We start from the raw sequence: 115,343 nt of genomic DNA, 5'->3' as shown, positions 1-115,343 counted from the left end.
GGAGCACATGCGCGAGTGGAACCACTCACCGCAGGTGCGCTTCGATGATTCCGTCCTGGGAGACCAAGCCGCAGCCTTGGCGGCGGTGGCTTTTGAGCGCCTCGCCGCCGAGGATGCGCACCCCTCGCCGGCCACGAAGGCTATGCGTGCGCCGGTGCAGGATGCGCAGCCGCCTTCTTCCGCAGCGCAATAGTGCCCCAGATGGTGGCTACCCATTCGGCTAGCACGATGACCATGCCGGCGAGGAGGGGCCAGATGGCGGCGTCGAACGCAGTGCTTAACGACGGGAAGAGGTTCTTTGTGGTGTGCACCGCGATGGCGATAATGAGCCAGCGCACCGGCTGCTTCTGGGATAGACCGTAGGCGCTGAGCCCAGCGAACAGCGAGTGGGAGAGCGGGTTGGACGCCAGGCGAATGACCACCGCCGCGATTACACCGGAGCTATCCGAGTCGAGGTTGTCCGCCGTCATGCGCGCGAAGGCGGTGGCGTCCTCACCCACAGTGAAGCCGATCCCCACGGCCACGCCCACGAAGACGTAGTCGAGCCAACTGCGGGGCCGGATGACGCAGGTGCAGATAAGCAACACACCGAGGAACTTGAGCACTTCCTCGATGAGCGGCGCATACCCCGCAGCGCCCAGCCAGTCCAAGCCAACGCGGGCGAGAAGGTGAGTCATGTTGGTATTGAGTTCCACCGCGAGCCCGGAGACAGCAAAGCCCCACACCACGCCGTGCGCAATTCCTGGGCGGCGGCGCAGGAAGAACAGCGCGAGGGAGACGAGTACGGCGGCGAAGGCCACCGCAGTCAGCGCGCTGGCGGGCAGAAAGGGTTCATGGGTGTAGTGAACAACGGTCACCCCCAACGCGCCGAGGGTCAGCAGGTAGTACAGGTACTTCATGCGTCCTCCGGCTGCACGCGGTCGGCGAAGTCACTTGCCTTCGGTCCGTAGATGTGGAGGAAGGAGATGGTGTTGTTGTGCCGCTGAGACAGCGTGATGCCGTCGCCGTCCTCGACGCGGTAGAGCTCGGCAGCCTGGGTGGTGATTGGGGCGTCGGTCAGCGCGCTGGTCCCGTTGAAGGAGCGGTGCTGGCGCGGCAGGTAGGTCTCGACTTCGTGGGAGGAGCTGCCTTCCTCAGAAATGATGGTCGCGCTCCCGCAGTTCCAGGTCTGCGAGGAAGCGTACGGATCCTCCGGGCATTCAAGCCCCGGGATACCGCGCACGGGGGTGGTGTCGGGAGTGGGGTCGGGGAGGAGGGCGTCGGCAAGCGGTACTGCGGCGAGGACGCCGATGCAGGAATAAATTAGTGTGTTTCTCATGCTTTTGACCCTACGAACTGCGGGTTTGCGCCGGTATCCTCCGCAGGGAGGATTTTGCGGAGCTTTACGATGCTGACAATCGTGGTGACCCACAGGCAGATGAGGATGAGGAAGGTGGGGAAGATGGGCCATAGGGCGTCGTCAAACGCGGTAGAGATAGACGGGCCGAAATTAGCCGTGAAGTGCACCGCCATGGCGATGAGCAACCAGCGCACCGGTTGCCGGCGGGAGAGCCCGTAAGCCGCGATTGCGGTGAAGAAGGAATGCATGAGCGGGTTCGCGATGAATCGGGCAAGGAGCCCCAGAAGCGTTCCCTTGAGATCAGAATCGAGGTTCTCCAGTGTCATGTTGGCGTAGTAGATGGCGTTCTCGGTCACGCTAAAGCCCATGCCCACGGCCACGCCGACGAAGACGTAGTCCGCCCAGTGGCGCGGCCGGATGACGCAGGTGCAGATGAAGACGACGCCGAGGAATTTAAGGACTTCCTCGTTAAGCGGGGCGATTCCAGCGATGACCAGCCAGTCCGGGACCGTACGGATGAGGAGGTGGTTCATGTGCTCGTTGAGCTGGCCGGCGACAGTGGAGACCGCAATACCCCACACCACCCCGTGCGCAATGCCCGGGTGCTTGCGCAGAATCAGCAGCGTGAGACCGATTGCCACGGCCGCGTACAACACTGCGGCGAGCGCGCTGGTAGTGACGAAAGCGCCGTGGGAGAAATTATAAGCGGTGAACACCAGTCCGGCGGCGGTGAGCAGTTCGTACAAAGTCTGTGTTCTTCTCATGCGGTTTAGGTTATGAACCGCGCCCGGGGTGCCGGTATCCTCCGCAGGGAGGATTTTCCGGAACGCAGGGAGAACTATCGTGGCAACCATGACGAGAAAGACGCGACCACTGTGGATCACGGTGCTGCTCATTCTGCTCTGCGTGGTGGCGGATTTGGCGGCATGGATCCCCCATATCGAAAACTTCGAGGGGACGGATCAGGAAGCCCTTGTTTTGGGCTTGATGGGTCTATTTAGCTTCGCCACGTGGATTCTGCTGCCCTTCGCCCTGCACCACTCACGGCGGGAGCGCAACATCCACGAGGAGTACCCCGGCCACCCGGTGGTGCTGGTTGCGGCTCTGCTCGTCCTGGTACTAGGCGGGTTTCGCCCATTGTCGCTGTCAGTGCTGGTGGTGTTGATTTCAATCATCTCGCGCGGCCGATTGCGGTGGTCCCTGGCGGGGACGGCGGTCTTCGTGGCCTCGTGTGTGACCGTTATCTCTGTGCCTTACATTCGGATGAACATCTTCGATCCCTTTGGTTACGTGTTTTATGAAAGCCTCTTTCTTATCGTTGCCTGGATTACGGGCTCGGTGCGCGCGCAGCGCCGCCAGCGCGAGGTCACGCTGGTGAGCCTGGCTGAGCTCAACGAGGACCAGCTGCGCTCGCGCGAGGAGCGCGCCCGTCTGGAGGAGCGCAACCGCATTGCGCGCGATATCCACGATTCCCTCTCGCACCGCCTCAGCCTCATCTCCGTGTACGCGGGTGGCCTGAGCTACCGCAAGGACGCCGACCCGGAGCGGGTCGCCGAGGCGGCAGACACCATCCAGACGGAGGCGAAGGCCGCCGTGGAGGACCTGCGCGGGGTGATCAAGGCGCTGCGCGTGGATGACCGCGTGGATCCGCGCGCGAGCATCGAGGAGCACATCGGGCGCGCCCGCGCGGCGGGGACGAAGGTGCGCTATAAGAAGGGGGATGTCGATAAGCTGAGTACCCTTGCCGCTCACACGCTGGGCCGCGCCGTGCAGGAGGGGCTGACCAACGCGCGCAAGTACGCGCCGGGGAAGAAGGTGACGCTCACCGTGGAGAACGAGGAGGATAAGGTGCGGGTGACCATGCAGAATAAGAAGGTGGCGGAGCAGCCAGAGTCCGGTGGCGGCAACGGCCTGCTGGGGTTGGAGGAGCGCGCCCGGCTGGCGGGAGGCACCTTCACAGTGCTTGACGACGCCTCCACCTTCACCTGGGTCCTCGAGCTACCGGAGGAGGCACACGCGTAATGATTTCAGTGGTGTTGGTTGATGATGAACAAGCGCTGCGGCGCGGTATCCGCTTCATCTTGGAGGGTGCGTCGGACATCGAGGTGGTGGCCGAGGCCAGCAATGGCCGCGACGGCGTGGCGCGCGTGACGGATCTGCGGCCCGATGTTGTCCTCATGGATATCCGCATGCCCGTCATGGACGGCATCGAGGCGGCAGGGCAGCTGCGCGCAAGTGCTCCGGATATACCGGTGGTCATGCTCACCGCTTTTGACACCGACGAGTTCATCGTGGATGCGCTGCATGCTGGGGCAATGGGCTTTTTGCTCAAGACCATCGAGCCGGAGGGCCTGGTCTCTGCGGTTCGGGCCGCTGCCACGGGGCAGCAGCTCCTGAGCCCGCAGGCCCTGAAGAACCTCCTGGCGCTCAAGCGTCCCGAGCCAGCGTCGGCAGAGGTGGAGGTGGTTGAGCCCTGCCCGCTAGAGGGCCTAAGCCGGCGCGAGAACGAAGTGGCACAACTCGTGGCCCAAGGTTTGGATAACCAAGAGATTGCCGGACAGCTCTACGTCTCCGTGACCACGGTGAAGACACACATCAAGCACATCTTGGACAAACTGGGCGGTACCAATCGGGTGCACATTGCGATCGCGGTGTTGGAATCGCGTTAGCGTCGGCGGAGGAAGGCGGAAAAGATGCCGATGATAGCGATGACGACCACGATGGCAGAGGCCGCCGGCCAGTATTGGGGGTAGTACTTGAGCGTATAGCCGAAGACCTGGCTGTCGTTGAACTGTTGGGCCAGTGCGATGGGCATCCACCACAGCTTCGTGAGAGTCAGGACCGCGCCGAGGAGGCCGGTGATAAAGCGGCGGGTACTGCGCAGGAAGAAGCTGGCCGCCACGAGGAGAACACCAACAATCGTGAGTGCGAAAAGCAGAGGCGTATCCACGGCGAGCGGCGAGCCATTAATGAGGAACTCGTGGTCCACTTCGTGCTGTTCGATAAGGGTATAGCCGTCAAGGACGACGTCGTCTGGGAGCCCCATTTACTTCTCCTTCTGCTCAGCGCTCGGGTCGTAGCCGTCGGCCCAGGTATCGGTGTCGAAATCGTAGTCGACGTTCTCACCCTTTTCATCGGTGCGCTGGTACCAGTCCGTATAGCGGTGCGCTGAGGAGTCGAAGTCGGAGCCGGCACCGCGGCCGTCATCGGCGTGCTCGATGGATAGCTCGAAGTCATCGCCGTGCTCCTCGATGCCACGCACGACGGCGTTTTCTACCGCGGCGCGCGCGTAGGCGCGGCGGATGAATACCGGGTCGGAGCGCAGGTCCTTGATGAAGGCCACCATCATGACCAGCAGCACGATGCAGAAGGGTAGCGCCGAGAGGATGGTCAGGTTCTGCAGGCCGGTGAGTACGTCTTCGCCGCCGGTCAGCAGCATGACAACAGCGATGCCCATCATGCACAGGCCCCAGAAAATGACGATGATCTTGTTCGGGGCGGGATTGCCCTTGGAGGACATGGTTCCCATGATGACCGAAGCGGAATCCGCAGAGGTGATGAAGAAGACCGCCAGAACGGTGATCAGGATGAAGGGCGTGATGCTGCTCAGCGGCAGGTTGTCGAACATGGCGAAAAGAACCTGCTCGCCGGAGGCCGAGCCATCAAAGTTGGGTAGTTCTTCGCGCTGGAAGGTAATGGCCGTGCCGCCGAAGATGGTGAAGGCCGAAATGAGGATGAGGGAGGGGGCGAAGACGGTGACGGCTGTGAATTCGCGCAGCGTGCGGCCGCGGGAGATGCGGGCCACGAACATGCCGACGAACGGCGTCCACGCAATCCACCAGGCCCAGTAGAAGGCGGTCCAGTAGGACTGGAACTCGATGGTCTCATCGCCCCAGGGGGATAGGCCTTTGGCCATCATCGGTAAAAGTTGGTCGATGTAGGTGACGATGCCGGAGGGCACGAGGTTAAGCAGGAGCAAGGTCGGACCGGTGAAGAAGGCAAAAATGACCAAGCCCAGCGTCAGCGTGATGTTGAAATTGGAGAGGTAGCGCACACCGCGGGAGACACCCGAGACCGCCGAGATGATGAAACCGCAGCCGAGAACAGCGATGATTACGATGAGCACGGAGTTGGTCAACGGGCCGGCGCCGCGGATGATGGAGACGCCTTGGCCGATCTGGATGGCGGAAAGCCCCAGCGTGGCGGCGGTGCCGAAGAGCGTGGCGACGAGAGCGAGGACGTCGATAAGCTTGCCCAGTGGGCCGTCGGTATCGCGGGACCCAAACAGCGGCTTGAAAATCGAAGACACCAGCGGAACGCGCCCGCGGCGGTAGGAAGAATAAGCGATTGCCCCGCCGACGAGGGCATAGGCAGCCCAGGGCGAGATTCCCCAGTGGTAGTGCGCCTGGGCCATGGCCTGGTGCAGGGCCTCGACGCTGTTGCCGTCGACCGTGTGGGGCGGCGGCGTGATGTAGTGCGAGAGCGGCTCCGAAGGACCATAGAAGAAGATACCGACGCCGATGCCAGCACCAAACATCATGGCAACCCAGCTGAACCAGCCAAACTCGGGTTCTTCATCATCGGTGCCGAGCTTGATGCGCCCTAGCCGGGAGCAGCCGATGTAGAGCATGGTCGCCACGGCCAGCATCATGGTGATGTTAAGCAACCATCCGGCGTTGGTGATGGCCCAGGAAAAGGCAGCGGAAGATGCCGCCGAGACGGACTCTGGTGAGCTAATGCCCCAGATGATGAAAGCTACGACGAACGTGGCCGTGCTGAAGAAAGTGATTTTATCGAGCCTGAAAGCGTTGCGCTGATCCTCCACACCGATACCGGGGACCAAGCCGGGGTGCATGTCGTGAGGATAGATGCCAACGGGTGGACCTGTAGATTTTCGAGTGTTCACCCTCACCATTATCGCAGGTGCGCACAATGACAGTGGTGTGAGCTAGGATGAAGGCACTTATTTCTGCGTCGATTGGAATGCCATGTCGCTGCCTAATTTTGATGAGAATGTCCGTGAGCTGGAGGAAGCCTTCGCTTGCTTCGAGCGCGTGGAGGAACACGTGCTCGACCCGAACCTGTTGCTATCGGTGAAATAATTCGCGGACAACCGGGGGTTACCCGTGCTAGGAGATCAGGACCGCATTTCCGCTGCGGTGATCTTTTCAATGAGCGTATCCAACTCCGCGCGGCTGGGCTGCGTGAGCGGGTTGACCACGCAGAAATCTAGGAGGAAGTAGCCGGCCGTTTGCAAGGCGGTGTGGCGCTCCCAGAACTCGCTGATATCGGAGTGATTGGTGGCCAGTGACTGGATGCTGCGGCGTTCCGAGAGCAGCTCGTAGTGCAGGTCGCGGCGCTGTGCCAGCGCCTCCTCCGGGGTCTTAATCAACAGCGCGCCTAGCAGGGCGGCCATTGCCTCGAAGCAGCGCGTTTGCAGGCGGTAGTGGTTGGTCCGCTGAGCGCGTGGCTTCCACAGCCACAAGAAGAGCATGGCCACGATCACGGAGAGCCCAATCTCCGCCATGCGCGAGCCGATGGTGTGGGCCATGTGCTCCGAAGAGTTGCCCATCAGCAGTGCCAGGGGAGTGGAGAAGATGACGCATAGCGCGTAGTTCTTCACCACCAGAATCTCCGCGCAGAACTGGCAGAAGGCCAACGCGAGCACCAACCCCCAGCCGTGCGGGCTGAAAGAGGCAATGAGCGCAAAGACGCACACGCCCAAGACCGAACCCAGCATGCGCTGGATGCCGCGGATTGTTCCCGGCACCCGGTCCGGCCCCCACTGCAAGAGCAGGAGCACCGACACCGCGCCCCAGTCTGGGCGGTTAAGCCCCAGCGCCATGCCAATAAAAGCGGTAGCTAGACCGCCAAGCGCGATCTTTTCCGCCGTGACCACCGCGTGGGAATTGCCCACCGCGGCGCGGTAGAAGCGGTAGCGCATCGTCGGCTTGGTGTGCGGGATGCTGGTGCGGTCCGGGTCCACGTAGGTGGGGGAATCAGACAGCTCATCCGAGTTGCCGCCCACCTGCTTGTGGTGCGCCACGATGCGTTGTTGTGCCGCTAGTGCGCGGTGCACCAAGTCCGCCTGGGCGGGGTGGCGGATGCGGCCGCCGCGGATGACGCCGGCGTCGGCAAGCGCTTGCCACGCCGTGGAAATCGCGGACTGCGCCTGGTGGTGGCGAGCCAGGAAATCGCTATCGGAGTTCACGAAGGCATCGGCGGCCTTTTCCAACGCGGCCACCGCGCGGGTCTCCGGGCCATGCGGATCCCGGAAACGCGGCAGCATGCCTAGCACGTAGCTGGCCGCCACGCCGGCCAGGCTCCACGCGGCCACCTCCCACGGTGAAACCCCGCGCAGCATTGTGGAGCCACCGGCCACCATCACGATGAAGAAGGAACCCGGCGGCGGCAGCCGCAGCGCATTCTGCACGAACGCGCCGATGGTTGCTAGAGCCACCGTAAACACCGCGGACAGCGCCAGCCCATGCACGCCGACGAGGGAACCGGCCGTGGCCGCCAGCGTGAGCAGCCCGCCGGCGGTGAGGATCACGCGGCGTCGCGTGCGGTAGGGGTGCCCCTCGCCATAGATGACGGAGAAGGCGCCGGCGGAAATGAGCAGCACCGCATCCGGGTGGCCCGTTAAAACAGCGATCCCGCCGGGGATAATGATCGCCAATGCCGCGCGCAGGGCACCGGGCCAACGGCGCGCGGAGGTGTTGAAGGCGGTAAAGAGCTGAAGGGCGTTAGGGCGTTGCGGCAGTGGGTGTTCCATATCGGGAGAACACCTTACTCGCTTCGCCGCGCTCGACCAGCCGGCCGTCCTGCAGGACCGCCACCGTGGGGCACAAGTGGCGCACGACGTCGATGTCGTGGGAGACAAAAACCAGCGTCATGTCCTTCGTCACGCGCTGCAGCAGCTCCAGGACCTGGGCCCGAGAGGTGGCGTCCAGCGCCGAGACGGCCTCGTCCGCCAGCAGAATATCCGGCTTGCCTACCACGGCGCGCGCCAGCGAGATGCGCTGGCGCTGCCCGCCGGAGAAGTCCCGCGGATAGCGCTCGAAGCCTTCGATGCCGACCTCCCGCAGCACGGCCTCGGCCTCCTCGCGGGTCCCGCCGCCCTCGGCCACGATCTTCCAAATAGGCATGCGCGGGTTGAGCGAGGCTTTGGGGTCTTGGAAGACCATGTGCACGCGCTTGGCGACGTCCACCGTTCCCGAGGTCGGCTCCGCCAAACCGGTGAGCAGCTTGAGCAGCGTGGATTTGCCGGAGCCGGAGCCGCCGACGATGCCGAGGCGCTCGCCCTCGCGGACGGTGAGGGAGACGTCGTCCAGCGCGGTCACCCCGCGGTAGGTCTTGGTCACGTTTGTGAGCGTGATGACGGGCTCGCCCAAGGTAGGTACGGGTGGTGGGGTGAGATCGGGCGTGGTGACCTCGCCGATGCGCACGACGCGGTCGCACACGCGCTTGACGACGTCCCGGTCATGGCTAATAAACAGCAGCGCGGTGTCCTCGTTGTCCGCGGCTTCCACGATGGTGGTCAGGATTTCTTCCTGGGTGAAGGGATCCAGCGCGGTGGTCGGTTCATCGCAGATGAGGAGCTTGGGGCGGCGGGCCATGGCCATCTCGATGAGTGCGCGCTGGCGCTGCCCGCCGGAGAGCTGGTGCGGGAAGCGGTTGAAGCCGGGCACCTTCATCAGCGGGTCGAGCGCGGTCATGGGTTCCTGGAAGACCATGGCCAGCGGCAACTTGCGCAGATCGCGGTCGCGCATGCCCAGCAGCTCCTGGCCGTTGAGCTTAATGGAGCCGGTGGCCTGCAGGTGATCGGGCAAAAGCCCCATGATGGCCAGGGCAGTCAGGGACTTGCCGCTGCCGGAATCGCCGACGAGGCCGACGCGCTCGCCGGGAGCGATGGAAAAGGAGAGGGGGCCAACGGGGCCCACGCGCAGATCAGTGACGGTCAGCATGGCTTCCTAGCAGGTTGAATCCGAGGACGGTGCCGGCGATGGCCAGCCCGGGCCACAGCGCCTGGAGGGGGTGGGTGGCCAGGAGGGGTTGGGCGTCGTGCAGCATGCGGCCCCACGAAGCCGTCGGCGGGGCAGTACCCAGGCCGAGGTAGGACAGGCCGGCTTCGGCGAGGACGGCCAGCGCAAAGTAGACGGAGGCCTGGATGGCCACGATCCCGCCGAGGTTCGGCAGGACGTGGCGCCACGCGATGAGCGCCGGCGGCACGCGCGAGATGTGGGCGGCGGCGATATAGTCCTGCGTCATGATTTGCAGCGTGCCCGAGCGCGTGACCCGGATGAAGGAGGGGATGCCGGCAATGCCGATGGCGATGGTCGCCGTGAGCGTCGACGAGCCCCACACCGCGCCGGCGACGATGGCCAGCAACAGCGCCGGGAAGGCGAGCAGCAGGTCGGTGGCCGCCATGATGAAGCCACCACCGCGCATCCCGGCGATAATGCCGAGTGGCACGCCGATGAGTGCGGCGATGGCCACCGCCACCACGCCCACCAGCACGGTGATCTGGGCGCCGGCGAGGATGCGGGAGAAGGTATCGCGCCCGAAGCGGTCGGTGCCCATGAGGTGCTCCAGGCTGGGGCCGGCCAGGCGGTCGGGGGAGATGAGGTTCGGGTCATAGGGTGTCCACACCAGGGAGACCAGCGCAAGCAGGATGGTCAGGCCCACCAGGAAATAGCCGGGTTTCATCGCGCCTCCTTCAGCCGCGGGTCGATGACCCGGTAGGCCAGGTCCGTGAGCAGGTTGACGGTCAGGGTGAAGGTCACGAAGACCATGATGAGGGTCTGGACGGTGGTGAGGTCGCGGGTGGAGACGGCGTCGAGAAGCAGAGAGCCCAGACCTGGAATGACGAAGACGTTCTCGATGATCACCGCGCCCACCACCAGGGTGCTCAGCTGCACGCCGGTGACGGTGAGCACGGGCAGGGCGGCGTTGCGCAGGCCGTGGCGGATCAGTGCCCCGGTGCGGGATTCACCCAGGGAGCGGGCGGTGCGGATATAGTCCTTGTCCATTTCCTCGCGGAGGGTGGCGCGCACGTAGCGGGTGAGCATGGCGCCCTGCACCAGTGCCAGCGAGATGACAGGAAGCACGAGGTGGCTCAAACCCTCGCGCGGCAGCTGCCAGCCGTTGGCGGGCAGCCAGCCCAGGTGCACGGAGAACACGGCAACCAGCAGGATACCGACGAGGAAGCTCGGCACCGCAATACCCAGCTGCGTGGCGGCGTTGAGCACGGGGAGCCTAAAGCGGGCCAGCAGGATGCCCATGGGGATAGCCCCGGCTAGTGCGAGGGCGATGGCCAGCCCGATGAGCAACAGCGTGACCTGCGCGCGGTCAACCACGAGCGGGGTGATGTCCTGCTGCGAGGACAGCGAGACGCCGAAGTTGCCGGTCAACAGCCCTTTCATCCACTCCAGGTATTGCACGAGAAGCGGGCGGTCCAGGCCCATGGCGTGGGTCAGCTCCGCCACGGATTCATCAGTGGCGTTGACGCCCAAGGCCACGCGCGCCGGGTTGCCGGGCACGGCCCGCATGAGCAGGAAGATGATGATGGAGGCGGCCCACATGGTGCCGAGGAAGCGCAGGACTCTCATCGCACCCCTCGCAATTCAATGGCATCGGTGATCTGGTTCGGCTGCAGGCCGGTCAGGCCCTCGCGGTAGAGCACGATATTGGGCATATTCATCAAGGTCAGGGCGGGCATATCTTCCATGATCTGGTCCACGGCGCCTGTCATGTCATCCTGTTCCAACAGCGTGCGGGCCCGCGGCGAATCATAGCCGAGGTAATAATCCGGGTTGCCAAAAATCGTGGGGATATCGCGCGGCTCGACGTGGGCGACGAGCGACATCTGATAGTCCTTTGCGCCCATGACTTGGCTCAGCCACACCGCGGGAAACTCCGCGGTCTTGAGCGTGACCTCAAAGCCCATCTCCGTCAGCTGCGAGTAGAGGAACTCGGAGAGCGTTTGGGCATAGGGCAGGCTCGGCACCGTGAGCGTGAGCGGCGTGCCTACTGCTCCGGCCTCCTCCATCAGCGCGCGGGCGCGCGCAGGCTCATAGGGGTAGTAGTCCTTCCCGCTAAACCAGGGGTCAGTGGGCGGGACGGGTGCTCCGCCAGTGTCCTGCGCGCGGCCTTCCCAGAGGATCTCGTTGGCCGCGTGGCGGTCGATTCCATACGCCACGGCGCGGCGCACGCGGGGGTCGTCGAAAGGTGCTGCTTGGTTGTTCATAGACAGCAACACCTCGCCGTTGGTGGTGCCCACGGCGGTTTCGATGGAGTCATCGAGGGTGTCGAGAAGCTCCGGGTTCTGCACGCCCCACACCGCGTCCACCCCGCCGGAGCGCAGGGCGTTAACCGCGGTCAGCGAATCCGGGAAGTAGCGGATGGTGATGTCTTCTTCCGCTGGGGTGCCCCAGTAGTCTGGGCGGGCACGCAGTGCGATGTATTCGTTGGGGGAGAAGCCCGCGACGGCAAAGGGGCCGGTGCCCACCGCTTCGGTGGGAGTGCGCATAGCACCGATGGCGGTGCCCATGGACCATAACCACCCGGCGGAGGGCCGTTTAAGGGTGACGAGGAGCGTGTGATCGTCGACAGCCGTGGCGGATTCCACCACGTCCATCTGGGCGCTAATGCCGTTCGTCCACTCCGTCTTCACCGCGTTGATGGACCACGCGGCGGTGTGCGCGGTGAAAGCCTCGCCGTTGGAGAAGGAAGCCTCACGCAGGTGGAAGGTATAGCGTGTGGACTCGACCTCCCAGGATTCGGCGAGGCCGGGCACAATCTCTCCCTCCGGCGAGATGCGCACCAGGGTCTCGTAGACGTTGCTCATGAGTGCTGCCGGGATGGCGGCTCCGCCGACGGTGGTGAAATCCAGGGAGGTCGCCGGCGTCGTGGTGGCCAGCGTCAGCGCGGCGGAGTCAGAATCAACCACTGCCGTGGAGCCAGCAGTACACGCGCTTAACGACGCCCCCACGACCACCCCCAGCGCACCAATCCAGGCCCTCATCATCCTTCCGACAGCTTGACCTCGAGCGGGGACGTGGTGCCGCGCACGTTCGTCATACCAAGCGTCATTCGGTCCCCGAGGTACAGGATTTCGGTGCACTCGACGGGATGCCCGGAGTGATCCGAAATGTCTAAGTGCAGGCGCCACAGCGGGGTGCCGGGCTCGACATTAAGGGAGCGCGCATCCTCCTCACTGGCGGACGTGAGGGAGAGCTCGCGATTGACGTTGTCGAAGTCCACGCCCTGCTTACGTAGGTGATCGTGGACAGACTCGTTGTCGGCATCGAAGTTGAGGATGTGGCTGCCCACGTCCAGTGGGAAGAACATGCGCTCGATGGCGATGGGCATGCCGTTGGCGCTGCGCACTCGGTGCACAAAGATTACGGGGGAACCTGTCTCTACCCGCAAGAACTCGGCTTCCTGCTCGGAAGCAGGGCAGCGCCCCAGCCACAAGGTGGACGCGCCGGGCTCGAAGCCGCGCTCGCGCAGCCAGTGCGTCACGGAATAAATGGAGTCGAAGGACTCCGAGGTAAAACGGCCGAGGACGACAGAGCGGCGGCCGCGGCCGGAGGAGATGAGGCCTTCCGAGCGCAGTGCCGCGACGGCTTGGCGCACGGGGCCGCGGGAGGAGGAGAATTGCTCGCAGAGCTCGGCCTCGCTGGGCAGGAAATCACCAGGAGAAAGCTTCTTGCTGCGAATGAGGGTGCGCAGGTAATCAGCGATCATGCTGTGTTGCTGTGTACGGCGAAGGGCCACCGAAATTCTCCTCTATGTAGAACAACGCTGTGACGGGCAAAGATGTGCGTACGCGCGCCTGCGCGTGCGCCTACATCTGCCACGCTTGTGCCAGGTTTGCCATATTACCCAACGCTGCCTTGTGGCTTGTGGATTGCAGGGAGATCATGAGCTCATCAGCCTGGGCCAACTTCTGGAAGTCGGTGAGATACTCGTGCACGTGCTCTACATTGCCGACGGCGGAGTACTGCAGCATGGCGATGATCTGCTGGCCCTGAGGGGAGTCGATGATGCGGGCGACGTCGTCGTCGCTGAGCTGCTTGCCGCGGCTGACGAAGGCCTTAACGCGGCGGAAACAGACCTTCTCGAATTCCTCTTCTGCGTTATCCCCGGCGGTGACGTTGACGCCGGCGATGACATAGGGCTCGGGGTGGGCCTCGGAAGGCTGGTAATTCTCGCGGTAATAGGCCGTGGCGGCTTCCAAGTGCTGCGGGGCGAAGTGCGAGGCGAAGGCATAAGGCAGGCCATATTTGGCGGCCAGGGAGGCGCCGAAGAGCGAGGACCCCAGGATGTAGATCGGCACGTTGGTGCCGTGGCCGGGGATGGCCTTCACGCCGGGGATGAGAGATTTGCCGGAAAGGTAGCCCTGCAACTCCTTGACGTCCTCGGGGAAGCGCTCGGCGGCGTTTCTATCGCGGCGCAGGGCGCGGCCCAAGGTCTTCATATCGGTGCCGGGTGCGCGGCCCAGGCCCAAGTCGATGCGGCCGGGGTAGAGCTCGGCGAGGGTGCCGAATTGTTCAGCGATGACATAGGGTGCGTGGTTCGGCAGCATGACGCCGCCGGAGCCCAATCGGATGCGCTCGGTCTTCGCGGCGATGTGGGCGATGAGAACCGCCGGGGCGGAGGAGGAAATAGAGGGCATGTTGTGGTGCTCGGTGTACCACATGCGCTCAAAGCCCAAGGCCTCCGCTTGTTGCGCCAGCTCGACCGACCTGGCCATGGACTGGGAAGGAGATTCCCCCGGGTAGATGGTGCAGAAATCGAGGATGGATAGGGCGGCGCGGGGCGTCATGAACTACTCACTTTTCTTCGACGAGGATGTAGATACAACGTCGATGATAACGCCGATGACGAATGCGAGGAGCGTGGGAACCACCCAGCCCAGGCCAACGTCTTGGCCAGGGGAGAAGCTGAGCGGGGCGCCGAAGGAAGTGGCGGCGGACCACAGCACGGAAACCCACAGTGCCAGGCGGAAGCCCCAGTAGAAGGTGACCCACTTCTTGACTACCGGTTGCAGAAGCGTCAGCGCGATCAGCGAGATAGCCGGCGGGTACAAGAACACGATGAAGGGAACCGCGATGGCAAGCACCGTGTCCAGGCCTTGGAAGGCGAAGGCGATGGACAGCGCGGTAAACAAGCAGGCCCAGAAGTGGTAGTTGGTCTTCGGCACGAGCAGAGCGAAGAACTCCGAGGTGGCGGAAATCAGGCCCACGGCGGTGGTCATGCACGCCAAGATGACGATGGCGGAGAAGACGGCCTGGCCGACGTTGCCCATGGTGAGGTTGGAGGCGTCGGCAAGCAAGGCGGCGCCGGAATCATAGGAGGCGCCATTCGGCATGGTTTGGCCGATCCACGCCAGGCCCAGGTAGATAGCGGCAAGCAGCGCACCGGCGATGACGGCGGACGTGATGGTTCCGCGCAGCAGCGCGCGGTTGGTGGAGAAGCCTTTGGAGCGCAGCGAGGTCACGATGACGATGGAAAAAGCCAGGCCTGCGATGGCGTCCATCGTGTTGTAGCCCTCGAAGAGGCCCGTGACGAAGGGCGCGGAGGCGTACTCCTCAGTCGGGGCGCCGGGGATGCGGGGATTCGCCACGGTGGCGAGGGTGATGAGTACCGCGAGCAGGATGACCAGCGCCGGGGTGAGGAACTTGCCCAAGGTGTCAATGATGTTGTTGGGGCGCCAAGCCAGTGCCAATGCGATGAGGAAGAAGACGACGTTGAAGGCGCCGTTGGCGAAGGTTCCTTCCCAGCCAAGCAGCGGGGTAATCGCGGTTTCCATGGACACCGCGCCGGTACGCGGCAGGGCATAGAAGGCGCCGATGGCCAGGTAGGCGATGACGGAGAAGGCCACGCCGAAAATCTTGCCGCCGTGGTTTCCGATATCGCGTACGGACTGGCCGGAAATGGCCACCGCGATCACCGCTAAAACCGGCAGAGCTACGCCAGCAGCGAGGAAGCCCAAGGTAGCAGGCCAGAAGTTGGTGCCGGAGGAGACACCGACCTCCGGCGGGAAGATGAGGTTGCCCGCTCCGAAGAACATGGAGAAGAGCATGAGGGAGGCAACGATCACGATGCCGATGGGCGAGCTCGTCTTCGAAGCGGACTGGGCGGGGGCCTGAACGTCATTAATGGACATTTTTCTAAGGATAATGCCCATGACATGAGATGTAAATTTTAGCTAAATGCTTTCTCCAGCCGGTCGAGTGCCTCTTCGAGCAGCTCACGGGAGGTTGCAAAATTAAGACGGGCATGATGCTCGCCGCCCGTACCGAAAGTCACGCCCTCGTTGAGGGCTACCTTGGCGTGCTCGCGCACCCAGGCCGCGGGCTTCGGGTTATCCCCAATGGCGGTCTCGCTAAAGTCCAACCACAGCAGGTAGGTGGCCTGCGGGTGGGAGGTTTTGAGACCCGGAACGCGCTTGGGTAACTCCTCCACCAACCAGTCGCGGGTCTTCTTCAGGTACTCAATCTCCTCGTCAAGGAACTCCCCACCGTGGCGGTAGGCGGCCTCCGCAGCCAAGACACCGAGCGTGCCGGTGCCGTCCTTAGCCACGCCGGTCAGCGAGTTCCAACGCTCGACATCCGCGGTGTTGGAGAAGATCACCTGCGCGCACTTGAGGCCCGCGGTGTTCCACGCCTTGGACGTGGCGGTGACGGTAATAACGCGATCGGACAAGGCACCGAGCGGGATGTGGCGGCCCTCGTAGACCAGCGGGGCGTGGATCTCATCGGAGAGGATGCGGGCATCATACTTATCCGCCAGCTCCACGAGGCCCCGCAGCCAGTCCTCGTCGAAGACGATGCCCAGCGGGTTATAGGGGTGGGAGAGCAGGATGGAGCCGGCGCCGGCCTTAAAGGCGCGCTCGATATCCTCTAGCTCCAGCGAGGTTTCAATCTTCTCGCGCCCGGCGGTCTCCGGCAGCTCCAGCAGCGGCGGGTAGGAGGGGACCGGCACGGCCACGGCACCCTCGGTGAAGTACTGCACCCCGAGCAGCAAGCCGCGCACGACATCCCCGATCCAGAAGACGTGTTCCGGGCGCCAGCCGTAGCGGGATTCATAGAAATCCGCCAGCGCCGCGTTGAGCTCGGAGGCCTTGGGTGCCGGCGTGTAGCCGAAGGACTCGGCGTCGACAGCCTCTTGGATGGCTTCCTTGACCGCCGGCGCGGTGAGGAAGTCTGATTCAGCGATCCACAGAGGAATGATGTCCTCGTCATAGACGGTCCACTTGCGGGTGCCGCGGGCACTAAGTTCTTTCAGGCTAGGGAAATGCATGCGCCCCACCTTACTCGTCGTTGGGCTGCACAAATCCGTATTTTTTCAGCCGCTGGCGGTCGGCGGCGGAGGCGGATTGGGTCAAACGCAGCAGCTCGGCGTAGATGCCACCGGACTGCGCCAGCTCGGCCGGCGAACCAATTTCGGAGATGCGTCCGCGGTCCAGGGTGATGATGGTGTCCACGTCCGCGATGGTGGAGAGGCGGTGCGCGATGATGAGCGTGGTGCGGTTCTTCATGAGCTCGTCCAGACCGGCCTGCACGGCGCGTTCGGCCTTGGTGTCCAGCGCCGAGGTTGCCTCGTCGAGGACGAGGATGGGGGCGTCCTTCAGCATGGCGCGCGCCACGGCCACGCGCTGCTTCTGCCCGCCGGAGAGCTTGAGGCCGCGCTCGCCGATGACGGTGTCGTAGCCATCGGGGAATTCCTCGATGAAGCCGTGTGCATTGGCGCGCTTGGCGACGTCCACGATCTCCTCCATCGTCGCTCCCGGCTTGCCATAAGCGATGTTTTCCCGAATTGTGCCGGAGAAGAGGTAGGACTCCTGGAAGACCACGCCGACCGAGGCGCGCAGGCGCTCCGCTGTAATTTCCGCGGCGTCGTGGCCCAGTACCGTTAGCTTGCCCTCGGTGGGCTGGTAGAGGCCCAACAGGAGGTTGACCAGGGTGGACTTGCCGCCGCCGGACTCGCCAACGAGCGCGACCTTGTGGCCTTCCTGGGCGGCGAAGGTGATATCGGCGACGACCGGCTTATCCGATTCATAGGAGAAGGACACGTCCTCGAAGGCAAAGACCGGGCCTTCCGTGGGGCGCAGCGGTTCAGCCGGGGTGAGGTCGAGCTCCGGCACGTCGGAGGTTTCAGCGGCGGCGACCAGCTGCGGGTTGACCGTGGGCTCTGGGACTTCCTCCATGACCTTGAAATAATCCTTGGAGCCGGCGATGGCGCGCTGGCTGACATCCACGATCCAGCTCATCATGAACACCGGCTGCTTGGCCATATTCACCAGCTGCAGGAGCATGACCATGTCACCGATGGAGAAGTGGCCTTCCAGAGTGCGCCAGAAGATCAGGCCATAGATGCCTAAGAAGATCAGCGCCATGGCCGCGCCGCGCGCGGTGTCCATGGAATGCCACCAGCGCGACTGCGGCTTCGTGGTATCCACCACCGTGCGGTAGTGCGAACCGAAGGAGGCCAGCTCGCGGGCTTCGGCGACGAAAGACTTGGTCACCTTCACCTGTCCGATGACCTCCGCGAAGCGCCCGTTGGCCACGTCAATGTTTTCATTCTTGGTGGCCTCATACTCCTGCCAGCGCTCCGAGGTCAGCGCCGTGAGCCAAGTATAGATGGGGAAGAGTGCGGCCAGCAGGATGGCCAGCGGCCAGTAGTACACCGCGGTGATGACCAGGACTGCCGCAGCCTGGATGAGCATGACGAAGAAGTTATTGGAGAAGGACTGCAGGAACTGCGTGATATTCGCAATCGAGCGGTCCAAGCACGCGATGATGGTGCCGGTGACCTGGTTGTCGTAATAACTCTGCGGCACAGAGAGCAGCTTGGCAAAGTAGCGCGTCGAAAGAATCTGGCGCAGGCGAGAGACCATCACATCGCCGATATAACCGCCGATATTCTTCACCACGTTGCCCAGCGCGTCCGCCACAAAGAGCGCGACGACCCACCACAGGATCGTGCGCAGCGGGCCTCCCGCGACGACGGTATCGGTGGCCTCGCGGAGGATGAAAGGTGTCAGCAGCGACAGAATCGCGGTGACTGACGCGGTGATTAGGACGCCGAGATAGAACGGCCACAGGGCCGAGGCGCTGCGGACGATACGGAGAATAGAGTTCATCGCCGGCCGATGTTACGCCCTTAATAGGAATATCCAACCCGTCGACTAAGGTAGGGGAGAAACCGAAGTCGTGATGGAAAAGGATCCGCGGTGAAGAAGTACCTCCCCCTAGCGTGTGCCCCGCTGTGCCTGGCTGCTCTCTCAGGCTGCAGCATCCTCCAGCCGCCGGACGTGGGCCCGCAGGACAACATCGTGGTCTCCAGCTCGGAGCCGCCGGCCTTTGAGGTCAAGGACGTGGATGCCCACGAGGTCACCTCCAACTTGGCAGCCCCGGTAAAGGACGAGGGCCTCAACGTGGAATTTGAGCTGCAGGGCCTGTACTCCGGCGGTGGCGGAACGGTGCTGACGGTGAAGATTCACAACCTCAACGAGGCGCCGATGCCTGTCGACGCCCTTCCGGAACCCACCCTTGAGCGTGCCGACGGCAACGGCGGCTGGGCCACCGTGGATTCGATTGATGTTGACCCCGCTGTTCACCCGGATGTGGCCGCGCCGGGCCTGGATCACCCGTTGGGCGCCGGTGCTTCCACCAACCTTCAATATGTCTATAACGTTGCCCCAGGCAACCTCTGGAATGCGCGCTTTAGCATTGGCAACGTGCGCTATGTAGGAGACCTCAATCTATGACGGAACTCGTCGTTCTAGCCTCGCCGGAGGGCAATCCCGCAGGCGTAGCCGACAAGGCCGCCGTACACACCGCGGATACACCGCTGCATTTCGCCTTCTCCGCATGGGTTGTGTGCGATGGCCAGCTGCTGCTGACCCGCCGTGCCCTGTCCAAGCTGACCTGGCCCGGCGTGTGGACCAATTCCTTCTGCGGGCACCCGGGGCCGGATGAGGAGACTGCCGACGCCGTCGTCCGTCGCGGCCGCTTCGAGCTCGGTCTGACCGGCACGCCGCGTTTGGTGTTGCCGGACTTTGCTTACCGCGCCGTGGATTCCTCCGGCGTGGTGGAGAATGAAATCTGCCCGGTCTATCTTTTCGAGACCGAAGACGATCCGGCTCCCAACCCGGAGGAGGTTGACTCCTTCGCGTGGGCCCCGGTGCGCGATGTCCTCGCTGCCGTCGATGCCACGCCTTTTGCCTTTAGCCCGTGGATGGTGGAGGAGTTGACCCACGAGCCGCTGCGCGCGGCCCTGTTGGGCTAGCCATTCTGAATGGGGCGGTGGAGCCTTGCGCCTGGATCAGAGCAGGCTGCCATCCTGGGCGAAGGCCGCCGAGATGTAATCCAAGCTGGCATAGGCCACGCGGTTTTCGCCATTGTCCAGGTTGTATTCCCAGATGGCGTGCTCAGGGCGGTAGGCCTCGAAGCCGGGCTTTCCGGTGCGCACGAATTCCCGCAACCACTCTGCCAGTGGTGATTCGCCAAAGAGCGGGCGCAGTTCCTCGCAGTGCAGGGCCGGGCTCGAGGAACGAGTGAATTCCATCATCCAGGTCTCACCCGGCGCCTTCTCCGCTACTTCTGCCGCCCAGCGACGGATGATGGAATCGCCCACCATCCGGCCCATCGGGCGCTCCTTGTCCATGTGCTGCGCTACCTGATACCAGGGTGTGAAACCGTTGCGGGGAAAGCCAAAACGCGGGGCCACATAGCGCAGGATGAGGCCGCGGAAAGGGGAGCGGTCAATCTTCTGCGTGGCCGGGATGTTGTAGAACTCGTCGCGGGTGCTGCCGAGGATGAGGGGGACGTCGGCAAGCTGCCCACACTCCAGTGGCGTGGGGCCCAGTGCCATATCGAGGCTGTACTTCTTGCGGAACTTGGCGTAGCCGGCGGCGAGCTCCTCCTGGCTCATCGACGCGAGAGAGGAGCGCGTAATGGGCTTCTTCATCGCCTGGCGCAACGTGGCTTGGCGTTCCTCGAAGGTCTCCCGGGGGAAGCCCGGGGAGAGCGCTATCGCCCGGCGAAAGGCCCCGCGGTAGTGGTCTCGTCGACACAGCCACAGCACGGCGTTGGCGCCGGCGGACTGACCCAGGACGGTGACGTTGGTGGGATCCCCGCCGAAGGATTCGATATTGCGCTGGATCCATTCCAAGCCCAGCTGCAGGTCCTCGATGGCGCGGTAGCGGTTGGGCTCATCATCGCGAAAACGTGCTAGTCCCGGCAGTCCCACGCGGTAGCCCAGCTGCACGTGGACGATGCCCGCCTGCGCGGTGGGCGTGCCTTCGGCCCGGGGATCCTCGTGGGAACCGTGCTCGTAGCGGCCGCCGTGGATGTAGACCAACGTGGGCGCCAGTGACGTGGCGCGGCTGCCGGGTGCGGGGGCGGTGATGGTCAGCGCGACCTTCTCCGGATGCGGGGTGCGTGCGTCCTGGTCACGTGGCGGGGCGGGCTCGGGGTTGTCAAAATCCCCCGGGATATGGGAGTACTCGATGGAGTGGAAATGGGCCACGTCCTCATCGAGATAGCCGGTGATGGTGCCCGCGGGGCAGGTGACGTCGAAAGGTGCGCTGCTCATGGTACACAGGCTACCCTGAGGGCATGGAATGGCTCGTGCAGGCGCCAGTGTGGGCGCAGATGGCGGTGCTCGCCGTCACCGCAGCGCCGGCCGCGACCGTCATGGGCTGGGTGCTGATGTGGGCAATCGACCGGGTGAATTCGTGGCTAGTGCCCGCGACTAGGATGAAGAAACATGACTCCCGATGATCACCGCGAAGGCCTGTGGGACCCCGAGCGCTCACAGCCTTCCCACCGCAAGCGCGCACTACCCAAATCCCGAGTGAGCGTGACCCTCTGGTTGATGATCGCGCTCATCGTTGTGGTGGCTATCGTCGGCGTCGTCCTTTAAAGGGACGGTCTTCCTGATGGGAAGACGCCGCTAGGGGCGCCGTGCTTGCCGACGCCCCCCTGCCCTAGCGCTCGGCGCCGGGCCTCTTCGCCGCCTGTGCGAGGCGCTGGTAGAGCTCCTGCTTCGGCAGATCCTCCAAGAGCACCGGCTTGCCGGCGGTATCGCACAACGGGATGCACCAATTGGGGTACTGGTCTTTCGTCGTGCCCGGCTGGTTCTGTGCGCGCACGTCACCGACCATGTCTACGAGGTTGGTCACCGTCAGCGCCGAGGGGGTTCCCGCAACATAGCGGTGCAGGGCGACGAGCACATCCTCTTCGCTTTCGCGGTTCTCCAACATTCCATAGGCCTGCAGGTTGTCCTTGACCTTTTCCTGCCACGCGCGGTCCTCAGCCTCTTCTTCTGCCACCGGGCGGGTGAGCAGGCCCAGGCGGGCGCGCAGCGCGATGTGGTCGCCACGCAGGAAGGCGAGCGTCGGCGGCAGATCGTGCGTGCCCACCGAGGACATCGCCATGTGGCGGTATTGATCCTGCGGGCGCGGGGTGGGACCGTCTTCGGCATGCTCAAACCAGATGATCGTGGTGCCCAGCACGCCCATATCGCGCAAAGCGTTTTGGACCCACGGTTCCAGGGTGCCGAGGTCTTCGCCCACGAGGACAGCACCGGCGCGCTCAGCCTCCAGCGCGAGGATGCCGAGCATGGCCTCCCAGTCATAAGTCACGTAGGTGCCGTTGAGCGGGGTGGAGTGGCGCGGGATCCAGTACAGGCGGAACAGACCAAGGACGTGGTCGACGCGCAGACCACCAGCATTGCCCAGCATCGTGCGCAGCAAATCACGCCATGGCTCGTAGCCGGCTTCCGCCAGGCGTACCGGGTGCCACGGCGGCTGGGACCAGTCCTGGCCCTGCTGGTTATAGTCATCCGGCGGGGCCCCCACCGAGCACTGCGGGGCGAGGTATTCCGCCAGGTTCACGGCATCAGCACCAGCCGGGTGGATGCCTACGGCCATATCGGTAATGAGCCCGATGCTCATGCCGGCGTCGAGCGCGCGGCGCTGGGCGGCATCCAGCTGCTCATCGCAAAGGAATTGCAGCCAGGAATAGAACTCGGCCAAGTCCCTGACGTCGAGGCTCAGCGCGTGGCGGCGTCCACTGTGACGCGAGAGCTCAGCCTCTGCACACCACAGGGCGAAGCTGCGCAGGCCGCGGCCCTCGCGACGCTGGTACTCGCTGAAGGCGGTGCGGCGCTCTGAGGTCATCCCCTTGCTGAAGAGCTCCTGCAGGACCTGCAGCTTGGCTTCGAAGATGGAATCACGATCAATCTCTTCTGCCGACCGGTTGCGCTCGCGGAACTCGGCGGCGAGCTCGGCGACGTCTTCCTGAAGCTCCGGGCTGAGCTGTTTCAGCTCCGGAATATCCTCGATGCGGATATAGATCGGGTTGATGAAACGCCGAGTGGTGGGCAGATAGGGCGAATCCTCCACCGGTGGAATCGGCTCGCCCGCGTGCAGCGGGTTAATAAGGAGGAAGTCATAATCGGGCGCCAAGGTCTCCGCCAACTCGGCTAGGTCTCCGAAGTCACCCATGCCCCAAGACTTCTCAGAGCGCACCGAATACAGCTGCGCCATCGTGCCTGCTGCGGGGCGGTCGAGGTAGCGATCTGCCGTGCTCAGATGGTTCGGCACCACGATGAGCGGGCACTCGTGCTCGCCGATGCCGGGCGAGGATAAGTGCAGCTTGTGGAAACCTAAGGGCAGGTCCCCGGGGACGTGGAAACTGGCCTCGCCCCACATGGTTCCGGCGACGTCGGCAGCCGGGGCGTCGTTCCGGTCCTGGTAGGTCGGCCGCGTCTCGCCGTTTTCCAGCTCGATGGTAACGGTAACGGGGTCGCCGTCGTGGACGTGGACAACGAAGGATTTTTCGGCGCCTTCGCGGGCCACCACGCAGGGTGGCAGCGGGCGGGAGGCGCGTTCGAGGTAGTCCTCGAACAGGGCTTGAGTTAGCTCCTCATCGTCCGGACGTTCGGAGATAGAGACGCCAAGTGCGCGCAGCGTGTAGGTAATTGTCTCCTCGCTGACGTACACGGGCTGTCCGTTCTGGGCGGTGTACTCGCAGGCCACGCCGTGGCGTTGGGCAAGTTCTTGAAGCAGATCACGGGTAGTCACATCCCCCAATTGTGCCACGCCCTCCCTGCGCGCGGGAGAAATCTGGTTGGTAGAGTGGGCTGGAATTTAATTTTTGTGGGAAAGGACACAACTGTGACTTTGAATGAAGCGCACACCAAAGCGAAATTCGAGATCAAGGACGGCGAAACGTGCCTTACCTCCATGATGGCTACGGCGCACGCCCGCCCACATGGCGTGCTGTTTACCCGTCCGGCGAATTACGAGTGGGTCAACGTCACCGCCAAGGAATTCGTCGAGGAAGTCTACGCGGTGGCCAAGGGGCTCATCGCTTTTGGCGTGGAGCAGGGCGACCGCGTGGCTCTTATTTCTACTACCCGCTACGAGTGGTCCCTGCTGGACTATGCCATCTGGGCGGCCGGTGCGATCTCCGTTCCGGTATACCCCTCTTCGTCGATGTCCCAGGTTCAGTGGATCATTGAGGACTCTGGCGCGATCCTCGCCATCACGGAAACCCGCGAGCACTCCGAGCTGGTCAAGCACCTGAAGCTGCAAGAGGACGGCACCCCGCAGCTACACGGCTCTCCCTCCCAGCTGCGCCGCGTTCTGGAAATCAACTCTTCGGCCATCGATACGCTGAAGTTCGAGGGTCGCGATGTCAGCGACGATACCGTCGACCAGCGCATCGAAGCCACAAGCACTGACGACGTCGCCTCCCTAGTCTACACCTCCGGCACCACCGGGCGCCCCAAGGGCTGCATGCTGACCCACCGCAACTGGCTAGCAGAGGCCCGCGGGTTGCTGACCAACCCGATTGGCGCCATCGCCGTGCCGGGCGCACATGTCCTGACCTTCCTGCCGCTGGCGCACGTCTTCAGCCGCGCAGTGTCGCTGGCGGTCACCATCGGCGGTGCCTCCCAGAACCACTGGTCCGACTTCAGCACCATCACCGTTGAATTCGCTCGTTCCCGCCCGAACCTGATCCTGGGTGTGCCACGCGTGTTTGAGAAGGTGCGCAATGGTGCCTCCGCCAAGGCGCATGGTTCCTCCGCGTTTAAGGGCGCGATCTTCGACCGCGCGGAGAAGGTTGCTATCGAGTACTCCAAGGCGCTGGACACCCCGGAGGGCCCCAACCGAGTCCTCAAGGCCAAGCACAAGGCCTTTGACAAGCTGGTCTATTCCGCCATCCGCCAGGCAATGGGCGGCGAGGTCAAGTACTGCATCTCCGGTGGTTCGGCCATCTCGCAAGACTTGCTGCACTGGTACCGCGGCATCGGCGTGACCATCTACGAGGGCTATGGACTTACGGAGACCGCAGCGGCCGCCGCCGTGGACTTCGTGGATCAGTCCATCGGCACCGTCGGCCCGCCGCTGGGCGGCACGACGATGCGCATTAACGAGGACGGCGAGATCCTGATCAAGGGCGATATCGTCTTCAAGGGCTACTGGCAGAACCCGGAGGCCACCGAGAACGCCCTGCAGGACGGCTGGTACAACACCGGTGACCTAGGGGAGATCGATGAGGATGGCAAGCTCGTCATCACTGGCCGTAAGAAGGACCTCATTGTCACTGCGGGCGGCAAGAATGTCTCGCCTGGCCCGATGGAGGACATCCTGCGCTCCCACCCGTTGATTTCCCAGGCCATGGTGGTCGGTGACGGCAAGCCATTCGTCGGTGTGCTGCTCACCCTGGATGAGGACGCGCTCAAGCGCTGGAAGGCCGATCACAACATCTCCGCAGCCAAGGGTATGCGTGAGGTGGCGGCTGATCCGGCACTGCGCGCGGATATTCAGGACGCCATCAACCAGGTCAACGCCACCGTCTCCCACGCGGAGGGCATTAAGAAGTTCGTCATTCTGGACCAGGACCTCACCGAGGAAAGCAACGAGCTAACCCCCACGATGAAGGTCAAGCGCTATGTCGTGGCGCAGCGCTACGCAGCGGATATCGAGCGCCTCTACGCCGGCAAGAAATAAGGCTGGATGGAGTCTGTGAATTCCTTCGGAGTGTCGCGCAGCCGAATGCGAGGATCTCTAATAGAGTCAGCGGGGTCAGAAAAACTCTAAACCTCAACTAGAGGTTCTCGCGGAAAGGGCAGCCTATGCACAAGATCGCAGCCGAGCTGCGCCACCGTGAGCTGACCCAAGAAATCTATAACATCGGCGACGAAGTCGTTGACTACATCGAGCACCTCATCGAGGCCATCGAGGACTGGGACGATGAACTCGCCCTCGACTGCCTGGCCGAGCTGGGGGACATCGTCGAAGACGCCCGCGTGGATTCCGGGCGTTGTGTCGGCGAGCTCATCGGCCTGCGCCACGCGTTGGTCTCCGGGCTGAAGTCCGGCACCATCTCCGCTGCTTCCTCCGGTGACAATGATGTCGAGGAGCCAAAGCAGCTCACCGCCCGCGCACTTGCTGAAGGCCTGCCCATCTCCGGCCCGCCCGTCGTGGTTTCGGAGCTGGCGGAAACCCTGCGCGGGCGCACCGCCGCGGTGGCCGCTTACTTGCGCGAGTTGGTCGAGTACGTGCTGGCGCAAACCGACGCCGTGGCCCGCAACCTCGATGTGGTCTCCCTGCCGAACCTGTACAAGCGCGCGGGTGAATCTTCACTCATCGCAGTGCAGGCTTGGCGCCACACCGTCGTGGAAGCGCACCCCGCTTACGTGCGCACCATGCGCGGGCATAACCCGCCGTCCTTCTTGGAGGAGCGCGCGCGTATCGACGCCGTCGTTGCCCGTGTGCGCGCCAAGCGTCAGAAGAAGGCCGCCACGACCGCCTAGTCGCCGCATCACAGACTTCCTTGTTGCCAACACACAAGGATTACTTAAGAAGAGCGCCGCCGAGATTCCCTCTCTCGGTGGCGCTCTTCGTTGCTTTACGTGCCACGCTTAGCGCGTTCGCGCTAAGCCCCCGGGTTCTTGGTGGCCGGCACGGCCTGGTCCAGCTGCTCGGTAATCTGCGGCCACAGCTGGCCCATGATGTCATCCCAGGTGAGGATCCACACTGTCTTGTCCTTGGTGGGCTTGCCCACGACCACGAGCTGCTCATTGCGGGCGCGCATCTGGTCCAGAGTCTTCTGCACGGTGGAGGAGGAGCCCACCGCCAGCGCGGGGCGGGAGAAATCCAGCACCGGGGTATCCGGCTCCGCCAGCAAGGTATCGCGCACGTGGACGATACGCGGGATGCGTGAGGCACGAGGGTAGACCAGCACGCGCATGATGGACTTGCGCACCACGAGCTCGTGGAGCTCGGCCACGGTGGCATTGGAGGAAAGCGGCAGGATTTCCGAACCATGCTCGCGGGCCAACTGGGCCGCGGTGGAGGCTTCCAGCTCGATAACGCCGGTGATCTGGTTGGCGGAGTCGTCGTCAAGCGTGCCCGTCAGGCGCGAGTGCTCGACCAGGTGGCGCAGGGTCTCGGCGTCATAGCCGGCCGCGCCAGCGCGGTCGACGGGCTCCTCACCGGTCATGCGCACCAGCTTGTTCGCCATCTTGTTGATCCAGATCAGCAGCGGACGGAAGAGCCAGATGAAGCCGCGGGCGGGCACCGCGATGAGCTGTAGGGCCGTCTCCGGGTGGGCGATGGCCCAGGACTTAGGCGCCATCTCACCGATAACCAGGTGCAGGAAGGTCACCACGAAAAGGGCTAGCAGGAAGGAGATGATGTCAGCAACGCCCAGCGGCAGGCCGAGGGCCTCCAGCGGGCTCATCAGCAGGTGATGGACCCAAGGTTTGGTCACGGCACCGAGGACGAAGGTCGCGGCGGTAATGCCCAGCTGAGCGCCAGCCAGCATGATGGTCAGTTCATTGAGCGAGCGCAGGCCCGCGCGCGAGGCCGCCGAGGATTCCGCGGTCTCCTCCAAGCGGTTGCGGCGCGCGCCCATGAGGGAGAACTCGATGACCACGAAGAACGCGGAAGCAGCAATGATGAGAACAGTGATAAGGAGGTTGAACCACCAGGTATCAGTCATTAGTCATCCTCTCCTTCCGGAAATTCCTCCACCAGCTCGAGCGCCAGGACGGAGGGTACGTGGCGGTCGATTTCCTCGACGCGCACGTTGAGGGTGCGGATGGGGGCTTCGTCGCCGTCGACCCAATCTTCCGGTTCGGCCTCTAGCTCGATGGAGAGTTCTTCGCCCTCTTCCGGCAGCGTGCCGGAATGCGCGATGAGCAGGCCGGCGACGGTTTCGAAATCGCCCTCCGGCAGGTCGTGGCCGATGGCGCGCTCGACCTCGTCGATGGGGGTGTCGCCGTCGACGATCCAGTGGGTGTCGTCCTGCTCAGTGATTTCCTCGGTCTCTTCGAGGTCGTGCTCATCGGTGACATCGCCGAGGATTTCCTCGGCCAAATCCTCCATGGTCACGATGCCCACGAAGCCGCCGTATTCGTCGATGACACAGGCGAGTTTCTCGTCGGCGTCGCGAAGCTCTGTGACGACGTCGGGAAGCGGCATGAGCTCCGGCACCACCACGGGTTCCTTCATGATCTCGCGTGCCGGGGTGGCCAGGGGCAGTTCGCTGCCCAGCACATCGTAGAGGTGCACCACGCCGATGGGATTGTGCTCATCGTCGATGATCGGGTAGCGGGTGTGGTTCTCCGACATCATCTCGCGCACCTCGCCGATGGTGGTCTCGGGCTCGATGACATCCACGCGCGAGCGCGGAATCATGGCGTGCTCCACATCATGCTCGGGGAAGTCGAGGAGACGGTCGAGGACCAGGTAGGTGTCCTCATCCAAGTCGCCGGCCTCGTGGGAGGCATCCACGATGGATTCCAGGTCATCGGTGGTGGCAGATGAATCGACATCCTCCACCGGCTCGATTCCGAAGACCTTGAGCAGGGCATTGGAGGAGTACTCAAAGAAGTGGATGAGCCAGCCGAAGATCTTGAGGTACCACATCGTCGATGCGGATAACCACAGCGCTGACTTCATGGGTGCTGCAATGGTGTAGTTCTTGGGGAAGAGCTCGGCGAAGAGCATCGTGAGAACCGTCGACACCGCCAGCGCGGTCACCGTGCCGATGGCAACGGACACGCCCGTGGGCACGCCCACACCACCGAGCAGCTGGCCTAGGCCTTGGCCCACGAGGGGCTCGGCCACATAACCAATGAGCAGGCCCGTAATCGTGATACCCAGCTGCGCGCCGGAGAGCATGAAGGAGGTCTTTTGGGTGATCTTTAAGGCGCGCTCCGCAGGCTTATCCCCAGTCGCAGCGCGCTGGCGCAGCTGCGTGCGGTCCACCGACATGAAGGCGAATTCCTGCGCCACGAAGTAGGCGTTGGCCACGATAATGAGAGCGATGACGGCGAAACCCGCCACAATCATCAGGATGGCAGATAACACGGCTTACCCCACCGCCTTACGTCGGCGGCGGGGACATCGACTCGGAGGTTCCACTTAAAAGAGGCCTTTCTTCACTATCGGGGTTGCAAATCTGCTCTACAGACTACCGCTTCAACGGTTTTGTCGGTTACTTTGTTCCCCATGGATCCCTTTGGTCTCTACATTCACGTTCCTTTCTGCGCTTCGCGCTGCGGCTACTGCGACTTCAACACCTATACGCCGGGTGAGCTGGGAGGGGACCTGACCAACGATTATCTCTCAGCCTTGGAAAAAGAGCTGGAGATGGCGGCGGCCCAGGTGGGCCGCGAAGCCGAGACCGTTTTTATTGGTGGCGGCACGCCGAGCTTGTTGGGGGCCGAGGGCCTGGGCCGTGTCTTGTCGAAGGTTCGTGATACCTTCGGCCTCGCCCCGGGCGCGGAGGTCACCACGGAATCCAACCCGGAATCCACCTCGCCGGAGTATTTCGCCGGGCTTCTCGACGCCGGCTTCACCCGCCTCTCCCTGGGCATGCAATCCGCCTCACCGGGGGTGCTCGCAGTGCTGGAGCGAGCCCACACGCCGGGCCGCGCCTTCGATGCGGCACGCGAAGCCATCGCCGCGGGCTTTGAGCACGTCAACCTGGACATGATTTATGGCACGCCGACAGAAGAAGACGCGGACGTTGCTCTGACTCTGGAGCGCGCACTGGAGACGGGAGTGGACCACATCAGTGCCTATTCGCTCATCGTGGAAGATGGCACGCGTATGGCCCGCAAGGTGTCTAAGGGCCTGCTTCCGGCCCCGGATGAGGACGTGCTGGCCCGGCGCTATGAGATGATCTCATCCACCCTCGAAGCCGAAGGCTTTGAGTGGTACGAGGTCTCCAACTGGGCCAAGCCGGGCGGGGAGTGCCAGCACAATCGCATCTACTGGGTCGATGGCAATTGGTGGGGCGCGGGCCCGGGCGCGCATTCGCACTTGGGCAACGAGCGCTTCTTCAATGTGAAAAACCCGCGGACCTACATCAAGGCCGTGGGCGAGGGGGAGCTGCCCATCAAGGAGCGGGAGGAGCTCAGCGCCGCCGACCGCCACACCGAGCGCATCATGCTGGGCCTGCGTCTGCGCGAGGGCATCCCGGCGTCCTGGCTCGCGCCCGCTGCCGAGCCTGTGGCCGCGCGTTTCATCGAGCGCGGCTTGCTTGAGCGCGCCGGCGACCACCTCCGCGTGACCAAGGCGGGCCGCCTGCTCGCGGACGGCATCATCACCGACCTCCTCGTCGCCGAAGATACCGCCGAAGACATAGCCCGCTAGAACGGATAGCCTTAAAGACATGTCCAGCTCCACCGATGCCCGCCGCCAAGAGGTCCTGCGCGCCATCGTCGCGGACTACATCGCCTCGCAATCGCCCGTCGGCTCCAAGGCCCTGCTCGAGCGCTACCAGCTGGGCGTGTCCTCGGCGACGATTCGCAATGACATGGCCGTGCTCGAAGCCGAAGGCCTCATCGCCCAAGAGCACGCCAGCTCCGGGCGCGTGCCCACGCAGAAGGGCTACCGCCAGTTCGTCGATACGCTGCACGATGTTAAGCCGCTTTCCAAGGCCGAGCGCCGCGCCATGCTCACCTTCCTCGAGGGCGGCGTGGATTTGGAAGACGTGCTGCGCCGCTCTGTCCAGCTGTTGGCCCAGGTAACTAAGCAAGCGGCCGTGGTGCAGATGCCTAACCTCAAGGTCTCCCGCGTGAAGCACTGCGAGGTCGTGGCACTCTCACCGGTGCGTCTGCTCTTGGTGTTGATTACGGATAATGGGCGCGTCGATCAGCGCAATGTGGAGCTCGATGATGTCATCGACCCCGAGCAGACCCACCGCCTGCGCGATATCCTCAACACCGCCCTGGAGGGCAAGACGCTCACGGAAGCCTCGGTGGAGCTGGCCGCGCTTGTCGACGACTCCCCGGCCGATATCCGCCCCCATCTTCTCAAGGCCGCGACGACGCTGATTGAGACCCTCGTGGAGCAGCCCTCCGATCGCCTGATCATGGCGGGCACCTCCAACCTCACCCGCGTGGCCCTGACCGAGGGTTTGCCCTCTATCATCGAGGCTCTTGAAGAGCAGGTCGTGGTGCTGAAATTGCTGGCCCGCGTGCCGGATTTGGGCAATGTTTCAGTCTCCATCGGCGAGGAGAACGAAGCCGATGAGCTGCGCCAAACCTCCGTCGTGGCTACGCGCTATGGTTTCGGCACCGGCTCGGAGGCAGCTGCACTCGGCGGGCTCGGTGTGGTGGGGCCGACGTATATGGATTACTCGGGAACAATCTCCAAGGTCTCTGCCGTTGCACGCTATGTGAGTGAAATTCTGGCGGGCGAGTAAGCTGGCCCGTCGGATTAGATTTAGTATCAACGAGAAATAGAAGGATGACAGTACGTGGCTCGTGACTACTACGGCATTCTTGGTGTAGAAAAGTCGGCGTCCGACGCCGAGATTAAGAAGGCCTACCGCAAGCTGGCGCGCAAGTACCACCCGGACGTGAACCCGGGCGATGAGGAGGCCGCGGAGAAGTTCCGCGAGGCTTCCCTTGCACAGGAGGTTCTGCTGGATCCGCAGAAGCGCCGGGTTGTGGACATGGGTGGTGACCCCATGGAGGAGCGCGCGGCCCAGGGCGGCGGCTTTGGTGGTTTCGGTGGCGGCGGCCTCGGGGATATCTTCGCCGAGTTCTTCGGCGGGGGAGCGGCCTCCCGCGGCCCGCGTTCCCGCGTGCAGCCGGGCGATGATGCGCTCCTGCGCACCACCATTACTCTTGAGGAGGCCTATAGCGGCGTCAAGCAGCAGGTCAAGGTCGATACTGCCGTGGTCTGTGACCGCTGTGAGGGCTCCGGTTCTGAGTCCAAGGCCAAGCCGGTGACCTGTGATCACTGCGGCGGCATGGGCCAGGTTCAGGAGGTCCAGCGCAGCATGCTGGGCAACATGATGACCACCCGCGATTGCCCGAAGTGCTACGGCTTCGGTGAAGTAGTCACCGACCCTTGTGGCCACTGTGGCGGCGATGGCCGCGTGCGCAAGCGCCGCGATATTACGGTGAATATCCCCGCCGGCATTGGTGATGGCATGCGCATCCGCATGGCTTCCCAGGGCGAGGTCGGCCACGGCGGCGGTCCTGCTGGTGATCTTTATGTCGAGGTGCACACCGAGCCGCACCCCGTCTTCGAGCGCAATGCCGATGACCTGCACCTAACTGTTCGCGTGCCCATGGTGGATGCGGCTCTGGGCTCTTCCTGTACCGTCGAGCAGCTCGACGGCGAGGAGCTCACCATCGATATCGCGCCGGGCACCCAGCCGGGCGAGTCCATCACCCTCCAGGGCAAGGGCATGCCGCGCCTGCGCACTGACGGCTTTGGCAACCTGCACGCCCACGTGGACGTGGTGATCCCGACGGACCTGGATAAGAAGACCCGCGAGGCCCTTGAAAAGGTCCGCAATGCCGGCCACGGCGGCACCGAGGTGCACCGCGCCGACGACGAGCACGGCGAATCCCTCTTCAGCCGCTTCCGCGATAAGTTCCGCCGCTAATGTCTCTGCCCGTCTTCCTCCACCCGGACCTGTCCCTCGCCGAGGTCGGCCAGCCCGTGGGCCTCGATGGCGCGGAGGGCCGCCACGCGGTCACCGTCAAGCGCATGGGACCAGGGGAGCACCTGGTCCTGATTGATGGCTCCGGGCGCCGCGTCACCGCCACCATCACTGATACGCAGGGCAAGGACACGCTGGCCGCGCTTGTCGACGACCTCGTAATCCTCCCCGAACCCTCCCCACGGGTGGTCGTGGTCCAGGCCATCCCAAAGTCGGAGCGCGCCGAGTTGGCCGTCGACCTGGCCACTCAGGCCGGGGCGGATGAGATCATCGCGTGGCAGGCGGATCGCTGCGTGTCCAAGTGGGATGCCAAGAAGGCCCCGAAAGCCTTAGGCAAGTGGGAATCTGCGGCCGTGGCGGCCGCCAAGCAATCGCGCCGCGCGCGCGTACCGGCCGTGCGCGGCCCGCTGACCACCCGCCAGCTGTGCCAGGAGATTTCCGGCGCCCGCGCCTTGGTCCTCCACGAGGAAGCCGAGGTTCGGCTCAAGGACCTTGCTGACCTCGACTCGGCCGAGACCATCTACCTGCTGGTGGGCCCAGAGGGCGGCATCGGCGCGGAGGAGCTAGCCCGCTTGCAGGAGGCCGGTGCGACGGCGATCAAGTTGGGGCCGGAGGTGTTGCGGACGGCGTCGGCAAGCATGGTGGCCTTGGCCAGCATCGGCACCCTGACCGCGCGCTGGTAGCCTTTTAGGCGTGCCTATTATCACCACCAAGTTTGATCTCGATTCCGCCTACCTCGCCACGGTGCTGGGTCCGGCGGACGATAACCTGCGCGTTTTGGGCAACCTCGTGGGCGTGGACCTCTTCGCTCGCGGGACCACAGTCACGGCTGCCGGTCCCGATTATGAGGTGGCGCGTGCCCGCAAGGTCTTAGAGGAGCTCGAGGCGATTGCCCGCCGTGGGCATCCGGTGAGCACCGATACCGTGAAGCACACCCTGGACCTGGTCACGGTGGATGCTCCCGCTTCCGTGTCCGAGACGCTCGCGGCGGATATCGTTTCGCGCCGCGGCAAGGCTGTGCGGCCGAAGACTCTTGGGCAATCGCGCTATGTGCAGGCTATCGATGAGAACACGATTGTCTTCGGCATTGGTCCCGCCGGTACCGGCAAGACCTACCTGGCGGTGGCCAAGGCGGTGCAGGCCCTGCGCGCCAAGCAGGTCAGCCGCATTATCTTGACCCGCCCGGCGGTTGAGGCGGGGGAGAAGCTGGGCTTTCTGCCCGGTACCCTCAACGACAAGATCGACCCTTACCTTCGCCCGCTGTACGACGCTTTGCGGGACATGATCGATCCGGAGATGATTCCGAAGCTCATGGAGGCCGGCATCATTGAGGTCGCCCCCTTGGCCTATATGCGCGGACGCACGCTCAACGATGCCTTCGTCATCCTCGACGAGGCCCAAAACACCACGCCGGCGCAGATGAAGATGTTCCTGACTCGCTTGGGCTTTGGCTCCACCATCGTGGTAACCGGCGATATTTCCCAGGTGGACTTGCCCGGCGGCCAGGTCTCCGGTCTGCGCCTGGTGCGCCGCATTTTGAAGGGCGTGCCGGATATCCACTTCGCGGAGCTGGGCGCGGCCGACGTTGTGCGCCACCAGCTGGTCGGGCGCATCGTGGAGGCTTACGATAACTTTGCTGAGCAGGAGGAGAAGAAATGAGCATCGAATTTATTAACGAGTCCGGTTATGACGGCGTCAACGAGGAGATGCTGATCGACGTCTGCTCCTACGCCCTCGGCCGCCTCGACGTTAACCCGGATGCCGAGTGCACGATTACCGCCGTGGATCTGGATACCATCGCGGAGCTGCACGTGCGCTGGATGGACTTGGAAGGTCCGACCGACGTGATGAGCTTTCCCATGGATGAGCTCACCCCGGGCGCTACCGGCGGGCGCCCTGACGCCGCCGAGGCCGGACCGGCCATGCTGGGCGATATCGTGCTCTGCCCGGAGTTCGCGCAGCGCCAAGCCACCGCCGCTGGCCACTCCTTGGGCCACGAGCTGGCCCTGCTGACCGTGCATGGATGCCTGCACCTGCTGGGCTATGACCACACCACCGCGGCGGAGGAAAAGGAAATGTTCGGCCTGCAGAATGAGCTGCTGGCGGACTGGTACGAGGACCTGGCAGCACGCGGCGTGAGCTACCAGCCCAAGCCCTCGGGCCCGAAGGCCTTCCCGGATGCCGCCGAGCGCGCGAAGCTCGATGAGGAAGTTCCCGGCGGCGGAATCTAAAGCGGCCCAATCGTTGAGGTGCTGCGTGGGGCGTAGCACAATAGGGGATTATGAACATCCTCTCCATTCAGTCCCATGTCACCTTCGGCCACGTGGGCAACTCCGCAGCAGTCTTTCCACTTCAGCGCGCCGGCCATGAGGTGTGGCCGATTCACACGGTGAACTTCTCCAACCACACCGGTTATGGCGATTGGGGCGGGCCGATGATTCCCGCGGAGGAGGTCACGGCGATTGTGGATGGCATCGAGAAGCGCGGCGCCTTCCCGCGCATCGACGCAATCTTGTCTGGCTACCAGGGCGGCCCGGACATCGCCGGTGCCATCGTGGATGCGGTGAACCGCATCAAGGCTGTGAACCCGAAGGCCCTCTACGCCTGCGACCCGGTCATGGGTAACGCCAAGTCCGGCTGCTTCGTCTCCGATGAGATTCCGCCGCTGCTGCGCGATAAGGTCGTTCCGGTCGCGGACATCATCACCCCGAATCAGTTTGAGCTGGGCTACCTGACTGATTGCGAGGTGGGCACCCTGGAGCAGACCCTCGCTGCGGTGAAGCGCGCGCAGGAGATCGGCCCGAAGACCGTGTTGGTCACCTCGGTGCAGCGCCCGGAGACCAGCGAGGACGAGATTGAGATGCTCGCCGTCGATGGCGAGCGCGCTTTCCTAGTCGCTACCCCCAAGCTGCCGTTCAAGCGCAACGGCTCGGGCGATGTCACGGCCTCGCTTTTCACTGGCCACTACGTGGAAACCCACGATGCGAAGGAAGCGCTCAAGCGCACTGCGTCTTCGGTCTACGATTTGCTGCATAACACCTATGAGGCGGATTCCCAGGAGCTGCTGCTCATCGAGTCGCAGGATGTCTTTGCTAACCCGCAGCTGCAGTTCCGGGTGGAGGAGCTCTAGCCGTCAATCCGTGACTGCCCTGCGCGCGCGTTCGCGGCCTGGCGTGGATGCCTTGACCCGGCGTCATGTCCTGGCCCCGCCAAGGTGCCCGGCAAACGGCATCTCGCAGAAGGCATCTGTCAGAAGGCGTTTTCACTCCTAAAAACGCCTTTTGCTGCGTCCAGATGGCGTTTTTGCGGTCAAAGACGCCGTTCGGAAGACACCATTTGCAAGATGCCATTTGGCGCAAGCTTTTTCGCAGTCACCATGCGGCGGATAACCTCGCGCCATCAGCTTTTACTCTCACCTCACTGCTGCTTTCCCGGCCCACCTTCAACGATGTCGTTTCCATCCACAAGGTTCTACTCAGATGGTTCGGGTCAGAAGGTTCTCTTGGGGGCAAACAAACCTTCTGGAGGTCGCTAGATGGTTCGTTTGGGGGCAAAGAAACCTTATGACCAGAACCGTCTGACTCGAACCCTATGCAGGCCAGATAAACCCCGCGCGAGCACAGAAGGTCCCTCTAGTCTGGTCCCTTCGCACACTAAAGGGACCTTTCAGTACGCGAAAACCACCACCAGATGGTCCCTTTGCACAGAGAAGGGACCAGAGTAGAAGGACCAAACTACAAGGCCCCTCGGCAGGAAGCTCTCAGGGCCGCACGTCGAGAGCCAGAGCAGAGCGATACAACAAGAACGGGACTCGGCAGCTCGTGCGTTATGATATGAGGCAATATGAGCACTGATTTCGATGCCGCCTTCGCCGACCTGCCAGCCGAGGGCGAAGCTAACGCCGCCGACTATTCGCAATACACCGACACGCCCGAGGGTTTCCGCTCCGGTTTCGTGTCCTTCGTCGGCCGCCCCAATACCGGCAAGTCCACCCTGACCAACGCGCTGGTGGGGCAAAAGATCGCCATCACCGCCGACCAGCCGGAAACCACCCGCCACCCCATCCGCGGTCTGGTCCACCGTGAGGATGCGCAAATCGTCCTCGTCGATACACCCGGCCTGCATCGCCCGCGCACCTTGCTCGGCGAGCGCCTCAATGAAGTTGTCAAAGACACGTACGCGGACGTTGATGTCATCGGCCTGACCATCCCCGCGGATGAGAAAATCGGCCCCGGCGATCGTTGGATCCTGGAGAACGTCCGCAAGGTCGCCCCGAAGACTCCCATCATCGGCATCGTCACCAAGCTGGACAAGGCCTCCAAGGACCAAGTTGGCGCCCAGCTGCTCGCCCTGCATGAGCTGCTCGCCGAAGAGAACCCCGATGCCGTGGTCATCCCAGTTTCCGCCACCGAGCGCGTGCAGCTGGATGAGCTGACCCAGGTCATCGTGGACCACCTGCCCGAAGGCCCCAAGTTCTACCCCGATGACCATGTCACCGACGAAGACCAGTCCAAGCGCATCGCCGAGCTGATCCGCGAAGCCGCGCTGTCCGGCCTGAAGTACGAGCTTCCGCACTCAGTCGCAGTCGAGGTCGACGAGATTCTGCCCAGCCAGGAGCGCCCCGACGTCCTCAACGTCCACGCCATCCTCTACCTGGAGCGCCCCGGCCAAAAGCGCATCATCGAGGGTAAGGACGGCCGCCGCTTCCGCCGCATCGTGGGCACCGCCCGCAAGGAAATCATCCAGCTGCTGGGCCACAACGTCTACCTCGATCTGCGTATTAAGGTGCTCAAGAACTGGCAGTCGGACCCGAAGGCGCTGGGCCGCCTGGGCTTCTAGAAGCGGGGGAGCTTCTACATGCGGGAGAATTTCCGCGACCGCGCCCTCGTCATCCGCTCCTATGATTTCGGCGAGGCGGATCGCATCATCGTGCTCTTGACCCGCCACCACGGCCTCGTGCGCGGGGTGGCCAAGGGCGTTCGCCGCGCCAAATCGCGCTTCGGCTCGCGCCTGCAGCTCTTCGTCAACCTCGACGTGCAGCTCTACCCAGGCCGCAACCTCTACACCATTTCCCAGGCCGATACCGTGGATTACTTCGGCGCGCGCATCATCGAGGACTACGAGCGCTACACCGCCGCGTGTGCTGCGCTCGAATCCGCCGAGCGCCTCGCCGCTGCCGATGCCCCCGGCGATCCCTACCTTTATGAGGCCTGCGTCGATGTCCTCGACAAGCTTCAGCACGGCGATCCGCTCATGCTTCTCGACGCCTTCCTCCTCAAAGCCATGTCCCACGCCGGCTGGGCACCCAGCCTTTTCGATTGCGCCCAGTGCCAAAGGCCCGGCCCCCATCACGCCTTCCACCCGGCCGTGGGCGGAGCCGCCTGCCACCAATGCCGCCCGCCAGGGGCCGCCGAGGTAGACCCGGAAACCCTGCACCACATGTGGCTTATTGCCCACGACCACCCCAGCCAGCCGACCAATGCCCAAGCCCAAGAGGCCCACCGCCTCACCCGCGCGCACCTGCAATGGCATCTTGAGCGAAGCGTTGGCGCGCTGGGGATCATGGAACAGTAGACTGTAACCCGTGATTACGCCTGACCCGAACCGAGTCCTTCATCCGCCCGCTATCCCGCAGGAGTTCCTGCCGCGCCACATCGCGCTGGTCATGGACGGCAACGGCCGTTGGGCAGAGGAGCGTGGCATGAAGCGCACCGAAGGTCACCGTCGGGGAGAGGCAGTGCTTCTCGACGTCGTCGATGCCTGCCTTTCCCTCGGTGTTCCCTACCTTTCCGCCTATGCCTTCTCCACCGAGAATTGGCGCCGCAGCGCGGAGGAAGTCCGCTTCCTCATGGGCTTTAACCGCGACGTGCTGCGCCGCCAGCGCCACTGGCTCAACGAAAGGGGAGTGCGCGTGGTGTGGGCCGGCCGTCGCCCGCGCCTGTGGCGCTCTGTGATCAAGGAGCTTGAGGCCGCCGAGGAGCTCACCAAGGACAACACCAAGATGACCTTGGTGATGTGCGTGAATTACGGTGGGCGCGCCGAGCTTGTCGACGGCATCCGGGAACTCGCCGAGCAAGTCTCCCGTGGCGAGCTCGACCCGCGCTCTATCAGTGAGAAGACGGTGAGCTCGGTGATGTATGACCCCGATATGCCGGACGTGGATTTGTTCCTGCGCCCTTCCGGCGAGAAGCGCACCTCGAATTTCCTGCTGTGGCAGTCGGCCTATGCAGAGATGATTTACCAAGACAAGCTCTTCCCGGATTTCACACCGGAAGACCTGTTCGCTGCGGTAGAAGAGTACGCGCGGCGTGACCGCCGCTTCGGCGGCGTCAAGTAGCCCGCATCCGCGTAACGCCCGAAACTAATGTTTCGGGCCTTAGTTTTGGGCGCGACACTCGGCGCAGATGCCGAAGATTTCGGCATCGTGGCCGGTGAGCTCGAAGTCATGCTCCTTGGATACGGAGGAGGCCCACTCCTCGATGGGGCCGCCGTCGATCTCCTCGGTGCGGCCGCACTTGGTGCACACCAAGTGGTGGTGGTGCGCATCGCTTTCGCAGTGACGGTAGAGGGTTTCGCCGGAGGGCATGTGGAGCGCGTCGACAGCTTCAATCTCCGAAAGTGATTGGAGCGTGCGGTAGACGGTGGTGAGGCCGACTTTCTGGTTACCGTCGAGAAGCGCCTGGTGAATGTCCTTGGCAGAGACGAACTTATCGAGGCTGCGCAGGACCTCAACGACGGCGGTGCGCTGGCGTGTATTGCGAGCGCCGAGTTTGGGAATACTGTCGTGGATGGCCATGTGGCTTAGTTTATCAACACACTTCCATTAAGAGGTGGCCAGTGAGGCGTCGCGAAGCAAAGGCAGCACCTTCGGCGCCACTAGGGAGTAGCGGACTTCGCGGCCGGTGCGCTCGCTGTCGACGATGTTCGCGCGCTTCAAAACCCGCAGGTGTTGGCTAATAAGTGGCTGCGACTTGCCGGTCGCGGACACGAGTTCGTGGACGTAGTGATCGCGCTCGGCCAGGCGCTGAATGATGTCGATGCGCAACGGTGAATCCAAAGCGCTGATGACGGTGGCCGCCGCCGCGAGATTAAAGGAGAGAGTGTCAGTCTGGGTGTTGGTCACGCCGTTCACCTTCAGTCATTTCTATCGGTGGAGAGTTAAAAAGAGAGCTATCGGTACTATAGCTGAAGAATGCGGAAATGTGTATAAAATGCACCACACTTCCGGGGTCACGGCACGCGGCGGTGAGGGGCACGCTAGACTAGGCCGCACTGTATAAAGACTGTCCCCTACCAGAGGAGTCCCATTAGCTATGGCATCCGTCATTGATACCGTCGTCAGCCTGTGTAAGCGCCGCGGCTTGGTCTACCAGGCAGGTGAAATTTATGGCGGTTCCCGCTCTGCGTGGGACTATGGCCCGCTTGGCGTCGAGCTGAAGGAAAACATCAAGCGCCAGTGGTGGCGCCACATGGTGCAGTCCCGCGATGACGTCGTGGGTGTCGATACTTCTGTGATCCAGCCGCGCCAGGTGTGGGTATCCTCCGGCCACGTTGAGGTCTTCACTGACCCGCTGGTGGAGTCCAAGCACACCGGTAAGCGCTACCGCGCCGACCACCTGATTGAGGCCTACGAGGAAAAGCACGGCCACGAACCGGCAAATGGCCTGGCTGACATCAACGATCCGGAGACCGGCCAGCCGGGTGACTGGACCGAGCCGAAGGCCTTCTCTGGTCTGCTCAAGACCTTCCTGGGCCCGGTCGATGATGAGCAGGGTCTGCACTACTTGCGCCCGGAGACCGCGCAGGGCATCTTCGTGAACTTCAAGAACGTGATGACCTCGGCGCGTATGAAGCCGCCGTTCGGCATTGCGAACATTGGTAAGTCCTTCCGCAACGAGATCACCCCGGGTAACTTCATCTTCCGCACCCGCGAGTTTGAGCAGATGGAGATGGAGTTCTTTGTCAAGCCGGGCGAGGATGAAGAGTGGCACCAGTACTGGATCGATGACCGCTTCAATTGGTACATCGACCTCGGTATCAAGAAGGAGAACCTGCGCCTCTACGAGCACCCGCAGGAGAAGCTGTCCCACTACTCCAAGCGCACCGTGGACGTGGAGTACGCCTACAACTTCAAGGGCTCCAAGTGGGGCGAGCTGGAAGGCGTGGCCAACCGTACGGACTACGACCTTTCCGTTCACAGCAAGGGCTCGGGCGAGGATCTGTCCTACTTTGACCAGGAGGCCGGCGAGCGCTGGACCCCGTACGTCATCGAGCCGGCTGCTGGCCTGGGCCGTGCCATGATGGCCTTCCTTATCGACGCCTACGACGAAGAGGAAGCCCCGAACGCCAAGGGCGGCACCGATAAGCGCGTTGTGCTGCGCCTGGACCGCCGTTTGGCTCCGGTCAAGGTGGCCGTGCTGCCGCTGTCCAAGAAGGAAGAGCTGTCCACCCCGGCCCGCGAGCTGGCGAACAAGCTGCGCGCCAACTGGAACGTGGAGTTCGATGTGTCTGGTGCCATCGGCCGCCGCTACCGCCGTCAGGATGAGATTGGTACTCCCTTCTGCGTGACCTATGACTTCGACACCCTCGAGGACAACGCGGTCACCGTGCGTGAGCGTGACTCCATGGAGCAGGAGCGCGTCAAGCTCGATGAGCTTGAGGCTTACCTGGCCGCCCGACTGATCGGCTGCTAATGCACTACACCAGCTGGGACCGCAGTGACCGCCAGAATCCGGTCCTCCTCGTGGGGGAGGGGCCGGCGTCGTTGGGCATGTTCCAGGAACGCTCGGCGGATGTGGAAGGCGAGCACTGGCGCTTGGGCCTCGATGACCTTGGCGCGTCGGTGACCTTGGAAGATGACCGTGTCTACCGCCTGGCGGGCAACCCCAAGCGCGATAAGCGCTTGGAGGCCTCGCTGGACGGGCGCACCTTTGCCTTCATCAACGAGGCGGGTGGCGACTGGATTGTTGAGGACCACGAGGGGCTGAAAATCGCCCAGTTTTCCTCGAAGAACTCTGGTGTGCGTAAGGCCATTCTCGAATTTGAGGGCGAGGACAGCGATGATTCCGATGATCTCAGTCATTCGGAAATTGCTGCGCTGAGCTGGTTTACCCGCGTCATTTTGGAGGCGCGGACACAGAAGACCGCGGTCCCGATTATCGCGACGCTGCTGCTCATGACCATCGTCGCCATAATCGCGGTGCTTCTCTGATGCAACGCTGGGTGTGGCGCGACGGGGCGTTGGCGGATGGCGCGGGCGAGGTCATCGCCCGCGTGAACCCGACAGGCCTGCAGCTTTCTGCTACGGGCACCACCATCGCCTTCGAACACATCCCGGGCGCGCGCAGCTTTACCGTGCGTGGGCCCGAATTTTCGGCGGAGCAGACCAGCTTCACGGTGAAGAAGCTGCGCGCGCTCTGCCAGGGCCGCGAGTACCTGCTCGAGCGCACGAACCCCTTCCGCCGGCAGCGCCGCATCCTCGCTCTCTCAGATGCCACGTCGGCCGAGGTTGCCCGCACCGCCCCGCGGGGCCGCGACCTCGAGGTCGCAGTGGGCGAGCTTCCCCTCACGGACGCCGTCTTCACCAGCTACTGTTGCCTGCTTCTCGACGGCCCCACCCGCCCCCTTCGCACCTAACCCACCTTCCGCGATATAGCCAGAACTGGCGTGGAAACTTGGGTGATTTCATTGAAAGGGGAGCTCTTCTAGCATCCTTGCTCGGCTTGGTATGCCGGTAGAGGGTTCTAGTTAGATGGTTGCAGTCATAAGGTTTGTTTGCCCCCAAACGAACCATCTAGCTCGGTGCAGAAGGTTTACTTGCCCCCAAGTAAACCGTTTGACTGCAGCCTTTTGAGAGAAGCCTTTTGCCGAGAACCATGTGCATGACTGGTTCACGCCTACCGTGTGTTTGCACCACCCCGTATCCGAGGAGCTGATTGGCCGGCTACCGAGCCGGGGTCCAGTCGCCCGATGTGTGCACAGGAAATGTGGCAGACGGTATCTCACAAATGGCATCCGGCAGAAGGCATCTGACAAATGGTGTCTTTGGGGCTGAAAACGCCATGTTGAGGGCGCAAAAGGCGTTTTTAGCTGTGAAAACGCCTTCTGGAAGATGCCTTTTGCAAGGTGCCTTTTGCGAAATGCGGCGCTTGCCTTTCGTGAGATGCCATGCGGGACCGCCCCGGTTATGAGATGCCGGGTGTGGGCCGCGGGCTTCGAGGCCTAGGTGAGGGGAAGGGGAGAAGTAGGAAGGCGGCTGGGGGAGACGCCGGCGGAAAAGGGGAGAAGGCGAGGAATCGGAGCAGGGGAGAGGGCGGCTAGAAGGAGCCGCCGCGGAAGCCGCCTCCACCGCCGCCGCCCGAGAAACCTCCGCCGAAGCCGCCACCGTGGCCGCGGGAGCTGCCGCCGCCGAGAATCTGGCCGATAACCATGCCGGTCAAAATGTTGCCCGCGGCATCGGTGGCCTGGCGGCGCTGCTCCTGGCGGCGGTAAGCCTCCAGGTCTTCCTTCGCGCGGTTAAGCGAGGTCTGCGCGGCAGAAGCTGCATCGCGGGAGTAGTTGAGGGCCGCGCGCAAGTCCTTCGAGGCGGAGTTCTGGGCTTGGGCGAAAAGGCGGGTGGCATCGGCAAGCGCGACGCGCGCATCGGGGCCCACCACGCGACCACGCGAGGACAGCAAGTCCTCCGCTGCCTGGATGGCGGACTCAGCCGCAGCAATCTGCTGGCGATAGAGCGCGATTTGGCGCTCGCGGGTGGCGTTGGTCTCACGCACGGTATCGAGCTGCTCATCCAGCTTGCTATCCAGAGCCGTCAGTGCGGTGTACTGGCCCAGCGGGTCTGCTTTTCCGTGCTGACGAGCCGCACTGAGCGCCTCCCGCGCCTGGCCAAGCAGTGACTCCAGCGCGGACCAATCAGCCGGGGAGCCCTGGGCCTTGCCGCGCTGCTCGAGGTGCTGTGCTTCCGCGATTTCCTCCTCGACCTCATCGATGAGTGCCGGCAGGTTATCGCGTGCCGCCGTGATCGAATTCTCCGCATTCTCCACTGCGTTGAGCAGGCGGTCGGAGACCTCCAGCGTGTGCTCGGCATCGCGGATATAACCCACCAAGGGGCCCTGCTGCCCGGCCGGTTGGGACTGCAAATCGCGGCCGCGCGACAGCAGCTTCTCTGCCTCGGTAAGCGAGACCTCCGCCATCTCCGGGTTATCGGCAATCGAGGACAACACCTCCTCGGAATAGGAGCCCCGGAGAGTGGACAACGTCGTGCGCGCCTGCGGCAGGCGCCCGCGCAGATCGACGGTGCGCTGGGTTAGCTCATCCAGCTTGGAGCTGGCGTTGATGAGCAAGTCACGCATCTTGGCAAAGTCCGCCGCCTGCTCATCCAGCGCATCATCGGCCTGCCCGCAGGAGGAGATGATCTCCACCAGCATCTGGCGGCGCTCAGCCGTCGATTCCGGCAGGTTGTCCTGCAGCTTCTGCTGCAGCTGGAACGCCTTCTGCAGGGTGAGCGTGGAGTGGTTCATCGCGCGCGTAAACGGGCGGGTGCGCTCGGGACCGAACTCGGCCACCGCGATGTCGAGCTCCTCCTTGCCTCGACGGATCGACTCATCCGTGGAGACCAGCTCCTCCTGCGCCAGCTTCTCCAAAGTGTCCATGTCCAGGCGGTCGAGCTGCGCGGTATTCCCCGGCTCAATCTGGCGCGCGGACTCCAAGGTGGCCGCAGCATCCTTCTTGGTCTTGCGGCGGCTCGCCACCGCGGCGCCACCGCCGGCCAAAACTAGGGCACCCGCGCCGCCAGCCAGCCACAAACCACCAGAACCGTCGGAATCAGAAGAGCTGGATGAACTAGAAGAAGAACCGGAAGCGGCAGCGTCGACAAGCGCGAGTGCAGAAGCGCCGAACTGGCGGCCGTCGGCAAGCTTGGCGTAGGCCGCCTCATACATCACATCTAGGCGCCCACGCGGCCAGTCTTTACCCGTCTGCACGCCCACGGTGGAATCATCCACACCCACCACATAGGCCGCAGAATTAGGGCCCTTAGACTTCACAATGCTGTCCGCATAGCTTTCCGCGCCCTCCGGCAGCGAGGACGCAAAGACCACGAAAATCACCACGTGGTTCTCCTGCTGCAGCGCGGCAATCTTGTCCTCCAACTCGGCCTTCTCCGAGTCCGAGAGCACCCCCGCCTCATCCGTCACCTTATCCGTGAGCGAGGCCGCCTCCGGTGCGGCAACAACAAAGTCCGCAGCCAGGGCAGGGCTAGCAGTGGCCAACCCCAACACGAGAGCAGCGAGGGCGGCGCGACCAAAACGAGCAGCAGTAGTCATGCGCACCACGATACCTTCCCACTCAGCGCTAGAGTGGTCAGGCAGTGAAGTACGTTATTGTCCTCGGCGCCGCACAGTACGACGGGCGCCCCTCCCGCATCCTTCGCGGCCGCGTGCGCTTCGCCGCCGAGTACGCCGCAGCGCACGACCTGCCCATCATCACCGTCGGTGGGAAGCTGCCCGGCGATAGGTTCACCGAAGCCGGGGTGGCACGGGCCTTGCTTGACGACGAACCCCTCAACGTCACCGCCCTCGAAGAAGGCCTCGACACCCGCAGCGAGCTGGCCGCCGCGCGCGAGAAGCTCGGCGTGAGTGAGGCCGTCATCATCACCGACCCGCTCCACCGCCTGCGCACCTTCCTCATCGCCCGCCAAGAGGGGATTGCAGCCACGGTGCTGGGCACGCCCTATTATCCTTCCCCGCGTTTCTCCATCCCGTGGTGGCGCTACCTGGCCCACGAGACCGGCGGCCTGGCCTACCTGGGCCTGCGCACCCTGCTAGGGGAGAATCGCACCGAAGGCGTGCGCGCGGCCTTCTACCGCATCGAGCGCATTATCCGCCCCAACCAGGCCCTGCGCCACCGCGTCATTGGCGCGAGGCAGACCCAGGAAGACCAGGACTCCGCCTAGACTTAAAACCCGTGAGCTATTCCTATCGCGCAGAAGACCTCGCCCGCCTGGCTTCCGAGTCCCCCAAAGGCTCGGCCCTGCTCAAATCCGAGGAACACCGCGGCGCCTTCTCCCGGGACCGCGCCCGCGTCCTGCACTCTGCGGCCCTGCGCCGCCTGGCGGATAAGACCCAAGTGGTGGGCCCGCGCGATGGTGATACCCCGCGCACCCGGTTGACGCACTCTCTGGAAGTCAGCCAGATTGCCCGCAGCATCGGCGCTGGCTTGGGCCTGGACCCGGACTTGTGCGATATGGCGGGGCTCACCCATGACATCGGCCACCCGCCCTACGGCCACAACGGCGAGAACGCCCTCAACGAGGTGGCCCTCGGCGGCTTCGAGGGCAACGCCCAGACCCTGCGCATCCTGACCAAGCTGGAGCCCAAGGTGGTTTTGGATACCCCGGCGGGCCCGCGCAGCTATGGCCTCAACCTCACCCGCGCCTCGCTCGATGCCGCCTGCAAGTACCCCTGGACCAAGACCAACCCGGATGGCACCACCAACCGCAAATACGGCGCCTATGACGAAGACATCGACGTCTTGGAATGGCTGCGCCAGGGCCACGCCGATCAGCGCAAGTCCATGGAGGCGCAGGTCATGGACTGGTCGGATGATATCGCCTATTCTGTCCACGACGTCGAAGACGGCATCATCTCCCGCCGCATCTCTTTGAGCGTGCTGTGGGACCTGGTGGAGCTGGCCAACCTCGCGGACAAGGGCGCCAAGGCCTTCGGCGGTACTGCCGACGAGCTTCTCGAGGCCGCCGACCGCCTGCGCCAGCTGGATGTCATCAACGCCATCGGCAACTTTGATTACTCCCTGCGCTCTTATGCCAACTTGAAGAAGATGACCTCCGAGCTCGTCGGCCGCTATGTGGGTGCTACCGTTTCCGCCACGCTCGCGGCTAACGCCGGCCCGCTTGGCCGCATGCACGGCGACCTCGCCGTCCCTCCTGGCGCGGTGGCGGAGGTAACGCTGCTCAAGACCATCGCCGTTCTTTACGTCATGGATGAGCCCGCCCACCTGGCCCGCCAGGACCGCCAGCGCGAGCGCATCTACCGCGTCTACGACTACCTCGTGGCCGGTGCGCCGGGCTCGCTGGATGCCACCTTTGCCCTGTGGTGGAAGCAAGCCGATACCGACCTGGAGCGCGACCGCGCCATCATCGACCAGATCGCCTCCATGACGGAATCCCGCCTGGAGCGCCTGGCGCAGCGCAGCGCCGACCTGTTTGGTTTCCTTAGCTAGGTCCTTAGCTAGGTAGGAGCTAGACCGCAGCTAAACAGCAGTCAGGCAACGCTAAACCCAGCAGACAACCACGCCCTGCCAGCGTAGGGGGTGTCCGCACTGCTTACTAGTATGCGAGGCATGACCCCTAAGTATTCCCAAAAGAACCCCTTTCCCCGCCGTGACATCGAGACTTGTTGGATCTGCCAAGAGCGTCCGGCCGACTCGCAGGAGCATGCGTTCAAAGCCAGTCGAATCCGTGAGCTGATGGTTGATGGGGAGCCGCTTCATGTGCCCGTGGACGGGGTTGTCTATCAGGTACGCGGACCTAAGTCCAAGACTGTCAAGTTTGGCAAGACTATTTGTCAGAAGTGCAACAACGAGCTGACGAAGCCATTTGATGATGCTTATGACCACTTCATCGCATTTCAGTATGAGCACTTTGACTACTTCCGTGAACGTGAGGAGTACCAATGGTCAGAGATTTTTGATGGAAGCGACTTCACGCAACGCGACCTTGAGCGCTACTACCTCAAGAATGTGGGGTGCCGGATAGTTGACGCAGGGGCGCATGTGCCAGAAGAAATTCGGTCATATTTGTTCAACGAATGGCAACTGCCTTCGCATAGCTTGCTTTTCTACCGTAACTATGAAGTAGACGAAGCCTTTAGAATCCTCAGCACAATAGGCGGCGGGGAACAGGCTGATTTCATGAATACGTACGCCAGAGCGAGCGCTGTTGGACTGGACGGGAATGCATACGTGCAGGGTCAACCGTTGGGGTATTTTGCCGCCGTGATTCAGGACGGCCCTGTTGGTGTCGTGTTCCAATGGGCAAATCCGAGTCTTGAACAAATCCCTCCACTCACCTTTGGCATTCAACCGAACTTCTTCATGCGGGATCGGGAAATGTTTCAAGGGCCAATCCGTGAACTACTCAATACCTGGGACGACTACACGCGAGGTGCATTTCTTTACCGCGACCTTGAAAAAGTTCGGGCGGAGTTGGAGGGACTAACCGCGCAATTAAAAGATCCAGCTCTCCAGCCTGTTGAAAAGTTCTCTGCTATGTACATGGCGCAGACCAAGCAGAAAAGGGTCAATGCATTGCTCGCGGAGCTTCAGGAGATCTATCCCGGAGTTCTACGTCTAACGGGGCCTGGTCAGTAGCTTGACTACAGCCATTCTGGCCTACCTCCCTCACGTGGATCTTGAGGTGATGGAGAAACACCACCCAGGAGCCAAAGAACTTATCACTGACTTTAGGCGCGTTTTGCACAACGAGTGGATCATGCTCGGCTACTGGACGGGGACTGTATGAATCTGGTCAAGCCCAGAGAATCGTAGCGCGGGTGACAGCCGAGGTCGAGGACAAGGACCTGGCTTCTTTGGCAGCGGCATCATCAAGGATCTGTTCCTGTAGGCAATGAACGATGAGCGGTCCGGCGATGGAAGATCGCAAGGCGCTCAAGAAACATGTGGTGCATAGCCCCGAGATCCTATTGACATTCCCATACGACCCAGTTGGGCTTGCTGGTGAGAAATGGGAGTTGCGGCACGGGAGCTGCGGCGGAACTATCTGCATTGGATTATCAACTATGCCGTGTCCGCTGTGGACTATGATGCGCCGTTGGCGACGTGGCAGGTGACGGGATACGCGGCGGTGGGGGAGTGATTGTGACTCTCTAGGTTTTGAATTCCTCGTGGTCTTCGCATCGGGCCCTGATGCGCCTATGGGTGTAGTTCCTCAGTTGGACATTTGCAATAGACTCAGCGTATGACTCTGGAATTATACGTTACTATTGCTCTCGCAGCAGTCGGTTGGTTGTTTGGTTTTATTAAGTGGTGGGGTGAGCATAAGCAGTCGAAGCTTGTGGAAAAGGCGCAGAGCGAGCGCGATGCTGTAACTAAGCGTTTGACCGAGGCACAAGAGAAGATCGCTGAACAGCAAGACAAGCTTGTGCAAGCGACACGCGAAAATGCTGACTCCATGAAGCTTATTGCCCAGCTCCAGAAGGACGATTCTAATAGATTCATTTGGGAAGTCTCCTGGGACGGTGGGGATCTCTATCGCGTAACTAATAAGTCCCGTAGGACAGTGCACAATGTGACTGTGAAGAATGACAGCCCGGTAGTGAGAGATGATGAGGGTACTGCGGAATCGATGAATCCTGGAGATTCCATCAAGTTCTTCTATGCCGCAGTATGGGGTTCCGACTACAAAGCGGAAGTGTCGTGGACTGATGAGCTCGGTAACGAATACTCTCGCCCCGTCAATTTCAAGAAGCAGGGCTCCATTGAATTTATGGAGTAGCCACCTTACTGTGGTGCAAGCTCCAAATTTCTGTGGTGCAGAGGGATCCGCAGGTCAGAGATTTAGGCTGGTGGATGGGTAGTGTCCCGCCCAACGGCCCAGCTCACTAAGAGGCACCTGTCACCCAGTAGTTGAACACCGTTCACTTGAGGGTTACGTAGCTGACAACTCTTCTTAAAACCGGCCACCTAACCTCAGGCAGGTCCGCCTGCCGCCAGGCCCCTTGATGCCTGCCCGCAGCGGAAGTCTCTTCATTTGCGTTAACTGTCAAGGAATTTTTGTGTCTCAAAAGAAGTCTCAGAAAAAGCTGCATAAAGCCGCGCTCATTGCCTCTATCAGCCTCGTAGGCTCCAGCCTCGTCGCACCAGCTATCGCCTCCGCCCAGGACCTGCCCCAGGCAGACATCCTGGATCTCTCCTTTGAGAACGGGGTCATCAGCAACTCCGCCTCCGATACCAAGCCGCTGAAGATCGGCGAGCCCACCGTGGAGCAAGACAGCGTGCTTGAGCGCCCCGTGGCCCACTTCGACGGCCGCAAGGATGCCGTCGGCTTCGACATCGGGGACAAGTTTGACCAGATCAAGGACGGCTTCACCGTCGAGTGCGTCTTCCGCTATGACGGGGACTTCGACGGCAACGAAAAGAGCCTCTGCGCCAACAAGGAAGCCGGCGGCTGGGCCATGGTCATCTACGGCGACCAGCTGACCTTCACCGTCAACGGCAGCGATGGCTACAAGAAGGCCCAGCAGCAGGTGGAGCCGGGCCAGTGGTACCACGCGGTCGGCGTCTATGACGGCACCAAGAGCGAGCTCTATGTCAACGGCGCCAAGGTGGCTGAGAACACCGAGATCAACGGTGAGGTGACCAAGCCCAAGTCCAACTCCACCGCCGTGATGATTGGCGCGGACTCCGGCCGGGATAACGTTGCCCAGTTCTACTCCGACGCCGTCGTGAGCGAAGCCCGCATCTTCTCCGATCCCCTCGGCGAAGAGGAGATTTCCGCCCTCTACGAGGACTCCAACCTGAGCACCGATAAAAAGGCCGAGATCACCGGCTCCACCCCGGGCGCCGGCCAGCACCTGACGGGCCCGGTGACTTTCGACGTCCAGTTCAACGACGCCGCCCTCATCTCCCGCGAGCTCACCTACACCCTGGACGGCGAGGAAATCGAGCTGGGGCAGGAGATCGGCGCCGGCCTCAAGGAAGGAAACCACTCCATCCAGGCCGAGGGCCGCGATGTCTTTGGCAATCCCATCTCCCAGGCCATCGATTTCACCTCCGGCAACCTCCCGGGTGCCGCCGGAACCGACTCCGAGCCGAGCGGCGAGGGCGTGACCATCTCTGCCCGCGCCGACAACCCGAGCGGTGGGGAAGTGGAGACCACCTTCACCGAAGCCGATGTGGCGGTAGCGGAGAAGGGCTTCCAAGGCACCTTCACTGATATTCCGGAGAGCCTGGACTTTGAATACGAGGACGGCGAGGACTTCGACAAGGCTCTCAACCCGGACAACGAGGACGCCCAGGAAACCAGCTCCACGGAGGACATGCCTTTCCAGCGCTTTGACCTCAAGGTCAAGGATGCGGAGAAGAAAGCACACGACATCGCCTGGTCCGGCACCGTGGACCCCAAGCGCTCGGTGCGCCTTTTGGCCTGGAATACCAAGACCAATAGCTGGGAGAAGCTAGCGGAAACCCGCGGCGCGGCCGACGCCCAAGTAAGCCTCAGCGCGGAAGTCAACCAGGACTTCGTCGACGGCGGAAGCATCCACACCATGCTGGTGGGCTATGACGTCTTTGCCGATGACCTCAACGAGCCCATCAACGAGCAGTTCGCCGACACCAGTGACTATGACTTTTCCATCGCCCACCACACCGATACCCAGTACCTCTCCGAAGGCGCGGTAGAAAAGGCCACCGCCGAGGAGCGCAAGAAGTGGGAAGAAAGCTATACCGCGGCCACCCAGTGGATTGCCGATAACGCCGACGAGCGCAAGATCGCCTACTCCGCACATACCGGCGACATCATCGAGAACTGGATTGGCAAGGACAATGACCGCCCCAATGCCAAGAAGGAATTCGAGGTAGCCTCCAACGCCCAGAAGATTCTGGAGGACGCCGGCGTGGTCAACGGCGTGCTGCCCGGCAACCACGACAACCAAAGCGGCGCGGACGTCGGCGCCGACAACCTCTACAACGAGTACTTCGGCCCGGAGCGCTACGAGGCTCAGCAGGGCAAGGGTAAGTGGGCTGAGCAGGACGCCTCCTACCACCCCTATGCTGAGGGCGATAATGACAACCACTATGACCTGTTCTCCACCAATGGCATGGACTTCATCGCCCTGCACCTGGGTTATGACGTCACTGAGGAGGAAGCGGCCTGGGCGGATAAGGTGCTCAAGCAGTACTCCGACCGCAACGCCATCCTGCTGACGCACGCCTACCTCAAGCCTTCCGCGAGCCCAGATGGCCGCGGCTCGGACTTCTCCCACGATGGCGTGATGGTCTATGAGAACGTCATCCAGAAGAACCCCAACGTGGCCTTGGTGCTGGCCGGCCATGAGCACGGCGTATCCATTGTCACCCGCAAGGACGTTGGCCACACCAACAACCACGTGGTGGAGCTTCTCGCGGATTACCAGTTCTACGAGGTCGGCTCCGATGAGCTGGGCCTGACGGAGCTCGGCGATTATGACGGCGACACCGGCCTGCGCTTTGGCTCCAGCTACCTGCGCCTCCTGCAATTCGATCTGAAGAATTCTGAGATGATCGTGGATACCTATTCGCCGCTTCTCGACGACCACAATGCCACCGAGTACGACGACCGCCAGCGCTACAACGGCCACGAGGACGAGTTCCGTGTGCCGATTCAGTTCCAGACCCGCAAGACCAGCTTTGCCACGAACTCCATGCTCGCCCTGACCGATACCGGCAAGGAGATTGGCAAAGACACCGCCAAGTCCGGCTGGCCCGCTAGCGTGACCTACAAGGACGTCAAGGCCGGCCAGGCCTATGGCTGGTACGCCACCTCCGCCGACGCCTCCTCCAAGGAGGACACCAAGCCCGGCATCGTGCGCCAGTTCGGCGTCTTCACCGCGCAGGTGCAGCAGGAGCAGGATAACAAGGCACCTGAGCTCACCGTCCCCAGCGACAAACTCACCATCACCAAGGGCGAAAAGGCCAACCTCCTCGACGGTGTCAGCGCCAAGGACGATAAGGACGGTGACCTCACCGACAAGGTGAAGGTGGTGGGCAACATCGACACCTCCAAGCCGGGCGTGTACTCCGTCACCTACACCGTCACCGACTCCGCCGGCAACCAGGCCCTGGCCTCCCGCGTCGTGGAAGTCACCGCCGGCAGCCAAGGCGACAACACCGACAACGGCTCGAGCGACAGCGACAGCAGCAGCGACAACAGTTCCAGCAGCGGCTCGAGCAATAGCGGCTCGAACAGCAGCTCGAGCCGGGGGACAGGCAGTGTCCTCCCCGCCATCCTCGGCGCCCTCTTTGGTGCCGCAGGCGCCACCGCCGTCATTGCCGGCCTGCTGAACTACCTCGCACCTGAGATTCGCGACACCATCAAGCGCGCCCTTGGCCTCTAAGGCCTAAGACCCCGGCTGGGCCACCACCCGCCGGGGCACCACGCGCCGGGCCAGCACCCGCCGGCCCACAACCTCACTAGCGCACGAGCGCGACACCCTGGTCCTCCAGCACCATGCTGATGGGGGCCAGGTCTTCTTCCACCATGTCGAAGTCCGCGGCGATAATTGCCACGATGTGTTGCTCTCGGAGGAAATCCGCCAGTGCATCAAGGTTGCGCGGGGCGCCGGAGGTGCAGCCGCGCAGGCGCCCGAGCGCGCCGTAGAAGTCCTCGCGTGTGCGGATGGGTTCAGTAATGAGAATGCGTTGCATGCCTTAGTCCTCCGCGTCCGGGATACTGCAGAAGCTTTCGTAGTGGTCATCGGTGTAGTACCAGACATCCGGGTCGGTCTCACTGCCGCCACCGGTAACAATGCGCTTGGCCCCGCGGTGCCCAATCCCCGGCGTTTCCACGGTGTATTCGCGGTAGTAGTTCTTCGCCTGCTGCGGTAGCACGCCCTCATAGTTTCCGAAACGTACGTTGTCATTATCCGGATAGTCATAGGGCCCGCCGGCCAGGATGTCCTCGGCGGTCTCGTGGGCCTCCTGCGGCAGGGAATCCATAGCGCAGGTGGGTAGGCCTGACTCGCCCTGCTTTGCGCCTACCCCCTCATCCCCATTGCTGTCACCGGACGCACCAGCAGCAGAAGATGGCGCTGCCTTCTGGTCCGCACCATCGCTAGAGCTACCAAGGTCAATGCCGAAGTAGCCCGCGACGAGGACCAGAACAGCACCACCGATGAGGGCCGGCAGCGATTTTTTGGAGGGGGAGGATTGGGACATGGCCCCATCATTGCAGCTATAAGGCCTGAAACAGAAATCCAGACCAGTCCTTTTTCCAATCCCCACCGCAAGGTGTTTGCGGATGTGGGACTAGGCAGCCTGGCCCCACCCAGCCGTGGGTACCTGTGTGTCCCATAGGCGGGGTAGTCTGTACGCATGGCACGAGGCAGAATTCCGGACAGCGACATCCAAGCTATCCGTGAACGCGCGCCTATTGATGAAATCGTGGGCGAGTACGTTCAGCTCAAACCCGCTGGCTATGACTCGCTGAAGGGCTTGAGCCCCTTCAAGGATGAGAAGACTCCGTCCTTCCACGTGCGCCCGCAGCGCGGCTATTATCACTGCTTCTCCACCGGCAAGGGCGGGGATGTTTTCAGCTTCCTCATGGAGATGGAGCAGGTCTCCTTCCCGGAGGCCGTTGAGGCCGTAGCCCAGAAGATTGGCTACCACATCAATTACCAAGGTGGTTCCACCGGTGCGCGCGATGAAAAGCCCGGCACCCGCCGCCGTCTCATCGCCGCCAACAAGGCCGCGCACGAGTTCTACCGCCAACAGCTGGAAACCCCGCAGGCCGCCGCCGGACGCGAGTTCCTCTTAGACCGCGGCTTCTCCAAGGAAATCATTTACGAGTTTGAATGCGGCTATGCCCCGGAGGGCTGGGATACCGCCACCAAGCACTTGCTGCGCATGGGCTTCTCCTTTGAGGAGCTGGAAGCCGCCGGCATTTCCAAGATGGGCAAACGCGGTCCCATCGACCGCTTCCACCGGCGCCTGCTGTGGCCCATCAAGGACTTATCCGGCAACGTCATCGGCTTCGGCGCGCGCAAGCTTTTCGACGATGACAAGCTGGGCAAGTACATGAACACGCCCGAAACCATGCTCTATCACAAGTCCAAGGTGCTCTTCGGCCTGGATTTGGCCAAGCGCAACATCGCGGAGCAGCACCAGGCCGTGGTGGTGGAGGGCTATACGGACGTTATGGCCATGTACGCTGCGGGCGTGAAGACGGCCGTGGCCTCCTGTGGCACCGCCTTTGGTGCGGACCACCTGCAAGTCCTGCGCCGCCTCATGTTGGATGATTCCTACTTCCACGGCGAGCTCATCTATACCTTCGACGGTGACGAGGCCGGCCAAAAGGCCGCCATGCGTGCCTTCGAAGGCGAGCAAAAGTTCACCGGCCAGTCCTTCGTCTCCGTGGCCCCGGATGGCATGGATCCCTGCGATCTGCGCCTTGAGCGCGGTGATGCCGCCGTGCGTGACTTGGTGGCGGACCGCATCCCCATGTTTGAGTTCGTCATCCGCTCGGTCATCTCAGACTTCAGCATCGACTCGGCCGAAGGCCGCCTCCAAGCCCTGCGCCGTGCCGTGCCCGTGGTGGCCCAAATCCGCGATGAACCTCTGCAGCGCGAATACGCCCGCCGCCTGGCCGGCTGGGTGGGCTGGCCCGACCCGGAAGAAGTACTCCAGCAGGTACGCCGTGAGGCCCGCAAGCCGAAGAAGGAACAGCGCCCGCGCTTTGCCTCCCTGGAGGAAACCTCCTCTGCACCCGCGCAAACCAACGCCCCCGTCATGCATATCCCCGGCCCCCGCGAGCCACACCTGTGGCCGCAGCGCGAAGCCATCAAGCTGGCGCTGCAGTACCCGCAGATTGCCGGTAGCTACTTTGATGGCATTACGGAGGACGCCTATTCCAACGAGGCTTACCGCACCATCCGCCGCGCCATCTCCACCCTCGGCGGTGTCACCGCCGGTGCCGAACAACCCGGTGTGGAATGGCTAGCCGCCGTGGCCGGTGAGATGCCGGATCTCATGGCCCGCAACTTCGTTTCTGAGTTGGCCGTGGAACCGATCAAGCTAGGGGAGACCGGCAACCCCGATACCGACCTTGAGGCCTACGCCGATTCCGTGCTCTCCCGCCTCCAAGAGGCGCGCGTGGGTGACCAAGTAGCCCAACTCAAGGCCCAACTAGGCCGCATGCGCCCCTCCGACGATGAAGAGTCCTACAACTCACTCTTCGCCGACCTCGTCGCCCTCGAGCAGGCCCGCCGCGAGCTCAATGATCGCGCTTTCCGAGGCGTGCGCTAGCTAGCACTAGGCACTAATCCGCACCCCCGCGCACGCGTTCTAGCGTGCGCGTTAATCCTCGTCCGGCTCGTAAATCCGATCTTCTTGGACTCCATCTGCCGCGCCCTTGCCGCGGCGCTTGCCCTTGTTGTAATCCTTGAGTTCGCGCATACGCGGTTCTGGGTCCAACCGATTGGCCACAGCCTTGCGCGCGGAACGCACTGCGGCCTTAGTAGCGGGGGAGTTGACGGCCTTCTCATAGGCGCCCTTAATTTGGTGATAGCGCTTGCGCCCAGCCTTGGTTCCAAAGACGTATCCGGCGGCAGCACCCACAACAAATTGGATCATCGGAAACTAGTCATCCCCTTCTTCAGCCGGCTCGACAGCCAGCGTTTGCGTACAACGTACGGGAAACGTGCAATTCTCATGAACAGCCTACCTGCCTTAGCAGTCTTGGGCAGGCGGCGGTGGCGCAGCGGAGCCACCAGTAACGGGGAGTAGAGATAGGGAATAGATATGACGTGAACTCTTCCCATAATGCATTCGCTTCAGTTAACTTAATACCTGTGAAGACTTCTAAGCATACGTATGCGGCATCGGCAGCCGTAGCGATGTCGGCGCTGCTCACCGCCAGCGTGGCGGCAGCAGAGCCCCGTACCGCCGGGCTCGAAGAGCCGCGCGAAGTCACCGTGAGTGAGGATTAGCGTTCACCGTCCCTTAACTACCGGCCCATGTACGTGGGACATGAGAGCTGTAGACTCTTATACGGTTTCTCGCTCGGAAGTATACGAAGGAAGTCTATGACTAAGCCAAAGATCATGACGGTGTACGGGACTCGCCCTGAGGCAATCAAAGTGGCACCGGTCGTCAAGGCATTGGAGAAGGACGAGCGTTTTGAATCCGTAGCTGTCTCCACCGGCCAGCACAAGGAAATGCTGGAGCAGGTCAACACTATGTTTGGAATCGAGCCCAAGCTGGACCTTCACCTCATGAAGCCCGGTCAAAGACTCAATGAGATTGTCTCCCGCGCGCTTATGGGGCTGGATGCGATCATCGATGCGGAACAGCCTGACGTCATCATCTCCCAAGGTGATACTTCCACGGCTATGGCCGCAGCACTAGCGGGTTTCCATCGCGGGGTGAAAATCGTCCACCTTGAGGCGGGCCTGCGCACCGGCGACATCCACTCGCCGTTCCCGGAAGAAGCCAACCGCAAGCTCATCGGCCAGGTCACGGAACTGCACCTAGCGCCGACGGCGGGCTCGATGGAGAACCTGCGCCGCGAAAATGTCCGTTCCAAGGACATTGCGGTTACCGGCAATACCGTCATCGATGCGCTACTTGAGGCTGCAAGCTGGGATACCGAATTTGAAGACCCCGCAGTGCAGGAGGCGGCTCAGTCAGCTAAGCGCCTCGTGGTGGTCACCACCCACCGCCGCGAAAACCTGGAAGCCATGAAGGAAATCGGCGGGGCCGTCAAGGATTTGGCAGAGAGCTATCCGGACATTAACTTTGTTCTGCCACTGCACCTCAACCCCAAGGTCCGTGAGGCCGTGCTTCCGGAGGTTGAGTCCTTGCCTAACGTCATCATCACAGATCCGCTGCCTTATGACCAGTTCACCAAGCTTCTGGATCGTGCAACCATTATCCTCACCGACTCGGGCGGAGTTCAGGAAGAAGCCCCGGCTCTGGGCAAGCCGGTCTTGGTCATGCGCCAAAACACCGAACGCCCCGAAGCCGTTGTGGCCGGCACTGTGAAGCTTGTGGGCACCAACCGTAGCCTCATCGTGGCGGAGGCTAAGCTGCTCCTTGATGATGATGCCGCCTACGAGGCCATGGCCAACGCCGTCAATCCCTATGGTGACGGCAAGGCCGCTGAGCGCGCTGTGGCAGCTATCGCTGAGCTCCTTGGAGTAGGGGATCGCCTGCCCGATTTCGCTCCCGAAATCGAGGCCTAACAAAGGCTCAGGAACCAACGAATAAGCACGGCGAGGTGCTCAGCACTTTTCACCGCGCTTAAATGCGTGCTTCCACGTAAAATCAAGACATGGAATCACGAGACATCAAATGCACGAACTCTGAGCGCACCACCGCTTCACAGGTGTTGGCGGATGCGATGTCGGTAGGCCAGCTCAGCGTCACCGAATTCGAGGTGCGCTCCAGCCGTAGTGCTGATGCCACGACTCGTGGCGAGTTGGTTGACCTTGTCGCTGACCTTATCGAGGCCCCAGAACAAGTCTTGTTCGGCAGCCACCAGGTAGCACGTCAACGGCCAAAAGATGTCAAGACCACCAACGGTGATACATCAACCGCTGTTGACCGGGCCCTAGCCCAAATTGAACCCTCTACACAGGGGGCGCAGGGGCTCTCCCTGGGTATCTTTGGCGGTAGCACCGTGCGGGGCATTCCGATCGCTGCTCATCACACCACGATGGGAATCTTCGGTGGCACCGATGTAGATCTTCGTGGCGCCTCCCTCAAAGAACACGTTACGACAATCCAAGCGGTCGGGGTATTCGGCGGCGTCGATGTTTGGGTCCCGGAAGGATTCCGCGTTCGTGTCAACGGCGTCGGCCTCTTTGGAGGACATGACATCAAGGTCGAACGTGGCGCCATCGACCCCGCAGACCTGCCTGCCAGCGCCCCTGAAGTAGTGGTGAACTGCTTCAGCCTGTTTGGCGGGGTAGATGTGCACGTGGTGAAGCGGTAGGAGTCAGCTAAATTCTGATTTCCATTTCTCTTAGAAAAGCAAGAAGGTCGATGCAGCTCACCCCAAAATGATCGGCCACATCAGGGATCTTGACGTGTTTCCGTGAATCAGGGGCTGCGCGCACCTCATTAGTCACAATCGTTGCGTCGTGCCTGAGAGCGGAAGCTATCAACCACGAATCCGCTGCGTCCATGAACACGTTGACAGCTCTGTCCTTGTAGCGTGGTTGACGTTCGTCCGCGACCCAGCGAACCACATCCGTATATAGCGCAAGCTCATTGGCGTCAGTGCTCACGATGTATTGCGTATCTATGTGTTTCAGATACCAATCGAGAGTTGGATCCTTCCACTCTTTCATTTCCTTATCGACGGTCTTGTGGAAATAGGAATCACCCCTGAAAATCGGCTCTTCAAGCTGAACCCACAAAGAGGGAAACACATCGCGTGGATAGACAGATGCCACTGTCCCGATAAAGTTCGTGTCGATCAAATACACGCTAACTGGCCCTCCATTCAGCAGAAGGGGAGTGCGCAATAAGTTTACTTAGGCTGTCAGCAGTTGCAGCTCCAAGGAGTTGAGCAGCTTCTTTCTGCGGAATTTTGCCTGCAACAGTCGCATAGGTTACGGCATCGAAGAATCGAGTTCCCACACGGGCTTTCACCAGACGGTGCCGCGCCGGGCCGCCTTTATTTGATGAGGAATCCGTGGCTTGGGTCGGTTGCGACGCAACGAGAGGAAGGAGTGTGGAAGCCTCACTCCTATCAATGACGTTGAGGTGCACCAGTCTCCACAGAGCAGCTTCTTGGCTCATCCCTGACTTGCGGGAAAGAGTTTTGACGCTATCGAATGAGGAATCACTTGGCGAAACCGTGCTCAAGACGACCTGAGCTGGGGCAAGGAAACTTGCAGCAAATCGATTACACCAACGCTCAATATCGCGGCTTTCCCCGTGATCTGAGATTCCCGGTTGGCCTAGAACCGCGTGTCCTAGTTCGTGCGAAAGGCTGAAAAGTTGGGCTGTCTTGCTGTCGCGGGTGTTGATAAATATCAGAGCATAGGGTGCTTGGATAAGCGTGAATCCACGAAACTCATCGATGCTCAGCGGACGGGTGGTGCTGCTTTCGACAATTGAATTGCGAGACACCAAAATACCTGAGTCCTCAAGAGCCGAACAGAGAGTCTTCACTTTGTCAGGGCCGTGTAGAAAAGTGTCTACGGCGAGCCCGAGGACTTCTTTTGTTCGAGCGGCTATAGCTTCTGGTCTGTTACTCGCATCAGCGCTTCCAAGGAAAGGAGGACCATCGATGCCCTCTTCCTTGGCGAAATCGGCGTACCAATCAAGGCGGGATTCCGAAGCAGCCAAGGTTTCCTCAAGGTTCGGGCTGAAAGTCTCAAGGGAGAGGTTTCGAACCGTCCGAAAATCCGGAACGGAAATCCTAGGCTCGCTCGGGGATTGCAGGAGAAGACGGCCGAAAGGAATCTTAGCTTTCTTGGCGAGGTCCTGCGCCTGATTCAAAGTTGGCAGCGAAGTATTTTCAACCCATTCCCTAATCCGCGGAAAATCCTTCACCAGCTCGTCGAGGCTCAGACCAGTCCGTTCAATTGCCCAATCGAGCACAGCCGGCTCAATGGTCACTCGTACTGTCGTCATTGTCCCTCTTAGGTTTCTGCTGCTTGAAAGCTTGTTACGTTGTGGATGGGGCACTTCGTTGTGATGGGTACAGCTTAGTGGAAGCTTGGAGGGCAAGCACGGGTTTGCGAGGCCGTTGGGGCCAACCGGGGGACATTTGAAAACGAGAGCACCCCCACCAGATAGCATAAAAGCAGGTCGGTAGGGGTGATTTATGTGCTCCTCCAACTGGGCTCGAACCAGTGACCCTTCGATTAACAGTCGAATGCTCTGCCAACTGAGCTATGGAGGAATGTGTGTGGGTTGCTTGAACAAAGGCTTGCTCGCTGCAACGAGATGTAACTATATAAGGTCTGCGGTGTTCAATACAAATCGCCAGCGCAGAACGCTTTTTCAAGTGGTCCAGTGTGGCATCTTTCAAGCCTGTGCCCAAGCAAAGCTAGACTGTCCGTCAGATATCACTCGCAGGGAAGAGGTAGAGGTTTCTTCATGTTCGTTGGACACACTCGCTTTAGTCTCTTCGTCCCCGATTCGGCGTCGTGGCGTGCGAGCAACGAGGAGTCCGGGTTCTCGGAAGACGAGTACCGCGACTACCTCTACGACGATGCACGCCTGTCGTTGCGCACGGACATTTTCCTCAATCACACCGTGCCAACACTTGCGAAGGCCGCCGAAGGTTTCGACGTGAAGCACGTTGTCTCCTTCTCTGAGTCCTTACCGCAGAATTTTAAGGAGCAGCTGCAGGAGGCAGCGGACAGCTTCGACATAGTGCACCTCGATGAGCTTCCGGATGGTGATAGCGGATGGACTGCAGTGCGCCGCTACGTCCAAGGAATCGGGTTTAAGGGCACGTTTGGGCGCTACCGGCTAGATGACGATGACGTCTTGTCCTCTCACTATTTCCAAGCCACAGCGCCCTATATCAAACCCGAGTTTGAAGGAATGCTCGTCAGCATGCCGCTCGGCATTGAGGCGGTCTATGCGGATGGTCAGTTCTTCCACCTGCGTGAAGCCCACACACCTATGAACTCGATGGGTCTGATGTCCATCTGCTCCGTGGAGGAAGACGGCACCGTCGTGGAACCCCAGAGCGGACCGCACGACAAATCAGATCGCTATACGCCAGTGATTTTGGATGCCTCCAAGGTGGGCTACATACGGGCGATCCATACAGGTCAGGACAACGCCATGCGTCATGAACCAGGAGTGGTCATGGCACGCCTCATGGAGAACATGGCAGCCTTCCCACCTTTCACGGATGTCGCCGCCCTTGAGGCGGGCTTTCCCACGGTGGCCAATCAGATGCAGCGCACAAGCACGCCGCTGAGCATCGACGACACCGTTGGCGGTGGTCAGCACTATCTTCTGCAGCCCGCCAGCGGGGACGTCAGTTTTGTCATCCACGGAGAATCAGAGTGGGAACTTGATAATGAGCTCCTTGTGAGCCTGTGGATCGAGGATTCCCGTGGGCGACGCGTTTCCTCTTACAAGACAGTCGAGGGGTTTGCTGCCTCCAATAACCCCAGCATCGGGCATTTCGCGTACGTTCCGACGGAGAGCGGAACCTTTCGGACCCTGGTGAGCCTTCATTTGGAGCACGGCTACGTCCTTCGTGGCTTCCGGATTCTGGCACAAAGCGAGCGAGCCGAGGGAGTTCGGGTCGCAAAGATTGTCACGCAACTTCGAGGTGGGAAGGCGCGTTTCGTTAGCATCGAGGACTGGGAATCAGCACGAAGCCAAGGCGTGCGTGGCCTATTTGACCAAGCTATCGACAGCGTTTATCAGAATCGGATGAGCATCGTGGCTAACGTGCGCAGCGTTCTTGGGGAAGACCGTGCCAATAAAGTCATCGCGCGCTTGGACCAGCTGAACAAGAAGCTACGCAACTAGGGGCGGCCCTAGTCTGAGCTGGCAAACACCTCGTCCTCGAAGAGTTGCTCCCAATCGCCAGCTAGTGATGCTGCGTAGCCGAGAATTCCGGTGAGAAGCATTTGTGGGGCAGGGGCATGACCTTCGCCCCAATCCCCGAGGAGAAGCCTCCACTGCTGTGTGCGCTCTGCCACGGCCTTGGACCACGGCAGATAGTGTTGGGTGTAATGTAGCTCATCATCCTCGTTCTGAAGGTAAGCCACGTAGTTATCGAAACCCTTGCCATATTCAGTGACCAAGTCGAAGGTCATGGTGGTCTCGGAAAGCTTTCGGCTGCTCCAGCACTTTCTGCGGTATGCCTTTACCTGCGGCTCAAGGTAACGCCCGATATGGGTTTGGGGGTTTGAGACTACAGCCAATGAACCGGGAAAGCGGCGCGAAAAGTATAGCGCAGCAAATCCACCGGCTGATGCCCCAAAGAAGATAGCCTTCTTCCCTAGGTCCTCGATAGGCACATCAGGGTAAAAGCTAGCGAAAATATGAGTCAAGCAGGAAGTGAGGTCTTTCTGAAATGGTCGCGTCTCATCCCCTGTGAACCATCCAATATTTGTGCCTCGGTCGAGTGATGGATCGGAGATGTACACCACGTTCGCGTCAACGCCTTCAACCATCTGCCTTCCAATGAAGACAGGAAGAGTGGCCTTCGCCAGGTTGATCGCCGCGTGAAACAACACGATCGTGGTATCGGCGCCGCGATCCTCAACGAGCAAATCCATGAACGCAGCGCCGTAGCGAATCGAAATCGCCTCAGCTTCCTCGGAAGAGCTAGCGGGCACGGGGGAGCTGAGAAACTCCTCGACAGAGTCGAAAAAAGTCGTTGAAGCGCCGTAGCGCGCGTAGTTTCTCCTCAGTGCCATAGCCGCCTACTGTAGTCGCACACGCAGCACACCTGGGAAACGCTCACTCAGGGGATACAGGAATGAAGCATGGGCTGAGACAAAACACCGACATCGACCCATTCGACCGCAAGCCGGTAACCGTCACCGTGCTACCGTATTTAGCAGCGAATTAATAGAAAGGCGGACATGGTTCCGAACACAACTGATTCCCGTTCCTTTGGCAAGGTTAGCGTCGTTGGCCTTGGCTACATCGGCCTTCCCACCGCCGCGTTCATAGCTTCCAAGGGGATCCCAGTAGTCGGCATCGACGTGAATCAGGATGCTGTAGACAGCATCAACGCCGGCACGGTGCCTTTCTTCGAACCAGGCTTCGGGGAGCTGCTTGCAAGAGTCGTCGAGGACGGAACGCTAGCGGCCCAGACGGAACAGGTCGATGCCGATGCCTACATTGTCTGCGTTCCCACTCCATTTCGTGAGGACCACAGCGTAGACATCAAGTACATTCGTGCGGCATCCGAAGCGCTTGCTCCTTACCTGAAACCCGGTGCACTTGTAGTGCTCGAGTCCACCTCACCTCCTGGAACCACGGAGGATATGGCCAAGCATCTCATTGAGTTGCGCCCTGACCTGTCCCTCAATGACGAGGATGAGAACGCCATCTTTGTCGCCCACTGCCCGGAGCGCGTTCTTCCCGGCAAGATGATGGAGGAGATGGAGAACAATGACCGCGTCATTGGCGGTCTGACTCCGAAGGGTGCTCAGCTTGCCCGTGACCTCTACGCCACCTTCTGCACCGCAGACCTGCTTCTCACCAACGCCACGACCGCTGAGATGGCAAAGCTCACGGAAAACTCCTTCCGCGATGTCAACATCGCCTTTGCTAACGAGCTTTCCCTCATCTGTGACCGCCTTGGAATTGATGTCTGGGAGCTCATTGAGCTGGCCAACCACCACCCTCGCGTCAATATCTTGCAGCCCGGGCCAGGCGTGGGTGGACACTGCATCGCCGTTGACCCGTGGTTCATCGTCTCCGCTGCACCCGAAGAAGCAAGACTCATCCAAACGGCGCGCAACGTCAATGACGGAAAGCCACAGTGGGTCATCGACCAAGTTCTCAAGGCACTTGAAGACAAGGAGAATCCTGTTGTTGCTGCCCTCGGTATTGCCTTCAAGAACGATATCGATGACCTGCGTGAATCGCCGTCCCTCGAAATCGTCAAACGCCTCGGCGTTGATAACCCGCAGCTAGATATCCGCGTTGTCGAGCCCAACGTGGAGGCATTGCCACCGGTGCTGAGCAACCTTTCAAACCTGACAAAGCAGGACACGGAGGAAGCCATTGCAGCAGCCGACGTCGTCCTCCTTCTGGTCAACCACCGACAGTTCGTCGAGCTTGATCAATCTCTGCTCGGCGGCAAGACAATCATCGATACCAAGGGCATTTGGCGCTAAATTAAGCGGTTAGACTAGCCACTCACCATCACTTGAAAGCCAGGAGGCAGCACGAAGCGTGAGGATTCTCGTTCTCTCTCAATACTGGGCTCCCGAGAACGGAGTTCCGCAGCGCCGCTGGTCATGGTTGTCCAAAATCCTTGTCCAGGCCGGGCATGAAGTCCTCGTCATTGCGCCACCACCGCATTATCAGCGCCGCCTCGGGCTCAAGCAGTGGTTCTCGCGGAAGAATATCCTTGGTGCGAACGAGCTAGAAACCGGAAACTCCGGCGAAAAGATTCTGCGCTCCGGTTTCTTTCCAGCTGGTCCCTCGCTGACGCACCGCATCCTTAACCAGGCCTCAGTAGCTGGCTCAATGCTGTTTATGCAAGCGACTAAGCGCAAGCAGCTCAAGAGCTTCAAACCAGATCTGGTTATCGGCACCGTCCCGGCCCTTCCCACGGCTGTCGTTACGCAGTTCGTTGCCAGAATTCTCCACACTCCCTACATCATCGATCTCCGTGATGCGTGGCCGGAGCTGCTGAAAGAAAAAGGCGACTGGAATTCAGGAACAGGCAAACGCTCTATTCGTGAGATTGTCCTGACCAAGGGGCCCTTCCAACTGCTCACGGCGCTCACCGAGCGCGCCATGAATCGCGCCCTGCACCACGCTGATGGCATCATGACGACCTCACAGGACCTCACTGAGCACATGGAACAGGACGATGTCAGTAGGGGAGCGGCGGGTGCTCGTCGCATCCGGACGGTGCGTAACGTCTTTCCGCCCAAGACCGAGTTCATCGCCAGCGACAAAGGACAGCAGTCTTCCAAAGAACTGAATGTCCTCTACGCCGGCACAGTAGGACGCGCGCAGAAGATCGACAATGCCGTGAAGGCAGTCAAGATTGCACAAGACCGTGGTTACGACATCAACCTTCGCATCGTAGGCGATGGAGCAACCTGGCACGCCACCAAGGCCACGATTGAATCCCTGGATATCAACGCAACCATTGAGCATCGAGTCCCCGCCGATGAGCTTCAGAACATCTACGAGTGGGCCGATACTGCCCTAGTGCACTTGACTGATTGGGAGCCGCTCAACCGCACGGTTCCGTCGAAGACCTATGAGCTGATGTCCTTGGGTGTTCACACCACTGCGGTGGTCCAAGGCGAGGCAGCACGTCTCATTGAAGAGCTCGGCGCGGGGGTCGTCGTTCCTCCGGAGAACCCGGAAGCACTCGCTGAGGCTTGGGCTGCGCTTATCGGCGACCGCTCGAAGCTCACCGTTTCTCCTTCCGGGCGCGAGTGGGTCGCCACCCAGCGCGATGAGGTTGTCCCTGAAGCATTCCTGGACATCGTCTATGCCGTGAACAACCAGCACGAAGAGCCATAGGCCAGGAGAATAGGTTCACCGATGCGCATATCTTCTCTTGACGGGTTTCAGCCGTTGGACTCCGCCTATGCCATGTTGTTGGAGTCCTCCGAACAACCTTTTTCTTTCCCACCGGCTACATCCCCAGTGACGTTCTGCTTTGCCGCGGAACAGCTCTCTGATGTCGCTGAGCTCCCGCTCGTTCTCGTCGATACCGATGCTAATGAGGCTTTGCCCATCCTCCGCGATTATGCGGCGAAGAATCGCCACGTTGAGTATTGGGCCCCGCGGGCGGATACGGCGCGGCTCCAGCAGATAGCGCTGGCGCAAGACAGCCACGATCTGTCGATTACAGGTAGCCGTCTCACCATGAACTGGATACAGGTTTGCATCGGTCCTGCTACCGAGCACGACCGCTCGTGCGAGGACTGGGTGCAGGGGCTTAAGGCTGCTACAGCTCCGGTAGAATTCACCGAATCCCCCGGTGTCGCTGCCCCTGAGGTGTCATTGAGAAGCCTTGTGATCTCTCGTATCACCCCATTGGCTAAGCCACTCAAGAAGTACCTTCCGGGTTCTGTGGTGATTGTGCTGTACAAGATTCTGGAGAAGATCCGATGAACAACCTTTTGCCTGGCGTATCCGTGGTCATCCCATCCTTTGTCGCCGACGCATCAGAGATGACAGAAGAAATTGCAGCCACAAGCCTCGGTTCTGCTCTTGCCTCCCTTGCGGAACAGAGCTTGAGAAAAGACCTCATCGAGGTTCTCATCACCCTCAACGGTAAAGGAGTCGCTGCTGCCAGCGGAGAGGCTATGCAGATCGCATTGCGCGACAGCTTGGCCAGCCGCTTCCCAGAGCTAAGCATTCGGGTGCTACGCAGCCTGGCTCCCGGTGCCGGGCGCGCCCGTAATCTTGGAATTGCCTCCGCAAGCCGCCGCTTCATCGCTTTTCTTGATGACGATGACACCCTTCAACCAAAGTATCTCGAAACTGGCCTTGAGAATGCCGACGACGGCGCTATTATTCTCTTGCCCATCGTCGACACCACCGACGGGGCGTCCACCCAGGACAACTCCCTCAACGCCCGCATCACGACGTTGCGCGGTACGGCGGTTCCAGTTGCCGCCGCGCCGTGGGCGCTTGGCTTCAATGCCAGCAAAATCATTCCGACCGCACTAGCTCAGCGCTACCGCTACGATGAGTCACTCCGCTCCGGAGAGGATGTGGCGTATTTCGCGAACTTTCTCAGCCGCCCAGGACTGCTTCTTCGCACCCCACAGGTGGGGGAGGGGGCTGCCTATGTGCGCTCAATTCACCCTGACTCGGTCTCACGCCAACGTGAGAGCTTCGATTTCAACGTGGTGCAGCGTCTGGAATGCATTGCCAAGCTCCGAGACATCGAGGAAGCAAACAGCAAGCAGCGAGCACTAGAAAAGCTTGAGCACGCCCAGTTCGGTTTCGTGGAGAACTATCTCACAGCACACCCGGGCGAGGTGCAGCGCGCAATTGACACCGCCGTAGATGTCGGCGTTCCAGGTTTGAATTGGGAGAACCTCCGCCATGAAAGGGCTAGCCGCCTGGTGTTTTCATATTGCTTTCCTCCCTACGCGGACACCTCAGCCAATGTGACGGCGAAGGTGATCCGGAATGACGCAGAGCTTGTTGACGTCTTCTATGCCAACATGCGGCGCGTCCGCGGACGTGACGATTCAACCAGGTTGATTGTCGATCCCTACCTTATCCATGCCGAGGAGATCGATGTCGTGCCCTCTTTTGCGCATTGGGGCGCGATTTGCTCCTACGCACGCCAGGCGGCACGCAAAGCAAGCAAGCGGGCTAGAAGACAAGGCGGCTATGAGTCGGTGTACTCCCGCGCCCTATGGTCTGGCTCCCACGTCGCCGCTGCCCTGTTCAAAGACAAGCACCCGGGGACGCGATGGGAAGCAGAATTCTCCGACCCTTTGAGCGTTGGTGTGGACGGCACGCCCCGTCCGGGCGAGCTAACGAGGGGTATGACAACTCATCACCTGCGGAAGATGGTTGAGCGCTCCAACTGGTCGGGACTCTCGTACACAACTCACTTCGAGCTCACCGAGCTTGTCACCCTTCTTTATGCAGATGAGGTGATTTTCACCAATGCCAATCAACGGCAGGTGATGCTGGAGCGCTATACGGAGGAATTTCAATTTTTCGTTCGCGAGAAATCGACGATCCGTCACCATGCTGTCCCGACAGCGGAAATGTACCACTTGGTGGAGGCGGACTATGCCCTTGCCCCAGACTGCATCAACATTGCTTACTTCGGAAATTTCTACGCCAATCGCGGAATAGGAGATGTCTTGACCGCGCTTGCGGAACATCCACAACGCGAGAAGTTCGTCCTGCACATCTTCACCTCGAATCCGGAAAAACTGAGACGGCAGTTGTGGGGGAATCCAGCAGCTGGCAGTGTCCGGATCAACGGTTACGTTCCCTATCTGGAGTTTCTTAACGTTTCCACGAATTTTGACGTCTTGGTGGTCAATGACACCGACACGGTGGGAACAGCATTCAGTGTCAATCCATTCTTGCCTTCGAAATACGCCGATTACGCTGGGAGCGGAACAGCCGTGTGGGGCATCGTGGTCGAAGACTCGCCGCTATCTAAGTTACCGTTGACGTACTGCACGGCTTCGGGTGATTCTGCACAGGCAGGCACGGTGCTAGACGAACTTCTTGGGAAGTCTGAGTAGAATACTCGTTAGTAAAACTCGGTCTGCGTGAAGTAGGCGCTTCCTTTGATAGGCCGAGAGTGGACACACTGGTGTCATATCACTCGAAAACCGATGAAGGAATGGAAGGGCTGATGCATGTGGCACGCCATAAATGGCGAAGCTCCAAAACTGCACAACGCGGAGTTGAAGAGCTCAATGCCCAGGTTGCCCGGCATGAGGGCCGGGTGCAGATAGTAAACCCAGAGGGGCTCCACCCCTTGGCTACACGCCCGACGCTGCGTGAGTACATTTCGCAGCTGTGGGCACGCCGTTTCTTCATTACTGCGGATGCTCGGGCAAAGGCACTGCGAACCACTCGTGATTACCGTCTGTGGCAGTTATGGCTCGTTCTCAACCCGCTCTTTGATGTAGCTCTGTACGGGTTCCTTTTCGGCATACTCTTGAAAACCTCCAGGGGCATTGAGAACTTCATTGGCTTTCTCTTTATCGGCATTATCTTTATGTCGATGATGACGGGGCTGATGAACTCTGGCATCAGCCTCATGCAATCCTCGCGCTCCATGATCCGCGCGTTCCAGTTTCCACGTGCATCTATCCCTTTCTCGACGACTCTACGGTCAATGATCGATAACGTCTTACCAGCCATGGTGGCGTTGTTAGCGGCTTTCCTTTTTCAGTGGGGAACGTGGCCTTCATGGACATTGATACTCGTAGTTCCGCTGTTTGTGTTGATCCACATCTTTGGTTGCGGGCTTATGATGATCACGGCGCGCCTTACAGCCCAGATTCCTGAAGCAAAAACCATTCTGGGTCTTGTGAGCCGCGGACTCTTCTTCTTATCCGGTGTGATGTTTTCCATCGATAGGTTCGCTGAGCATTCAGCTGTTCACCAGGTCATGTCGGCCAATCCGTGCTACATCTTCCTTACGGCAGTGCGTGATGCTTCGATTTATCGTACCGCACCTAGTCTCGCGACCTGGGGAGAGCTTGTGGCCTGGAGCGTAGGAGCCTTTGTGCTTGGTTTTATCTTCTTCTGGAGGGCGGAGGATAAGTATGTTCGACTCGTCTAAGTTGCCTGCAGCACCTGGTGAGTACCTCGAAACGAAAAAGAAGGTCACGGATGAGAAAGGCGAGGACCAATCGCGGGAAGGCTTTATAGAAGAACCATCTGTCGCCGAACCACCAGCGCAGTCGCAATCTGACCTCGATATCAATTACGTGGAGCGAGCGAACGTTGTCGTAGACAACGTGTCCAAGCGCTACGTGATTAGTCAGGGCCGCTCCTCTGATGCGAGTATGACTCGCGTGAGCCATGGAAAAACTGTCGTTAATGCAATCGTTAATGCTTCGCTCATCGCGCTACCCGGTGAATCGATCGGCATTATTGGCCTCAATGGTTCAGGAAAATCGACTCTGTTGAGCATGATTGCCGGAGGCTTAGCTCCAACATCGGGGCGGATTCTGACGCGCTCCCAGCCCACGCTCATGGGCGTGTCCCCGGCTCTTCAGCCAGATCTGTCCGGGGAGCACAATATCTACCTGGGGTGCTTGGCTCTGGGAATGAGTCCTGCCGACGCAAGAGCGCAAATCCCTGAGATCGCGGAGTGGACCGAACTCGGTGATGCGATCAAACGACCAATGAAGACCTATTCGTCCGGTATGTCAGCACGCTTGTCTTTCGCAATTTCGACAGCAGTGAGGCCAGACATCCTCATGATTGATGAAGCCCTGTCCACTGGTGACGCCGCCTTCGGTGCAAAGGCTAGCGCCCGAATGCACGAGCTCCTTGAGCGCGCCGGAAACTTGTTCTTGGTTTCGCACGCCATCAAGGAAATTGAGAACAACTGCAACCGCGCGATCTGGATCTCAAAGGGACGTATCATCGCTGATGGCTCAACGGATGCAGTGGCGGGACAGTATCACGAATGGGCAAAACTTATGGGTAGGGAAGATAAGCAGCCTGCGCACGACTTTCTCGCAGAAGTCATGGCTGCTTACCGGCCACCTATGGTGCTCCTCGAGAAGCCACTCGGCGGTGAAAAGTAGGATGCGAAGCGTACAGAGTCGTGCCGGTGAAAACCATCTGGCGTCGTGTGCAGCATGTATTTAACAACTTTCTTACACACAAAGGATTGACTTTCATGAGGCTAGATTTCTTTCGCCGCGGACGGGGACTGACTCTCTTGGCTGCCGCTTCCGGTGTGCTGCTTATCGCTGGCATTGTGGTGGGTGGGGGCCTTGCTAGTCGTGCATTGCTTGTTGGCACAGCACTGTTAGGTGTCTTTTTTGCTGCAATGTCGATTTCAGCGCGGAAGCATGCAGAGGGAATGATTAAGGATTCTCTTCGCCGTAGCGCTCGTCTTGAAAACCAAGTCAAGCGCTTGGTTGACACTGCACAAGAACAGAATCGATTGGCAGAACGCCAAGCATTGAACACACTCACAGCAGGCATTACTGAAAAGGAAAAGAGCCAAGGACGACAGCTCCATAGTGTTTTCGCGCCGGCCACCATTCCAGCGTCGCACATCATCGCGCGCCCGGCTGCGCACACTGCTGGACGTATCGCAGCCGATCAGGAGATGACTGAGGATAGTTCCGACGTGCTGTATATCCTCATGAACGCCCCGTCTGAGGTATGGACGCGAAAAGTCGAACTTATTGGACCCGCCAGCGTGGAGGAAGACCTGCGCGAAGTCGCGCGAGTAAGTCGAATCCGCGCGCCGCACTTTCTGGGAAAGCCTGATCCAGATGCCAGCTATCTTGTTGTGGACGAAAACCAGTTTGAAAATGGCTTATGGTCGGGCCTTTTGTCCACGCAAAAGACCACTGCATTCTTCAGTCTTCTCGAGCACATAACAAAGGCAAAAGAGAACGGAGCGGTAGTTGTCGTTTTAGCCAGTGACGCTTCAAACCACTTCACGGATGAGCTTCGTAGCCAAGCTACGGTAGTGGTACGCGGTGACTCTGCGACATGGGACTGGGAAGGCGATATTCATGCGCCGGTAATCCAAGCATTGCTCCAAGTCGAGACATTGCCTCGCAAAGAAGCTGGCCTCAACCTTACGGATAAAGGAGAGTCATAAATGAGCTCAATCGTTGTCTACGGCGATGTAAATTCCAACGCTATTGATGGCTCCTCCATCTGGTTGATGTCGGTCTCCGAAGCGCTGGCCAGAGTGTTCGATGAGGTTCATATACAGTTAAAGAATTTTCCACAAAACCGTGCATTGTTGGAAGCGGTTGATGGTTTCGACAACATCTACTTGCACGAACCAAAAGGCATTGCACATGATGCTGCGTTGAACACACTGGAAGCAACCCATCTAGTTGAAAGACTCACCGAACAGACAGATGCTTCGGCCGTTGTCGTCAGAGGGGCTCAGGCTGCTTATGATTTCTGCTCGAATGAAAAGATATCTCCGAAGCTTTGGGCGTACGTAACCGATCTTCCATTCCCGCCAAGCAAGCTGTCACCCACGAATACCCAACGTTTGAAGCATATCGCGCAGCATTCGCGCAGGATTTTTGCACAGACAGAGGCAGCCCGCTCCTACTGGGAAGCACTAGTTCCGGAAGCAGCCGGCAAAGTCTTATTGATTCCTCCAATGGTGCCTGATTACGCTTTTGTCGATGAAAGCAGCATCCAGAGAGCAGAATCAGAAGCCGTAAGAATTGTTTACGCAGGGAAGCTTGCACGAGAATGGCGGACGCTTGAGATGTTGAAGCTGCCGAGCGCACTAAAGGAACTCGGAATTGATGCTCACTTAGACGTAGTCGGCGCAAAGTTTAACAAGGCAAAGGATGACCCCCGATGGGTTGGAAAGATGCGCAGCGCGCTGGAGGAAGCAACCGCGGATCCTGAGAGCGGAGTAACATGGCATGGTGCTCTTCCACGTACTGAGTCCATTGAAAAAATCAAAAAGGCGGATCTAGGATTTGGATGGCGCACCGCAGAACTTGATTCAAGCCTTGAAGTGTCAACAAAAGCACTGGAATACAGTGCAGCGGGTGCAGTACCGATTATTAATGAAACCGAGGATCATCAACAGCTCTGGGGTGACGATTACCCGTTTTTCGTACGCGCCGATGACTCCATTGACATGGTTGCCGCCAAGATAGCCCAAGGCCTCTCCCACATGGATTTGGCACGGCAAAGCGCAAAGCAAGCAAGCGAGTACTTTTCCATGGGACAAGCCCGAGCTCGTTTTAAGGAGTACTTTGAGCGAGCGGGTGCGCTTTCCGACGCCGCGAGAAGCCAAGGGGTAAATTCTTGCCGTGTAGTAGTGGCCTCTCACGACCTGAAATTCATGGGAGAGCTTATGGATTTTCTAGTTCGCAATCCACTGTTTGAGGTTCGCCAAGATCAGTGGGCAACGTTGCATGCCCATGATGCCGCAGTGAGCCAAGAACTTGCCGAATGGGCTGATGTGGTCTTTTGTGAGTGGGCTGGCCCTTCTCTCGCGTGGTACTCGAACAACCTCCCAGACGGAACACGACTGATTTCTAGGCTACATAGGTTTGAGCTTAATGGTCCTTGGATGCGAGAGGTCAACTGGGAGAACGTAGAAACGCTGGTGTTCGTCTCAGATTGGGTCCGCACCCAAGCTATTGAGCGTTTCGGATTGCTGAGAGAAAAAACAATGGTTCTGCCCAACACCGTAGACACGCTCGACTTTGACCGGCCAAAGAACGCGAACGCTCAATTCACATTGGGGCTTGTGGGATTGGTTCCGTTTCTTAAGCGTCCTGACCGAGCACTCGATCTTATTGAAGAACTGGCATCCATTGACAAGCGGTATACATTGCGGATTAAAGGGCGCATGCCCTGGGAGTATCCGCACGTGTGGAATGACCCAGTCGAAAAGCAGCTCTACCTAGATTTCTTTGAACGCATCGCACGAAGTGAAGCACTCCAAGTGCACGTAACTTTCGACCCTTTCAGCGCAGATATTGCTTCTTGGTATCGCGGAATTGGCTATATTTTGTCTCCAAGTGAAATAGAGAGCTTTCACCTTGCACCTGCCGAAGGCATGGCGGCACGAACCATACCCGTTTTTTGGGAGCGGGAGGGAGTATCCGAAGTTTTTGGTGAGCACGCGGCAGGTTGGACTCAAGAGACTCGTATAGAGAGAATCCTCCAAAATTGTGACCGCAAAAACTTCGAAACGAACGGCAGTTCAGTGAGGGATTTTGCAAAGAAGTGGGATATTAAGGCAATCACACCCCAGTGGGAGAATCTCTTGGCAGGGAACCAGACCGCTAGTCTAGTCTCGGAGCTGAAAGGGAACGTTCCTAAAATATGAACTCCGCATGCGAAGTGGTAGCTCGTGAAGAATCGAATGCTTCCGTGTACTACTATGATGTTATCCCAACGCCTAGGCGTAAATGGCGTTGCTGTGGGACGAAAGCAAGATGAAAAGTAGGGAGAACTGTGGCTCCACGTATCGTTGAATCGGCTGAGGTTTCGGTTGATGCGCAAATCGGCGACGGGACCTCAATTTGGCACCTAGTGCAGGTGAGAGAAAACGCCAAGATCGGAAAAAACTGCATTGTCGGGCGGGCCGCCTATATTGGCGAAGGTGTCGAAATAGGTGACAATTGCAAGATTCAGAATCTAGCACTTGTTTATGAGCCGGCAAAGCTGGAAAATGGTGTGTTTATCGGGCCGGCAGTAGTTCTAACCAATGATCAATATCCTCGAGCGATTAATGAAGACGGTTCATTGAAGAGCGCGAGCGATTGGGAACCAGTTGGCGTGACGGTACGTGAGGGTGCAGCTATCGGAGCCAGAAGCGTTTTGGTGGCTCCAGTTGAAATTGGTCCTTGGGCGCTGGTTGCTGCGGGCTCAACTGTGGTCAAAGACGTACCAGCGTTTGCCTTGGTCGCTGGAACTCCGGCCAAACAGATTGGTTGGGTGGGTAAGGCTGGCCACAAGCTGGTACCTGTTGAAGGCAAAGAGAGTACTTTTACGTGCCCCAAGACTGGGCAAAAATACATTGTGCTAGACGGAGAGTTGAAAGTTAAAAATGACTGATAAGAGTTTTATTCCTGCTGCAAAACCCATTGTTGGTGATGAAGAGCGCGAAGCAGTAGATCGTGTTCTGCTGAGCGGAATGATTGCCCAAGGGCCTGAAACGTCTCGATTTGAGGAAGAGTTTTCTCAAGATGCTTTGAATGGGGTCCCTGGCGTAACAGTGAATTCAGGTACCTCGGCACTGCACCTCGGATTGTTAGCCGCGGGAATTGGCCCAGGGGATGAAGTAATTGTGCCGTCTTTTACCTTTGCAGCGACTGCTAACTCTGTCGCAGCGACGGGCGCGAAGCCTGTGTTCGCCGACATCGATGAGTACTTTACTCTTGACGCTAAGGACGTGGAGACAAGGATTACCGACCGTACGAAGGCGATCATGCCAGTACACCTTTATGGTCATCCCGCGAACATGGAGGGGCTCCTTGGACTAGCGCAAAAGCACGATGTTCTTCTCCTTGAAGACTGTGCACAGGCCCACATGGCAACTTGGGACGGGAAGTTCGTCGGAACGATGGGCCTGTTTGGTGCATTCAGCTTTTACCCGACCAAGAACATGACTTCCGCCGAAGGCGGTTTTGTCTCTTCCAAGGATGAAGAATTTCTCCGCAGAGTACGGCTTTACCGAAATCAAGGAATGGAAGAACGCTACCGGAACGAGGTTGTTGGGTACAACAACCGAATGACCGATGTTCATGCAGCAATTGGCCGCGTCCAGCTCAAAAAGTTGCCGGAATGGACTGCTACCCGGCAGAAGAACGCAGAATTTCTAAGCACCAACATTACAGGTGTAGAGGTTCCGAAGGTCCATGAGAAGGCTACTCACGTCTACCATCAATACACGATTCGAGTAGCTGAAGACAGGGATGGCTTTATGCAGGCTCTCCGTGACGAGTATCAGATTGGTTCGGGTGTCTATTATCCGATTCCTAACCACGAACTCGAGTCACTCAAGCATTTCGCCGAAGGTTTGGCATTGCCTGAAACCGCAGCTGCGGCAAAGGAATGCTTGTCTCTGCCAGTGCACCCGACTCTGTCGGAAGACGACCTAGAACGCATCGTGGATGCCGTAAACGAGCTAGCAAAGGCCGGTGCCTAATGAGCGATATCTTGCGGTATGCAGTTATCGGACTAGGTTCAATGGGACGCCACCATGTCCGAAACGTTCGGTCCTTGGATGGAGCCCGCCTCGTAGCGCTTGCTGACCCTTTTGGAGATAAGTTCGGAGTCGCCGAGGGACTGCCAGTTTATGAAAACGTTGAGCAGCTTCTTGTGCACGACATCGATGCAGCAGTAGTTGCTGTACCTACGGCCCACCATTACCACGTTGCTATGGCTCTTGCTGATGCTGGCGTACATACGCTGGTTGAGAAGCCTCTGGCCAATACGCTTGAAGAAGCTGAAACGATGGTCAAGACATTCTCCGAGAATGACTTGGTGGGTGCTGTAGGTTACGTGGAACGTTGCAATCCAGCTCTGCTTGAGATGCGGAAAAAGATCGCCGAAGGACTTTTGGGTGAGGTCTACCAAGTATCTACCCGTCGGCAGTCTCCCTTTCCTGCTCGCATCTCCGACGTAGGGGTCGTAAAGGACCTCGCAACGCACGATATTGACCTAACTGCCTGGGTCGCTAATTCAAATTACGCACGCATTTCTGCGACTACGGCACATCGCGCAGGCCGCGAATTCGAAGACATGGTATCTGTAGCAGGGGAACTGGAGAACGGTGTAATTGTTAATCATCTTGTGAATTGGCTTACGCCATTCAAAGATCGTCAGACTGTTGTCGTGGGTGAAAACGGTGCATTGGTCGCGGAAACGGTAATGGGGGACTTGACATACTACGAAAACGGCGTAGGCCCAATCGAATGGGATCAAGTCAGCAACTTCCGTGGAGTGTCTGAGGGAACCGTTACTAGGTATGCCTTGAATAAGCGGGAGCCGCTTGCTGTGGAGCACGAGAATTTCCGCGATGCAATTCTTGGCAAGAGCAAGAAGATCGTAACGATGGAAGAAGCTTTGAACACCATGAAGGTCATCGAAAGCGTCTTGGAGTCTGCAAGCACTCGCCGTCTCATGGAAATGAACCTGTAGGAGAAAAAGATGAATATCGCAGTCGTAGCACTTGGCAAGATCGGGTTGCCACTCGCCGCCCAATTTGCGAAATCCGGCCACAATGTCGTTGGCGTGGATATAAACAAAGAATTGGTAGACACCATCAACCAAGCTCGGGAGCCTTTTCCTGGGGAAAAGCACCTTGACGAGTATCTAAAGGAACTTGTGCCAGCAGGAAAGCTGCGTGCTACTACTGAATACTCTGAAGCGATCCCGCAAGCAGACGCCATCGTTCTCGTCGTGCCATTGTTCGTTAACGATGAGACGTGGGAGCCCGACTTCAATTGGATGGATCAAGCTACCAAGTCACTTGCCGAACACCTGACCCCCGATACTCTAATTTCTTACGAGACAACTTTGCCTGTTGGTACCACGCGCAATCGTTGGAAGCCAATGATCGAAGAAATCTCTGAATTACAAGAAGGCAAGGACTTTGACCTTGTTTTTAGCCCAGAGCGAGTACTCACAGGTCGTGTATTCGAGGATCTGCGCCGGTATCCGAAACTCGTCGGCGGCCTTTCCGATGAAGGAACGCGCAAGGGAATGGAATTCTACGAAGAAGTCCTTCAGTTCGATGAGCGTCCTGATCTACCCCGTGACAACGGGGTCTGGGATATGGGGACAGCCGAAGCTGCCGAGATGGCTAAGCTTGCCGAAACCACCTATCGCGACGTGAATATTGGATTGGCCAATCAGTTCGCGGTGTACGCAGATGCGGCTGGTATTGACGTTTACAAGGTGATTGATGCGTGTAATTCGCAGCCCTTTAGCCATATTCATCGCCCGGGTATTGCCGTCGGTGGGCACTGTATTCCGGTTTATCCGCGCCTGTATTTGTCGACCGACAAGGATGCCTCAGTAGTGCGAGAAGCTCGTAAGTTTAACGCAACTATGCCTGACTACTGTGTTAATCAGCTCGCCAACCTACTTGGAGATCTCAGCGGGCTGAAGGTGGCTGTTCTGGGCGCATCTTACCGAGGTGGGGTAAAGGAAACTGCTTTTTCCGGTGTATTCGCGACAGTGGAGGCACTCCGTGAGCGAAACGCGGATGTCGTCGTGCATGATCCGATGTACAACGCGGCAGAACTTAACGATTTTGGATGGAATGCCTATCAGCTTGGCGAATCGGTCGACGCTGTGATCGTGCAGGCCGACCACGACGAGTACAAATCTATTTCACCAGAGGACTTTCCTGGAATCCGAGCAATTTTCGATGGTCGTAGGATAACGGACGCTGAAAAGTGGAATGGAACTCCGCGTTTAACTATCGGGTAATTCTCTCTGTCACGAAATCAAAGCAAGAGTCAAAGCATCATGATCGGAACCAGCGATAAATACTATGAACAGTCGTTCGTAGAACGCCCAATGCCGCGTACTATTGGGGCACAAGAGCTGATAACTCGATTGCTCAATGAGAATGCATTTTTGAAGAAGCAGCGACCGAGCTTCAGCGTAGGGGAGGGCATGGATCGGCTATCGCTGACCGATCTACGGAATAGGGAAGAGTACGGTTTCGTCAGACAGTTTTCGAGAGAGAACTTGGAGGGCGAGCTCCCTCGACGTCGACACCTTGTTCTGGCCAACGAGTATCCTTCCGCCGACAAACAGTATGCGAACGGATTTGTTCATAGGCGAGTTAAGCTCTATCAAGAATCCGGTTTTGACGTTGACGTCGTTGCTTTCGGGAAAAGAGTAAAGCCAGACGTCTACATTTACGATGGTGTTCCTGTCCTTTCAGGTTATGTAAATGAACTCATTGGACTGCTGTCTATCTATGAATACGCCTCCGTAAGCGTTCATTTTATGAATTCGGAAATGTGGCAGGTCATCAAAAAAGTGATTCCTGAAGATATCCCACTGGCGGTTTTCGTTCATGGGTATGAAGTACGAAATTGGAGCCGTTTACCGTACGGCATCCGAGACCCAAAGGTGTTGAATGGTCGTATTGAGAAGTCGCTTCGGAACGAAGATCTTTGGAAAGAACTAACTGCTTCAAATTCTAAAGTAGACAAGTTCTTCTTTGTTTCCGATTGGTGGCGCACCGCAGCTGGGGAAGACTTAGGAATACGATTTGACCAATCTCGTAGTGTAATTGTTCATAACGTAATTGATGGCAAAATATTTTCCTACGAAGAGAAGGACGCTGACCAAAGATTTAAGATTCTTTGGGTGCGCAGTGCTCACGCATTTAACTATGGTGCTGACATTGCGGCAGAAGTCTTGCGGTCGCTGAAAGAAACTATCTACTGGGACAAACTGCAGATAACGATCGTCGGTGATGGGGAGTACTTCAGCGAGTTCGATGAGTTCCGTGAAGAACCGAATGTGCGTGTTCAGCGGGGGTTCATCTCTCAGAAAGAAATCGCGGATCTGCACAAGGAACACGGATTATTCCTAGTTCCTTCACGCTTCGACACACAAGGAGTTTCCCGCGACGAGGCAATGGGCTCAGGGCTAGTTCCAATAACCAACCCTGTGACGGCTATACCGGAGTTTGTCGATGATTCTTGTGCTATTCAGTTCGAAGAATCGAACATTCCAGGCGCCATAGAAAAAATTGTTGCCCTGTTTGAATCGCCAGAGCGCTTTCTCGCAATGTCGAGAAATGCAGCGCAACGTGTTCGCGCACAAAGCGGCCCATCAAACACTGTGGCAAAAGAGATGGAAATACTACTAGGAAAAGACTCGATGGGGCTCTAAGTGAATGTTTTAGTCGTTGTAAACAGAATTGGCCCGCTAATTGGCCTAGTGCTGGGAGAGATAGAAGCCTCCGGATACACTCCGATCGTTCTTAACGTAAAAGAACGTAAATTATATGGAGCTACAACTCCAGTTCCGGCATGGCTAAATGCAGACGGAGACTTGCCGTCTGCCACGTGGTTCGAGGACGTGCTAACTGAATTCGGCATTGGCTATGTTATCGGCATAGGAATTTGGCCAAGCCTGTTTGCGGCAAAGAACCTTGACCGGCGAACAGTTGTTTCGGTACTTCAGCCTGGTGAGCTTGACTTTAGCCAGAGGAGAAATAAGTCTAAGTTGGTCGCGTTTGAACAGCTCGCCGACTCTGCTGCTGGGTTAGTGTTCCTAAATGAGTGGGAGATGAGCAAAGCGGCTAGTCTCGGCTCAACCGCACCCCACTTCTTGTGGAACCTAGCAGATTCCTCGTGCAGTACAGAAATGCTCGACGAAAGCTCCGACGTAGTTGGTGTCGTTGTCGACACGGAAGAGAACTACGCCTCGGTTTTAGATATCGAGTATGCGGTTAGCAAACTCGGTGAGGCACTTGAGGCTGAGGGGAAGAAAGTACGGGTCATTTCGTCGAATTCCTTCTTCTGGTATAAGGACTTTACCATGGGAAGGTCTTTCCGTAACGTTCTGCGTTTACGGGGAAGAGAATTTTCTAGCCTATTCTTCGTCGGCGGTGACGCAGACTCTCTTGCAGTAGCCGCTTCTCATAACGGGGGCATGGGACGTTGCTACGCTGCAGAACGTATTGAAATGAGGCTCCTAGCGAGAAACCAAAGCTTTCTTTCTGTATGTGGCGTTGACAAGCTTGTTCACGAATACAGCCAACCAGGTGACGCGGGTGGTAGTTCATCTATGGGGAGCCAGAGTCATGGGCGAAGCCTGTTCGCGATAATTGACCAGATAACGGAAAAGGATCTTCCCCGCTATTGGGAGGACTACGGTGATTTCGAAGAATTCAGCCTGTTTTTCTCGGTAGCCGCGGTTGAAAACCGTTCTAATGGTGCTCGGCCCCAAAGAATTCGTAACCTCTTTTTAGAAATGGCGGATAATTGGCTGACGCTCCAAATAGGGATGACAACTAAGTTTCTCGAGCGGCGTTCTAAACTCGTCGAGGATTGGCTCAATTCGGGTAAGCGTTGCGTACTGATATACGGCGAGAATTCAACAAACCCAGTACAAAACCGAGATGCTATCATCCAAGCCTATAGATTGGTCGACTTAGCCTCTTCAATATCTCGGACTCCGAGTCTGTGGTTTGTGCGAGATCTCCATTGGCTGGACTCAAGTATGTTCCCGGAAGGCCCGTCCGCAGACGTGCTGGCTTCCGGCATCTTTGAACTGACGCGATTGGACGATTCTTTCGGTTCGTTCGTAGCGCCTTCTCTTGAAAGCAAGAAGATGTTTGAAACACTTCTTGAATCGAATTGTGAAATTTCATTCGTAGATGATGAGCTTCCTCCCGGGGTAACCCAGTCAGCTTGCGCCCTAGCTCGCGGTCCGGAGGAAGGAATGACATTCGTCTACTCGGGCGGAATTGGAAGTGCGTACCGGATGGACGCGTACCTAACAGCTGTCGCTACGATTCTTCTAGATGAGAGTTCGTCATCGAGTGGCTTCGGTCGAGTGTATTTTGATTTTGTTGTTCGCCCTCAGGAACAACAGGAGCTCATTGGCCAGTTGGAAGTGCTAGGGATCGCAGAATCACCTTTCATCCGAGTACTGAACGGCGATTTCAATGGGTATCGACCGTTGACAGAGAAAGCCTGCGGAGTTCTCCTCTTGGAGTCGGATTACGGGAAAGGTGCTTTTCCGTACAAGTCTGTTTCTTATCTGGAAAAAGGCTTTACCATCCTTTGCTTTAAGGATTCTCCCGTCAACAGGTTGTTTGGCCCGTTAGGGGTAACTTTTGCAACTGGATATGATAGCGGCGAGGTTACAGCGACAATGGCACGGGCCGCTGCAGAAGATACCCATGTTTCTTGGCAGGAAATCTGGCAAAAACACAGCTGGGCTGAGAGGCTCAAAAAGATACAAGCACTAGCGGTGACTGCAGAACGAGAACTGCGTTAACGCTATTTTGCATGGATACGTTGAACGAGAGATTTAAGTCATGGGAGTTAAATTGAAGCCCCTAATGGTTATGGCTGTGGGAAACACCGTTGAAGGCGATTCGCGCGTTGAAAAGATGGCCGTGAGCGCTCATGACCAAGGCTATGAAGTTGTCATTGTAGGCATGAAGCACCGGGATGTTAGCATGCTTGGCTCCTACGAACGTATTCCCATTTATCGACTCGTTCCGGATTGGAGTCAGTACCTTGAATGGCGCCGTCGTCAGCCGAAGGAGGAAATGGGGGCCGAGGACTATATCGACCAAGAAAACGAGAGGATTAGGAATGAAGTAGCTAACTTAAAGTCAAAGACCGAAGAAAAAGTTGGCTTTGTCCTCTCGATACGAAATTTGCCCCGTCTAGTTGCGCCAAGCCGTTTTAGTCAGCGTCTCGAGAAAAACGTTGACGTTAATGAAAAACTGGCTCCAGTATTTCAGAAAGTCATTGACGCCCGTGAAAGCTGGGTTCGTGCAAAGTTGAATAAGCAGAACTTGGGCCAGTGGCTTCGCAGTGGTCAGCCAGGGCAAGCCATTGAACTCTGGCCTCAAATCGGCGGATTTGAAGAGTTGTTCCTTCGCGCGTTTCGGGAACTACAACCAGACATCATCCATGTGCACGATAGACACCCAATGTCGGCTGCGAAGCTATACCAGGATGAGAGGCTGAGAGACGGCGTCTTTGTTCCATGGATCTATGATGCCCATGAGTATTTGCCGGGTCAGAGATTTAGCGGACCGGCGGGGCACCGCTATGGTTGGCTGGCTCTCGAATCAGAGATGATTCAATACGCAAATCATGTCATTACGGTCTCAGCTCAACTCGCAGATAAACTACAGGCACGCCATCATCTAGAGCAAACGCCAAGCGTCGTAGTTAATGCGCCTAGCAGTGCCAGAATTTCGAATACTGACTTAGACCGCCAATCCTTGCGTGAGGAACTCGGTCTCGGAGATGAGCCCTTGCTGGTTTACGTAGGCAAACTGGCCGAGCGTCGCGGTATTTATACGGCTGTAGAGGCGATGCCTTTGCTGCCTAACGTGCATCTTGCTTTCGTAGGGTCAAAGGACAAGGCGCCGCGCGCGGAAATTGAGAAGCTAGCAAAGAAACATAAAGTCTCTGACAGAGTCCATATTGTGGATTATGTTCCTTCCAAGCACGTTACAAGCTACGTTTCCAGCGCAGATATTGGCCTGAGTCCCTTGTACGGAACTAAGGCACATCATCAGGCGTTGGCGACAAAAATTCGTGAATATATTCAGGCAGGTCTACCTATAGTAGGCACGGATCTACAGGCCCAAGGCTCTTTTATCCGGGAAACGAAGGTTGGCCGGGTTCATGAGGAGCGAAACCCGCACTCCTTTGCTAAGGCTGTTAGAGAAGTCCTCCACGATCTCCCACGTTTTAAAGAGCGAGTTGAGCTGATTCGGAAGGACCATTCTTGGGAGTCCCAGGAGGTTGTCCTCGGGAAAATATGGCAGCAGTTTGCTTCAACGCCGGACGAGGACGGGACAAACTTGGACTTGTCAGTTGAGGTCCCTCCTTTCCGACGCGGAATGCTCAACCGGACGTACCCCTTACGACGTCTACTGACCACTATGGATGAAGAAGTTGCGTTAGCTTGGAAAGGGAAGATTTACCTACAGCAGAGTCCGCTCGAATGGAGCCTTTTGGGTAAAGCTTATGGCGCTGTCGAGGAACAATTGCATACATGGAATCTTCTCCTAAAAACAGCGGATCACCTGGTGACCCTAGATTATGAACCGCTCTTCGAAGAAACATTGGGGACTGGCACCAACCTAAGGCACCAATTGGGACGTTCAGGAATCGGCCTTTATGCTTTCGTGTCGGACGATCAGCTGGCTGATCCATATGAAGAAATGGCGCTAATCCCTGGGAGCCACTGGGAGTCCCTCGACAAATCGATTTTGGTTCGTCTCGCAGCTAACCGCGAAACCGCGCGTAAAATTCTTAGAGACCGCGATGCAAAGCTGATTTCTACCTCGCCGGGAGTTTTGAAGCTCGGACTTCCATCAGTCTGGCTTCCGAATTTCAATCTCGACCAAACCTCGATGGTGCGGCAGGATCTTCAGTCGGTTGAACCAATTCGTATCGGAATCTTATCTGATAAGAGGCCGGAACCGGTGATGTCGGCTCTTAGACAGCTACGCGAGAATAACAGCTTTTTCGAATTTGTTGAGGTCAATGAAAATGGAGGATGCAGTCAGAGCATCTCAATTCTGATTGATCGGATTGGTAGCGGATTCCATACGTCGGCGGCCCTGCTTGCCATGCAGAAGGGGATTCCCGTTTTGGCATCGTATGATCCTGGTATTCTCGGTCAGCTAGAATCCTTGCCGCCGTACTTACCGATATCTCTAGCCTCAATCGATGCTCAGATTCGTAGCGTGGCAAGCGCGCTTGTTTCACAGAACGGCAACGACGCTGGTGATGCTTGTGGGACCAGCCAAGAACAACTTTCGGAATACCTCGAGTATCTCGCTAAGCTTGAAAAACCATTTGCTCCCCACAATTAAAGTCTGAAACTGACTCTTATTGAATTAAGCGATTGGAAAAATACGTCCTTAAAGGTGCTCGCTCATGTTAAATCTAACGATCATCCCTCGAAACTGGCAGAACGACAACTCCGAAGAGATCGAGCGCAAACTCGATACAGTGCTGCCTGAGATATCTAAATATCTCGGAAAGAGATACTTGGCAAAGGCTCAGGCTGTACGCAATTTGGGCATGGGCGGGACGACCTCCGTAATTTGGCAATCGCAATCGCAAGCTAAAAAGCCGTGTTTTGCTTTAAAAAAGGGGCGCTGGGCATTTGCGACAAGCCCTCTGCATTCGGCATCTCTCATTGATGCCATTTCTACGCGTGCCGGTGACCTTCGCTTTGAGCAGCCTGTGTGGGGAAGCTACGCGGCGATTATGGGAGACAAAAATACCAACCGTGTATTCGCTTGGAATACGGTCCCAGCATTAGAAGCCATTCACTACGGTCAAGATGCACATTTCACGTATATTTCCAATCGCCCATTATTTATTGCGTTGGCGATGAGTGATGGAGATTCTTCTCGTGTACAGCTTGATGAGAACTACGCCTATGAATATTTGAATTTTGGCTATTCAGTATCGGGGGTTACGCCCTTTCGTGGTGTTAAAACTCTCGCACCGAGGTCTTCCCTCCGTGTTGTTGGGGGTGCGATTCGAATCGGAGCAGCTCCGCAACAGGCGGAGATCTGTTTGGAAGAGAAGGATAATCGCTGGTTTACCGGAGCTGATGAGCTTTCGCAAGCCTTCTTGAACGCCACTGAGCGTGCATTAGATAGACGAGGGACTGATCATATTCAGCTGCGTCTTTCGGGAGGACTTGATAGCCGTATTATCCTAGGTCTTTTTAGGGATCGTCCAGAAGTAGAAGTCACCGCGGTAACGCAGGGTGAGGCTACGTCAGAAGAAGTAATGGTTGCTGCTCAACTCGCAGAGGTTGCTGGAGTCAAGCACCGTGCAGTAATCCCTGGGGCCAATGTGCCTAGTAGTTTTGTTGATTCAATGCTTAAGTCGATTGCGGATTCGCAAGGTTTCATACCTTCTGAAGCATTGGTTGCACCGTATGAAAATGCTTCACCTATTGAAATCGGTGAGAACTTGGTTGCGGGGCAGTGGCCATTGTTTAAAGGCGTTTTGGACAAGACTAATGCCAATTCCCTGGAATACGTGTACCGGCGTTTTGGTAAGACGAACGCCAAGCTTCTCAACCCTGAGTTGAACCAATATAGCTTTGAAGTGTTCGACAACTGGTTGGCATCGGTATCGGCTACGACAAATCTAGAACTGCTTTATATGCATGGAAGGGATCTCCGCTCTTCTCGTTACTTGCAGCCCCATGTGGTACAAGCCGATGCAGAATCCCAGGTAATGTATCCGTTTTGCGATTCAGAAGTGGTGGCGGTCGCCGATGTTCTTCCTGCGCTGAATCGGATGCAGAATGTATCTGCTTTCCTTGCGGTATCGAAGATATGGGAAGACGCTCTCAAAGTTCCCACTGCGCGAGGTGGGGCCTTTAAATTTGAGGCCTCTGCCCCTCTTGAGGGTGTCTCCGGCCAATTCTACGAGCTGCGTAAGCAGGCCCCTAAGCCGTTCCACGATGAAGTGCACAAGTTAAGCAACGATGGTCCTGATTTCATTAATTTCTTCTTGACTCCTATCACTTCAGCTGCAAAGTTCTTGGTTTCGAGTGGCCGCTGGGCTGACCTCGCGTCCATTCTGGACTCGGAATTTGTGGACAAAATCGTAAAGCTGAGCGCGTGTAGTGAGGAGGAAGCAGTGACAATGCATCCGGCCCGTGCACCTCGAAAAGATTTAACTATTCGTTTGTTGAGAACTCTACTTGTAGAGCGTTGGCTGTCGAAAGAGTGGTTGGTCAGCTGAATTTCGCGCCGCTAGTCTTTCATTTCATTTGTCTATGCCGAAAGGAGCCCTGTGTCGCTCTACAGTGCCCCAAATCGTGGCCGTCCTCTCGTAATTTCTGGTGGTCTAGGTCGTCTAAATTCAATTCCTCAGCTGCTGAGTGGAGTCCTAGTGATTCACACCTACGATGCAGTGGTGTTTGATCCTGAAGAACCTTTTTGGCCACAAATTGAGTCGCAAGAGTTGCACCCCACTGTACGGTTTTATGTGCACTCGTTGAACTGGATTGACTTCATCGTAGATCGTGCAGTTGACCGCCCTAAAGCGGAGTGGAACGACGCTATTGCTTCGGGAGTTGAATTTGCTTGCACTGTAGCCTGGCACTGGTGGGAGACGAATAACGTAACTCCCGAATGGAAAAACGATGAACACGTCTGGGGCGGGCATGCTGTTGCGATTAGAGCGGCGTCGTTAAGCGTGCTGAGCGAGCTTTACCCTGAGGACGAATGGCTTTATGAAGCCATCACGTACCACGGTCAGTGGTTGTTGGAGCATTTTGATGGTTATTGGAACCATGGATTGTCACAGGCGCTGTCGCTAATGATCGTAGGGGGCAGGCTGAGCAACGAGGAGATGGTGGACACTGGTGCCAAGCGCGCCGTAGCTTGCCTCGAGGTCATGATTGACGAGGAAGGCGCCATCAACGAGCAAGCGCCCGAGTACTCGAATTACATTGAGCGCCTGCGCAGTACTGCTGTGGATGCTCTCGAGATGTTTGACGCGCCAGGAGTGGAGAAACTTAAAGCAAAGCAGAGGCCGTTGGAAGAATTCATCGCGCACTCGTTGACTCCAGCGGGAACCTTTGTGGAGGTAGGCGACTCGATGCCACGGCGTCCTAATTTTGTCCGCGGCGGTGCATTGGAATATGTACATTCGAATGGTGCAACTGGGACTGAGATTCCGCGCGTCAAGGTTTATAATGCTGGCTACGTCTTTGGCCGCTCCGGATTTGGCCAGCTTAGGCCTAAGGAATTGGAGAGCTATTACACCTTGCGCTTTGGGCCGCCGCGGCAGATTCATGGGCACTTTGACCACTTGTCACTGACTTATTGGGACCAAGGGCGAAACATAATCGTTGATGCCGGTCACCCAGGTTATGCTAAAGGTCCGCTGCGTTCCTATGCGCAGAGTCGCCCAGCACATAATGTGCTCACTGTCCGGGGGAAACAGCATGATCCTGAGGTGGCGTCACGATTGGTCGATAAGCAGATTGAGCAAACATGGTCTGCGTTTGACCTCGAGGACACCGCTTGGGAAGGCCTGCGCTGGAATCGCAGCGCGTGCTTCGCGGATTGTGGCCCTTTCGTGGTCTCTGACAGTCTCGGGCACACACGCACTGCAAATTATGCGGAGCAGCGTTGGAACGTGGCACCGGAGTTCGAGTATGAAGGCTCACTATATGAGGTGGTTCGATTCCGTTCCGGTGTTGATGGAACACAGCTGGTATTCATCCGCTACGGAATCGAAGACTCTCGCTTCTTTGAACCGACGGACGTGAACTTGGCCCGTGGTGACCGGGAAAGCCGGCGCGGAGTCGTGTTCCGCAACGAACAACCTACCGATACGTGGACTCTAGGATTTGGCCGTGCCAGCAAGGACTTCTGCGTCCTTACTGCAGTGGTGGTTGCCAAGCCAGAAGATAAGGTCGGGTACACCTTCAAGGATAACGGGACTGGCAAACGAGTCCTGCGTATCGTGCGAGGAAACCAGACGTTCCTTTTCGACTATGACATCCAGTCGCAGCGAGTACGAGCGTTGTCAGCTCCCATTGAGAGGGGTTACGCAGACCGTGGACTTACTCCACGCTGATGCGCTCCGCCACCGTACGGTTGATTCGCCAGTCAGCGCGGCCTTCGCTGAAGCCGGAGTAGTACAGCTCGAAGGTGAGGTCGTCCCCGTTGCCGTGGGGGACTAGGGCAGATTTATAGAGGTTGGGGTAGCCGGATTCCTCGTGGGAGATGATCGGGGTGTCCGAGCGCTTCCAAGTGACACCGTCCTGAGAACGCAGAAGGTAGAGGTTACCTTGCTTGACCGTGCCAGGGATGATGTGGACGAGGCCGATGTATTCACCGTCGTAGAGTTGGACGTCGATGTGCCACAGGCGCTGCCCAGACGTGAGGCCAGGGTCAAACGACACGGTGGTAGGTTCAGACCAGTTTTTGAGATCCGAGCTTTCGTAAAAGACCACGCGGTTAGGCACACCACCGCTGTTGGCGACACCGTAGAGGCGCCACTTCTCTCCTGTCCAGATGAGGGCTTGAGACATGAACTGAGGCTCACCGGTCCAGATCTCTTCTTTCTCAGACCAGTGCACTCCGTCGTCGGATTTCACTAGGAAGATACGGTTGGTCTTTCCGTTCGGGCGATCGACCATGCGCCAAGTCAGGTACATTTCGCCGCTAGGAGCCATGACGAGTTGGGTGTCGGAATTGTGCGGGTTAGGTTTGCCCAGCTGGTCATCAATGGGGTTAGTTAGTCCCTCTGGAACCTGCCAAGTCCAGCCGTCATTGGAGACGAGCACATTGGGATCCTCAGCGCCTTCATCGCTGGCCGGGTAGGGGGTCATTGCCATCCAGTACTTCCAACCGTTCCAACCATTCTCAAAGTAGAGGACTGAAGGGTGGGTAGCTTGGCCGCTGCCTTCGTGGGTGGGCAATGTCAGCTGCGGGCCGCGAGGAGCGGTCCACGCCCACAATGGGTCCTTATCTTCACTGGTGGCGAGCCGGTCTTTGATATCGGCTACGTGCTTCGCAAAACCAGGGGAGGGCTCCACGGATGTGACGGGGGCAGGAGCTGTGCTCGTGGTCGGTTCCGCCGAGGAGCTGGGTTCCTCAGTAGGTGCCGGGGAGGATGAAGGTTGAGTGGACTCAGGCGTGGAAGTGGGAGTGCTTGGAGTTGTTGCAGGGGTGGTGCTCGGTGCTGGGGCCGAGGAGGAGCCGTTGGAGGAGCCAATGCCGGGCAGTATGCCGGCGATGAGAGCCAAACCGCCAACGCTTGCAGCAAGCGCTACGAGTGCGGCAACGGCCTGCCGGACCTGTTCCTCATTGAACTGGGGAAGGGCAGGCGTCTGGAAAGCCGGGAATTGCTGTGCCTCAGCAGGTGCTGGGGTGGTTGTCTGTCCGGTAACCAGAGAGGCGGTGAGGGCTAAGGCAATGAGTGCTTTACCGGTGCGTGGCGGTCGACGCATGAGAAATCCTTTGTGCATACGAGTCGGACTCTAAGAAGTTTAGTTCGTGAGGGCGGTAGAGGAAGAACCTCAAAGGGGGAGGAGCGTGGGCGAGCGTCCTGCGCTGGAATTAGGACACGACGAGGTTTAGCTAAACGGGGACCTGTACGCGTTCAAGAGTTATTGGGGGTGGTGGAGGGATGCTGTGATTAGCTGACCCTCTCTGTGCTGTATGAGATCCGGAACCCTGCGTTGGCTCTGATAAAACTACAGCACACCTAGTCAATAATCTCTAGACTTGCACGAAACGCGCGCTGGGATCGTCCGCAAGGTCCTGGCGCTCAAGGTGAATTGTCTAGAGTGAAACTAGATGTCGGAGAATGGGACACTGCGGAAATCTATGAAGCCCTCACGGGTCTCTGCAATGGCGTTGGGCGCGGCAATTGGTTGGGGTGCCTATAGCTTACGCTTCGACTGGATGCAGAAGGCGGGGCTTGCCGCGACGGTCATCGGCTTTGTCGTTGGTGGCCTGATGATTGCCATTATTGGGTTGAGTTACGGCTTTACTATTCGTGCGCTGCCGCTGACTGGTGGTGGGGTGGCTTTCGCTATGGCCGCGCTCGGTCGGACTCATGCGTTTATCGCAGGCTGGGCGCTGACACTGGGGTAGTCTTGCGTCGTCCCGTTGAATGCGTCGACGGTCACGCTTGTCTTCCGCGTCACGTTCCTTGAATTGGTCATGAGAGGTGCGTTTCCTGGCAAGTTTCAGTCCTTTGCCGTTGTGATCATGATTGTGGCGGTGGTGGTCATAGTGGCGTCGATGGTGATTTATTACGTCGCCAAGCGCCCGGAGCTTGCACCAGCTTTCCCAGTGGACGTCCCGCCGGCTGCGGCGGTTGCGACCATCATCGCTTTTGCCCCGTGGGCCTACGTGGGCTTTGATTCCATTCCGCAGCTGGCGGGCGAGTTCAACTTTTTCGCCGAAGAAAGCGCTAGGCCTTCTTATGTGGGGAATCATTGCGGCGACGTTGATCTATTTGGCGATGCTGCTCGCAACCTCCATCGCTGTGGGAACTCGTCACGATGCTTATGAAGGGGAGGTTTGGCCGTCGGCGGCAGCCATCAGTGAGGTGATGGGGCCTGCTGGTCTGGTGCTCATGGTTGTTTCCGTTAGTGCCGGAGTCCTTACTGGTCTGAATGGATTCTTCACTGCGGCAAGCCGTGTGTTGTTTACCCTTGGCTGCGTCAACTTAGTCTCGAGTCGGCTGGGTGAGCTAAACGGTAAGCAGCGCACGCCACGTAATGTGATTTTCTTGGTGTGTGCGGTGTGCCTGGTAACCCCGTGGTTTGGGCGCGCGGCGTTGACGTGGGTCGTCGATATGTCCAGTGCTGGTATCACGGTGGCGTATTTCTATACGTGCTTCTGTGCATGGAAGATTGCGCGCACTGGGCAAATTCCTGGGATGTCCAAGCCGATTGCGCTGAACAAGTTTTACGAGTACTTCGCGCTGGCTGGGTGCATTCTCTCTGTCAGGTTCTTGGCGTTGCTCTTCGTTCCGGGCTCGCCTGGCATGCTGGGAACGGCTCCGCTCATCGCGTTGGTGATCTGGATTGTGCTGGGGCTGGCCTCGTGGGCCATTAAGAGCCGTCAGCTGAAGGACGTGCCGCCGTAGGAGACGGCGGCGTTGATTTTGGAGTAGTGGGCTAAGCTAATTTCCTGTGCAGCAGAAACACCAAGAAGCAACGGTTTTCCATGCATTGCGCCGATGGAAGGGCGCGAGCCTGTCGTGAATAAGCTTGTTGATGGAGTCAGTATCGGTTGCGGATGCATCTAAATTCCTCGCGCCGCTCACGATTGCCATACCCGTCCTTACCGCGATGTGGGAGGCGTCGGCAGTATCTGAATCCGTGCTCATCACGGCAACAATAGCTGTTGCCGTCGTGGTGGTCCTGTACTGGCTCGGGGCGGTTTCCAAGGAGAGCAAGGACCGCTATTCCTACGCTGTCCGGTCGCTAAGTGCACGCACAGTTAAGGCATTGAGCGAAGCGAAACTGTCTGAATACCAGAAGTCGGTGGGATACAGGATGGAGGATTTTGGGGGAAGGCTGTTCCTGAAGTCGCAACGCATTGATGAGTTCATCCAACGAGGCGGGCTAGAAAAGCCTTGGGAATACTCGTCCTTTAAATATCGCTTACCAAGTAGGTTGCAGCAGTTCAAGTACCTAAACCTGCGCCGCCACTACGCCAAAGGGCGGGCGATGTTCAATGGAAAGCTGTTGGGGCTCGCATGCGACCCAGATGAGAATAGTGCCGTGATTCAGGTGCATCCTATTGGGTATTTCGACCACATTACGAGCAACCTTGTGGTGGATAATCTCTACTTCACCCCAGGCTATGAGGAACTCATTTACGACGGCAACAGCCTGATTATTAATCCTGAAACTGGGGAGCTCGTCAACTTCATCGAAAGCAATGCTGCCAATGTGATTGGCTCCTCAACTCTGGTCATCACCAAAGACAACAAGATAGTCATCGGGTATCAGGGTGCGATGTCCGATAATTCACGGAACTCGTTAATCCCGTCAGGATCCGGCTCGGTGTCATTGTTGGATGGGAAGTACTCCGCTACCTTTGCCAATATCCTCAGCATCGCTGCTGAACGTGAGTACTTCGAAGAAGCCGCTGTTCCGGGTACGAGGAGGTACCTAAAGAAGCTTTCGAGCAACAAGCCCACGCCCTTCCGCTCATCGGTGACGCTTCCAGTTCCAATAGTCACCAAACTCATCGGTTTCCTGCGCGATCTGACACGTGCTGGGCTGCCTGACTACTTTTGCTTGTCCTATCTCGACTTGCCTGCAGATAAGGCAATTGGGTCCAAGGAATTCCGCGAAGAGAAAGGACTCCAGAGGGGGATGCACTGCGTGGAGATTGGGGCATCGGAAAGCGTAGCTGACGCACTGGCGAGAGTGATTGCTGAAGCCGAATCTGAGGGACGGGGAGCGTCTATGCAAATCCTTGCCATCCGAGACATCCTGGTGAACATGGAAGAACGAGGAGTGCTTTCTGCTTTCGTGAGCAGCTTGAAAGGCGAGGCTTCTGTTTCCACTACACTGGATAAGGTTCACTCGGCTTAGGCAGTCCACGTCGGAGTATGGTGAGGAAGACTTAAGCGGCATAGCTTAGTGGACAGCCAATTTGTTTGGAACTTGTGTTCATGGAATAGGTGATTGCTGCCTAGCTGCTAAGTGCTCCATTACTTGTACACGAATTGTCAGCAACCCCAATTGAGAGGCGTTGAAGAGTAGTAATTTGGGGGATACCTTCAACAATTCTCAAGGCTATAAAGCAACGGCAACTAAAATGGAGCACAGTAGTTTGCGTATACAATATTTTTCGCGCGACGATTTAGCATTTAATTACATGGCCAATAAGAGCGTCGAGCTTTTTAATAGGCAGAAAAAGGGGGAGGGGGAACCGGAGGTAAATGATCTGGTTGAGTGTATGCATGCCGCCCGATATCTGGACGATATTCTGAGGGAATCTGGCGATGTTGATATTTCCACCGCTGACGTAAACATGTTCAAGCAAGAAGCGGGGACGTCTTTGGGAAAACTTCTCGGGGGAAAGACTGTGCGACAGTTAGGGGAACTATCGAAGAGCCTGGCGATCGAATATCGACAGGACTTTATTGACTGGCTTTTCAAGTGTAGGAAGAAACTGTTTGAGGAAGAGGATGTTGCAAAGATCTTGTATGAAGCAGGCTTTCCTCTTTTTGAGCTGGTGGATGCAAAGTGTATGCGGACACATCAAGAGGAGGAGCTGGCGGAATTGTATCGACAGAATCCTTATCCTGCGGCAGAGCTAATCATAGGTGCAATCTTTAATGTTGCAGAGCATTGTTCGTTTATTCCGAAACAATTAACAGATTCGGATATCGAGAAAATACTGGAGGCGTATCTCGCATCTGGGCAGGAAAACCTGAGTTTTGTCAAAGTTGTAGCTGAAGCTAGAAAATCTGGATTTACGCCCACTTCTGGGGTGAGGGCCTTGTCTCCGAGGACGATGCGAGGGTACCGCCGATTTTACCAGGACAGTTTGTCCGACTTGAAAGAAGGCGACCGCATCAAACTTGGCGTCAAAGTTCTCCTTGTAGATGATCTGGACGACTTGATCTCTTTACAGTTCAAGGAAGAAACCTGCGAGGAGGTAATAAGAATTGATCGCGCTTACCTTTTATCGTCGATGTCTAACGAAGAGATATTAGACAACTTCATCTATCTATTTGGGTTGACTTCAGTCGATGGGATATTGACAGCACCTTCGTATGCGTCGGAGGCTTCTGTGTTCGAGAGAGTTGCCGGGGTGCGGGCAGCGGATTTCTATCCGGAAAACGTGGTCTTCAATTTTAAGGAAATTCGATTAAATGCGTTAGTTTCTTTCTATCACAGTTTTCTCTTGTACAACGGTGTTTATTTAGAAGAGGTGGTCAAGTGGTTTTTTGAAATCTATTTGAAAGAAGAGTTTGGAATCCGCGACTTTCTGTTCTCGATTCCGTCTGAAGATACTTCTATGCTTGAACGCTGCAAAAGTTTATTACCGGGGATTGAGAGCGTAGTCCAGCAGTACGCCTATTGGATTGAAGAGGGGGAAGTGGATCATGAGCTTATAGAGCTCAGCGGTAGGGACATCGACTTCGGACACCTACCGTCCCGGGTGAAATGCAAGTACCTTGTCCCGAACGCTTGTGATGAAAAGATTCGTGCTGTTTTGCATCTATTGTTCTCTGACCAGAGTGTTCTCCTTTTACAGGAAGAATGTCGGGTTGCAACGGACTTTCCTAATGCGGTATTGAGTGCGGAGTTATCAGTTGAAGATTTTGGGCTGCAACAGCAGAAGCATGCTTTAAAGCTATTGGAAGAAGTTAATCTTGTCTCGATTGATACTGGCGCGGTGCAAATCGTTGACTGGGTTGAGGTAGAAATCCTCAGGCGCGTACATCAACACGGAGCCACTATGGTTACTGGCCACCTATTGGGGGAGCGCGCTGCATCTGATCGTCTTGTGGCTTTGGGGCTCCTGAATTGGGAGGGGAAACTGTTAACGCAGGAAGAGAGTGAATATTTTAATTACTGTTTAAATAATAAGTTTCGCAACGGTCTCGCACTTCGAAACATCATTTTGCACGGCGGCATGCGTATTGCTCAGTCCGAACGGGAACAATTCTTATCTTACTTTTTAGTCTTAAAGCTGCTAATTTTCTTGGTTATTAAAATCAATGACGATCTTTGTTTTTATAGAGATTGCAGTCAGAAGAAACGGAATTCTGGTGCCAGTACGGTTGAAAATCTGTGAACCATCGCTGGCCCATGGTCGCTATTCTCCGTTTGGATGAGAGGATATAGTCGAGCCGGTTCCAGCCATGACGAGTTCCATCTGGTCACTCCAGACATCGACTTCCAGTTGCCGTCCAAGGATTTGTGGTCTGCTAATCGCCAGTTTCTAAGTTGCAGTTGCTCGTTAGCTGTGGCATCTGCATGCGCAAATGGCTTATCTAGCATGCTGAAAAGGCAGAGTCAGAGATTCCAAAATTAGCCAGCTGGAACTACTCTTGGAGCAGATAACACCGCATATCACCCGTGAAACTCCCGGTCGGCGCCCTAGGATCTGACGAAATCCTAGTTCGAGGTGAGTATCGACGGCGGCATTGGATGAGGTTGCAGAGCCAAAGCATTCTAAATTTTCAGATACGCTCATGCGAGACATAGCTTGGGGCACCTAATGCGGGCTGTTCCAGCGTTGGTCGGTATGTGAATCTAGGGTTCTTCCGGCCGGAAGCCGCCAATAATGTAAGGGGTTATTCTGTCGGTAAGAGGGGTGCGTAATCTAGTTTTTGTTTTGACGGGCTTCAGTCATCTGAAGCGGCCCCTGTGATAGCGGTTGTCGGAGAAGGAGGGAGAATTCTGTGATGAGAGAGATTGAAATTGATAGCGTCTCACAGTTTTTACATTATGTTGACAAAACTCTCGAACAAACTGGTGCTGACTTCAGGCAGAGATACGTCAGTGGTAAGACTCACTTTAGGGGACATTCTGACAAAGATTACCAGGTGGTTCCGAGCTTGTATCGGCCTGTCCAAATGGGAAACGAGCTTAATGAAAGATTCTACGAACACGAGCAAATTCTCATTCAAGAGGCATTGCAGCTTCTGCCATCGGAATTTCTCGGGTTGACGCAATTCCAACAGCTCTGCAAAATGCAGCATCTGGGATTGCCAACGCGTTTGCTCGATGTTACTTCCAACCCTCTGGTGGCATTATTTTTTGCATCTGCTGACAATCGCGGAAGCGACGGGGAGGTAATCTACATACCCCCGCTTCCCGTGTTTGATGAGGCACATGCCAGTGTGCGTGATTTGATTGATTTCTCATTTCGAGGTGACTGGAACGCTTTGAATTTGGATAATTTTGGGGAGCAATTAGTTGGAGGGGATTCTATGCGGGCTGACTATGATAGCGCTCAGTATGCCCTTCAAGTTTTGACAATTCCTTTTACCATCGTGGCGCCGACTTTTAGTAACCCTAGGGTTAGAGCGCAGGCTGGGGCGTTTCTTCTTCCCGGAATGGAAATCGAATCTACGTCTCAGGACAATGGACGACAATATGTCCGATTTCGCACGAACTTGACGGAATTAACTCGTTTACATGCTCAAGGCTATCCGGGGGATGGAGAGAAAGAGGGTCGGTTCAGAGTGGTGATACCTGCACGGAATAAAAGAAAGCTACGAGAGCAACTTGACCGAGTAGGGATCAACGAAAGCAGTCTGTTTCCGGAACCTGAACATCAAATGCACTATATTGCCGAGGCATACAGAAAGGGGTATAGGGGCCTCGATTTTGGTTGGGAGAAGAGGTTCGAAAACTAATGCATAGGGAAAGGTGCGGACTGCCTAGGGGGTTAGTTGGTAGTGTTCAGGCCCTGCGGCCGGTTGCAAGGCAACCGAGGCGAAGACAGCGATGACTCCGCTTTCGTCAGGTTTGAGAAACTCGGACGGCGAAGAGTGATGAAGTCACTTACTACGCCGTCAGCGACTGGTCTCCATTCACGATGGTGCTTCAATGAGGAATGTAAAGCACTATGAAACGAACATCGTGTGAAGAATAGCTACCTGAGAGAGGAGTCGTTTGATGGATTGGGTGTCGATGTCATGGTGGACAGCTGAAAGGTTAACCGCCGCAATGAACGTTGTGATTGCTGCTGCCGCCATCTCGTCTTTTGTATTAGCGTTACGAACGCTTCGCCTAAACCGAAGAATAAATATCAACGCGAATCGGCCCATGATCATGGCTGAAGTTCTTCAGCCTGACTATGCGCGGGAGCCGTTAAGGCTAATGATTTCCAATCGGGGCCGTTCAGTGGCCAAAGATGTTGTGGTGGCGTTTGAACCGGATCTATCCGAAGTCAAAATGCAAAGCGGAAGCCGAGAAGGTGAAGCATTCCACTCAGCGGTCGACCGAGTTGAAACAATATTTCGGAACCGGGTTTTCTCGACTTGGGTCCCAGGCCACCAGATAGATGTAGCTTATTGGTTGCAACCAAGTGGAAAGCTAGTTGATGGTGGAACGATCGCCGATTCAGCTGAGGGGGTTCCTCCAGAGGTCTTTGCGCGAGTCGAGTATGACGACGAATTGGGTAACCACTACTCGGAGCGATATGAGCTGAATGTTCGCGCCGTCCTCGGAAACGACTTTCGGGTGAGCAAAACCAGGACTAACGGTCGGTTCAACTTCGAGGAACAGATTTCTAAAGATATCCAAGAAAACACGAGAATGCTGGGAAGGATTTCCCGCAGGCTTTAGCTATTGGAAATATCCGAGTCCAAATAGAGGTACGCACGCCGTGTCTGGAATAGTCTTACGTAAAAGCCTAGGAAACGGGGCTGCGTATTCTATACACCCCCGTATCGAAGGAGTAGGAAAGCAATACTGGGGTTTCTACGCCCAGTAGGCGGAGCGTAGGTCGTTGTTTGGTAAAGACGCTTCACACTTGGTGCTTCATCAATACACCCAGCGCAAGGTAGTGAGTTCGACTTTTTCGACCGGCGCCCACGGCCCCTGGGCGTGAATAGGTTCAGTTTTGTAAAAGGTGTTGCCTGTTTCGACTAGAGCAATGTAATAAGAATCGGCGACAGTTTCTACGCTTGACCGGATTCCGGTCTCATTCGGCTCTGAGCTCCTTTACCTGTAAGTAGAGTTGCCGCAGGGCTGCATCGGATATGTCGATGATTGGTTCATACATGAACGCGTTGACGTGGATGTTCTCTGGTGTCATGAGGGAGACACGGTCGAGAATTTCTCGGGTTTCAGGAGTACCAAGCTCGCGTTTTATGAACTCTTTACGCAGTCGTTCCGTTTGGTTATTAGTGATTGTACTGGTAAATGAGTCATCGTCTATTTCGGCGATCATGTATTTTTCTGCGAGGATTCGAATGGCGATGGACAACACGATCTTGTTCTCGAAGTTGATGCCTTCGTCGTCGTTGAGGGCTTGTTCGGATTGTTTGTTTAATAAATCCATCACGGTTTCTTGTGGTGAACTCCAGTTCTTATCATTCTGATCGTGAAACGTATTCTTAAAGATTCGGTCGAGGTCTTCGTTCGTGATTGATGCAGAGTCGCTCTTCCAATGGAGGAGGGACGTGAGGGTCGTATAGTCCTCATCTTTTTCTTCTTTGGTGTATTCAATTATGTTTCGTACAAACGGGATTGAGGCTATGCGCTGCTTCCCGCTGTTGAAGAAATTTCTTTTGAGCTTATTAGCGAACGGATTTTTAATGTTTTCAGCTTTGTTGAGGGTTACCCCAGTGTCGCCTTTTTGAGCCATAAAACACTGTCCATAATTGGCAACTCCTCGGTTAATCACAGTGCGGAAGAAGTCAAAGTTATGCGTCAGGAGGATGAGCTTGAAGTTTGGGTATTCTGTCATCTCCTTGAGGTACTGAATAATGGCGTACTTATTCTTGTAGTCGAACGAATCAGCAAGATCATCGATGACAAAAAGCGTTTCACCGCCTGCGACTTTTCGAGCCTCCACCTCGAATAATACATTGAGTATGTATAGAGCCTTTTTCTCTCCGTTGCTGAGTACGTCAAGTAGGTGCTCCCTCTCAACGCCGGTGGTCTCATCGCCCTCATTGAATTCGAAAGAAAGCTCCAGAACAGATTCTTGGCCAAGGATGACGCTGTTTCTATTTTTTGCACTGAGTCGGAACGGCACGGAGAATCTGTCATTGAAAATCTCGATAACTTTTTCCCATTGGGTGCTTTCCTCTGCTGCTTGCTGCTCAATCTCTTTGCGACGTTTTTTCGTGTCATTGAAACACGTGACGAGAGCTTTTAACAGGTGTTCTTGCTCTTTCAGGTACGATATCCAAACCTTTTGGTGGAGAGCAGCGACATTGGTCAACTCTGGCAGTAGGTCGACTCGGTTCGCAATGAAGTTGAAGAAACGACGGGTGTCTGCATTCTTCTGTAGAGCTTTCTCAACGGGAATCAGTTTCGTTCGTAGCGAGTCGTCGTCGGTAATCTTTCTCTTCTCGTCAGAGATAAGTTTTTCTAGGTCCTGGTGGCTTGATATTTCCCGAAGCTCACCTTCTCCGTGCAAGCTCAGAGAATGTCCCGCGTTGAAAAAGTCGTTTTGGTTTAGACTTTTTGTGACATTTTCCGCGTTGTATAGAGAAAATTTTTCACGACTGAAGAAAATGGATTCGTCGAGGAGTTCGTTTAGCCGTGTGACATATTCGCCTAGCTTCGACTGGAGCTCGGGATCCTGAAGGATAGCAGCGACCTTCTCGTTGAAAATAATGTCGTATGGAAGGTCAGCAAAACGTGGAACCTCCAGTTGTTCAACTTCGTGGTGGATTTGCAGCATAGCATCGATGAATCCGCCGTCTTCTTGAGTGAACACTCGTGGCACTGTGCTGACGATGTCTTGCTTGGTCTTAGATTGGTTTTTTAAGGCGCTGACGAGATTGTTGCGTGCTTCTATGAGTCCAATCTGGAGATCCTCGTATTCCTTTCGCAGATTAGAGTTTACGAGAAGAGTTGAGGTTAACTCGGTTGGCTGCAATTCTTCATCATAGGAAGGAACAACTACTACGTTGTCAGGATTAAGTTCCCTACCTTGTTTATCACTGATAGAGCGCTCAGTCTGGCGACTAGGGAAGACATGATCAGCGGTTTCTTCGCCTCTGGAAAAATCTTTGAAAGTCCGCGCGAAAGAGGTTTTCATTGTGCCGTTGGGCGCGTATATCGCGACGGCGTTTCCCCACTTGAATGTAAAACTCGTGTCTAGTTCACGGATGCCGTGACAGTTTTTAGTGTGACAATGATTTTCTCCATGCTTGCTAGGCTAGTGCGCAAGAGGTGGTCAGTGCAGGATGTATCATTTTTCGACGTCAACGCGGCCCATGAAATACCTGGAATGAGACTTTTTCAAGGACGCTAGGGAGGGCGCTGAAATGTGGGCGATCTCAATATCAAAATCGTCAATTGCTGCTTCGCGGCGGAGGCGTTCCTTAAGCGCTTGAGTCGAGTCCGAGAATTGTTTTATGAGGGATTCTCCGGATTTACGTTTATAAGTGATTACAAATTCAGCCACTGTGCTGCTCCGATTCATCCGACTGTCCAACAAGGATTTCAGTTGTGCACGGCCCCTAATCTAGTAGGAATCGGCCAAGCATGGGGCAGTTCTAACCGTTGCTGCGAGTGAACCCCTGCTTGGCTATGGTCGAGCTCCTCTTCCTGAAAGCCGCGGCGAGGGCAGGGACGTTGGAATCGACAAAGTCGTGCACCGTGGCAGAGATGGTCTCTTTATCATCGGTATCGCGAGTGACTCGGCCAACCTGCTGAATGACAACGCCGCGGAAGCTTACAGGCGCTGCCAGCACAAGAGTATCCAGCGCGGGAAGATCAATGCCTTCGCCAGCCACCTGGGACATGGCTAGAAGGACGAAATGCGGTGTTACGGCAAGCTGCTCACGGACGGCTTGCCTCTCGCTTGCCTTTTGTCCGCCGTGTAGCTGAAGGACGGGGAAGGGGGCGTCGGTAAGCAGGGCGTTGAGGGCTGTGAGGTGTTCGCGTCGTTTCACCAGGACGAGGATTGTGTGCTTGTCCTGCGCTGCTTGAGTGATGACATCGGCGATGAGACGGTTGCGGTCCTCATCCGCCGCCAGAGCGGTGTCGAGGTCGGGCCAGAACAGGTAAGGGGAGTCGTACGTGAACTCGGTGTTGTGGACTACGTAATCGCGGCGTCCGGGGCGCTCGAGCTCGACAGTATGGCGGATAGGGCCGCAAACGAGGGGAAGCAGCTTATCGAGGCCGTCGGAGCGGTACGGTGTGGCGGTCATTCCGAGCATAAAGCGAACGTTGAGGTGCGCGAGGACGTTGGTTAAACCCGCAGCGCCGACTCGGTGGCATTCGTCAACGATGATGTGGCCGTAGCCGGAGAGAAAGTCAGTCTTGGAATCATTGCGGCTGATGGACTGAGCTGTGACAATGTCTATCTCTCCACTGAGCTTCTTCTTGGTGCCCGAGTATTGCCCAACCTGAACTTCCGGGAGGAACTGCTTGAGGGCTTGGCGCCATTGGGTAGCAAGCTCCCTGGATGGAACAATCACCGCAGTGGGAACTTGACGCTGGGCGATGATTGCACACGCCATGACGGTCTTACCAGTGCCGGGAGGGGCAATGAGCATTCCAGACTTGTGCTTGAGTATCTGTTTGACGGCCGAATTCTGGTAGGAACGTAGTTCGCCGGCAAATGACGCATCGATGCGCCGGGGCTTGGGCGTATGACCACGTCGTGTGACGGTATATCCTGCAGTCTTCAGGATGTCGAGGACATCATCGAGCGTGCCGCGGTCGAGAGTGAGGACTTGGTCCTTTTCATCAAAACGTACGATGAGCCGTGGAGTGCCGAAAGTGGAGAAACGCTGGGCCTGCTTTATATAAAACTGCGGGTTAGCAATAGCACCTAGGTGCCGCAGGGCCGTACGGGTGGTGGCGTCGACGCCTGATAAATCGACGTGGAGGTGTGAATCGTGCGTGACGTGGACTTTTCCGGAGGCCTTTATCCTCTTTAGTTCTGCGCGGGTGGGTGCCTGAGGAAGGGATGTCTCGGGATCAGGCTGAAGCGCAGCGTAGATTCTCTTGAGCTCGGAAAGCGATGACTTCTTCGTTTTGGCCAAAGCCTCAAATTGGTCTGGCAAAGGTTGAAAATTACTGTCGACGAAGACTGTTGTGCCTTCGGAGCGATGGTGGCCTGCTAATGGGAGGGCAATCAGATTGCCGAAGCCACGGTCTCTCGCTGGCAGTGTGTCTTGGGATGGAAAGAACCGGTCGAAACTGGAGAAGTAGGAATCCGGGCTAGCATTGGCGAGAAGCCCGATGCCTACAGAACGAGCGAGGCCGGCAGGAATAGGTTCGTCGAAGAATACCCAGACGTGGGCTCCGTTCCCAGAGCGCGATACTTCTATGAGCGGATCGAGGCCGTGGCTCTTGCATTCTTTTGCGTAGGCGCGGGCGGCTTGCTTGAAGTCGTCATCATCAAAATCGCAGACCAACAGCCGGCAACTATCATCTATGCACAGTGGATAAAGCCCAACGTGGAAGCGGTTGTCACGGCGCAGATGTCCTTCGATCACCTTGGGCGTCAGGGGTTTTAGGTCGGGATTTCTTCGGTCATAGTAGCCATTGCTGGCCGGGTACCAGGCCTTCTTTCCCGCAGTATTTTTGGCCACTGCGTAGACATCTGTCCTCCCCGTGAAGTAATCCATGAAGAGGGCAATCTTCTCTTCCGGTGAGCGGTTTTCAGGGTGAACGTTCGCCGGCGGCGGTGTGGCTGCAGTACTAGGGCGCGAAGGAGTATGGCCGAGGGCCTGCAGTAGTTGGGCTACCTGAGACTCCAATTCGCTAACGCGAGTTTCAAGTGCTTGGAGGCGTTCCTGTTTAGTCATGGTGCGTGTTCCTTGTGCATCGGAACTAGTTTATCGGACGGTGTGCGGCTAAAGGCCTTGTCGGCCTAGCGTTGTATTGCTTAGAATAATCGCAGGACGAGCCGGTTACCGGAACGTTGTCGCCTGGAGCCGCGTAGGCTCCAGAGCTTTTTGGAGGGCCTTCTGGGCGCAGTGATGGAGTGCGTGCCTTAACAGTCAAGCTTTGATTCTGGCGGGAGTGCCGGACAGGCGCAGCAAGTGGAGCGTTGAGGTGGCCTCTAGACATTCGCACACAATTCGGTTGTCCTTAAGAAGAGTCTCACTGCTAGGTGAAAGACGCTTCAGGTGTACGTGTCCTCCTGGGAAAGGAGGGGTGATGACTTCCTCTACGCAAATTCTCCGACGAGTGCTAATCTCTGAAATAAGCAGGTGCTGACTACTGAAGGGCGAAGGAGGGATTAAATTGACAAAGTCGACCGTTTCAAGACCTGACCACATTAATACTTCTGTAACTCAGGTCCAAGATATGGATGAGGAAGACCGTCGCCGCTACGTTGAGTACTTAGGGCGGGAGATTGCCAATTGGTCCGCGGAACTTAACCGCCGTCTAGCTTGACCATTTATCCCAACGAAGAGGAAGTCCTAATCGTCGGGGAATTGGCTTGTGGGTCCCCTCTGCAAATCCGTGATTCCAATCAGTTTAAAGCAAATGTAAACCGACCGGCGACTACTGTTCTCGGGAGAGACGCGTTTCCAACCGCTTGGGATAAAGCTGCAGCACTTCTGCATTCTTTCTGCACCACGCAAAGTCTTTTCGATGGTAACAAGCGGACTGGCTGGGCGGCTTGCTGGTTGTTTCTCAGGCTGAACCTGGCGGTAGGTCCCCTGCTTGGAAAAGTTGACGCAGATGCTTCTGAGCATCTTGTGGAAAGAATAGTTGGTGAAAAAGTTGGCGTGCCTGAAATCGCAGATGCTTTGCGGTCTTTGGTGGCGCCTTTTCTAGGGAACGCCGGTAATCTACCGTCAGGGTTTAGCGTAACTAAAATAACGGATGAAGGGGAAGACTATTTCGTAGGCGTTGGAAAGACTCCTGACGGAACGCGCTTTATCTACTTGTATCTCGCGGGGAGCCAGAGTACTCCTATTGAAATGGTGCTTACTTCCGATCAAGCACGCGAAGCAGCTGAAGAATTACTCCAGTATGCCGATAACCCTCTAGAGAAAAAGAGAATAAAGTTTAAAGCTCGAGCAATTCAAGCGCACTTAGACATGCATGACTGGTCTAGGTATATCTAGGTAGTTTGGACTGCTAGGTCAAGAGCTAGGTCTGTGATGTCTAGCGACTTTTTGGACACGGAGTCCAGGATGTTTTTGGACGGGATGTCTAGTGGCTTTTTGGACGTTTGCGGCGGTGGAATAGCCGGATGGCTATTCCATTGCATAAGCGTAGAAAGGTCGCAGATTTCGATCCCGTTCGTGACGGCAAGACGGTCACACAGTTTTGCAAAGAATTAGGAATCTCGCGGCAGACGTACCACAACATCAAAAGCCGGATAGCGCAGAAGGGTCGCGCAGGTATTGTGCCTGATTCGACTGCCCCGAAGAATCCGATTAAGAAATTTGACGAGGCCGATAAAATCGCAGTCGTCCACGCCAGGCAGGAGTTGATGGAGCAAGGCTTGGATTATGGGCCTTGGTCGATCTACTACTTCTTGTTTGACACTTCAGGCCCAGATTCCACGCCGTCGCGTTCTACAATCGCCTCGTGGCTTCATGAGCTGGGATTTGTTGATGCCAATGCCCGCAAACGGCCACGCAGCTCCTATAAGCGCTTCGCCCGTGATCTCGTCGGTGAACTCTGGCAAATCGATGGACTGGTCTACCGCCTCTTTGACCATGCCCACACACATGTCACGATTTACCAGATTATCGATGATGCCAGCAGATTCGATGTCGGAACCACAGCGTTCGCTCTGCCAGAAAACGGTACTGATGCGCGCGCCGTACTGGCCGCAGCGTTCGCCGACTACGGCAAACCTCAAGAAATCCTTTCCGACAATGGCGATGCGTTCGCCACCTATCACCGTGGTTTTCTCTCTGCTACTGAAACTTGGCTCGCTAGCCAAGGTGTACTTGCTATTGCTGGTTTCGCCCCGACAACCCAGGGAAAAGACGAACGCTCTCACCGCACGTTGACCCAGTTCCTCGATGCACGCCACCCAGTCAGCCTTGCTGAGGTCAACACATATCTGGCTGAATATCGCCAGGTCTACAACGAACGACGACGGCACCAATCACTGCTGGTCGGCAAAATGCACATCACACCACGCCAGGCCTTCGATACCTTCCCCAAGGCACCATCGCCTCAGCATCCACTCGATCCTGAGCAGGTCTGGGCCCGCGTAGTCGCTTATAACCAAGCGCACAATCCACAAGCTGTATCCGAAATGCTAAACGGCCCCGCGGAAGCGGCAACTTCACACGAGGCCTGCATCGATGACATGGCAGCTTTGCAAGGCATACCTCCCACCGATACCCCCACACTAACGGCGCCGACGACAAATTCAACAAACCATCGGGGTATCCCAGACCAGCTCTGCGTAAGCAAAGACGGCGTTGTACGCGTGTGCGGCTTCGGTCTCTACATTGGTCTGAGGTTTAAAAACCGCAGACTCTACTCCACAGTCACAGCCGAAAACGTTGCGGAGTTCTACACGGCCCATGACGGTGAATTCCTCTTCAGCGTGCCACTGCCGATCACGTTGAGCCACAAACCACCAGGTGGTCAGATCAACATCAACCTCGTTGAAGGAATGAAACACCGCCAACCACCGCGGATGAACCCGAAACTATCCAAACCCCGGCCGAAACGCAGGCCGCAACCATAAACCGCTAGAAGTGTCCAAGACCTCCATGGACTCCGTGTCCAAAAAGACACCGGACTCCATGTCCAAAAACCCTATGGACATAACAGAGCTAGGTCAAGAGGCCGGAGATTAGGCCTTACGCACGATTCGGTATAGTGAACATGTGCGAAAGGCTATGGGGTGATAGTTTGTGCAGGGTTATCCGTTGGAAAACTCGTTTGCTGAGTATGAGCATTACTTTCCTCTGAAGGGGCTTGGCGCACATTGTGAGGTCGCAGCGCACACTGTAAATGAGATGGCTCGTTCACCTCGAGTTCTTACTGCAGAAGCTGCGGATGCCCTTGAGGCGGAATTTGAGCCTAAGATTCGTGGGGCTCAAAAATGGGGGATTTCTCTACTTCCTGATGAGCTAACAGCGGCGGCCTTGCAAGCCGCGGGTGCAGCTTTGCACTCGATCGGCCTGTTGCTGAAGTCCGATATTCGGTATCCGCTTACACCATCAATTCTTGCCAGGCCTGCTCTAGAAAACGCTGCTCTAGTAATGTATGTGAATGAGCAAGAAGACCCGTGGGTTAGAACCGCTCGAGCGGTAAACGTCGTGATAAATGGGTACGAGAACTCTGACGCTGCAAGGCCCGATTCCAAGCTTCATGACGCTTTGGAGGCGCATCAAAAAATTAGGCAAGCGTTTGCATCGCAGGGGTACGGCAGGCGTCACAGACTATTGCCGTATACAGATCTGGTTGAGACGTATTTTGATGGGTTTAAAGGTCGTGAGATGTACAACGAGTTCAATCGATCAGTGCACCACAATGTAGTCCGCCAAATTGAAATAGCGATCTCAGCGGATATCGGAAGCTGCGGCAATGCAATTGAAACCTACGAAGTGGCTATCCGAACCGCTATCGCGGTCGGCGCGGCAGCATTCAGCCTAAAGGAGTTTCGGCACTGCGACGACGTTGATGAAGCACCATTACATCTGCTTGCTGATGTCTTTAAAAGTTGGAGCGCGTACCTTGATGGGCTTGGTGATGATGGCTTCGTAGATTGATGTTTGCTTCATCGAGACGATTGACTGCCGGCTCATTATTGCGACGCAGGCGTTGACTATCTCTGCGCTCGTTGGGCATAATTCTTGGTAGGGGCAGTCCTACTTTGCGTACAGCTGCTCGACCCTCACCGGGGCTACTGGCAGGTGAGGGTCATTTTTAGTGTGCTTGGGGTGTTAGGGGCTTTGCGTTGAGCCGCCACCGAGGGCCTCTTGGACTATTGCGTTGGCGTGCACAAAAGGAATCCGCTCCTGCTCGATGCGCAGTCTTCCTTTGGTGTAAAGCAAGCGGTAGGCGCGTTGCTCGTCGGTGGTGAGGTGGGTGAGGGTGGCGGAGCCGTTGCCGGGGTCGGGGACGGCGAGGTGCTGGAATGCGGTGACGGTGGCGGGGTCCATGAGCAGTGATGTGGTGTGGGGGAAGTGGGCGCGCACGGCGTTGAGGATGGCAAAGCCGGCGGCGTCAAGATCGCCCCAGTAGGTGATGTCGGCTCGTTGTAGCCAGCCCAGTGCCTGGAGTTGGTGGGCGGCGGTGCCGGAGCCGAGGATGGCGATGGTGGTTGGGGAGGCGTCGGCAAGCGTGGGAAGTGCTAGGAAGGTTTGTTTGTTCTCCACGATGAGTACCCGGGGTGGGGTGTCGGGGAAGAGGGTGGCGGCGTCGGCGAGGGGGATTTCGATATCGGAGAGTGCCGGGGCGTGGTTGAGGTAGCGCAGGCGCAGGCGGGCATCACTGCGGCGCAGGCCCAAGTCCGTGATGCCGAAGGGAGCAAGGAGCGCCAGGAGCAGGCGGCGGTGGGTGCCTATCCATTTGCCATCGACGCCCTCCACCGGCACGGCGCGCTCCCATTCGCCGGAGCGGGGATTGGCGCGCAGCCAGGTCAGACACGGTCCAAAGCAGCGCAAGTCGCAGGCGCTTAAGTCCTTCCACTGGTTGTACGTGCGGCGGACGGTATGCGCGAAGTCCGGGGAGTCCGGAAAGATGGCGGCGATGTCCTGGGCACGCTGGAGGGCCCGGTCGTAGTCGGACATCAGGTTCGCGGCGGCAGCGATGCGCGCGGCGCCGGTGAGTATTGCGCGTGTGGGAACGTCGTTGGTGCCAAGGCCCGCGCGGGACCAATTTCGGGATTCATAGATGACCTCTTCCTGGTGTGGCCAGCGCTGCCAGGCGCGGATGAAGTCCTTCGTGGCCTTGATATCGCGGGCGGCGGCCGTAGCTGTTGGCGGGTGCAGCGGCCAGTCCAGGTTGAGCGCAGCGGGATCGGCGAGTGCGTCGGCGAAGTGGTTGCGCAGGTACTTGGCGGCATGCGCCTGCAGGTCTTTAGGAGTCCGCATCGTCGGAGTCCTTGGGGTCGGGTTGTTGGGGGTCGTGGGTGGTGGAGGCGTCGATAAGTTTGTAGCCCGTGCGTGCCTGCGGGCGGCCGTCGATGGTGGGCTCGTCGTAGCTGACCACGATGGTGCCGTCCACATAGGGCGAGAGAGTCTGGATGAGCTTGAACGGCGTGGCCAGAATCATGTGGAATCCAAAGGACGCGAAGACGGACATAGCGGTGCGGGTGAAAGCGGGATCCGCGCGGTCAAAGGCCTCATCCAAGATGATGGACCCATAGGTGGGCACGTCCTGGTCAGGCTCCGCGAGGCGGAAACGCAAGGCTGCGGCCAAACAGAAGAAGACGAGCTTCTGGGCCTGGCCGCCGGAGAGTGAGGCGGAGTCTTGATAGGTGTTGGCCGTGGTTCCATCGGGGTAGCACTCGCGGCCGACAAAGCTGACGTGCCGGCGGGTATCCAAAACCACGTTGCGCCAGCGGATATCCTCCGGCTGGCTGGAGCCGAGGCGGCTTAAGATCTTGTCCAAGGCGTGGTAGCGCGCAATGGCTGCCGCTGGATCATCCTCGGTGACTTCCGCCAGGCTGTGGGAGGTGGCGGCATCGAGATCCCGCTGGAATTCTTGGACCACCTGGCCGCGGGCGTCCTTGACTTCGATGCGCAGGGTGCGTTCACCGTTGAAGGGAGAGCGCTCCAGGGATTTGTTGATGTACTCCATGCGCATCTCAATATCGCTGCGGGCGCGGCGCAGATCCGTGGCTAGGTGGGAGAGGTTGCGCACCGTCTGGCCGTTGAGCAACTCGAGGAAGCGGGCGCGGAAATCAGCCAGGCGGTCTGCCCGGAGGAACTTGAGCTTCTCGATGCCCTCGCCGGCGAAGCTGGCCTGCGGTTCCAAGTCGGCGGCCTCCGCGGGCCACTCGGACAGGTAGGCGTGCAGGACGGAGACGATCTTGTCGTTGGCCTCCTCGATGCGGCGCGCGGCCGTGCGGGAGGTCTGTTGCAAACTGGCCTGGACTTCATCGCGGCGGGCATCGATGTCATCGATTGTGAGACTGCGCTTGCCTTTGTGCAGGGCTTCAACGACTGCTGTCTCAATGTCCTTGTCCGCGATCTCCGGCACGGGGCCGATGCCGCGGCGGCGAGCGGTGGAGCGCTCTAGCTCGCCTTCGACGTTGCCCAGGTGCTTCTGCGCCTCGTTGAGTCTGGCGCGGGCGGCGTTGAGCTTCTGCTTGGCCTGCGCGTGCGCGGCGGCCAGCGCCTGGGCCTCCGGGGAGGAAGCCAGTGAGTCAAACTGTTCTTGCAGATCACGCTTGCGGGCCTCGGCGGAGGCGGTGTCGATGTCCTGGAATGAGGTATCCAGTACCTGCTGGGCCTTATCGCGCTGGGAGCGCAGGATGTCCATCTTCCGGTTGAAGTCTTGGACCCGCTTGGCCGTAGCGCGGGCGGTGGCCTTGGCGTCGATGAGCTGTGAACGCAGCAGTTCAATCTTGGCGGTGTTGGTGGAGCCCACCCGGTACCAGGCGGTGCCGCTAAAGCGCGTGCGGTCATCCTTGATGAAGCGCGTTGAGCCGTCCTTGTCCTTGGGGCGGCTTTCCAGGCCATCGCGGGTAATGGCCGGGGTCTTGGTGACTTTTTCTAATTCCGCCACCGAATCCACGCATTCGTAGTTGAAGCGGCGCGAAATGTGGTGGCGTACCCAGCTCGCCATGGCGTGGTCTTGGAACTCGAGTTTGTGGATGAGCTGCCGCGGGCTGCGCGCGGCTGCCGGTGCCGGGGCAAACTCTGGGATGGTGCGGTATTCCAAGCGCGTGCCCACGTTGCGGGAATTGACCCACTGGTTGATGGCCTCCCGTGCGGCTTCGGGCACGAGCAAGGTGGCGGCGAAATTGTGCAGCAGCTTCTGGATCACCGGCTCCCACTCGCTCTGGTGAGGGCTGATATCGATGAGCTCGCCGGCAAAGGGGAGCTCGGACTCGGCATAGCCGGTATCGCGGGCCAGTTGCGAGCGCAGCTCCACCAAGGTCTTATCGATGTTGGTTCTCCGCGAGCTGAAGGAACGCAGCTCGCTGTCCAACGTGGAGCAGGCGGTGGCGGCGTCGCGGGCGGCCACGCCGGCTTCCTGTTGTTGATTGATAAGGTCCTCGAAATCGGCCTCGAAGTCCGCGATTCGGATTTTCGCATTGGCCTGTAGTTGGGCGAAGCCATGCGGGCTGAGCTCGTAGTGATCAGTCCACTGACCGGCCGCTGCACTAAGGCGCTGGAACTCCTTCGTGCGGTGCTCAAACTCCTTTTCGGCGGTTTCTATCTTGGCCCTTAAGGTATCGAGCTCACCCGAACTGAGCTGGGAGACGGCCACTGCGGCGAGGCGCTCTGCGTCATCGAGGTGAGCAACATCGGCCTCAAGCGATGCGGCCTGAGACTGGGCTTCGGCCAATTGCGCCGAAAGGGCCCGAATGCGAACGTCCAGTTCTTCAGCCACCAAGCGGGAGCGTACAGCTGGCAGCGCCTCAGCCATGGCTTCCGCTTGTGCTTTGTCCGCCTCCGCGCCTGTGCGCTGGGAATGCAGCTGGGGCAGGGGAGCGAGCGTATCAATCTGGGCCTTGACGTCTTCGACCCTTAAGTAAGCTTGGCGCAAATCCTCAAATTGCTCGACGGCCTCATCCGTTTTCTCAAAGGTAGCCGGACGGTCCAGCATGTAGTCCCTGAAGAGCTGGTCCAAGCTGGAGAGGGACTTCGCGGATTGCGTGCGGTGGAGAAGGAGCTGGCCCTCCACATTCTTGATCCCTAAGCGTTTGCGGAAGCGGTTCGCGAACGTGGTGTAGGTCGGCGTGAAGGACGCGCCGGGGCCTTTGTACATTGCCTTAATCTTGCGGGTGTCCAGGCTGCGGGTGAGCAAGGGGCTGAGCTTGTCGATGTCCTCGTCGCCCGGCACCAGCCCATACAACTTCTTGATCTGGCTCACTGAGCTCTCACCGCCGTTGAGGCGGAAGATAGCGATGAGGGTGTGCTGCTTGCCTGCGCCGTTATTGTAGGTCAGCGCCACGACCGAGTTGGTGGCGCCCTCCCGCAAGTACTCGGGGGCGATCTCACCGGTCTGGGCGTTCTCTCGCTGCCGCCACGCGCCGCGCACATAGGAGACGAGGTTGCGCCCGTTGTGCCGCCCGAGGTCTTGTTGTGACGCCGCGTTGAATTTCACGTGACTTTGCGGAACTAGCACTGCAGACATGGCATCGAGCAACGTGGACTTGCCGGAACCCGAGCCGCCTGTAATGAGGAAGCCCTTGCGAGCTACCGGGATGGAGAAGTAGCCGTGGAAAGTGCCCCAGTTAATCAGCTGGATGCGGCTGATGCGGAATTGTCCGGGGCAGAGGGAGGTGTTCTTAGTCATCGGAGGCAACCTCCTGCTCTTGGAGCTGCTCCGGTTCCTGCTCATCCTGGTCTTCCGCCTGCGCCAGGCGGGCGTATTCATCCCGAATAGCGGAGACCGTGGAGGCGTCGAAAAGCTGGCGCAGCACCGGGGAAACCTCAAAGCGGCCCTCGGTCTCGGTGGCGCTGATGAGGGAATAGTCATTCTGTATGCGTTTCATTGCCGCGTTGAAGCGCTTGGTGAAGCCGGCCTCGTCGCGGTTATCCACCGCACGGACATAGCCGATGCTCTCCCGGAGATCCTCCACGTCCACGATGACGCGCTCGCCGGGCAGGGTGAGGCCCAGCTCCTGGCGCAGGTTCAACAAGATGGCGGTGTCGATGTGCTTAAGCTTGTCCGTGCGCAGCACCTGCGGGATGCTCAAGCTGTCTTCCTCCACCATGCGGGTGAATGCGAAGCCTTCGGTCTCATCCACGACGAGCTCCAGGAACACCTCGTGCAACCGGGCGCGTAGATTCTCCTCGTCGGAGATAATCGCCGCCCACAGTACCGGTTCCTTCTGCGCGCGAATGAGCGGGCCCTGCAGCAGCTGCACCAGGGCGCGCCGCGAATGGTAGGTCAGCGTTCCTTTATCGTGTTCCCACAGCGGCGGCTCGTGCGCGGCATCGACGCGGGGGCTGTTGACGGCGGTCACTGTAGCTCCTTAACGGTGGTGTGATCGAAATACATGGTGGGGATCTGGGCACAACGCACGGTACCGTCTTCCTCGGTCCACGTGACTGTCTCGTGTGCTTCTTTTAACGAGGGCAACGGGTGGGAATCCGCGATATGTACCAAACCCACTACGCTGGCTAGACCTTGCGTCGGGGGATAGGCCTGCAGCACCTGGCCAATAGTGCAGGGGCCGGACTTGGCGACGGCCATGCGTACCGCCTCGTGCAATTCCTCGAAGTCGATTTCTGATTCTCGCACCAGCTCATAAAGCGCCTGCGGGTCTTCCGTGCCGGGCTGGTAGGCCACTGGTGTCTCCTCCACGACTTCCCGCCCGGGGTTGGCCAGGCGGATGCGGGAGACCGAATGAATCGACATGCCGATGCGCTGCAGTGGTGTGTCCATCCGGTGAAAGGCCTTCAGTTCGGAGTTCTGTGCGGCATCAATGGCCATGCCGCGGGCCTCGCGCAGCAGCTCAATCATGCGTCGGTCCTCCGCGAATTGCTCGGAGGAGACGTAGTTGCGCAAACTGCGCGCCAGCCCGGTCATGGTCTGGTTGACCTCGAAGCTGGTTTCCTCCATATCGCGAAAGAGGCTGCGCAGCCGCTGCCTCTTGTCCGGGGCGAGCTGCTGCCCGGGTTCGCTTTCCAGAACTTCCTTGATCCATTGGTCCAACCAGGCGTTGCGCTCCCTATCCATCAGGAGGGAGTAGAAGCCGCGGAAGCTGCGTCCGGCCTCCGATTCTGCAATGTGGTCCACGCCGTTGAAGATTTCCTCCAGCACCTCGCCGCGGTAGCCCTCCGGATCTAAGAGCTGTCGGCGCAGCTGGTGGTTGAGGGCCTCGAGCTCATGGCGAACCCGGGCGAAATCACTCGGCACGGCCATGGCCATGTTCAGTACGTCTTGGACACGCTCTTCCGTCTCTGCGGCGGTGAGGCTTTCAAACTGCCCGAGGTGTGCCTTCTCAATCTCGCGGTCAATGCGGTCACGTTCTGCTTCCAAGCTGGCCACGCGGCTAGCGATGTCCTCGTTGGTATCCCGCGCCAGCCTTTGCAGCGCCGAGCTGATCGATTCCACCCGTGAGGCCGTCACCGCGGTCACCGGTGCTTCCCAGCGCTCAATGGCTTCGAGTGCCGAGAGCGCATCTTCACTGGGCTCGAGCGTTTCACCGTGGGAGCTCTTGCCGGACTTTCTGATTAACCAGCCGGCTTTGACCCAGTCATTGCAGTAGTTCTGTGGCGTGCGGGGCATGGAAAACTCGCTGGCCAAAACCTCGAAATCGGTGACCATGAGCTCGTATACCTCTGCTGCTGGGCGCGCCCGGGTGCCGCGCGGGAAGTACTCCGCAATCAACGCCAGAATCACGGGCGCGTTGTCCGCAGCCAGGAGCCGGATTGCGGCGGAATCGCGCATCAGGCGCCGGAGGGAGAGGGCGCGTGCTTCAACAGACATGTCTTGATTCTGACAGGTGTGCCGGACATGCGCAGTGGAGCGGGGCTCAGATTTTCGAAGCCCTCTGCCTGGTGCATGTCCTACAGAGCACAGATCGAAATAATTACGCCCATGGAGGCGGGGCCATGAGTGAAGCTTTAGGCTGCGTCCACCTGGTCGTCTTGTACCTCAACGCGGCCCATGAAATACCGTGAATGCGACTTTTTCAAGGATTCCAGGGAAGGCGCTGAAATATGGGCGATCTCAATATCAGGATCGTCGATCGCTGCTTCGCGGCGGAGGCGTTCCTTAAGCGCTTGAGTCGAGTCCGAGAATTGTTTGATGAAAGACTCACCTGAGCGACGTTTGTAAGTGATTATGAAATCAGTCATTAATCTGTTCGCTTTCGATTGGCGGGCCAGTAAGGGCGTCTTGTAGTTTTCTCAGCGCTTTGAGGGTGTCATTGTTGTTTTCAGCAGTGTCTGCTAATTCTAACTCATAGTTTGCCATGTGCATGTAGAACTTAGCCCGGTCTCTATGTACATGTGGATCTACGGGGATGGCCCTTGATGTCGCGGTTATTGACTGCAAACCATTCTGCGCTGATTCGTACCCCTTTTCCAGACTAGTCTCCATGTTGTAGAAACGGTCAGAGATTTCGAGCAAGTTTGCCCTCAAAGATTGTAAGTCGGGGTGCGCTGGACGGTACTCGTCTTCGTAGCGAATTCGTCGGCCTGTAAGGTCTGCCAGTTTTTCAAATGTATTTGCCCATTCGGCTTGGAGCTGGGTGCGCAATTGAATCTCCACGCGACCGGTAGGTTTGCTGGTAATCCATACATGCACCGCACGGTATCCACGCTGGGGATTAGAGAGGTAGTTCTTGATGGTTACTTCCGCATTGACTTGCTTGACTAGAACCTCGATAGCCTTGGCAATATTTAGTAGGACAGAGTGAGTCGCGCCCAGATCGAAACGTACACCGGCGAAGTCTTGCATCGCCGATAAGCGGGATCCTCTGTTTAATTTGTCTGCGATGGATGACCTAGTCTTGACTCGGGCAGATTGTACTGCCTCGAAAGGCCCTCGACCGTCAGCGTCTATGGATTGAACCGCAGACGAAACGAGCTTCGTAGTTTCGTCTTTGAGCCATTCGTACCAAGCGATGATTTCTTCTTGGCAATCGGGCGGTGTACTGCGCTTTCCTACATAGAACTCCCCCAACTTATCAATTTGTGAATTTGAGAAGGGACGCTTTTTGCAAAGGAACGTGGCGTCCGTACTTGTTTCATTGCTCACTTTTAACCTTTCCCCCGAGCAGAGCACAATGAATTCAGTTGTGCTCAGCCTCTAATCTAGTAGCAATCAGTCAACCATGGGGCCGTTCTAATCGTTGTCGGGAGTGAGTCCCTGCTTTTCATCGGTATCGCGAGTGACTTGTCCAACCTGTTGAATGGCAACGCCTTGGAAGCTGACTGGGGTGGCTAGCGCAAGAGCGCCCGGTCCCGTTGTCACGTAATGTTCAGCGATTGATTTCCCAGGTCTTGACGTCCGTTGCGCAACGAGGAGAAGTCACAATCTCTCGCATTCCTGAGGAGCTCACCAGCACGGTAGCCGCCGAGCTGCTAGGTGTTTCGCGCCCAACGCTCATGAAATGGGCAAGGGACGGAAAGATAGTTACCCACAAGCGTGGAACGCATACGAGGTTCAAGCGCGAAGACGTATTGCAAATGAGGCGCCAGCGTGCCAAAGAACGTGTGATGGCGTTCCAGGAATGGCGTGCATTCGAAGAGGAGAATGCGCATTTGTTCTGAGGGGACACGTCGCCAAGCGCCCGCCCCTTTCATGCACCGTCCGTGACAAGCTCCCGCAGCGCAGTCAGCGCCTCGCGTGAGGCGGTGCCGTAGCGCTCGCGCAGGAAGTGGTGGGTGGCGTCGGGGTTGCCCAGGGAAACGGGCACGTCGCTGAGGTTGTGTAGTTCCGATTCGCCGGCGGAGGTCTTCTCCACGGACCAGAAGCTTTCCGGGCGCAGGCCCAGCTCGCCGGCGCGCTCGAGGACGCTGAAGGTGTGGGAGGCAAAGATGAGCTGCGCGCCGTGGACGTTGATGTCGGGCTCGCGGAAGGCGTGGATGATGAAATCGAGAAGAGCTGGGCGCAGGGCGGAATCTAGTTCATCGGCAACCAGAATCCCGCCGCGGCGCAGGGGGTCCAGCACCAGGGGAGCGGTGGCCATCCAGTTCTGCGTGCCGCCGGATTCATCGGTCAGCTTCAGCTCGTAGAAGGAATCATCGGTCTTGTGTTCCACGATGATGGCGTGCAGCAGGGATTCAATCTCCGCATCGGAGTAGGCGCTGAACTCGTCGGGGCGGCGGAGCCGTGCGCTACTGCGGCTGAGCGCGTCGATGACCGGGCGCATCTGGCGGAAGACGTGTTCCGGGATGCGGTCTTGGTTGAGGCGTACGGAGTGGATTCCGGCATCGGCCGCGCGAAGTAGGGCGGCAGCCTCATGCAGGTGCAGCTTGCCGGTGCGGATGAGGCCGGTGATGCGGGAGGCGGTGCTCATCGCGGTATGCCCGTGCGGCAGGTAGGCCACGTCGTACACTAGGGCGCGGGCCAGCGGGGCTAGCACAGGGTGCCCGTCGCGCAGGCCGGCGGAGAGGATCAGCTCGGTGTCTGTTACGGGGCCGAGCTTGGCGATGTCCCCCTTATCCATAAAGGAACGCGTCCACTGCACCTCCTCACCGCGGGTGCGCACGAAGCAGGGGCTCCACCTGGTCGAGGGCACGCGGCTGAGCCACTCGGCATGCACGCCGGTAAAGCTCCACTGGAAGCCGTAGAGATAGCGCACGCCGTCAAGCTCGAACTCCAGCTCAAAAGTGCTAGGCAAGCGCTGCGTTTTGGGGTCGAGGCGGTACGGGGCGTGGGGGAGTTGGTTGGGTGGGGCGTCGGCAAGCCAGGGGGCCTGACCCCCGGAAAGTAGACACGTC

General features: G+C 58.3%; 98 protein-coding genes and 1 tRNA gene (1 of these 99 running past the window's edge). 60 read left to right on the top strand and 39 right to left on the bottom strand.

From position 1 onward, the window contains the following. Positions 1–193, top strand: partial view of a M20 metallopeptidase family protein gene (locus HMPREF2537_RS03415; protein WP_070525590.1) — the 3' end only. The gene continues 1,163 nt to the left of window position 1, outside the view; only the last 193 of its 1,356 coding nucleotides appear in the window; its start codon lies off the left edge, out of view; the stop codon is at positions 191–193. Here HMPREF2537_RS03415 and HMPREF2537_RS03410 read toward each other — a convergent pair. From HMPREF2537_RS03410 to HMPREF2537_RS03400, 3 genes are read right to left on the bottom strand one after another with little or no spacing between them, the layout of a single operon-like run. Further along, positions 141–899 carry a PrsW family glutamic-type intramembrane protease gene (locus HMPREF2537_RS03410; RefSeq protein ID WP_070525588.1) on the bottom strand — a complete coding sequence of 253 codons (759 nt, stop codon included), beginning with the start codon at positions 897–899 and terminating at the stop codon, positions 141–143. The two genes, HMPREF2537_RS03415 and HMPREF2537_RS03410, sit on opposite strands and share 53 nt — an antisense overlap. After that, a complete protein-coding gene (locus tag HMPREF2537_RS03405; RefSeq protein WP_070525586.1) occupies positions 896–1,318 on the bottom strand; it encodes a hypothetical protein in 423 nt (140 codons plus the stop codon). Before HMPREF2537_RS03405 ends, HMPREF2537_RS03410 begins: the two co-directional genes overlap by 4 nt. Next, a complete protein-coding gene (locus HMPREF2537_RS03400) occupies positions 1,315–2,103 on the bottom strand; it encodes a PrsW family glutamic-type intramembrane protease (protein WP_083298960.1) in 789 nt (262 codons plus the stop codon). Before HMPREF2537_RS03400 ends, HMPREF2537_RS03405 begins: the two co-directional genes overlap by 4 nt. A gap of 88 nt (positions 2,104–2,191) precedes the next feature. Here HMPREF2537_RS03400 and HMPREF2537_RS03395 point away from each other — a divergent pair, with 88 nt between their 5' ends. Then, positions 2,192–3,361 carry a sensor histidine kinase gene (locus HMPREF2537_RS03395; RefSeq protein ID WP_246820224.1) on the top strand — a complete coding sequence of 390 codons (1,170 nt, stop codon included), beginning with the start codon at positions 2,192–2,194 and terminating at the stop codon, positions 3,359–3,361. Then, positions 3,361–4,008 carry a response regulator gene (locus HMPREF2537_RS03390; protein ID WP_070525582.1) on the top strand — a complete coding sequence of 216 codons (648 nt, stop codon included), beginning with the start codon at positions 3,361–3,363 and terminating at the stop codon, positions 4,006–4,008. The genes HMPREF2537_RS03395 and HMPREF2537_RS03390 overlap by 1 nt, the downstream gene beginning before the upstream one ends. Here the strand turns inward: HMPREF2537_RS03390 and HMPREF2537_RS03385 are convergent. From HMPREF2537_RS03385 to HMPREF2537_RS03330, 12 genes are all read right to left on the bottom strand, one after another. Further along, positions 4,005–4,385 carry a hypothetical protein gene (locus HMPREF2537_RS03385; RefSeq protein ID WP_070525580.1) on the bottom strand — a complete coding sequence of 127 codons (381 nt, stop codon included), beginning with the start codon at positions 4,383–4,385 and terminating at the stop codon, positions 4,005–4,007. The two genes, HMPREF2537_RS03390 and HMPREF2537_RS03385, sit on opposite strands and share 4 nt — an antisense overlap. Then, complete coding sequence (locus HMPREF2537_RS03380; protein WP_246820221.1) at positions 4,386–6,194, bottom strand: BCCT family transporter; 1,809 nt, start codon at positions 6,192–6,194, stop codon at positions 4,386–4,388. A gap of 282 nt (positions 6,195–6,476) precedes the next feature. After that, a complete protein-coding gene (locus HMPREF2537_RS03375; protein WP_070525576.1) occupies positions 6,477–8,114 on the bottom strand; it encodes an FUSC family protein in 1,638 nt (545 codons plus the stop codon). Further along, on the bottom strand, positions 8,086–9,306 hold the full coding sequence (locus HMPREF2537_RS03370; protein ID WP_070525574.1) for an ABC transporter ATP-binding protein: 1,221 nt from the start codon (positions 9,304–9,306) through the stop codon (positions 8,086–8,088). Before HMPREF2537_RS03370 ends, HMPREF2537_RS03375 begins: the two co-directional genes overlap by 29 nt. Continuing rightward, entirely contained in the window at positions 9,290–10,048 is a 759-nt protein-coding gene (locus HMPREF2537_RS03365; protein ID WP_070525601.1) for an ABC transporter permease, read from the bottom strand. Before HMPREF2537_RS03365 ends, HMPREF2537_RS03370 begins: the two co-directional genes overlap by 17 nt. Then, the gene (locus HMPREF2537_RS03360; protein ID WP_070525573.1) at positions 10,045–10,950 is read right to left on the bottom strand and encodes an ABC transporter permease; all 906 of its coding nucleotides are present in this window, start codon (positions 10,948–10,950) and stop codon (positions 10,045–10,047) included. Before HMPREF2537_RS03360 ends, HMPREF2537_RS03365 begins: the two co-directional genes overlap by 4 nt. Next, the gene (locus tag HMPREF2537_RS03355) at positions 10,947–12,365 is read right to left on the bottom strand and encodes an ABC transporter substrate-binding protein (RefSeq protein ID WP_070525571.1); all 1,419 of its coding nucleotides are present in this window, start codon (positions 12,363–12,365) and stop codon (positions 10,947–10,949) included. The genes HMPREF2537_RS03360 and HMPREF2537_RS03355 overlap by 4 nt, the downstream gene beginning before the upstream one ends. Then, the gene (locus tag HMPREF2537_RS03350; protein ID WP_070525569.1) at positions 12,365–13,120 is read right to left on the bottom strand and encodes a GntR family transcriptional regulator; all 756 of its coding nucleotides are present in this window, start codon (positions 13,118–13,120) and stop codon (positions 12,365–12,367) included. Before HMPREF2537_RS03350 ends, HMPREF2537_RS03355 begins: the two co-directional genes overlap by 1 nt. A 70-nt stretch (positions 13,121–13,190) precedes the next feature. Beyond that, entirely contained in the window at positions 13,191–14,171 is a 981-nt protein-coding gene (locus HMPREF2537_RS03345; protein ID WP_070525567.1) for an LLM class flavin-dependent oxidoreductase, read from the bottom strand. A 3-nt stretch (positions 14,172–14,174) separates the two neighbouring features. Beyond that, positions 14,175–15,515 carry a branched-chain amino acid transport system II carrier protein gene (gene brnQ, locus HMPREF2537_RS03340; protein ID WP_070525565.1) on the bottom strand — a complete coding sequence of 447 codons (1,341 nt, stop codon included), beginning with the start codon at positions 15,513–15,515 and terminating at the stop codon, positions 14,175–14,177. A gap of 38 nt (positions 15,516–15,553) precedes the next feature. Continuing rightward, positions 15,554–16,651, bottom strand: a complete 1,098-nt coding sequence (locus tag HMPREF2537_RS03335; protein WP_070525563.1) for a MalY/PatB family protein — start codon at positions 16,649–16,651, stop codon at positions 15,554–15,556. Between the two features lie 10 nt (positions 16,652–16,661). Next, on the bottom strand, positions 16,662–18,494 hold the full coding sequence (locus tag HMPREF2537_RS03330; RefSeq protein WP_070525562.1) for an ABC transporter ATP-binding protein: 1,833 nt from the start codon (positions 18,492–18,494) through the stop codon (positions 16,662–16,664). Positions 18,495–18,584: 90 nt separating this feature from the next. On the opposite strand from HMPREF2537_RS03330, the gene HMPREF2537_RS03325 reads away from it, so the two are divergent. Beyond that, on the top strand, positions 18,585–19,121 hold the full coding sequence (locus tag HMPREF2537_RS03325; RefSeq protein WP_070525560.1) for a hypothetical protein: 537 nt from the start codon (positions 18,585–18,587) through the stop codon (positions 19,119–19,121). Continuing rightward, positions 19,118–19,642: an isopentenyl-diphosphate Delta-isomerase gene (gene idi, locus HMPREF2537_RS03320; protein ID WP_070525558.1), complete on the top strand. Its 525-nt coding sequence runs from the start codon at positions 19,118–19,120 to the stop codon at positions 19,640–19,642. The genes HMPREF2537_RS03325 and idi overlap by 4 nt, the downstream gene beginning before the upstream one ends. 36 nt (positions 19,643–19,678) lie before the next feature. Here the strand turns inward: idi and HMPREF2537_RS03315 are convergent, their stop codons facing one another. Beyond that, positions 19,679–20,950, bottom strand: a complete 1,272-nt coding sequence (locus HMPREF2537_RS03315) for a carboxylesterase family protein (protein WP_070525556.1) — start codon at positions 20,948–20,950, stop codon at positions 19,679–19,681. A 28-nt stretch (positions 20,951–20,978) separates the two neighbouring features. Here HMPREF2537_RS03315 and HMPREF2537_RS13120 point away from each other — a divergent pair, with 28 nt between their 5' ends. Together HMPREF2537_RS13120 and HMPREF2537_RS12760 are read left to right on the top strand one after the other, a co-directional pair. Next, positions 20,979–21,113 carry a hypothetical protein gene (locus HMPREF2537_RS13120; protein WP_256375162.1) on the top strand — a complete coding sequence of 45 codons (135 nt, stop codon included), beginning with the start codon at positions 20,979–20,981 and terminating at the stop codon, positions 21,111–21,113. 11 nt (positions 21,114–21,124) lie between these two features. Beyond that, entirely contained in the window at positions 21,125–21,280 is a 156-nt protein-coding gene (locus HMPREF2537_RS12760; RefSeq protein ID WP_168162398.1) for a hypothetical protein, read from the top strand. A gap of 64 nt (positions 21,281–21,344) precedes the next feature. Here HMPREF2537_RS12760 and malQ read toward each other — a convergent pair whose 3' ends face one another. Next, complete coding sequence (gene malQ, locus HMPREF2537_RS03310; RefSeq protein WP_246820219.1) at positions 21,345–23,444, bottom strand: 4-alpha-glucanotransferase; 2,100 nt, start codon at positions 23,442–23,444, stop codon at positions 21,345–21,347. A gap of 93 nt (positions 23,445–23,537) precedes the next feature. Between malQ and HMPREF2537_RS03305 the strand changes: the two genes are divergently transcribed. Together HMPREF2537_RS03305 and HMPREF2537_RS03300 are read left to right on the top strand one after the other, a co-directional pair. Beyond that, positions 23,538–25,379 (top strand): AMP-dependent synthetase/ligase, encoded by a 1,842-nt coding sequence (locus tag HMPREF2537_RS03305; protein ID WP_070525552.1) that lies wholly within the window; start codon positions 23,538–23,540, stop codon positions 25,377–25,379. Between the two features lie 125 nt (positions 25,380–25,504). After that, a complete protein-coding gene (locus HMPREF2537_RS03300; protein WP_070525549.1) occupies positions 25,505–26,185 on the top strand; it encodes a hypothetical protein in 681 nt (226 codons plus the stop codon). A gap of 122 nt (positions 26,186–26,307) precedes the next feature. Here the strand turns inward: HMPREF2537_RS03300 and HMPREF2537_RS03295 are convergent, their stop codons facing one another. Continuing rightward, on the bottom strand, positions 26,308–27,375 hold the full coding sequence (locus tag HMPREF2537_RS03295) for a CNNM domain-containing protein (RefSeq protein ID WP_070525547.1): 1,068 nt from the start codon (positions 27,373–27,375) through the stop codon (positions 26,308–26,310). Next, positions 27,375–28,748 carry a hemolysin family protein gene (locus HMPREF2537_RS03290; RefSeq protein WP_070525545.1) on the bottom strand — a complete coding sequence of 458 codons (1,374 nt, stop codon included), beginning with the start codon at positions 28,746–28,748 and terminating at the stop codon, positions 27,375–27,377. Before HMPREF2537_RS03290 ends, HMPREF2537_RS03295 begins: the two co-directional genes overlap by 1 nt. Before the next feature lie 141 nt (positions 28,749–28,889). Between HMPREF2537_RS03290 and hemW the strand changes: the two genes are divergently transcribed. From hemW to HMPREF2537_RS03240, 10 genes are all read left to right on the top strand, one after another. Next, the gene (hemW, locus tag HMPREF2537_RS03285; protein WP_070525543.1) at positions 28,890–30,038 is read left to right on the top strand and encodes a radical SAM family heme chaperone HemW; all 1,149 of its coding nucleotides are present in this window, start codon (positions 28,890–28,892) and stop codon (positions 30,036–30,038) included. Positions 30,039–30,057: 19 nt separating this feature from the next. Further along, the gene (gene hrcA, locus HMPREF2537_RS03280) at positions 30,058–31,092 is read left to right on the top strand and encodes a heat-inducible transcriptional repressor HrcA (RefSeq protein WP_070525541.1); all 1,035 of its coding nucleotides are present in this window, start codon (positions 30,058–30,060) and stop codon (positions 31,090–31,092) included. A gap of 54 nt (positions 31,093–31,146) precedes the next feature. Then, positions 31,147–32,289 carry a molecular chaperone DnaJ gene (gene dnaJ / locus HMPREF2537_RS03275; protein WP_070525539.1) on the top strand — a complete coding sequence of 381 codons (1,143 nt, stop codon included), beginning with the start codon at positions 31,147–31,149 and terminating at the stop codon, positions 32,287–32,289. Further along, positions 32,289–33,029, top strand: a complete 741-nt coding sequence (locus tag HMPREF2537_RS03270) for a 16S rRNA (uracil(1498)-N(3))-methyltransferase (protein ID WP_070525537.1) — start codon at positions 32,289–32,291, stop codon at positions 33,027–33,029. Before dnaJ ends, HMPREF2537_RS03270 begins: the two co-directional genes overlap by 1 nt. Positions 33,030–33,039: 10 nt before the next feature. After that, on the top strand, positions 33,040–34,005 hold the full coding sequence (locus tag HMPREF2537_RS03265) for a PhoH family protein (protein ID WP_070525535.1): 966 nt from the start codon (positions 33,040–33,042) through the stop codon (positions 34,003–34,005). Continuing rightward, positions 34,002–34,577, top strand: coding sequence for an rRNA maturation RNase YbeY (gene ybeY / locus HMPREF2537_RS03260; protein ID WP_070525533.1), 576 nt, complete (start codon positions 34,002–34,004; stop codon positions 34,575–34,577). Before HMPREF2537_RS03265 ends, ybeY begins: the two co-directional genes overlap by 4 nt. 50 nt (positions 34,578–34,627) lie before the next feature. Then, complete coding sequence (gene pdxY, locus HMPREF2537_RS03255) at positions 34,628–35,476, top strand: pyridoxal kinase PdxY (RefSeq protein WP_070525531.1); 849 nt, start codon at positions 34,628–34,630, stop codon at positions 35,474–35,476. 713 nt (positions 35,477–36,189) lie between these two features. After that, positions 36,190–37,185 carry a GTPase Era gene (gene era, locus HMPREF2537_RS03250; RefSeq protein ID WP_070525529.1) on the top strand — a complete coding sequence of 332 codons (996 nt, stop codon included), beginning with the start codon at positions 36,190–36,192 and terminating at the stop codon, positions 37,183–37,185. Positions 37,186–37,203: 18 nt separating this feature from the next. After that, positions 37,204–37,920 carry a DNA repair protein RecO gene (gene recO, locus HMPREF2537_RS03245; protein ID WP_070525526.1) on the top strand — a complete coding sequence of 239 codons (717 nt, stop codon included), beginning with the start codon at positions 37,204–37,206 and terminating at the stop codon, positions 37,918–37,920. Between the two features lie 10 nt (positions 37,921–37,930). Continuing rightward, positions 37,931–38,683, top strand: coding sequence for an isoprenyl transferase (locus HMPREF2537_RS03240; protein WP_070525524.1), 753 nt, complete (start codon positions 37,931–37,933; stop codon positions 38,681–38,683). Positions 38,684–38,722: 39 nt separating this feature from the next. Here the strand turns inward: HMPREF2537_RS03240 and HMPREF2537_RS03235 are convergent, their stop codons facing one another. Further along, positions 38,723–39,142 carry a Fur family transcriptional regulator gene (locus HMPREF2537_RS03235; protein ID WP_070525522.1) on the bottom strand — a complete coding sequence of 140 codons (420 nt, stop codon included), beginning with the start codon at positions 39,140–39,142 and terminating at the stop codon, positions 38,723–38,725. Positions 39,143–39,169: 27 nt separating this feature from the next. Continuing rightward, positions 39,170–39,469: an ArsR/SmtB family transcription factor gene (locus HMPREF2537_RS03230; protein ID WP_070525519.1), complete on the bottom strand. Its 300-nt coding sequence runs from the start codon at positions 39,467–39,469 to the stop codon at positions 39,170–39,172. 190 nt (positions 39,470–39,659) lie between these two features. Between HMPREF2537_RS03230 and HMPREF2537_RS03225 the strand changes: the two genes are divergently transcribed. From HMPREF2537_RS03225 to HMPREF2537_RS03215, 3 genes are read left to right on the top strand one after another with little or no spacing between them, the layout of a single operon-like run. Then, positions 39,660–41,039: a glycine--tRNA ligase gene (locus HMPREF2537_RS03225; RefSeq protein ID WP_070525517.1), complete on the top strand. Its 1,380-nt coding sequence runs from the start codon at positions 39,660–39,662 to the stop codon at positions 41,037–41,039. Further along, positions 41,039–41,557 (top strand): hypothetical protein, encoded by a 519-nt coding sequence (locus HMPREF2537_RS03220; protein ID WP_010190755.1) that lies wholly within the window; start codon positions 41,039–41,041, stop codon positions 41,555–41,557. Before HMPREF2537_RS03225 ends, HMPREF2537_RS03220 begins: the two co-directional genes overlap by 1 nt. Beyond that, a complete protein-coding gene (locus HMPREF2537_RS03215) occupies positions 41,557–41,982 on the top strand; it encodes a hypothetical protein (protein WP_070525515.1) in 426 nt (141 codons plus the stop codon). The genes HMPREF2537_RS03220 and HMPREF2537_RS03215 overlap by 1 nt, the downstream gene beginning before the upstream one ends. Positions 41,983–42,662: 680 nt before the next feature. Here the strand turns inward: HMPREF2537_RS03215 and HMPREF2537_RS03210 are convergent. Then, positions 42,663–44,666, bottom strand: coding sequence for a TPM domain-containing protein (locus tag HMPREF2537_RS03210; protein WP_070525513.1), 2,004 nt, complete (start codon positions 44,664–44,666; stop codon positions 42,663–42,665). Positions 44,667–44,710: 44 nt separating this feature from the next. Here HMPREF2537_RS03210 and HMPREF2537_RS03205 point away from each other — a divergent pair, with 44 nt between their 5' ends. The 5 genes from HMPREF2537_RS03205 to HMPREF2537_RS03185 all read left to right on the top strand — a co-directional run bounded on the left by HMPREF2537_RS03205 (position 44,711) and on the right by HMPREF2537_RS03185 (position 52,472). Continuing rightward, entirely contained in the window at positions 44,711–45,295 is a 585-nt protein-coding gene (locus HMPREF2537_RS03205) for a YdcF family protein (protein WP_070525512.1), read from the top strand. An 11-nt stretch (positions 45,296–45,306) separates the two neighbouring features. After that, positions 45,307–46,581, top strand: coding sequence for a deoxyguanosinetriphosphate triphosphohydrolase (locus HMPREF2537_RS03200; protein ID WP_070525510.1), 1,275 nt, complete (start codon positions 45,307–45,309; stop codon positions 46,579–46,581). A 120-nt stretch (positions 46,582–46,701) separates the two neighbouring features. Next, a complete protein-coding gene (locus tag HMPREF2537_RS03195) occupies positions 46,702–47,730 on the top strand; it encodes an RING-type zinc-finger-domain-containing protein (protein WP_070525508.1) in 1,029 nt (342 codons plus the stop codon). Between the two features lie 607 nt (positions 47,731–48,337). Next, complete coding sequence (locus tag HMPREF2537_RS03190; protein WP_070525506.1) at positions 48,338–48,874, top strand: hypothetical protein; 537 nt, start codon at positions 48,338–48,340, stop codon at positions 48,872–48,874. 280 nt (positions 48,875–49,154) lie between these two features. Continuing rightward, entirely contained in the window at positions 49,155–52,472 is a 3,318-nt protein-coding gene (locus tag HMPREF2537_RS03185) for an immunoglobulin-like domain-containing protein (protein WP_070525504.1), read from the top strand. A gap of 76 nt (positions 52,473–52,548) precedes the next feature. On the opposite strand, the gene HMPREF2537_RS03180 is transcribed toward HMPREF2537_RS03185, so the two are convergent. Together HMPREF2537_RS03180 and HMPREF2537_RS03175 are read right to left on the bottom strand one after the other, a co-directional pair. Then, positions 52,549–52,782 carry a barstar family protein gene (locus HMPREF2537_RS03180; protein WP_070525502.1) on the bottom strand — a complete coding sequence of 78 codons (234 nt, stop codon included), beginning with the start codon at positions 52,780–52,782 and terminating at the stop codon, positions 52,549–52,551. 3 nt (positions 52,783–52,785) lie between these two features. Beyond that, positions 52,786–53,292 (bottom strand): guanyl-specific ribonuclease, encoded by a 507-nt coding sequence (locus HMPREF2537_RS03175; RefSeq protein WP_070525500.1) that lies wholly within the window; start codon positions 53,290–53,292, stop codon positions 52,786–52,788. 156 nt (positions 53,293–53,448) lie between these two features. Here HMPREF2537_RS03175 and dnaG point away from each other — a divergent pair, with 156 nt between their 5' ends. Next, positions 53,449–55,377, top strand: a complete 1,929-nt coding sequence (gene dnaG, locus HMPREF2537_RS03170) for a DNA primase (protein WP_070525499.1) — start codon at positions 53,449–53,451, stop codon at positions 55,375–55,377. Positions 55,378–55,428: 51 nt separating this feature from the next. Here the strand turns inward: dnaG and HMPREF2537_RS03165 are convergent, their stop codons facing one another. Continuing rightward, positions 55,429–55,704 (bottom strand): hypothetical protein, encoded by a 276-nt coding sequence (locus HMPREF2537_RS03165; RefSeq protein WP_070525497.1) that lies wholly within the window; start codon positions 55,702–55,704, stop codon positions 55,429–55,431. 218 nt (positions 55,705–55,922) lie between these two features. Here HMPREF2537_RS03165 and HMPREF2537_RS12755 point away from each other — a divergent pair, with 218 nt between their 5' ends. The 3 genes from HMPREF2537_RS12755 to HMPREF2537_RS03155 all read left to right on the top strand — a co-directional run bounded on the left by HMPREF2537_RS12755 (position 55,923) and on the right by HMPREF2537_RS03155 (position 58,066). Then, a complete protein-coding gene (locus HMPREF2537_RS12755) occupies positions 55,923–56,060 on the top strand; it encodes a hypothetical protein (protein WP_168160907.1) in 138 nt (45 codons plus the stop codon). A gap of 96 nt (positions 56,061–56,156) precedes the next feature. Then, positions 56,157–57,314: a non-hydrolyzing UDP-N-acetylglucosamine 2-epimerase gene (wecB, locus tag HMPREF2537_RS03160; RefSeq protein WP_070525495.1), complete on the top strand. Its 1,158-nt coding sequence runs from the start codon at positions 56,157–56,159 to the stop codon at positions 57,312–57,314. 89 nt (positions 57,315–57,403) lie between these two features. After that, positions 57,404–58,066 (top strand): DUF1707 SHOCT-like domain-containing protein, encoded by a 663-nt coding sequence (locus HMPREF2537_RS03155; protein ID WP_070525493.1) that lies wholly within the window; start codon positions 57,404–57,406, stop codon positions 58,064–58,066. Positions 58,067–58,073: 7 nt separating this feature from the next. On the opposite strand, the gene HMPREF2537_RS03150 is transcribed toward HMPREF2537_RS03155, so the two are convergent. The 3 genes from HMPREF2537_RS03150 to HMPREF2537_RS03140 form a co-directional block, all read right to left on the bottom strand. Next, complete coding sequence (locus HMPREF2537_RS03150) at positions 58,074–58,562, bottom strand: DUF4411 family protein (protein WP_070525491.1); 489 nt, start codon at positions 58,560–58,562, stop codon at positions 58,074–58,076. Position 58,563: 1 nt separating this feature from the next. Then, on the bottom strand, positions 58,564–59,718 hold the full coding sequence (locus HMPREF2537_RS03145; RefSeq protein ID WP_070525489.1) for an ImmA/IrrE family metallo-endopeptidase: 1,155 nt from the start codon (positions 59,716–59,718) through the stop codon (positions 58,564–58,566). Between the two features lie 198 nt (positions 59,719–59,916). After that, a tRNA-Asn gene (locus HMPREF2537_RS03140) sits at positions 59,917–59,989 on the bottom strand. 197 nt (positions 59,990–60,186) lie between these two features. Between HMPREF2537_RS03140 and HMPREF2537_RS03135 the strand changes: the two genes are divergently transcribed. Continuing rightward, positions 60,187–61,587, top strand: a complete 1,401-nt coding sequence (locus HMPREF2537_RS03135) for a glycosyltransferase (RefSeq protein ID WP_070525487.1) — start codon at positions 60,187–60,189, stop codon at positions 61,585–61,587. An 8-nt stretch (positions 61,588–61,595) separates the two neighbouring features. Here the strand turns inward: HMPREF2537_RS03135 and HMPREF2537_RS03130 are convergent, their stop codons facing one another. Next, positions 61,596–62,483 (bottom strand): hypothetical protein, encoded by an 888-nt coding sequence (locus HMPREF2537_RS03130; protein ID WP_070525485.1) that lies wholly within the window; start codon positions 62,481–62,483, stop codon positions 61,596–61,598. 168 nt (positions 62,484–62,651) lie between these two features. On the opposite strand from HMPREF2537_RS03130, the gene wecC reads away from it, so the two are divergent. The 17 genes from wecC to HMPREF2537_RS03045 all read left to right on the top strand — a co-directional run bounded on the left by wecC (position 62,652) and on the right by HMPREF2537_RS03045 (position 87,266). Continuing rightward, positions 62,652–63,917: a UDP-N-acetyl-D-mannosamine dehydrogenase gene (wecC, locus tag HMPREF2537_RS03125; protein ID WP_070525483.1), complete on the top strand. Its 1,266-nt coding sequence runs from the start codon at positions 62,652–62,654 to the stop codon at positions 63,915–63,917. Positions 63,918–63,975: 58 nt separating this feature from the next. Continuing rightward, on the top strand, positions 63,976–65,289 hold the full coding sequence (locus tag HMPREF2537_RS03120; RefSeq protein WP_070525481.1) for a glycosyltransferase family 4 protein: 1,314 nt from the start codon (positions 63,976–63,978) through the stop codon (positions 65,287–65,289). Between the two features lie 21 nt (positions 65,290–65,310). Next, positions 65,311–65,886, top strand: coding sequence for a hypothetical protein (locus HMPREF2537_RS03115; RefSeq protein WP_070525479.1), 576 nt, complete (start codon positions 65,311–65,313; stop codon positions 65,884–65,886). Continuing rightward, positions 65,883–68,000, top strand: a complete 2,118-nt coding sequence (locus tag HMPREF2537_RS03110; protein WP_070525477.1) for a glycosyltransferase — start codon at positions 65,883–65,885, stop codon at positions 67,998–68,000. The genes HMPREF2537_RS03115 and HMPREF2537_RS03110 overlap by 4 nt, the downstream gene beginning before the upstream one ends. Before the next feature lie 71 nt (positions 68,001–68,071). Next, positions 68,072–69,052 (top strand): ABC transporter permease, encoded by a 981-nt coding sequence (locus HMPREF2537_RS03105; protein WP_148138131.1) that lies wholly within the window; start codon positions 68,072–68,074, stop codon positions 69,050–69,052. Continuing rightward, positions 69,036–70,028, top strand: coding sequence for an ABC transporter ATP-binding protein (locus tag HMPREF2537_RS03100; RefSeq protein WP_083298957.1), 993 nt, complete (start codon positions 69,036–69,038; stop codon positions 70,026–70,028). Before HMPREF2537_RS03105 ends, HMPREF2537_RS03100 begins: the two co-directional genes overlap by 17 nt. 26 nt (positions 70,029–70,054) lie before the next feature. Further along, positions 70,055–71,065 carry a hypothetical protein gene (locus HMPREF2537_RS03095; protein WP_148138130.1) on the top strand — a complete coding sequence of 337 codons (1,011 nt, stop codon included), beginning with the start codon at positions 70,055–70,057 and terminating at the stop codon, positions 71,063–71,065. Then, a complete protein-coding gene (locus tag HMPREF2537_RS03090) occupies positions 71,066–73,285 on the top strand; it encodes a glycosyltransferase (protein ID WP_070525473.1) in 2,220 nt (739 codons plus the stop codon). Positions 73,286–73,413: 128 nt separating this feature from the next. Then, positions 73,414–74,016, top strand: coding sequence for an acyltransferase (locus tag HMPREF2537_RS03085; protein ID WP_070525471.1), 603 nt, complete (start codon positions 73,414–73,416; stop codon positions 74,014–74,016). Beyond that, positions 74,009–75,109, top strand: coding sequence for a DegT/DnrJ/EryC1/StrS family aminotransferase (locus tag HMPREF2537_RS03080; protein ID WP_070525469.1), 1,101 nt, complete (start codon positions 74,009–74,011; stop codon positions 75,107–75,109). Before HMPREF2537_RS03085 ends, HMPREF2537_RS03080 begins: the two co-directional genes overlap by 8 nt. Next, positions 75,109–76,104 carry a Gfo/Idh/MocA family protein gene (locus HMPREF2537_RS03075; protein WP_070525467.1) on the top strand — a complete coding sequence of 332 codons (996 nt, stop codon included), beginning with the start codon at positions 75,109–75,111 and terminating at the stop codon, positions 76,102–76,104. Before HMPREF2537_RS03080 ends, HMPREF2537_RS03075 begins: the two co-directional genes overlap by 1 nt. A 9-nt stretch (positions 76,105–76,113) precedes the next feature. Further along, entirely contained in the window at positions 76,114–77,400 is a 1,287-nt protein-coding gene (locus HMPREF2537_RS03070) for a nucleotide sugar dehydrogenase (protein ID WP_070525465.1), read from the top strand. A gap of 39 nt (positions 77,401–77,439) precedes the next feature. Then, entirely contained in the window at positions 77,440–78,825 is a 1,386-nt protein-coding gene (locus HMPREF2537_RS03065) for a glycosyltransferase family 4 protein (protein WP_070525463.1), read from the top strand. Beyond that, the gene (locus tag HMPREF2537_RS03060) at positions 78,826–80,943 is read left to right on the top strand and encodes a glycosyltransferase family protein (protein WP_070525461.1); all 2,118 of its coding nucleotides are present in this window, start codon (positions 78,826–78,828) and stop codon (positions 80,941–80,943) included. 76 nt (positions 80,944–81,019) lie between these two features. Beyond that, positions 81,020–83,515: a glycosyltransferase family 4 protein gene (locus HMPREF2537_RS03055; protein ID WP_168162397.1), complete on the top strand. Its 2,496-nt coding sequence runs from the start codon at positions 81,020–81,022 to the stop codon at positions 83,513–83,515. A 64-nt stretch (positions 83,516–83,579) separates the two neighbouring features. Beyond that, positions 83,580–85,418, top strand: a complete 1,839-nt coding sequence (locus HMPREF2537_RS03050; RefSeq protein ID WP_070525457.1) for an asparagine synthetase B family protein — start codon at positions 83,580–83,582, stop codon at positions 85,416–85,418. 150 nt (positions 85,419–85,568) lie between these two features. Next, positions 85,569–87,266, top strand: coding sequence for a heparinase II/III domain-containing protein (locus HMPREF2537_RS03045; protein ID WP_070525455.1), 1,698 nt, complete (start codon positions 85,569–85,571; stop codon positions 87,264–87,266). Here the strand turns inward: HMPREF2537_RS03045 and HMPREF2537_RS03040 are convergent. Next, positions 87,253–88,644: a sialidase family protein gene (locus tag HMPREF2537_RS03040; RefSeq protein WP_070525453.1), complete on the bottom strand. Its 1,392-nt coding sequence runs from the start codon at positions 88,642–88,644 to the stop codon at positions 87,253–87,255. The two genes, HMPREF2537_RS03045 and HMPREF2537_RS03040, sit on opposite strands and share 14 nt — an antisense overlap. 379 nt (positions 88,645–89,023) lie before the next feature. Between HMPREF2537_RS03040 and HMPREF2537_RS12630 the strand changes: the two genes are divergently transcribed. The 7 genes from HMPREF2537_RS12630 to HMPREF2537_RS03010 all read left to right on the top strand — a co-directional run bounded on the left by HMPREF2537_RS12630 (position 89,024) and on the right by HMPREF2537_RS03010 (position 96,480). Next, complete coding sequence (locus tag HMPREF2537_RS12630) at positions 89,024–89,293, top strand: hypothetical protein (protein WP_246820217.1); 270 nt, start codon at positions 89,024–89,026, stop codon at positions 89,291–89,293. Between the two features lie 69 nt (positions 89,294–89,362). Next, on the top strand, positions 89,363–89,716 hold the full coding sequence (locus HMPREF2537_RS12625; RefSeq protein ID WP_148138129.1) for a hypothetical protein: 354 nt from the start codon (positions 89,363–89,365) through the stop codon (positions 89,714–89,716). Then, positions 89,628–90,296 (top strand): amino acid permease, encoded by a 669-nt coding sequence (locus HMPREF2537_RS03030; protein ID WP_070525450.1) that lies wholly within the window; start codon positions 89,628–89,630, stop codon positions 90,294–90,296. Before HMPREF2537_RS12625 ends, HMPREF2537_RS03030 begins: the two co-directional genes overlap by 89 nt. A gap of 235 nt (positions 90,297–90,531) precedes the next feature. Beyond that, positions 90,532–91,758, top strand: coding sequence for a hypothetical protein (locus HMPREF2537_RS03025; RefSeq protein ID WP_246820215.1), 1,227 nt, complete (start codon positions 90,532–90,534; stop codon positions 91,756–91,758). 286 nt (positions 91,759–92,044) lie between these two features. Then, positions 92,045–93,976: a hypothetical protein gene (locus HMPREF2537_RS03020; RefSeq protein ID WP_148138127.1), complete on the top strand. Its 1,932-nt coding sequence runs from the start codon at positions 92,045–92,047 to the stop codon at positions 93,974–93,976. A gap of 613 nt (positions 93,977–94,589) precedes the next feature. Then, complete coding sequence (locus HMPREF2537_RS03015; protein ID WP_070525446.1) at positions 94,590–95,546, top strand: FRG domain-containing protein; 957 nt, start codon at positions 94,590–94,592, stop codon at positions 95,544–95,546. Positions 95,547–95,859: 313 nt separating this feature from the next. Beyond that, a complete protein-coding gene (locus tag HMPREF2537_RS03010) occupies positions 95,860–96,480 on the top strand; it encodes a COG1361 family protein (protein WP_246820214.1) in 621 nt (206 codons plus the stop codon). Between the two features lie 358 nt (positions 96,481–96,838). Here HMPREF2537_RS03010 and HMPREF2537_RS03005 read toward each other — a convergent pair whose 3' ends face one another. Both HMPREF2537_RS03005 and HMPREF2537_RS03000 read right to left on the bottom strand, forming a co-directional pair. Next, positions 96,839–98,911, bottom strand: coding sequence for an ATP-binding protein (locus tag HMPREF2537_RS03005; RefSeq protein WP_246820212.1), 2,073 nt, complete (start codon positions 98,909–98,911; stop codon positions 96,839–96,841). A gap of 460 nt (positions 98,912–99,371) precedes the next feature. Then, a complete protein-coding gene (locus HMPREF2537_RS03000) occupies positions 99,372–101,636 on the bottom strand; it encodes a DEAD/DEAH box helicase (protein ID WP_070525440.1) in 2,265 nt (754 codons plus the stop codon). Positions 101,637–102,227: 591 nt separating this feature from the next. Between HMPREF2537_RS03000 and HMPREF2537_RS12620 the strand changes: the two genes are divergently transcribed. From HMPREF2537_RS12620 to HMPREF2537_RS02985, 3 genes are all read left to right on the top strand, one after another. After that, on the top strand, positions 102,228–102,911 hold the full coding sequence (locus HMPREF2537_RS12620; RefSeq protein WP_118854849.1) for a type II toxin-antitoxin system death-on-curing family toxin: 684 nt from the start codon (positions 102,228–102,230) through the stop codon (positions 102,909–102,911). 128 nt (positions 102,912–103,039) lie between these two features. Further along, positions 103,040–104,503: an integrase core domain-containing protein gene (locus tag HMPREF2537_RS02990; RefSeq protein ID WP_070525436.1), complete on the top strand. Its 1,464-nt coding sequence runs from the start codon at positions 103,040–103,042 to the stop codon at positions 104,501–104,503. A gap of 169 nt (positions 104,504–104,672) precedes the next feature. Further along, positions 104,673–105,533: a hypothetical protein gene (locus HMPREF2537_RS02985; RefSeq protein ID WP_070525433.1), complete on the top strand. Its 861-nt coding sequence runs from the start codon at positions 104,673–104,675 to the stop codon at positions 105,531–105,533. A gap of 174 nt (positions 105,534–105,707) precedes the next feature. Here HMPREF2537_RS02985 and HMPREF2537_RS02980 read toward each other — a convergent pair whose 3' ends face one another. The 6 genes from HMPREF2537_RS02980 to HMPREF2537_RS02955 form a co-directional block, all read right to left on the bottom strand. Further along, on the bottom strand, positions 105,708–106,859 hold the full coding sequence (locus HMPREF2537_RS02980; protein WP_070525431.1) for a DUF3322 domain-containing protein: 1,152 nt from the start codon (positions 106,857–106,859) through the stop codon (positions 105,708–105,710). After that, positions 106,846–110,238 carry an ATP-binding protein gene (locus HMPREF2537_RS02975; RefSeq protein WP_070525429.1) on the bottom strand — a complete coding sequence of 1,131 codons (3,393 nt, stop codon included), beginning with the start codon at positions 110,236–110,238 and terminating at the stop codon, positions 106,846–106,848. Before HMPREF2537_RS02975 ends, HMPREF2537_RS02980 begins: the two co-directional genes overlap by 14 nt. Further along, on the bottom strand, positions 110,231–110,911 hold the full coding sequence (locus HMPREF2537_RS02970; RefSeq protein ID WP_070525427.1) for a DUF4194 domain-containing protein: 681 nt from the start codon (positions 110,909–110,911) through the stop codon (positions 110,231–110,233). Before HMPREF2537_RS02970 ends, HMPREF2537_RS02975 begins: the two co-directional genes overlap by 8 nt. Then, entirely contained in the window at positions 110,908–112,380 is a 1,473-nt protein-coding gene (locus tag HMPREF2537_RS02965) for a DUF3375 domain-containing protein (RefSeq protein WP_070525425.1), read from the bottom strand. Before HMPREF2537_RS02965 ends, HMPREF2537_RS02970 begins: the two co-directional genes overlap by 4 nt. Positions 112,381–112,517: 137 nt before the next feature. After that, positions 112,518–112,751, bottom strand: coding sequence for a hypothetical protein (locus HMPREF2537_RS02960; RefSeq protein WP_070525423.1), 234 nt, complete (start codon positions 112,749–112,751; stop codon positions 112,518–112,520). Continuing rightward, positions 112,744–113,655, bottom strand: a complete 912-nt coding sequence (locus HMPREF2537_RS02955; protein WP_168162396.1) for a RelA/SpoT domain-containing protein — start codon at positions 113,653–113,655, stop codon at positions 112,744–112,746. Before HMPREF2537_RS02955 ends, HMPREF2537_RS02960 begins: the two co-directional genes overlap by 8 nt. 209 nt (positions 113,656–113,864) lie before the next feature. On the opposite strand from HMPREF2537_RS02955, the gene HMPREF2537_RS13115 reads away from it, so the two are divergent. Next, positions 113,865–114,170, top strand: coding sequence for a helix-turn-helix domain-containing protein (locus tag HMPREF2537_RS13115; RefSeq protein WP_371326362.1), 306 nt, complete (start codon positions 113,865–113,867; stop codon positions 114,168–114,170). A 29-nt stretch (positions 114,171–114,199) separates the two neighbouring features. Here HMPREF2537_RS13115 and HMPREF2537_RS02945 read toward each other — a convergent pair. Then, positions 114,200–115,343: AAA family ATPase (locus HMPREF2537_RS02945; RefSeq protein ID WP_070525421.1), on the bottom strand; the 1,144-nt coding region annotated here is incomplete at its 5' end.

Source organism: Corynebacterium sp. HMSC074E01 (genome assembly GCF_001808885.1).
In the GTDB taxonomy this organism is placed as follows: Bacteria; Actinomycetota; Actinomycetes; order Mycobacteriales; family Mycobacteriaceae; genus Corynebacterium.
This window is presented reverse-complemented; position numbering and strand designations above follow the sequence as displayed.

Coding starts and splice junctions, on each gene's coding strand:
- era (WP_070525529.1), top strand. CDS start 36,190: ATGAGCACTGATTTCGATGCCGCCTTCGCCGACCTGCCAGCCGAGGGC.
- HMPREF2537_RS03135 (WP_070525487.1), top strand. CDS start 60,187: ATGTTCGTTGGACACACTCGCTTTAGTCTCTTCGTCCCCGATTCGGCG.
- HMPREF2537_RS13120 (WP_256375162.1), top strand. CDS start 20,979: ATGGCTCGTGCAGGCGCCAGTGTGGGCGCAGATGGCGGTGCTCGCCGT.
- HMPREF2537_RS03270 (WP_070525537.1), top strand. CDS start 32,289: ATGTCTCTGCCCGTCTTCCTCCACCCGGACCTGTCCCTCGCCGAGGTC.
- HMPREF2537_RS03075 (WP_070525467.1), top strand. CDS start 75,109: ATGAGCGATATCTTGCGGTATGCAGTTATCGGACTAGGTTCAATGGGA.
- brnQ (WP_070525565.1), bottom strand. CDS start 15,515: ATGTCCATTAATGACGTTCAGGCCCCCGCCCAGTCCGCTTCGAAGACG.
- HMPREF2537_RS02990 (WP_070525436.1), top strand. CDS start 103,040: ATGGCTATTCCATTGCATAAGCGTAGAAAGGTCGCAGATTTCGATCCC.
- wecB (WP_070525495.1), top strand. CDS start 56,157: ATGACTAAGCCAAAGATCATGACGGTGTACGGGACTCGCCCTGAGGCA.
- idi (WP_070525558.1), top strand. CDS start 19,118: ATGACGGAACTCGTCGTTCTAGCCTCGCCGGAGGGCAATCCCGCAGGC.
- HMPREF2537_RS03210 (WP_070525513.1), bottom strand. CDS start 44,666: ATGACTACTGCTGCTCGTTTTGGTCGCGCCGCCCTCGCTGCTCTCGTG.
- HMPREF2537_RS02980 (WP_070525431.1), bottom strand. CDS start 106,859: ATGCGGACTCCTAAAGACCTGCAGGCGCATGCCGCCAAGTACCTGCGC.
- HMPREF2537_RS03300 (WP_070525549.1), top strand. CDS start 25,505: ATGCACAAGATCGCAGCCGAGCTGCGCCACCGTGAGCTGACCCAAGAA.
- pdxY (WP_070525531.1), top strand. CDS start 34,628: ATGAACATCCTCTCCATTCAGTCCCATGTCACCTTCGGCCACGTGGGC.
- HMPREF2537_RS03400 (WP_083298960.1), bottom strand. CDS start 2,103: ATGAGAAGAACACAGACTTTGTACGAACTGCTCACCGCCGCCGGACTG.
- HMPREF2537_RS12625 (WP_148138129.1), top strand. CDS start 89,363: ATGAGAGGTGCGTTTCCTGGCAAGTTTCAGTCCTTTGCCGTTGTGATC.
- HMPREF2537_RS03000 (WP_070525440.1), bottom strand. CDS start 101,636: ATGACTAAACAGGAACGCCTCCAAGCACTTGAAACTCGCGTTAGCGAA.
- hrcA (WP_070525541.1), top strand. CDS start 30,058: ATGTCCAGCTCCACCGATGCCCGCCGCCAAGAGGTCCTGCGCGCCATC.
- HMPREF2537_RS03295 (WP_070525547.1), bottom strand. CDS start 27,375: ATGACTGATACCTGGTGGTTCAACCTCCTTATCACTGTTCTCATCATT.
- HMPREF2537_RS12630 (WP_246820217.1), top strand. CDS start 89,024: ATGAAGCCCTCACGGGTCTCTGCAATGGCGTTGGGCGCGGCAATTGGT.
- HMPREF2537_RS03115 (WP_070525479.1), top strand. CDS start 65,311: ATGCGCATATCTTCTCTTGACGGGTTTCAGCCGTTGGACTCCGCCTAT.
- HMPREF2537_RS03130 (WP_070525485.1), bottom strand. CDS start 62,483: ATGGCACTGAGGAGAAACTACGCGCGCTACGGCGCTTCAACGACTTTT.
- HMPREF2537_RS03190 (WP_070525506.1), top strand. CDS start 48,338: ATGACTCTGGAATTATACGTTACTATTGCTCTCGCAGCAGTCGGTTGG.
- HMPREF2537_RS03410 (WP_070525588.1), bottom strand. CDS start 899: ATGAAGTACCTGTACTACCTGCTGACCCTCGGCGCGTTGGGGGTGACC.
- HMPREF2537_RS03100 (WP_083298957.1), top strand. CDS start 69,036: ATGTTCGACTCGTCTAAGTTGCCTGCAGCACCTGGTGAGTACCTCGAA.
- HMPREF2537_RS03155 (WP_070525493.1), top strand. CDS start 57,404: ATGGAATCACGAGACATCAAATGCACGAACTCTGAGCGCACCACCGCT.
- HMPREF2537_RS03360 (WP_070525573.1), bottom strand. CDS start 10,950: ATGAGAGTCCTGCGCTTCCTCGGCACCATGTGGGCCGCCTCCATCATC.
- wecC (WP_070525483.1), top strand. CDS start 62,652: ATGGTTCCGAACACAACTGATTCCCGTTCCTTTGGCAAGGTTAGCGTC.
- hemW (WP_070525543.1), top strand. CDS start 28,890: ATGGATCCCTTTGGTCTCTACATTCACGTTCCTTTCTGCGCTTCGCGC.
- HMPREF2537_RS03090 (WP_070525473.1), top strand. CDS start 71,066: ATGAGCTCAATCGTTGTCTACGGCGATGTAAATTCCAACGCTATTGAT.
- HMPREF2537_RS03005 (WP_246820212.1), bottom strand. CDS start 98,911: ATGAAAACCTCTTTCGCGCGGACTTTCAAAGATTTTTCCAGAGGCGAA.
- HMPREF2537_RS03395 (WP_246820224.1), top strand. CDS start 2,192: ATGACGAGAAAGACGCGACCACTGTGGATCACGGTGCTGCTCATTCTG.
- HMPREF2537_RS03335 (WP_070525563.1), bottom strand. CDS start 16,651: ATGCATTTCCCTAGCCTGAAAGAACTTAGTGCCCGCGGCACCCGCAAG.
- HMPREF2537_RS03020 (WP_148138127.1), top strand. CDS start 92,045: ATGGCCAATAAGAGCGTCGAGCTTTTTAATAGGCAGAAAAAGGGGGAG.
- HMPREF2537_RS03235 (WP_070525522.1), bottom strand. CDS start 39,142: ATGGCCATCCACGACAGTATTCCCAAACTCGGCGCTCGCAATACACGC.
- HMPREF2537_RS03385 (WP_070525580.1), bottom strand. CDS start 4,385: ATGGGGCTCCCAGACGACGTCGTCCTTGACGGCTATACCCTTATCGAA.
- HMPREF2537_RS03050 (WP_070525457.1), top strand. CDS start 83,580: ATGTTAAATCTAACGATCATCCCTCGAAACTGGCAGAACGACAACTCC.
- HMPREF2537_RS03080 (WP_070525469.1), top strand. CDS start 74,009: ATGACTGATAAGAGTTTTATTCCTGCTGCAAAACCCATTGTTGGTGAT.
- HMPREF2537_RS03330 (WP_070525562.1), bottom strand. CDS start 18,494: ATGAACTCTATTCTCCGTATCGTCCGCAGCGCCTCGGCCCTGTGGCCG.
- HMPREF2537_RS03030 (WP_070525450.1), top strand. CDS start 89,628: ATGTGGGGAATCATTGCGGCGACGTTGATCTATTTGGCGATGCTGCTC.
- HMPREF2537_RS03315 (WP_070525556.1), bottom strand. CDS start 20,950: ATGAGCAGCGCACCTTTCGACGTCACCTGCCCCGCGGGCACCATCACC.
- HMPREF2537_RS02965 (WP_070525425.1), bottom strand. CDS start 112,380: ATGTCTGTTGAAGCACGCGCCCTCTCCCTCCGGCGCCTGATGCGCGAT.
- HMPREF2537_RS03040 (WP_070525453.1), bottom strand. CDS start 88,644: ATGCGTCGACCGCCACGCACCGGTAAAGCACTCATTGCCTTAGCCCTC.
- HMPREF2537_RS03345 (WP_070525567.1), bottom strand. CDS start 14,171: ATGACGCCCCGCGCCGCCCTATCCATCCTCGATTTCTGCACCATCTAC.
- HMPREF2537_RS03015 (WP_070525446.1), top strand. CDS start 94,590: ATGAGAGAGATTGAAATTGATAGCGTCTCACAGTTTTTACATTATGTT.
- HMPREF2537_RS03380 (WP_246820221.1), bottom strand. CDS start 6,194: ATGCACCCCGGCTTGGTCCCCGGTATCGGTGTGGAGGATCAGCGCAAC.
- HMPREF2537_RS02960 (WP_070525423.1), bottom strand. CDS start 112,751: ATGACTGATTTCATAATCACTTACAAACGTCGCTCAGGTGAGTCTTTC.
- HMPREF2537_RS03390 (WP_070525582.1), top strand. CDS start 3,361: ATGATTTCAGTGGTGTTGGTTGATGATGAACAAGCGCTGCGGCGCGGT.
- HMPREF2537_RS03180 (WP_070525502.1), bottom strand. CDS start 52,782: ATGCAACGCATTCTCATTACTGAACCCATCCGCACACGCGAGGACTTC.
- HMPREF2537_RS03070 (WP_070525465.1), top strand. CDS start 76,114: ATGAATATCGCAGTCGTAGCACTTGGCAAGATCGGGTTGCCACTCGCC.
- HMPREF2537_RS03145 (WP_070525489.1), bottom strand. CDS start 59,718: ATGACGACAGTACGAGTGACCATTGAGCCGGCTGTGCTCGATTGGGCA.
- HMPREF2537_RS12760 (WP_168162398.1), top strand. CDS start 21,125: ATGACTCCCGATGATCACCGCGAAGGCCTGTGGGACCCCGAGCGCTCA.
- HMPREF2537_RS03370 (WP_070525574.1), bottom strand. CDS start 9,306: ATGCTGACCGTCACTGATCTGCGCGTGGGCCCCGTTGGCCCCCTCTCC.
- HMPREF2537_RS03165 (WP_070525497.1), bottom strand. CDS start 55,704: ATGATCCAATTTGTTGTGGGTGCTGCCGCCGGATACGTCTTTGGAACC.
- HMPREF2537_RS03365 (WP_070525601.1), bottom strand. CDS start 10,048: ATGAAACCCGGCTATTTCCTGGTGGGCCTGACCATCCTGCTTGCGCTG.
- HMPREF2537_RS03355 (WP_070525571.1), bottom strand. CDS start 12,365: ATGAGGGCCTGGATTGGTGCGCTGGGGGTGGTCGTGGGGGCGTCGTTA.
- ybeY (WP_070525533.1), top strand. CDS start 34,002: ATGAGCATCGAATTTATTAACGAGTCCGGTTATGACGGCGTCAACGAG.
- HMPREF2537_RS03175 (WP_070525500.1), bottom strand. CDS start 53,292: ATGTCCCAATCCTCCCCCTCCAAAAAATCGCTGCCGGCCCTCATCGGT.
- recO (WP_070525526.1), top strand. CDS start 37,204: ATGCGGGAGAATTTCCGCGACCGCGCCCTCGTCATCCGCTCCTATGAT.
- HMPREF2537_RS03110 (WP_070525477.1), top strand. CDS start 65,883: ATGAACAACCTTTTGCCTGGCGTATCCGTGGTCATCCCATCCTTTGTC.
- HMPREF2537_RS03215 (WP_070525515.1), top strand. CDS start 41,557: ATGCAACGCTGGGTGTGGCGCGACGGGGCGTTGGCGGATGGCGCGGGC.
- HMPREF2537_RS03375 (WP_070525576.1), bottom strand. CDS start 8,114: ATGGAACACCCACTGCCGCAACGCCCTAACGCCCTTCAGCTCTTTACC.
- HMPREF2537_RS03225 (WP_070525517.1), top strand. CDS start 39,660: ATGGCATCCGTCATTGATACCGTCGTCAGCCTGTGTAAGCGCCGCGGC.
- HMPREF2537_RS02975 (WP_070525429.1), bottom strand. CDS start 110,238: ATGACTAAGAACACCTCCCTCTGCCCCGGACAATTCCGCATCAGCCGC.
- HMPREF2537_RS03065 (WP_070525463.1), top strand. CDS start 77,440: ATGATCGGAACCAGCGATAAATACTATGAACAGTCGTTCGTAGAACGC.
- HMPREF2537_RS03195 (WP_070525508.1), top strand. CDS start 46,702: ATGACCCCTAAGTATTCCCAAAAGAACCCCTTTCCCCGCCGTGACATC.
- HMPREF2537_RS03010 (WP_246820214.1), top strand. CDS start 95,860: ATGAACGTTGTGATTGCTGCTGCCGCCATCTCGTCTTTTGTATTAGCG.
- dnaG (WP_070525499.1), top strand. CDS start 53,449: ATGGCACGAGGCAGAATTCCGGACAGCGACATCCAAGCTATCCGTGAA.
- HMPREF2537_RS03405 (WP_070525586.1), bottom strand. CDS start 1,318: ATGAGAAACACACTAATTTATTCCTGCATCGGCGTCCTCGCCGCAGTA.
- HMPREF2537_RS03220 (WP_010190755.1), top strand. CDS start 41,039: ATGCACTACACCAGCTGGGACCGCAGTGACCGCCAGAATCCGGTCCTC.